The following is a 115,343-nucleotide window of genomic DNA, read 5'->3' on the forward strand; positions in this document are numbered from 1 at the left end:
GATAAGTGTTGCAAAAAGAAGATACCCATTAGTTGAATTGGTCATTGCTTCATGTAGAGTGCAAGGAGAAGGGGCAGCAAAAGAAATTGTTGAATCGATAGAACTCTTAAATAAGCAAGAAGGTATCGACACTATAATTGTAGGTAGAGGCGGCGGCTCGTTAGAAGACCTTTGGGCTTTTAACGAGGAAATTGTAGCACGCGCAATATTTGCATCAAAAATACCTGTTATTAGCGCAGTTGGACATGAAATAGATTTTACAATTTCAGATTTTGTTGCCGACCTGCGTGCACCAACCCCATCTGCTGCTATGGAATTAGCAACTCCAAATCAAGAAGAGCTCTTTGCCTTTATTAATGATTTTTTATATTATTTCAATGAAAGAATTTTTGAAATTACTGCTGATTATAAAGATAAAATCGAGCATTTAATCAAATCTTACGGTTTTCGTCTTCCCCAAGATTTAATTAAAAATAAAATCCAATTTATGGATAATTTGTTCTACCGATTTCAAAATCTTGCAGATTCAAAATTGAGCCTTGCAAGAAATAAAATTGTGCTTTTAGAACAGAAACTTGAAAATTATAATTTCGAGAAAACACTAAAAAGGGGTTTTACATTAGTTAAACAAAATGGTCAATACGTCCCGCGCTTGAAAAAGCTGATAGAGAAAAAACCAATAACTATAAAATTCTTTGATGGTGAAATAAAGGTATGATATGAACAAGAAAAAAGAAAATTCTTTTGAAAATTCTATTAAAAGACTTGAGGAAATTTCTAATGCCTTAGAAAATGAAGATATTAGCCTTGATGAATCAATTAAGCTATATGAAGAAGGAATCAAATTAGCTAAATATTGTTACGAAACTTTAAGACAAGCTGAATTAAAAATTACTGAACTTAAAAAGGAAATTAATAATACCTTAAATCAACAAGAAAATAATTAAGGAAAATTAACTAATGGATGATAAGACTAAGTATGAAATTTTGTTTAATGTTAACGACCCAGCCGATATAAGAAATTTAAGTCTCGCAGAATTGAAAACTCTCTGTTATGAAATTCGTCAATATATGATAGATGTAATTTCTAAAGTAGGCGGGCATTTTGGCGGTGGACTCGGTTCGGTTGAATTGACCGTTGCACTGCATAAAGTGTTTAATACACCGCACGACCTGTTAATCTGGGATACTGGTCACCAGGCTTACCCCCACAAAATTTTAACCGGTAGAAGAGATAAATTATATACCATTCGGCAGTTAAATGGAATCAGCGGTTTTTTAAAAAGGTCGGAAAGCCAATATGATGTTTTTGGTGCTGGTCATGCTTCTACTTCAATTTCAGCTGCTTTAGGAATTGCAGTTGCAAGAGACTTCAAAAAAGAAAAAAGAAAGGTAATTGCTGTAATAGGAGACGGCGCTATGACAGGGGGCATGGCTTACGAGGCTATGAACAATTCTGGACTTATCAAAACAGATTTGATAGTAGTTTTAAACGATAACAAAATGTCTATTGCTCCGAACATGTGGGCACTTTCTAATTACTTTACTGAAATGATTGCACACCCAGAATATAACAAATTTAAAGGTGCTATTTGGGATTTAACAGGTAAGCTTGATGATTTTGGCGATAGAATTAGGAAAGTAGCCGCAAGAGTTCAAAGTGGTATCAAGTCAATTATTACACCTGGAATGCTCTTCGAGGCGTTAGGATTTAGATACTTCGGTCCAATCAACGGGCATAATCTTGCTCAACTTATTAAAATATTTGAGCATGTTAAGGACATGCATGGACCAATATTAATTCACACAATTAGTGAAAAAGGTAAAGGATACAAACCGGCTGAAGGCCATGAACAAAAATTTCATGCTGCTACACCATTTGATAAATTAACTGGGAAGGTTTTCAAAAAAGAAGGAACATTGCCTTCCTATACTAAAATTTTTGGCGAAGCTTTGGTAGAAATAGCTAAGATTAATCCTAAAGTGGTTGGTATTACAGCTGCTATGCCAGATGGGACTGGCCTCGATCAACTTCAAAATGCTTTCCCAAACAGATTCTTTGATGTTGGCATTGCAGAAGAACATGCTGTTACTTTTTCTGCAGGACTTGCAACTCAAGGTATGATCCCAGTTGTTGCTATCTATTCTACTTTTCTACAGCGTGCATTTGATCAAATTATACACGATGTCGCTCTTCAAAAACTACATGTGGTTTTTGTATTGGATAGAGCTGGACTAGTGGGTGCAGATGGCCCTACGCATCACGGGGCTTTTGATTTGTCATATCTTAGATTAATTCCCGGCATTGTAATTATGTCCCCAAAAGATGAATCAGAGTTGAGAAACATGCTTTTTACTGCTGTTAATTACGATAAAGGACCAATAGCAATTAGATACCCACGCGGTTCTGCTTTAGGGGTGCCGTTAACAAAAGATTTTTTTGAAATACCGATTGGGAAAAGTGAAAGACTGCTTAATGGGCAAGATGTGGCCTTGCTTGCAATTGGAAATATGGTCGATTATTCGTTGAAAGCAGCTAAAAAATTATTGTCTGAAGGTATAAGTGCAGAGGTAATTAATATGCGATTTGTTAAGCCAATCGATAGGGAAATGTTAGATGAAGTGGCAAATAAGTTTGATAAAATTGTAACTCTTGAAGAAAACACATTAATAGGTGGTTTTGGCTCGGCAGTATTAGAGTATTTTGCGGAAAAAAATTATAAAAACGATGTATTAAAAATTGGCTTACCTGATAATTTTGTGGAACATGGTACCCAGCAGCAGCTTCATGAACTGTTGGAAATTGATCCAAATGGAATAGTAAAAAAGGTAAAGTCTTTTTGTCAAAATAAAACTTTTCGCGCAGAGGTTTCTGTTAAATGACCACAAAAACAAATATTGGTATAATTGGTTTAGGAGGTATAGCTCAGCTCGTTCATTTGCCTATCCTATCTAAAATTAAAGATGTTAATATACTGGCTGTATCCGAAATTAATAAAAGTCGACTTAATACAGTTTCAGAAAAATTTGGAATACTGAAAAAATTTACTGATTACAGAGAGATGCTTGCTGTCCCAGAACTAGACGCAGTTATAATTGCTACACCTACTGATACTCATGTTGATATAATTACTGATTGTGTAAAAGCAAATAAGAGCATCTTAGTTGAAAAACCTATGGTGCGTAGCTATGAAGAAGCTGAATTGGTTCGTAACTTGTTATTAAATAGTAATATAACTTTTATGGTGGGTATGAACCTTCGCTACAGACCCGATGCAATGCTACTTAAAAGCTTGCTTAATAGCGGAGAATTAGGTGATTTGTTTTTTATTAAATGTAGCTGGCTACGTAAACAAAGCAGCGACCAGCAATGGTTCTTAAATAAAAGTAAATCGGGTGGAGGTGTGATAATCGATCTCGGCATTGTTCTAATCGATTTAGCTTTATGGTTAAATAATTTTATTCCAGTTGAAAGCGTCTCAGCACAGTCTTTCCATCACCATACAACAGATGTTGAAGATTCTGCAGTTGGCTTTATTAGAATGAAAAACCTTGCGGTGATGACTTTTGAAGTGAGTTGGTCATTACATTCTGAAGTCGATAGTTTTTCTTTAACGGTTTATGGTACTAAGGGGACTGCCCAATTGAATCCATTTAAAGCTTACAGAAAAATTGAATCTACTGAAATTGATTATACGCCAGCTAAGATTCTTAATACCCAAAGTTTATTTAAGAAGTCTTATGAAAATGAATTAAAACATTTCATCGGTGCAGTTAAAGGAAATAACCCTGTTAATTCTACTGCTGATGAAGCACTACTAAGAATGAAATTAGTTAAAAGCCTTTATGAATCAGCTGATAAAAGAGAAGAAATTAAATTAATGTAAACTATGAGTACAAAAATTTTATTGGTAGATGACGAAAAAGATATTGTTGAATTTCTTACTTATAATCTTGAATTGGAGGGTTTTAAGGTAATAACTGCATATAACGGCATTGAGGCACTGCAAAAAATTTCAGAATTAACTGCTACGCGAGATGAAAAACTAGATTTAATAATTTTAGATGTGTTAATGCCTAAAATGAATGGTTACGAAACATGTGAAAGAATTAAACAAATTGAAGAATTTAAAAATATACCCGTAATATTTCTTACCGCTAAATCGTCAGAAACAGATGAAATACACGGATTGAACATAGGTGCCAACGATTTTATTCAAAAACCAATCTCCACAAAAAAGTTAATTGCTAGAATTAAAGCTAACTTGAGAAAAAATGATAGTGTTCCTTCGGGTTCTTACTCAAATGTAATTACTATAGGGCCATTATATATCGACAAAGAAAAGTTTATTGCTAAGGTGGATGGAGAAAAGATTTTTCTACCTAAAAAAGAATTTGAAATACTTGTTTATTTTGCATCTAATCCGGGAAAAGTTTTTAGCAGAGACAAAATACTTTCTGACATATGGGGAAATGATATATTTGTTGTTGAAAGAACAATTGATGTGCATGTAAGAAAGATACGTGAAAAGCTTGGTAAATATTCTGATTTAATCGAAACTATTAAAGGTGTTGGCTATCGTTTCAAAATTATGGAATAAAATTAAAAATAATACAACTAGTTCACTATCCTTCATTCCTGAAGTTCTGCTTGCCGAAGCTGCTATAATTATAGTTACTTGGTTTTTCATCGGTAATTATATAAGTCTAACTTTTTTTATAATAGCTTTTTTCTTAGTTAATCTTATCACTCTTTATTTTTTGGGTGAAAAAAGAAAATCAGAAACAAACAAAATTAAAACGGTTATTAATAATATTAGACAAAATAAAATTACTTCACCTAACGATATAAAGTTAGAAACTTATCTCAATGACTTAGAGAGTGAAATAAAATCAATGTTTTTTAAAATGCAAAATGATATTGCCAATATGAAAAAACTAGAACAAGTAAGAACGGAATTCTTAGGAAATGTTTCTCATGAACTAAGAACCCCTATTTTTGCTATTCAAGGATTTATTGAAACTTTGTTAAACGGAGCGATTAACGATAAAAGGGTAAATCGCCAGTTTCTTCAAAAAGCTTATCAGCACACAACTAATTTAAATAATTTGCTTAATGACTTGATTGATATTTCTATGATAGAGTCTGGACAAATGAAAATGAGTTTCAGGTATTTTGATGTAAAAGAATATCTTGAACAAATCATAAATGAACTAAAACCACATGCACAAAAGAAAAATCTTGAACTAATTTTACACACAATACCTAAGAACTACCAATTATTTGGTGATAAGGAAAAACTTAAACAGGTCATGACGAACTTAATAATGAATGCGATACGTTATACCGAAACCGGCAAAATTGAAGTTTTAGTTATTGATGAACAAAAAAAAGGCAGAATAATAGTAAAAGATACAGGAATTGGTATAGCTGAGGATTCTTTGGGTAGAGTATTTGAGCGCTTTTATCGTGTTGACAAAGATAGGTCACGTTCACAGGGCGGCACTGGTTTAGGACTTGCAATTGTTAAACATATCGTTGAGGCTCATGGATCAAAAGTTGAAGTTAAAAGCGAGGTCGGTAAAGGTAGTGAGTTTTCATTTACATTAAAAAAATAGAAAGTAAAATTGCTCTCCCCAAAATACTTATATTAAGAGAAGAAAATATTTATTGTTATTTTAATTTTTTGTAGTACAATAGAACCAATTCTGAATGTGATGCTTGAATAGACTTGATTTTGATAGGATGAAAACCTTTTTTCAACAGTTTCTATGGGATGTAGTTGTAATTTTAGTAATACTTATAGTTGACAACTTTTAAAGCATTATCTATATTTGGAACTTAAAATTAATATCGGAGGGTTTAATGTTTGCTGTTGTTGATATAGCTGGTCAACAGATTAAGGTTACGGAAAATGCTAAATATTACGTGCCAAAGTTAAATGCAAATGTCGAATCAGAAGTAGTGTTTGATAGTGTATTGCTGTTAAATGATGATAAATCTACAAAAATTGGTACGCCGTTTATCGGTGGTGTTAAAGTTCATGCAAAGATTTTAGAACACTTGAAAGATGATAAAGTAATTGTTTTTAAGAAAAAAAGAAGAATTTCTTATAAAAAAACGCGAGGTCACAGGCAATCTTTGACTCGCATTGAAATTACAAAGATTGTTTAACAGGAGATAAATGTTATGGCACATAAAAAAGGTCAAGGTTCTTCTAGAAATGGCAGGGATAGCAATCCCCAATATTTAGGTGTTAAGACTTTCGGTGGGGAGTATGTAACAGCTGGTTCCATTTTGGTAAGACAGCGAGGTACTAAGTTTCATCCTGGACTTAATGTTAAAAAAGCCGGCGACGATACTCTTTTTGCAATTAAAGATGGTTATGTAAAGTTCGAGGTAAAAAAGAATAATAGAAAGTTTATTAGTGTTAGAGAATCGATTAATTAGTTATAGTTGCTAATGTTAGGCTGGTTAAAAAATAATTTTATTCAATAATTTGCCGCTTACCAAGTACTTTGACTCTGTTGCACATCTTAAAAAATTGTATCTGCAGGTTATCAAAAAAACTTGCACCGATTTACCATGAGTATTCACCCACGATGAGAATTCACCACTTCTTGGAGTGGTGGATTCCACGCTTCGTGATAAAAATGCCATTTTGACCGTCGTTAAGGCCCGTCAACAGTAAAGATGCAATCTTCTACTGCAAAGAATTCAAAGTCTCTCCTTTTTTGTTTGAGATTGCTTCGCACACTTCGTTCGTAATGACGGTAAAATATGATTGGTTGATACATCAGTCTTCTCTTCATTAGTTACACAGAGAAAGTAAAGGTCTAAGAACAGCTAACAATACAATTGAAATGACTGTATTTGATTACAAACAAGCTGAAAAGATTTCAATAGAGTAATGATAGATAATCCTTTGGTCAATTTTCATTTTTTTTAATAAACTTAGTAACATCATCTACCAAAAAAAGAGGATTAACCTTAATTACCATATCCTTATTTTTGTTTCTTCAAAGAATTTTTAACCCAAGTTATTCAGCAGCTTGTACTGGCAGATTAAAAAATTTTATCATCTTACCTTTTTTGCTCAAGATTGCCTTATTTCGTTCATTTGCAATAATGATAGGGAATTGTAGGGGCTGGGTTATCCAGCCCTCATATCTTCGTTTGCAATGACAGTAATTTCTTATTCAATTATAAATTTCTTTGTCGCTCCAAAGTACTAATCTAGAATCCTACAACATTCACATTTTGGCAATAGGCGAAGTCTAAAATTCACCTTTGATAAAATTAATTAAAAACCCAATCTTTCCATATCAGCTACTAATTTAGTAACTGCATTAACAGAGTTATCAAACATTACTTGTTCTTCTTTATCGAGTGTAAACTCTACGACTTTTTCTACGCCGTTTGCTCCAAGAACAGCCGGTACACCTACATAATAACCCTTAACACCAAATTCGCCGTTGAGATATGCGCAAGTTGGCAAAACTCGCTTTTCATCAAGTAAGATTGACTTTGCCATCGCTACTGCAGAAGCAGCGGGCGAATAAAAAGCCGAACCAGTTTTTAATAACTTTACTACTTCTCCGCCTGCCATTTTAGTTCTGTTAACCATAGCATCCATTATCTCTTTAGCCTTAGTTTTATCTTTATATTTTCTTTCAAGAAGTTCCATTACAGGTATACCATTAACGTTTGAATATCTAACAATTGGGACCATAGTGTCACCGTGACCGCCTAAAACCATTGCATTGACATCTTTAACAGATACACCAAGTTCCCATGCAATGAAAGTTGCAAAACGAGATGAATCAAGTACACCCGCTTGACCAAAAACTCTATGATGAGGAAAACCAGTTACTTTTTGGCACAATGTAACCATTGCATCTAATGGATTTGAAATTACAATTACGATTGAATTTGGTGCATACTTTTTTACATTTTCAGATACTGTTTTAATAATATTTGCATTAGTAACAAGCAAATCATCCCTGCTCATTCCGGGTTTTCTTGGTAATCCAGCAGTAATAATTGTTAAATCGGCGCCTTCAATATCTTTGTAATCGTTTGTACCCACAATATTAACATCAAATCCATCTACTCTTGCCGCTTCGGCAATGTCTAAGCTTTTACCTTGGGGTAGGTCCTCAACAATATCATAGAGAACAACATCGCCTAATTGTTTGTTAGCAATTAACTGTGTAAGTACTCCTCCTATTTGACCACCGCCAATTAATGCAATTTTTTTCCTTGGCATAATTACTCCTAATATTATTTTGAATTAAATGTGAATTCACTAACAAATATATGAAGTTTCGTTGCTATTTTCATTTTGCATACGTTATGAAATAAATATAAATGTGGATAAGAATTTAAGAGATGATTTATCTTAATTTGAGTATAAGAATTGTTTCGGTTCCAGTTTTAGTAAAGTTAAATTTTAGGTCGTCTAAGAATGACTTCATAATGTGAATGCCACGCCCATTATCTTTCAAAATATTTTCTGGCTTGGTAGGATCAGGTATTTTTGCAGGATCAAATCCTTTCCCTTCGTCTTTAATAATCACAGTTAATATATCATTCTGCACTTTAATTGTTATTAAAATTTTTTTTGATTTATCCAATTTATTCCCGTGCGTGATGCTGTTGGATAATGCTTCTGAAAAGGAAAGTGCTAAATTGTTGTACTTTTCTTTAGTAAGGTTTACTTCTTTTGCAATGTTTAAAATAAACTTTTCAGCTTCCGGCAAAATTTCTAAGTCGGTTGGTAACTCTTTTGTGTAAACTTTTTCATTCAATTTTAAGACCTACTTTTGAACTTTATTATGATTATATTCCTAAAATAAAAATAGATTTGTGCCTTTTGCAAGGTTATTTAGTGAATTAGTTTATTATAATTTCCATTGCAAATTAAACTGTATGTTTGCTAATTCATTATGATTGTTATTTTCTGTAGTAATGAATTCATACCAACCATGGAATTTTAAATATAGTTTATTGTTAATAGAAATGGATATTTCACTTAAAGGACCAATACTAAGGTAATTCGAAACCTTGATTTTTTGGAAGTCGTTGTTGTAGTTAAATGTGCTCAGGAGAAAATACCTAAGTCCAACTCCAAAAGTGAAATTTTGGTAATTATAAAAAAAAGTTGGTTCCGCGTAACTTTCATGTAAGTATCTAACCGGCCTGCTTGAAAAATTTGACCAGTTAAAATCGCCTTGTTCGGAAAGTTTAATATAACCCAAGAAAAACAGGCTTAACTTTTTGGCAAAGTAAAAATTAGTTGAGTCTCTAAAAATAAATTGACGGAACGAAAAACTTTTTAAGTTGGGATTAAGATCTTCGTAATCAAAGACGGTGTAATTAGCAGATACTTCAGCAACGTTAGTTGATATTAATCTGCTTCCTTTATAAGTCCCGCCAGCGGCAAGTCTAATAATTCGTTTAATATTGTTATTCGAGCTTCTTTGGGAAAAAATATAAACTATTTTGTTAAGGCTTCCTTCAAGGTCAAGAAACAAATTAAAAAAAGGGGAAAGTTTTTTAATGTATTCGAGTCTTAAAATTGAAAGCAGTTCATCTCTATCGTCGTAATTTAATTCGCTTGGTGTATCGTATTTAAGTTTTCTATGGAAGAGATTAAAGTTTATTAAGTCGTTTTCAGATAATTTATAATTAGAGCTGATTGTTACAGTAGTTAACTGAGAAGTATTGTTTTTTTGAGCCTCGTTTGTCTCGCTTGCTGCATAAAAAACTGAACTTGCACCTTCAATTTTTTTAGGCTGATGTCTTTCATCTCTTTCTGAAAAAGATATTTTTAAAATGGAGCTAAGATTTTCAGTTCTGTATCCAAAAGAGCTGCTTAAATCAATTTTAAACTCATCAACTTTCATATCGAAAGAATTTGCAGTTATGTTTTTTAATGAAATATAACGAGTGTTTCTGTCAACATCTTTCCAGGAAACTTTGCCTAAAAGATTTAGTGCAATACTCGAGTCTGTTGAAAAAAAATTTGTTTGATTCTGCATGAAATAATTTGTTTCAATTCTGCTTTGTATATTATTTGTAATCTTAAATTCATTTGCAGTTACTGTGTCTGCAGTAAAGTAAAAGTCTCTCCTCTGTTGATAAAAATATGCAGTTATTATGTTAGAGAAGTTTTCGTCAAGTTTGTTTTTAATATTTAGGTTTATGTATCTGAGTAAGTTTTTGCGTGGTGATATATCTTCGTTTTGTAGTTTTAGTATGCTGTCGATATCAAATTCGTCTAAATGAATTGTATTTATCAAAGCATCCGTGCCGTAAATATAACCATTATCGCTTTCACCTATTTGTTTATTATTAGATGTGCCAAAGTATGGTGTTAGCTCTACGTTTTTAGTCGGAGTAATTTTTATAAAAGGGGAAACGTTGAATATTGATGCTCTGTTAATAGCAGTTTTTCTGTCGTCTGTATATGAATTATTTGTCAATAACAGTCCAAATTTTAAGAGGGTTGAGTAGCGATACTGTAAAATTGCTGTGAGATAATGTTCATCTTTAATGTTATTATCTGAAGAATGAATAATAGTTGAGTTGAAGCTATCATTAAGTCCTAAAAAGAAATTAGAATTAAGATAATATTGTTTGAGCTGGGTATTGAAGTTAAATGTGTTTAATTGTTTATTTGTAGAAGAAGTGATTAAACGCAGGCGATAAGGGTCTAAAGAAAAAATTGAAGTATCTTTTTCAAACTGAGCATAGCAGTCATTGATAAAAATTGTAATAAATAATGCAAATAAGAAATATTTCAATTCTTTACCCTTAGTAAGTTGGATTATAAGTAAAGCTGAATAATTTGCTAAAGCTGTTGGGGTCTGTCTGACTAACTGTATAAGTAAACACTCTCCAATAATATTTTCTAGCTTCTTCAAGATACAAATTACTTACTGGAACTGAAATAACAGCATTTTTTTTATTAGAGGAAAAGCTAATTTCTGATACAATACCGAATAGTTCATTTGTCTGGATAACTAACTTATAATTGGCTGGTTCACTAACAGTTTTAAATTGGAAAATTGGCATTGAATCCAAGTTGGAGTTATTGGGTGGACTAATTAATTCTGGCAAGTCAAGTATTTTATCTGATACTGTAATTGAGGGATTACTTTTTAAATTGCCTTTATCAACTGTAACGATTTTATAAAAGTATGTTTTTAGCAATTTTAAATTTTTGGTATCACTAAAATTATTTTGGTTAGTAGAAGCAATATAATTCTGTTGGTTCGGAAGAAAATTATCTAAAGTGTCTCTGTATATTTGATAGAATGCAATGTCATAATCGGGCGGCTTGTTCCAAATTAGCACAATTGAAATAGTGTCGTTCCAGTTGCGTGCATTTATGTAAATTGAGTAAGGTGAGGAGGGGGGATATAAATTTGATGGTTTGGCACTTACATAGTTTGATTCTAAGCTCTCAATATTCTTGTTGTTTAATGCACTAATTCTGTAGAAATAGGTCGAATCGTAGTCTAAATTTATATCAAGATAATAATTATCTTTTGTAAAGCTAAGCAATTTAAATCTGCTTGTATCGTTAATACTTCTGTAAATGTTGTAGCCTTTAATATTAGATTCAGTGTTAGGTAACCAGTCTATAGATACAAAGCCATCGTGAGCGGTGTAAACTTCTAACCCTACGGGTGTGTCTGGTGGCAGATTGTTTTCTTCTGACTCGGTTACTTGTTGTCTTTCACAGCTTAACAAATAAAAAAAAAGACTAATCAGCATGACATACTTAAATTTCAAATACATCGCCTTTTTGAGGGATGTAAACATTTTTAATCCCAATCTCATTAAGTCTTTTGCTGAATATTTCTTGTTGGTCGTAATCGCCGTGTACTAAAAACATTTTGTGGAGGCGACTTTTATCAAACTGGTTGCAATAGTTTATTAATTCGTTAGCGTCGGCGTGTGCACTGAACGAATCCATTACCACAACTTCTGCGTTCAGATTATATTCGTCGCCAAAAATTTTAACTTTCTTTTCTCGTTCAATAATTCTTCGTCCCAAAGTATTTTCTGCACAATAGCCTACCATTAAAATGATATTGTCGGGATTTTCGATATTGTTTGCCAAGTGATGTTGTATTCTGCCGGCTTCACACATTCCCGAGCTTGAAATTATTATATGTGGTCCTTTCAAGTTATTAAGTCTTTTAGAATCCTCTACACTTGTAATATAAGTTAGCTTGTTGAAGCCAAAGGGGTCCTCGTGCTTCAGTAAAAACTGAGAGGTCTCATAGTTAAAACATTCATGATGAACTCTAAAAACCTCAGTTGCATTAACAGAAAGGGGGCTATCAACATAGATTGGGATTCTTACAACATCATTTCTTTCAAAAATTTTATGAAACGAATAAACAAGTTCTTGTGTTCTTCCTACACTAAATGCAGGTATAATAATTTTTGAACTTTTATTTACTGCTTTTATTAGTACGTCGGTTAATCTTTTTTCCGAGTCTTGGGGATTTTCGTGAAATCTGCCTCCGTAGGTACTTTCACAGATGAAATAATCTACATCAGGAATTTTTTCTGGGTCTCTTAAGATTGGCAAATTAGGACGGCCTAAATCTCCTGAAAAACCTAAATTAATTATGCGTCCGTTTTCATTTATAGTTAAAAATGTAATTGAGGAACCAAGAATATGGCCGGCATCATAGAAAATTAATTTGATACCGGGTGCTATTTCATGTTGTCTGTGATAATTAACTCCTACAAATTGTTCTAACGCAGCTTGAGCATCTTTTTCTAAGTACAGCGGTTCAAAAGGGTTTTGTCCCTTTTTACGCCTTTTCTTATTAACATACTCTACATCTTTTTCTTGAATATGAGCCGAATCTTTTAACATATAATAGGCAAGGTCCCTTGTAGCAAAAGTACTGTAAATATTTCCAGTGAAACCCTTTTTTACTAAAGATGGCAGATTACCTGCATGGTCAATGTGAGCGTGTGAAAGAATCACAAAATCAATTTCTTTTGGATCAAAGAACTGAAAATTTTTGTTGATTTCATAAGCTTCTTTTCTTTTACCTTGATATAAACCGCAATCTAATAAGAATTTTTTCCCATTAGTTTCAATTAAGTGCATTGAACCTGTGACCGTTCTATCTGCTCCAATAAAATGAATTTTCATTTTTTGTCCTTCGATATAAGTTTATTTTTATGAATAAATAGTATATGGGAAATAATTTCATATAAATGGTTAAAAAAATTATACTCTTGTTATTCTGTAATTTTTATATCCGTAATAAATTTCCTTAGCGGCAGTTTTAATAACTGTAGCTGTTGGTACAGCTAACAGCATACCAAAGATTCCCATTAATTGACTTCCCATTATAATCAAAATAATGATGACTAATGGATGCAGGTCAGTACTTTTGGAATAAATATTAGGTTGAATGAAGCCGTTATCCACTGCATAAACAATTATAAATAGAATAACTATTTTGGGTAACATCGATAAATCACCAAACTGGGCAACAGATATAAGAATTGCAGGTATTCCTCCTATTATAGGTCCAAAGTAAGGAATTAAATGACCTACTCCTGCAACAAAGCCTATTGACATAGCATTGTTAACGCCTAAAATAGCTAGCCCAGTCCCTGCAAGTACTCCTACAATAACCGCATCAAAAATCCAACCCCTTACGAATTTACCTAAAGAAATGGAAATTTTTCTTATTACCCAGTAAGAAACTTCGAAATACTTATTCGGCATTATATTTATAATCCCTTTCACAATTTTTTTATTGTCCTTTAAGAAGAAGAAAGTCATAAATGGTACTATTATAAATAAAGCAAGTAAAGAAAGTAAACTTGATACAATATTAGAAATATTGTTAACGGAGCTTAAAACAGCATTTGCTAACTTTCTATTAAGTAGCTGGACAAATTCTTTTGCATCTACAAAAGGAATAAATTTATTGACAAAATTTTCAATTTCAGAAGAGAGAAATTGGATATTCTCATGAGTTATGTTTTTAGAGATAGCGTTGAATTGATTTACAATTTTAGGAATAAGAAACCAAAAACCTGAGACTATTAATAAAGCGCTTACTGTCAGAACAATTAACGATGAAACAAGTCTTTCAAAACCCATTTTTTCGAGCATGTTAACAAAAGGATTGAAAATTAAAGACACAAGAAGAGAAATAGTAATCATTATTATTATGTCATAGAAAATGTAAGACAAGTAAATTAAAACAAACAATATTATAGCAGCAAGAATAATTCGAAAGTACTTTTTGCTAGTTCTGTCTTTGATTTGCATTTTATGTTTTTTTTAACTGCAATATTCGATATTCTAGGTTATAATTTCAAGTTGCATTAATTTTACCAAACACAACATCTTAATATGATTAGTCAATAAGTATATTGAAAAGCATACGCCCTTTATGCCAAAAGAATAATCTGCTGCTGTTAAAAGTTTTCTGTCTTCAAATTTCCCTATATTTGTATACTACGTTTATAAAAAATATGGAATCTTTTATGCCTCAATTAGAATTTTTACAACAAATTAGGGAAAAAGCAAGCATAAGAAAAAAAACAATTGTACTTCCCGAATCACATGATGAAAGAGTATTAAAAGCAGCTGAAATTTTAACAAAAGAAAAAATTGCTTCAATAATTACACTAGGTAATGAACATAAAATTAGGACTGACGCCCAAAGAATAGGAGTGGACTTGCAAAACATTAGAATTATTGATCCTGAAAAGTCTGATAGACTGAGTGATTTCGCAAATTTTTTCTATAACAAAAGGAAACACAAAGGTGTAACTATTGATCAAGCTCGTGAAACAGTTAAAAGAGATTTGTTTTTTGGTGCTATGATGGTAAGCGAAGGAATGGCAGATGGCAGTGTTTCAGGCTCGATTGCTACTACAGCAGATGTTACAAGAGCTGCGCTTTTCTGTGTTGGGTTGAAAGAAGGAATCTCAATTCTCTCCAGCTTTTTTATTATGGTTCTGCCAGAAAAAACTTATACTTTTGCTGATTGTGCTGTAAATCCAAATCCTAATGCAGAACAATTGGCTGATATTGCAATTTCTACTGCTGACAATCACAAAAAGTTAATAGGTGAAGAACCCTACATTGCAATGTTGTCTTTTTCTACAAAAGGTAGCGCAGAGCATGAAATGGTTGATAAAGTTCGTCAAGCTACACAATTAGTGAAAAGTAAAAGACCTGATTTAAACGTAGATGGTGAACTTCAATTTGATGCTGCTGTAGTTGCTTCTGTAGCCAAGAAAAAAGCGCCTGAAAGTGTAGTAGCCGGCAAGGCTAATGTGTTAATTTTCCCAGATTTAAACTCTGGAAACATAGGATACAAAATTGCTCAAAGATTAGGAAAAGCAGAAGCAATTGGACCAATAAATCAAGGACTAAAAAAACCGTTCTTTGATTTAAGCAGAGGTTGCAATGTGGACGATATTGTTAATACAGCGGCAATTGCTTGTTTGATGGCTGAATGAAAATATAATTTTTTATTCACTGCATGTAATTACTTGATTAGCTTCAGGTTTTTCACGGGCCTGCTTTTGCATTTGAAAAAATTTGCTTTGCAGGCCGACAAACTATAACTAATCTTAGATAAATTAGTTGCCAGACAGAAATAATAAATTATAATGACATGTAATTTCTGCATAGCGTGTCGGGGAATCCTTATAATTTTTTGGGTTAATATGAAAAATTTTTTACCCCATTAGAAAATTTAATTATTACAGTAAAGTAGTTAAATTAGAAGAGTAATTATCTTATTAAACGAGGTGTTTTATGAAAACTTTTTTGTTAGCAATATTAGCAATACTATTTTCTTATCAGTCCAATAAAGCTAATAGTAACATAGACGAGGATAAAATGAAAAATACTATAGAAGATATAGTAGTAAAAGATATGGATGGCAATGATGTTAAATTGTCATCTTATAAAGGAAAAGTTTTACTTATTGTTAATGTCGCTAGTAAATGTGGTTTTACACCACAATACAAACAACTTGAAGCGATATATGAAAAATATAAAGACAAAGGATTTGAAATTCTTGCTTTCCCTTGTAATGATTTTGGCGGACAGGAACCTGGCTCTAATAAAGAAATTACAGAATTCTGCACTACGAATTACGGTGTAACATTTAAATTGTTTAATAAAATTAAAATACTTGGTGATGATAAATCACCTTTGTATGCAAGACTAATTAATAGTGATAATGTTGATAAAGGCGATGTAAAATGGAACTTTGAGAAATTTTTAATATCCCGAGATGGTACAATTGTAGCTCGTTTTCGTAGCAAAATTGTGCCTGATAGTAAAGAAATACTAAATGCAATAGAAAAAGAACTGGCAAAAAAGTAAACCGAGTTTGTTTTATAACTGTGATTTCAACTTAACAAAAACAAGTTGTTAATACAAAAAGGGATTGGCAATACTTCTTAAGTCCCAATCCCCAAGTCTTTTTTTACTATTAACTTAGAAGCAATAAAATCTTTGTGCGAGAGATTTAAATTGTTGTTAATAATACGAGCTAAATGTTCTTCGTATTTGCTCAACTTTTCATCAGCGAATAAAATCCTCCATAAATTTTTCATCAGTTCAAATTTCTCGTTGTCTGTTAAGCTTTTATTTAGAGTATCTGTAAATTCAAATAGACCTATACTTTTTTCGACTCTTTCTTGAGAAATGTTAAATAACTCCAAGACTTGGGCATCACTTAAGCTGAAAGTCTTTTTTAAAATTTTCTTGATAGTTGATTTCTCCTCTTCAGAAATCATAAAATCAGATTTGGCGGCTTCTATAAATAGAGAGCAAGTTATAATTTCGATACTTTTAAAGTCATTAATTTTTTTGGGCTTCTTGTTAAACAAATTTTTTCCACGAAGTAGTGAATTTTTAAGAAAATCGAGCATTTTTCTTCTCGTTTTTTTTATTTCAATAACGACTGCAAAATTTAAAAAAAGATTTGCTTACTTTTTATAAATATTTTTTTATCTTGCATGTGAATTTAATAAATCGATTAGTTGATGAATTTAGGATTTGCTCAGGTAATTGCTTCAAGATTATTTTTGATTGCTTTATTTTTACCTCACGAGGAATAGTTCTTCCTTAATTAAACTTTGAAAGGACTAAACATAGTTAACAAAACTTTAATAACCAATTTCGGAGTTATTAATGAAGATAAAACGTTTATTTACACAAGCTGGCAAGGATCCCCTCGAATCAATCGAGTTTGTTAAGAGAACATCAGAAATTAAAAATCCAGACGGCTCAATAGTCTTTAAAATGGAAGATGTTCTTGTCCCAAAGGAGTGGTCGCAAGTAGCGACAGATATTTTAGCTCAAAAATATTTTCGAAAGGCGGGGGTTCCAAAATTATTAAAAAAAGTAAAGGAGAATGGAATACCCAAATGGTTACAGCCCTCAGTTGCTGATACAAAAACACTTGAAGAGCTGCCTGAAAGAGAACGATATACTTCCGAAACAGATGCCTATCAAGTTTTTCATCGGTTAGCAGGTACATGGACATATTGGGGTTTTAAAGCTGGTTTCTTTGATACTGAAGAAGATGCTAAAGCTTTTTATGATGAACATATGTACATGCTTGCAAAACAAATTGCAGCACCTAACAGTCCACAATGGTTTAACACAGGCTTGAATTGGGCATATGGAATAAATGGACCGTCGCAAGGTCATTATTATGTAGATTATCAAACTGGGGAGCTAAAAGAATCTGAAGATGCATACACTCATCCACAACCTCATGCATGTTTTATTCAGTCTGTAAATGATGACCTGGTTAATAAAAATGGTATTATGGATTTGTGGGTCAGAGAGGCAAGATTATTTAAATACGGTTCAGGCACGGGTTCTAATTTTTCTGATTTGCGCGGTGCTAATGAACCACTTAGCGGCGGCGGTAAATCTTCAGGATTGATGTCATTCTTAAAAATTGGTGATAGATCAGCTGGTGCAATTAAATCCGGCGGCACTACTCGTCGCGCAGCTAAAATGGTCACCCTCGATATAGACCATCCCGATATTGAAGAATATATTAATTGGAAAGTTATTGAAGAGCAAAAAGTAGCAGCATTGGTCACAGGCTCTAAAATTTGCAACTTTCACTTAAATAATATTATGAAAGCCTGTTATGATGAACATCCTGAGAATGACCGATTTAATAAAAAAACTAATCTTAAGTTAAGAAAAGCAGTTATTGAAGCAAGAAAAGCACATGTCCCGGAAAACTACATCGAAAGAGTAATTAAGCTTGCAAAACTTGGTTTCCGTTCAATTGAATTCCCTGTTTACAATGAGGATTGGAATTCAGAAGCTTATGCAACTGTATCTGGACAAAACTCGAACAATTCTGTTAGAGTTACAAACGAATTTATGCAAGCAGTATTACAAGATAAGGATTGGAACCTTTATTGGCGTACCGAAAAGAAAAAAGCTGAAGAGGAAGGGAGAGCACCTAAGCCATGTAAAACTCTTAAAGCTACTGAATTGTGGGACCAAATAGCTTATGCTGCATGGTCTTGTGCTGACCCAGGTCTTCAGTTCGATACAACCATTAATGAATGGCATACATGCAAAAATAGCGGCAGAATTAGAGCATCAAACCCTTGCAGTGAGTACATGTTTTTGGATGATACTGCTTGTAATCTCGCATCGCTTAATCTTGTTAAGTTTTATGATGAAGAAAAGCAAGTTTTCGATATCGAAAAATACAGACACGCTGTTCGGCTGTGGACTATTGTTTTAGAAATTAGTGTCCTTATGGCTCAATATCCAAGTCAAGCTATTGCTCAAAGGAGCTATGAATTTAGAACACTTGGATTGGGCTATGCTAATTTAGGCTCACTATTAATGAGGCAAGGTATTCCTTACGATAGTAAAGAAGCATATGCTATTTGTGGCGCTTTAACTGCTATCATGCACATGCGCGCTTATGCTACATCGGCAGAAATGGCTAAGGAACTTGGACCTTTCCCTAAATATGAAATGAATAAAGAACCTATGTTGCAAGTTATTCGGAATCATCGCAGAGCTGCTTATAATGTACCAAAAGAAGAGTATGAAGGATTATCAATCTATCCTATGGGAATTAATCCGGAATTTTGTCCCTCCGATTTATTAAAAGCAGCAAGAGAAGATTCAGACCTGGCACTTGAACTCGGTGAAAAATATGGCTATAGAAATGCACAAGTTACTGTTATTGCTCCAACTGGAACAATTGGTCTTGTAATGGACTGTGACACAACCGGCATAGAACCGGATTTTGCGCTTGTAAAATTTAAAAAATTAGCTGGCGGAGGGTATTTTAAAATTATTAACCAATCTATTCCACTAGCACTTAAAAAACTCAATTATAACGATGATCAGATTAAAGAAATTGTAAAATATGCCAAAGGTTCAGGTTCACTGGTGGGTTGTCCATACATAAATCCCGAATCATTGAAAGCCAAAGGCTTTACAGATGAAATGATAAATAAAATTGAATCTATATTACCCTCAGTATTTGAATTGAGCTTTGCATTTAATAAGTATACGTTAGGGGAGAAATTTTTGAAGAATAATCTTGGCATCCCTCAAGAAAAAATAGATGACTTCAGTTTTGACCTTTTGAGTGAATTGGGCTTCACAAAAGAAGAAATTTCTGCAGCGAACGATTATGTGTGTGGAACAATGACCATAGAAGGTGCACCATTTCTTAAACACGAACACTACGCTGTTTTTGATTGTGCAAACAAATGTGGTAAGAAAGGTACAAGATATATACGACCGGAAGCGCATATTTTAATGATGGCTGCAGCTCAACCTTTCATTTCTGGTGCTATCTCTAAAACTATAAATTTACCTAACAATGCAACTATTGATGATATTAAGTACGCTTACATGCAATCATGGAAACTTGGATGCAAAGCCAATGCTCTTTATCGCGATGGTTCAAAACTTTCTCAACCGCTAAATACATTAACCGATGAAGAAATTGAAGAGCTTTATGAAAAGAAAGAGGATAATGATATTGTTAAAGTAGCTGAAAAAATTATTCATCGCTATATTGCTAAAAGAAGACGATTACCAGATAGAAGAACAGGATATACCCAGAAAGTTAAAATAAATGGTCAAAGTGTTTATTTAAGAACAGGCGAGTACGAAAATGGTCAACTTGGTGAAATCTTTATCGATATGCACAAAGAAGGCGCAGCTTTTAGAAGTCTGTTGAACTGTTTTGCAATTTCTATTTCATTGGGACTCCAGCACGGTGTACCTCTGGAAGAATTTGTTGATGCTTTCGTATTCACTCGTTTTGAACCTAGTGGAATTGTTACAGGACACGATAGAATTAAAATGTCTACATCTGTTATCGATTATATTTTTAGAGAACTTGCAGTAACATACTTAGGTAGAAACGACCTGGCGCATGTTGAAGAAAATGAGGTTAAACCAAAAAAATCTATTAGCTATAAGTCAGTAATAGAACCTGATTTTGAAAGTGAAGAAATTGTAAGCGAACGCATGATAATTTTAGACAACAACTTAAACGGCTTGTCGCAAACAAGTCAAAAATCAAACCCATTTGACCTGTCAAATGACAATGGACAAACAATGAATGAAAAAGCTGTGGCTATTCAGCAAATTTTAAAAGCAAAAGAAAGAGGATATACTGGAGATATTTGCCCAGAGTGTCAAAGTATGACAATGGTTAGAAATGGAACGTGCCTAAAATGTACAACATGCGGCGCTACAACAGGATGCAGCTAATTTAAAAGCTTTTTGAAAATGTTATAGTATAATGTGAGTAAAATTTATATTTACAAAATGCGTTGCTTTAAAGGTAGTTATTTCTTCAGCTATGGAGCTGTCTAAAAAGTAAATTTTTTTGGGGAACAAACATCGATAATCCGAATTTCGATTGATTCAAATGACAAAGTATTCGTTGTGGTTAAAATTCACAGGTTATTTATTTAATAATTGCTGTTTAGACAGCATTCCATAGCAAAATAAAAGTTTACTAAAGTCTTGTGAGTACCTTCTCTAAACTGAAAATTAATAATTGTTAGGTCCTAAACCCAATCAACAATTTTTTCTCAAAATTTTTTATCTTGGAGTTGATTAGCTTTTAACAAAGCGTTGTGGACAGATACAAATTTTTTAAATAAAGAATTTCAGCTATATCGTTGACTTTTATAATCAAAAGGAATAGATTCTCATTCTTAATTAAAAAAATGATAGCTCAAAATCTTAATATAATTGAAGAAAAAATATCAGAAACATGCCTTAAAACGGGCAGAAAAAGACACGAAATTAAATTAATTGTAGTCTCTAAAACGCAGTCAATTGAGGTGCTCAAGACTGCTATTGAATTAGGCATTAGGGATTTCGGGGAAAATAAAGCTCAAGAACTAAAAGAAAAAGCCGAGAAAATATCTGAAAAAATAAATTGGCATTTTATCGGGCATCTTCAAACAAATAAAGTAAAATACATAATTAATTTTACTGAGTATATACATTCTATAGATTCAATTAAAATAGCTGACGAAGTTAATAAACGGGCAGAATCAATTAAAAAGGTTCAGAAAATATTATTAGAAGTGAATACATCAGGTGAAAATACAAAATTTGGTTTAACAAACGAATTAGAATTATTGAAAACAGCTGAATATTGTGCGAAAAAAAAGAATCTATCTTTAGTTGGCCTGATGACAATGGCTCCTTTTACAAGAGAGGAAAAATTAATAAGAAAAAGTTTTATTAGACTTCGAGAGCTAAAAGAATTTTTGAATTCAAGCGGGCTTGAATTAACTGAACTTTCAATGGGAATGAGTAACGATTATCAAATTGCGATTGAAGAAGGGGCTACCATGCTGAGGATCGGGACAGCACTTTTTGGCCAGAGAAATAATTAGAGGAGTTTATATGAAATTTACTCCTTTTGGAATTAAAAACCAGGAATTTAACAAGGCTGTAAGAGGATATGATAAAGAAGAAGTGCGGGCGTTCCTCGAAAAGTTATCTGATGAATTTGAAAGAATGCTTTCAGAAGAAGAAAGGCTGAAAAGTGAATTAGCTAAAATGGAAGAACAACTTAAAGAGTTTAAAAAAATTGAAAAGAATCTTCAATCAGCTTTACTAAGTGCTACTGAATCGAGTACGAAAGCTCTGGAGTCTGCTAAAAAGCAATCAGCGTTGATGATTAAAGAGGCAGAAGTTAAGGCAGCACAAATTATTGAAAAAGCTAAAGAAAATGCTGATTCAGTTAGAAATTCAGTTTTGTCTTTGCGTGAAGAAAAAAAACTTTTAATTGCCAAGCTCAAAGCAGTAATCGAATCTCAAACTAATTTGTTGGATTTAATTGCTCAAAAAAAGGGACCTAAAAAAGATTTACAACAAAAAAAAGAAAATACTGATTCAATAGAAAATACTGAAATTAATGTTGACGATATTTTGGAGAGATTATTATGAGTCAACTTAGACAAATGATTTCCGAAACCTTATCTGTTATTAAAGAAAAAACAAAAAAGGAATATCCAATTGGAATTATATTGGGTACTGGGTTAGGGGGATTAGTAAAAGAAATTGAAATTGAGCTTGAGATTGACTATCAAGATCTTCCCCACTTTCCGCTTTCCACCGTAGAATCTCATAAGGGCAAGCTAATATTTGGTAAGATTGAGGGCAAAGACATAGTTGCTATGCAGGGTCGGTTTCATTATTATGAAGGTTATTCAATGAAACAAATTACATATCCAGTACGCGTCATGAAAACTTTAGGCGTAAATACACTTTTAGTTTCTAATGCTTGTGGCGGTATGAACCCTTTGTTTAAAAAAGGCGATATTATGTTGATTACAGATCATATAAATTTATTAGGAGACAATCCACTAATTGGCAAAAATGAGGATGAGTTTGGTCCTAGATTCCCTGACATGAGTGAACCTTATTCTATGGAACTGATTGAATTAGCTGAACAAGTAGCTTTAGAGAATCGCATTAAAGTTCAAAAGGGTGTGTACATTGCTGTGCCAGGTCCTAACCTTGAAACAAAAGCTGAATATAGATTTCTAAGAGCTACTGGTGCTGATGTGGTAGGTATGTCAACTGTTCCTGAAAATATAGTGGCAAACCACATGGGAATGAAGGTGCTTGGAATAAGTATAATTACTGATGAATGTTTTCCTGATTCTCTTAAGCCTGTAAAAGTTGAAGAGATAATTGATACTGCAATGAAAGCTGAGCCAAAAATGACCTTAATTATGAAGGAAGTTATTAGAAGATTAAAATGAAAAGAAAAAATATATATTACTTAACGCCTGCTCTACTTGCAATAATAGTTTTCGCATCTAATTTTTTAAGCACTGATCTGTTTAAAGCAGGTTACCAGAATTTTTCCGTGTGGTTTGTACTTTCAATTTTTTCGTTTGCATGTGGCTGGCTAATTAACAAAACTCTCGGTTATGTACACGGCGGTAAAGTTGTCTTCGCAGTTATAGTAGCAAGCGCATTCATAAGTGTATTATTAATCTCTTTTTTTAATGAGTACTTTGGAGTAAATAATTTAATTGTTGAAAACATGATTTTATATATACTCAGAAATATTACCTTAGGTGCTATGGCGTTTTTTGGGATGGCAATTTGTGAAGTTATTCATTATAGACATGGTTTTGCTAATGCACAAAATAAAAACGAAGAATATGAAAAAACCATTGAGCTGGCTCAAAAAGAGGCAAAAATAATTTTGGAAGACGCAAAATTAAAAGCTGAAAAAATCCTTTACGAAGCACAAAAAAATCTGCAATCCATTATCGATGCTAAAAATGAAATGGAGAGTAGAATAAAAGAATTAATTGCCGCAGAAAAAGACTTAATTAATAAATACGAAAAAGAAGAAGAATAATAATCAAGTGTGCAATATGTTTAAGCAATTCCCAGAAAAAATTAATTATACCGAAATTGAAAAAAGCATACTTCAGTTCTGGAAAGAAAATAAGATTTTTGAAAAAAGTGTATCTTCCAGACCAATGACCAAACCATTTACTTTTTATGAAGGACCACCTACAGTAAATGGTAAGCCTGGTATTCACCATGTAATAGCAAGAGCACTTAAGGACCTTGTATGTCGTTATAAAACTTTAAAAGGCTTTCATGTAAACAGAAAAGCAGGTTGGGATACGCACGGACTTCCAATTGAAATTGCTTTGGAAAAAGAGCTTAATTTTACTCAAAAATCTGACATAGAGAAATTTGGTGTGGCTGAATTTAATAAAAAGGCTAAAGAGCTTGTATACCATCATATCAATATGACTGAAGGATGGCGTACCCTAACTGAGAGAATGGGTTATTGGATTAACTTAGACGACCCTTATATAACTTGTACAAACGAATATATTGAATCTGTTTGGTGGGCTTTGTCGGAATACTTTAAAAAAGGTATAATATACAAAGGATTTAAAATAGTGCCACAGTGTCCGCACTGCGAAACCCCACTTTCCTCTCATGAACTAGCCCTGGGTTATGATGAAGTCAAAGACCCCAACGTTTACGTAAAATTCAAGCTGAAAGATGAAGATGCTTCAGTTTTAGTTTGGACTACCACACCTTGGACGCTGATTTCTAATGTTGCTCTTGCAGTCAATCCAGAAGTTGATTATGTAGAAATAAGCACTAAAGAACACGGTAACCTTTATCTTGCCAAAGCAAGACTTGAAGTTATTAGAGAAGAATATAAAATAATTAAGGAATTGAAAGGCATAGAACTTCTGAATCGTCAATATGAACCATTGTTTAACTACATCCCTGTTAATAAAAAAGCGTGGTACATAATACCAGGATCTTTTGTAAGCGTGGAAGATGGCTCTGGGGTTGTTCACATTGCTCCAGCTTTCGGAGCCGATGATTACGAAGTAGGCAAAAAATTTGATTTACCATTTATACAGCCAGTAACTAAAAATGGTAGGTTTGTAGATGAAGTAACTGACTTTGCCGGCAGATATGTTAAAACTATTCGATTTGAAACTCATGTAGAAGAAGGAGCCGATCCAGACATAATTTACAACCTTAAACAACGTAATTTGATTTACAGAGCTACTAACGATTATGTTCACTCATATCCTCATTGTTGGCGCTGCGATAACCCACTAATTTATTACGCAAGAGATAGCTGGTATATTCGTACAACTGATTACGCAAAAAGAATGATTGAACTGAACAAAACAATTAACTGGAATCCTCCAGAAGTTGGCTCGGGAAGATTTGGCAATTGGCTGGAGGAAAATAAAGACTGGTCACTTTCGCGCGATAGATACTGGGGAACTCCGCTCCCTCTTTGGTTGAACGATGAAGGCGATATCTTTGCTGTAGGCTCAATTGCTGAATTGAAAGAAGGTTTTATTGAAGAAAATGGAAAGAGAATTTATGTGAAAGATTTACCAGAGGATCAAATTGACCTTCATAAACCGTTTGTTGATAAAGTCTTGTTCGAAAAAAATGGAAAAATTTATAGAAGAACCCCAGAATTAATTGATGTTTGGTTCGATAGCGGTGCAATGCCTTTTGCACAATTCCATTATCCGTTCGAAAATAAAGAAAAATTTAAGCAAAACTTTCCTGCTGATTTTATATGCGAAGGAATTGATCAAACGAGAGGTTGGTTCTATACTTTACACGCTATCAGTACAATGCTTTTTGACAGCGTTGCCTATAAAAATCTTATTGTAAATGAACTTATTCTTGATAAGAACGGCTTTAAAATGTCGAAATCAAGAGGTAATACTGTAGACCCGTTTATTCTTATTGATAAATATGGAGCGGATTCAACAAGGTGGTACCTTGTTACTTCTAGTCCGCCTTGGAAACCAACATTGTTTGATGAAGAAGGAATTGTTGAAGTTCAGCGAAAATTCTTTGGCACTTTAGTGAATACTTATTCATTCTTTGCACTTTATGCTAACATTGATAAGTTTGATTTTAAGGAAGAAAAAATCCCATATGAAGAACGACCTGAAATTGATAGATGGATAATTTCTAAACTTAGCTCGTTAGTAAAAGAATATGAAACATTAATGGATAACTACGATGTTACACGAGCTGCCAGATTAGTTTCTTCTTTTACAATTGATCAATTGTCAAATTGGTATGTTAGGAGAAGTAGAAGAAGATTTTGGAAATCAGAAATTAATAAAAATAAATTATCAGCTTATCAGACTTTATACGAGTGCTTGTTAACTGTAGTGAAATTAACCTCACCATTTGCACCTTTTATTTCGGAAGAATTATATCGAAATTTAAATTTAGTTACAAAAAAAGAGCCTTTCGAATCTGTACACCTTTGCGAATTTCCACAGCCAGTTTATTTCGATAACGAATTAGAAGAAAAAATGGATGTAGCGCAACGCGTTGTTTATATTACTCGTGCCATGAGAGCTAAGTCAAATTTAAAAGTCAGACAACCATTAAAGAAAATGATTGTAGCAGTAACAAGTAATAAAAGAGATGCCGTAGAAAAAATGAAAGATGTTATACTTGAAGAAGTAAATATTAAAGAACTTGTGGTATTAGACGATGATTCTTCCATAGTTAATAAATCGGCTAAGCCTAACTTTAAGGTTATAGGACCAAAATACGGCAAACTTGTTAAGCCACTCACTAATATAATCAAGAACTTTGGAAAGGAGGAAATTTCTCTTTTGGAAAAGCAAGGTAAATTGGATGTAACTGTTGAAGGAACAAACATTACTCTAACCAAAGAAGAGATTGAAATTGTAAGTCATGAAATTGAAGGATGGATGGTAGATTCGGAAGAAGGAGTTACTGTAGCTCTTGATACTGAACTAAATGAAAGCTTAATTGCAGAAGGTTATGCAAGAGAATTTGTTAACCGAATTCAAAACATGAGAAAAGATTACGGACTTGATGTAGTGGATAGAATAAATATATTTGTTGAAAGTAATGAACAAATGAAATCTTTTATTAATCAGTTCAAAAACTATATTGCAAATGAAACATTAGCCGATTCCATTAATTTCAAACTGAATCAAAATGGTTATCAGCAAGAATGGGAAATAGGTGAACATAAATGCAATATCGTTATTGAGAAATCAAAAAAATAGAAATTCTAAAGAAAGAGGTTACTATGGCTAAGAAACCAGTAAAAAAAACAACGAAAAAAAATACAAAGACTGTTAGTAAGAAGAAAACAGCTACAGCTAGTAAAACTAAAAAGTCTACTGCAAAAACTAATAAGTTATCGGCTCAAAAAGTCAGTAAAAATAACCAGCCTGTGGAAGTAATATCGCCCACCAAAAAAATAAGAAAAATTCATGGTTATGGTAAAAAGGAACTTGAAGAGTTTAAAAAAATAATTTTAGAAAAAAGAGAAGAAATTATAGAACAGCTTCAAGTCCTTAAAGAGCAAATGATGGACCCAACAACAGGCGAATATATAAATGAAAATTCTCCTTATTCATTACATATGGCAGAGCAGGGCACCGATGCAATGGAACGAGAAAAACTTTATTTGTGGGCACAACGAGAAAATAAATTCTTGGGCTATTTAGATGATGCACTTCAAAGAATAGAAAATGGAACTTACGGCATATGCATTGAGTGTATTGACGAGCCGCAAAATCTTTGTCCAACTTGCCCACTTATTCCAAAAGAAAGATTAATTGCAGTTCCACATACACAGCATTGCTTGCAAGTCAAACAGAAGATGCAAAAATAAAGTTAAACCAGTTGAGGTTTTAAGTGGGAGTTTTATTTGTTTCTCTAATTATAGTTGTAGTAGACCAAGTTACTAAGTTTTTAGTAAAGGGTGGTACTATTCCATTATTAAATATAAAAGTAGCCGGCATGAATTACGGTGAGAGCATTAATGTAATTGGTAACTTTTTTAAGATCACTTATGTAGAGAATCCCGGTATGGCATTTGGAATAGATGTGGGTAATACTTCTAAATTATTTTTGTCACTTTTTTCTTTAGCAGCTAGTATCGGTATTTTATTTTATTTATATAAGGTGCGAGATCAAAAATTAAGCTTAAGAATTTCTTTGGCTTTTATTTTTGGTGGTGCTGTTGGAAATCTTATAGATAGAGTTTTCTATGGAGTTTTATATGGATATGCTCCAGTTTTTTATGGAAAAGTAGTCGATTTTTTTAATGTCGATTTTTTTGACTTTACTCTTTTTGGCCATACTTACGAACGATGGCCAATTTTTAACATTGCTGATGCTTCGGTAACAATTGGAGTTGTTCTGCTGATTATTTTTTATAAAAACTATTCAGTTCAAAAAGAGGCAACTGCTGAAACTCAAATAACACCTAAGAATGTCTCTCTTAACTCAGAAATTAAAGATACTATGCAAGCTACAGACGATACTAATTTAGTAACGCCAACAGTATCTACAGATAATGTCAAAGATAATAACTGAAAGGAAGTTTGTTTTTGAAATACCTTCCGGCAAGAAAAAAGAGCGAATAGATACATATCTTGCAAATTCGGTTGAAAATGCTACACGCTCAAGAATACAAAAATTAATTAAAAATAACCTTGTTACTGTTAATGGTAAGGTAGTCAAAGCAAATTATTTAATTTCCCCAGGTGAGATTATTGAACTTTCTATTCCACTTACTCCACGACCTGAAGATGCTGAGCCTGAAGATATACCTCTGGATATAGTTTTTGAGGATGAATATTTGATTGTAGTCAATAAGCCTGCTGGAATGGTTGCCCACCCTGCACTGGGCAACTTTAGCGGTACACTTGTTAATGCTCTTTTGCATCATACAAAAAAATTAAGCAAGTTAAACGAACCAAGCAGACCTGGAATAGTTCATAGAATTGATAAAGATACAAGCGGGCTGCTGCTTGTTGCAAAGGATGAATGGACGCATGCGCAATTAGCAAGGCAGTTTTATAATCACACTGTGGAAAGAGAATATTGGGCTGTTTGCTGGGGAAAGTTTAAAGAGAAAAAAGGTGAAGTTATCGCTAATATTACAAGAAGCAATAAAGACAGAAAAATATTTACCGTTCATAAATCGGAAGGTAAACATGCACATACTTTATACGAAGTTATAAGAGAATTTGAATTTGCATCTTTAGTTAAATTAAAATTAAAAACAGGTAGAACCCATCAAATACGTGTACACATGTCACATATTAATCATCCAATATTTGGCGATCCAATTTATGGTGGTAGAAAAATTGTCTACGGCTCATCGTTGCCAAAAATTAAGAGCAGAGTTGATAATTTGTTACAGATAATGCAGAGACAGGCATTACATGCAAAAACTTTGGGATTTGTTCATCCTCACACCAAAGAAAAGGTTTTTTTTGACTCTGAACTTCCAGAAGATTTTAAAATGCTGCTTGTGAAATTGGACCCGAATAGTTAGGATAGGGCAGAAGAGGCTTATTTTATTTGGTAGAAATAATCTCAGTGAATTTTTTGTTATTTTGTAGGTCGGAACAGCGTTCCGACCTACATTGTAAGTTGATTTGCCGAACCGATTGATGCTTAGTCGGAACAGCGTTTCGACCTACAATTGGTGAAAAGATGGGATCTTTTTTTGAAATAATTCCCAAACTTGTTTTGCTTCTGGAAATGGTTCTAATGCTCTTGGCAGTGCGCCATGCATGTAGGAGATTGCAAGTCCGTAATTTACAATCGGTACATTAGCAAATTTTGCCTGCTTAATTCTTGTTAGCATTGCTTTCCTATTGAGCATACACCCTCCGCAATGAATAATTAATTTGAAATCGGAAAGATTCGATGGGAAATAGTGTCCGTTGGAAAAGCTAATTTCAAGATTTTTTTTAGTATGAAGTCTTAACCAACGTGGAATTTTAACCTTTCCAATATCATCTTCCTGGGGGTGATGAGAGCAAGCTTCGGCAATTAAAACTTTGTCACCGTTTTGTAATTCTTCTATTCTTTGTAAGCCTTTGATGTATTCTGTAAGGTCTCCTTTATGGCGTGCCATTAAAATAGAAAAAGTAGTTACTTTGATATCATCTGGAACATCTGCATTTACACGCATTATCGCCTGGCTATCAGTAACAACTAATTTTGGTTTTTGATTTAGTATTGAAAGAGCACTTCTCAATTCTTTATCTTTCACTACAATAACAACAGCATCTTCATCAAGAGATTCTCTTATAGTTTGAACTTGCGGCAGAATTAAACGTCCTTTTGGAGCTCCAAGATCAATTGGAACTACTAAGACGATAATGTCATGCTGCTTAATTAGGTCACTGATTAGCGGCGGTTCTTCTTCGTTTGGGATTAAATTAGCAATCTTTTCTTTGAATTCATAAATACCTTTGCCAGTTTTACACGAGACTAAGCTGAAGGATAATTTACGAAAGTTTAGTTCTTCAAGAAGTTTATAATTAATTCCTAATTCAGATTTGTTTATTGCAATATAAAAGGGAATTTCATATTTGTTGAGGAGTTCAATTAAATTCATTTCTTCATTTGAAAGGTGGGATTGGGAATCTAACACAACAATTGCAAAGTCAGTTTCAGAAATGATTTGCATAGTTTTGTTAACCCTTTTTTCTCCCAATTCACTTATATCATCAATTCCTGCTGTATCAATAATAACAATAGGACCAAAGGGGAGAAGTTCCATTGCTTTTTTTACAGGGTCTGTAGTTGTGCCAGGTATATCACTTACAATTACTAAATCTTGCCCAACAAAACAATTAACTAAAGAAGATTTTCCTACATTTCTTTTTCCTACGAAAGCAATATGTTTCCTTTCGGATAGAGGAACTTTACTCACTGTCAACCCCCATTTCTTTTGAAATTAAATTTAGCAATTCTTTTTCGGTTATGAGTTTTGTTTTCATTAAAGCAGAAACGAAAGATATTTTGTTTTGATGAGCATATTTTACAATCTCTTGAATTGTCTCATAACCATAAGTTGGAATTAAAGATGCAGCAATAGCAGATGAACTAATTAAGTGTGATTTACACTTTTCTAAATTTGCTGTAATTCCATCAATGCAATTTTTAGTCAAATTGTAATTTGATTTTTTCAAAAGATGAATTGATTTCAAGAATAGGTGAGAAATTAAAGGGAGAAAAGGATTTAGTTCAAGGTTCCCATTTGCAACAGCATTTGTTATGATTACGTCGTGACCTTTTATCAATTCGCAAATTTGAATTGTATTTTCTAAAATAACAGGGTTTACTTTACCAGGCATAATTGAAGAACCAGCTTGTTTGCTTGGCAAGTTAATTTCACCGATACCACCGTTAGGTCCGCTTGATAAGAATCGTAAATCGTTGCAGATTTTATTTATTGAAGATGCACCTGCTTTTACTATTCCATGTACTTCAACAAAAACATCAAGATTTTGAGTGGCATCAATTAAATCTTCAGATTTAGCAATAGGCAAATTGGTAATTTTTTTAAGAATATTATTAACATTAAGGACATACTCTTTATTTGCTGCTACTGAAGTTCCTACGGCTGTTCCACCTAAGTTAACCGAGCGAAGTCTTTCTTCAGCATTGTATAATCGCCATCGGTCACGTGCAATTGCTTGGGCATAAGCACCAAATTCTTGTCCAAGTGTGATTGGCACAGCGTCCTGCATTTGTGTTCTGCCAAGTTTTAAAATGTTTTTAAATTCCACTTCTTTTTTCTGAAGAGAATTTTGAAGAGAAGCAAATGATTCAGCAAGTTCTCTTATTAAATAAATTGAAGCAACTTTTACTGCTGTTGGGAAGGTATCATTTGTAGATTGGCCTAGGTTTACATCGTCTAATGGACTAATTATTTTGTAATCTCCATAGTTTTTACCTAATATTTTAAGTGCTTCATTAGCAATCACTTCATTGACATTCATATTAAGTGAAGTACCAGCGCCACCTTGATATGGATCGACAATAATTTTATTATAAATAGAATCACTTTTTCCCAAAATTGCCTCATCAGATTCTCTAATTAGAGAAATAATTGCTTCTTCTATTGCATCAAATTTTTCTTTGAACAGCAGTCCACATTTATAATTTGTTTGAGCTGCTGCCAATTTTACTTGGAAGTATGCTTTAATTAAATAAGGGTTTATTTTTTCGCCAGATTGAAAGAAATTTTGAACACTTCTTACAGTATGAATGCCATATGCTGCGTCTTGGGGAATTTCCAATTCTCCTATTGAATCTTTTTCTATTCTCATAGGTTTGTTTGTTTTATTGTTATCAAGTGGATGCAAAAATCGTACTATTATTTTCTTTTAGGTGATAAAAAAAGACCCGGTCATGAAATAACCGGGTCAAATAAGGTGCTTTTATAACAATGGAGGTATTTTATTTTAGCAGCAGCATTTTATTAACTTTAACAAAGTTGCCTGCTTCGATTTTATAAAAATAAACACCTGAAGCAAGGCTGCCTGCATTCCAAGTAAAAGTGTGGGTTCCTGCATTAAGTTCACCATTAACAAGTACACCAACTTCTCTTCCTATGGAATCATAAATAGTCAATTTTACATGAGATGTGGTTGGTAAATCAAATTTAATATTAGTTGAAGGGTTAAAAGGATTAGGATAATTTTGATAGATAGAGTATTGAGTTGGCAAATCTGTATTTTCTCTTACAACTGGTGTTCCACCTAAAGCTACGTAAGTGTTAATGAGCATTGATACTATAAATTTAGGATTGTGAATGCCCCAGCTTTTATCTTCTTCTACAACTTTAACATTGTAAAATGCCTGAAGTTGGCTGGTTGTCCAGCTGGCATCGGGATCATCAGAAGAATTTGGAGTAGGCAGTAGGGCTCTAATTTTTGCTACTAAGCCCTTAACTTCATTTTGCAATCCTTCAGCTACTCCGTTACCGTCAAGATCAGCAGTTCCACCATAGTAAAAATTAACATCTTCGAAACTTGGTCCGAATGTATTGCCGTGGCATTGTGCGCAAGCGTTCATATTATCTTGTCCGTCCGGGGTGGTCATGCTGAAAGTATGGCCGCCGCTAATCATTGAATGTCCAGTAGAGTCAGGTGCACCTGGTGCCATATGGCAGTTAACACAAGCATTAGCATCGCCGCCGGGCACTGTAGCAGTTAAGTGACGAGAGGATTGTAATGTGGCACCGTTAAAAACAACAACATTTTTACCAGCTAATACATCAGCTTGTGGACCATGATGAGGACCATAGTGTGCAGCTGGTTTTGTTGTATAAGAAGAATTAGCTACTCTGCGAGATTTATGGCAGTTCATACATAATTTCCCAAGTCCACCGTCATTAATTACGGTACCATCGGCTAAAGTAACATCGACTTTTCTAAGTTGGTGTTGGTTAGTAGCATCGTGTGGATTGTGACAAACTGCACATGTGATTGGGTCGGTTTCATAGGGATTTATAGTTTCACCTCTGCTGTATTGTACAAAGCCTAGACCGTTATGGCATTGTGCACATGCTGCGTTACCGCCTTCACTTTCAAAAGTTTCACCTGTTGCATGTTTTGATAAAGCCCATTGTTCAGGGTAAACGTGATGATTACCGTCGTCATGGCAATAAGCACATACTGCAACATCTAAAGAAGCAACCATTCTCGAATTTTCTATATAGCCATAATGTTCGCTTCCTGGACCGTGACAGCTTTCGCACTGAATATTTGCTCTTAACATTGCATCAGGGTATTGTTGAACCATAGCGTCATAAGTACCGGGTTGTAGTGTCGTTGGGAATACAAATGGGAAGTCGTCAAATCCATCGTTTGCAGCTTCTTTATCATATCCTGTAGTATGGCATTTTATACAGCTTTCGCTATAATGACTGCTTACCTCTCCGTCTAAACCTCTCTGGAACATAGTAGCATGGCCAGTTTGCTGCCATTTGTCAATTAAGTTTGAACGCCATGGATAATATGAATCTGTTCCGTTATGGCAATCTACACAAGCTAAGTGAAGTCCATCTCTTCCTTTGCCTCTTACACCCAGATAAAGGCCTGCACTAATTGTTAGTGTTGCTGAGTAAGTTCCATCAACAACTTTTACAACATAAGTCCCAGTAACATCCGGAGTGAAAACAATTACAACACTTGAAGTATCAATAGTTTGTGTTGCGCCGAAAGTAGCATTTGAACCACTTGGCTTTGAAGTCAAGGAAAATTGTGGATTGTTTAATTTAGCTCCGACTAATTTAGCTTCAAGGTACATTTTTGTACCTACGCCAACGTTTGTAAGACCATTATATTCAACATCAAATATGTCAGTACTTGATTTTGCTGCTGCTGCGGGTGATACACCAAAAGTTTTAAATTCCATAGTCTGTGAAAATGAAGTCGAAGCCATCAATAAAAGAGTAGAAAGTAATATTGTGAGTTTTTTTAGCATACAACTCCTCCTTAATAGTAAGAGTTTTGTTTTTTAATTAGTTTGTTTGTAATTATAAAATCGGATATTTGTCCTATTTTTTCCATTTTGCAGTATTAACTTAAAAAAAATATCCAAGATGTCAAAGTCCAAAATAGCTAAATACGACTTTTTACCATAATATCTAATATTATACCACCTGTAAAGATGCTGAAAATTTGATAAAACAAGGCTCTTTAACTATATTTTTTATCAAAATTGAGAGGAATAAGTGCAGATTTACAATACATTAAAAAAAAGAAAGGAGGAATTTCGACCACAAAATCCACCTTTTGTTACTATGTATGTTTGTGGACCTACAGTTTACGATTTTTTTCACATAGGTAACGCAAGAACATTTATAATGTCTGATATAATAAGAAGGTACTTAGAATATAAAGGCTATAAAGTAAAATATGTAATGAATATTACCGATATTGATGATAAAATAATAAAAAAGTCAAATGAGGAAAAAATTCCTTTTGAGCAGGTTTCAAAGAAATTTACTGATGCTTTCTTTGAAGACGTTGAACAGCTAAAAATACTTAAAGCTGATGCTAACCCTCGTGCTACTGAACATATTCAAGATATAATTGAAATGATTTCTGAGTTGGAGAAAAAAGGTTATGCATATAATGTAAATGGAGATGTCTTTTTTGATGTCTTGAAATTCTCAAGTTATGGCAAGCTAAGCGGTAAAAAGATTGAAGAGCTTGAAGCAGGTGCGAGAATTGATGTTAATGAAAATAAAAAGAATCCCTTAGATTTTGCTTTATGGAAAAAAGCAAAAGAAGGTGAGCCCTGTTGGGAGAGTCCTTGGGGTAAAGGTAGGCCGGGCTGGCACATCGAATGTTCTGTAATGAGTACTAAACATTTGGGTAAAACTATTGATATTCATGCTGGAGGAAATGACTTAATCTTTCCTCATCACGAAAATGAAATTGCTCAAAGTGAAGCTGCCTTTGGCCAACAATTTGTAAAATATTGGATTCATTTTGGCTTCTTGAATATTCAAAATGAAAAAATGTCTAAGTCGCTTGGCAATTTTTTAACAGCCAGAGAAATCTTAAAGAAATTTTCAGCTCAGGCAATTAGATTTTTCTTTAGTCAAACTTACTACGGTGGACCACTAAATTTTAGTGAAGAATTATTAGCCTCTTCGGAAAAGGGGCTTGAAAAACTTCAAAATCTTATACAAACCACAAAGGAAAGATTAAATAATCCGAGCGGAGGTGAATCTAACTTTGGCTTTGAAAAGTATTATAAAGAATTTGAAAACGCTATGGATGATGATTTTAACACACCCCAAGCAATTAGTGTGATTTTTGAATTTGTTAGGCAAGTAAATATTGAATTTGCACTTAACCCCTTCCCAAATAAAGAATTTTGTGAAAATGTCCTTAGTTTCCTTAGAAAGACTGCTCAAAACGTCTTTGGGATAGTAGATGTTGATTCATTGGTAGATAGTGGTTCCGTTACTATTGAAGATGAGCTGATTAAAATACTAATAAAAATAAGAGCAGAATTGAAAGAGCAAAAAAATTATAAATTAGCTGACTTAATAAGAGAAGAATTGAATAAATTGGGTATTCAGCTTAAAGATAATAAAACTGGGTATACGACTTATATCAAACAGAAGTAAGTATTTTATAAACTTATTGATAGAGACTTATGAAAAATTCGATATGTCGGGGCTGTCTGAAAAGTAAGATTTTTTAAAAAATAGAAAACGGGTAACACGGATTTTAACAGATTCTCACAGGTATTATAGTTGAAAAATTACTTTTTAGACAGTCTCTTTTTAATTTGGGTGAAGATTCTTGCTTTCGTGAGAATGACAAACCATGAAGTTGGAAATCCACCACTCCACGAAGTGTGGGGATCCACCACTTCGTGGGTGAATTCTCATCGTAAGGTGAATACTCATAAAAAAATTTGTTTTTCAGAAATCTCTGAGAATTATTTTTCTATTTATCTAATTGATTCTTATTTTTATCTATCAAAAAAAGGTACAAATGAAAAAAATAGTTTTTCTATTAGGCTTTCTATTATTTCCTATTAGTTATTTAATTGCTCAAGGCACAAGTGGTACTAATGCAAAATATGAGTACCGTTATTTAATTGATTTGCCTACTGCTGGTATTTTAGAAAAAGGATACGTAGGGCTCTCTATGGATGTAATGCCTCTTGGTGTTGTGGTCTCTCGAATTGAAGTAGGGGTATTTGACAATTTCAGCTTTGGAATTTCTTATGGTGGTTCAAATATTATTGGTACAGGCAAGCTCGATTGGTATAAATTGCCTGGTGTGAATCTGCGGGTTAGAATTGTAAATGAAACCGAATCGTTGCCTGCTTTTACTTTGGGCTTTGACTCACAAGGTAAAGGGATTTATGATAAAAGTTTAGATCGTTATCAAATAAAATCACCTGGCTTCTTTGTTGCATCTTCAAAAAATTTCCAGTTTCTTGGGTACCTAAGCATACATGGGATGATTAATTACTCGCTCGAAAGAGATGATAGCGATAAAGATTTAAATATTGCTGTAGGCTTTGAAAAAACTTTAGGTGGTAGAGTTTCATTTATTACTGAATATGATTTTGCATTAAATGATAATACAAGTAAATCATTAGGTAGTGGAAATGGTTATTTAAATATGGGACTAAGATGGTCGATCGGCGATGGGTTAACATTAGGATTTAATTTAAGAGATTTGCTTGACAATAAAAGATTCTCTTCAAACAAAGCCGATAGAGGAATTTTTGTAGAATATGTAAAAGCTATTTTTTAGGTGGTGTTTATTTTTTTACCCACCTGTGTAATTAAAGAGTACACGCCTTACAATTTCAAGTTTTATAATAGACTTATTTTTTGCCTTTTATGAGGCATGAAAATTGTTATTTTAATACTGTTTCTTATCAAAGAAAGGTAATTGAAATGGGAAAGTTTATTAAAACATTAATTTTTGCCTCGCTCTTAGTCCTTTCGGGTTGTTATACACAAGTAGCCTTAAGAGAGCCAACCGATTGGAATAATGGCTATGCAAATAATGAAAATGAATCGGAACAGTATAATGATACTACGTACAGTCAAGATTCTTCCTCGTACTATAATGATTATTACGATAATTATTATAATAGCCCGTATCGTCGTTATTACTACGGTTATTATCCGCCCTCTGGCTTTTCTTTATCTTTAGGTTATTTTGATCCATGGTACTATGATTATTACAATTGGTGGTGTGGAACATGTTTAACTTGGGGTTATTATTCACCATGGTATTCCCCTTATTACTATAGCTATTATCCTTATTTTTATTATGGATATTATCCTTATTACTACCCAACAATAATAAAATATAGAAACTATAATTACACACACCTGAGAGATAACAGCGGCGGAAGAGGTTACAGCTCAAGAAGTTCTTCAACTAGAGATAGATTTTCTGGGGGAAGAACACCAACATCAATTAACAATTCAACTAATAATGGCAAGCCATCGGTTGACTTGACCAACACACCAGTTTCTCGAAGCGATAGAAATGAGAATGGCAGAGTTGTACCAAAATCTGCTAATCCTACTTCTACACGCAACAATGAACCTGCAGTTAGAGAGCGAGCACCAAGAAGCTCTGAACCAAGAACAAGAAGCAGCAACGGTTCAAGAAGCGGAAACAGGGTTCGTTATATTCCACGGGGAGAAGCTCAAAGAAATTATAGTCCTCCAGCTTACATTCCTAAATCACCACAAAATGATAACTCTAATGGTTCAAGAAGTTATTCGCCGCCTTCAAGTTCAAGCCCATCTAGTTCTAGGGGGACTTCTTCAAGTGGGGGGAATTCAACTAGAAATAGTGGTACGCGTAGCGGAAGAAGGTAACATTCTAAAAATTTTTTACTCATAGAGGTAGTTTATGGCAAACAAGAGTCTATTATTAAAACTATTTATAGTTACTTTTTACTTTTATATCGAATTAACCGCACAGGATTTTAATGATGCATTAAGATTAACAGAGCCAGGTATTCTTTCTGATGCAAGAGCATTATCTATGGGCAATGCATATACTGCACTTAGTAATGATTTCTCTGCTGCTTTTTTTAATCCTGCTGGTTTTGGTCTAATAAATAGATCACAACTTTCTGCTTCTTTTAATTATAATTCATTTGGAAATACTACTACATTTTTTAATAAAATAAATGATGCTACTAATAATGCATCTAAGTTTACTCAATTTGGAGTTGTTTTGCCTTTCCCTACTTATAGAGGCAGTTTAGTGTTTGCATTGGGCTATAATCTTGAGAAGGATTTTAACTCAATAGTTAAATTCGATGGTTATAATTCGGCTAACAATTCTATGATTCAGGATTTAACTTCTTATAACGAAGATATAATGTACTATTTAGGTTTAAGTTACCCGCTCAAAGATAAGTTGGGGAATTATATCAAAGATACTACACTAATACATGGTGGACTAAATCAAAGTGGTTCAATTATCCAAAGAGGAAATATTAACTCATGGTCTTTGTCTGGTGCCATAGAAGTGGAAAAAAATGTGTTTTTGGGAGCCACGATTGATATTGTCGGCGGTAACTTAGAACGTAATAGAAAATATTGGGAAGATGATATTTATAATTTGTATCCTTCTAGTCTTAGACTTGACCCAAATGATCCTGCTACTGCTGATTTTCAGAGTTTTTATTTGAATGATATTATTAGTTGGGATATTTCTGGCTGGGATGCTAAAGTGGGTTTTCTTATAAAACCAATTGACCAACTGAATATTGGTGGGACCGTTAAATTTCCTAGAAGATACACCATTAAAGAAACTTATTATGAAACTGCAACAAGTTCTTTTGGAAGTTCTGCCGGCTTTCAGTATAATCCAGATAATAACTATCTTGAATACGAAATTTCTACACCATATGAATTTTCTTTTGGTGCAGCTATTAATACAAATGTACTTGTTTTAAGTGGTGATGTAAGGTTTATAGATTATAGTCAAATGGAATTTAAAAGTGGACTTGGTGGATCACAAATTTCATCAAATAATTTTGATATAAAAAATTTATTCCGAAACACTACTAATTTTAGTGCTGGATTAGAGTACACGCTACCATTTAATGGTTTGGCTGTTAGAGCAGGATTGATTTACAGACCATCACCATTTAAAGGTGACCCATCTGAATATGATAAGAAATATATAACTGCGGGTTTCGGATACACTATGCAGAATCGAATTACTATTAATTTTGCCTATGCTCACGGCTGGTGGAAAGATTTCGGGGATAATTACAGTTCAGGTGTTTCGAGATTTGAGCAAGATATTTCTAGGGACAATATTAGTTTTACTTTTACCTACAATTTTAGATAACAATCTTATATTTCTTTCTAAGCGTTGACAACTCTGCAAAAGCACCTTATTTTGTAAGGTGCTTTTTTTATTTAGGAGGTTTTATAAAAGGCAAAATCTACAAAATCGAAAGCAAAAATTATTATGTTGTGGACGAGAATGGCAATGAATTGCGCTGCTTTTTAAGAGGGAAATTTCAAAAAGAGTATAATTTCAAAAAAGACAAGCTTTTTACGTTAGATATTGCTGCAGTAGGTGATATTGTTGATTTTGAAATTAATGATAGTCATACCGGTGTAATAAATCATATCTACGAAAGAAAAAATTATATATCCAGAAAAGCTCCGAGGATTAAAGGGGCAAGTACCAGAGGTGAAAGGTTAGAACAAATTATAGCTGCTAACATAGACCAGCTTGTAATAATTACAAGCGTTAAGTTACCTTTGTTTAACAATAAAGCCTTAGATAGATTAATTGTAATTGGCGAAAGTTCACATGTAGATATAAAAATTGTGATTAACAAAGTTGACCTTGCTGATAATAATGAAGTAAACAAATGGTTTTCTTTGTATAAAAGTATTGGGTATAATGTAATATTAACTTCAGTAGTTAATAATGTTGGAATAACTGAACTGCGTAAAACTTTGAATGGGAAAATAAATTTGATATGGGGTCAGTCTGGCGTCGGTAAGTCTTCAATTCTAAATAAATTATATCCTTTTTTAAATTTTAAGGTGGGGAAAATAAGTGATTACACTTACAAAGGTAAACACACCACAGTAACATCTGTGATAAGAAAAGTAGAACAAAATACATTTGTGATTGATACACCAGGAGTTAGAGAAATTGATCCTTATGGTATCAAAAAAGAGGACTTAGGTCATTATTTTGTTGAATTTTTACCGTATATAAATGAGTGTAAATTTAATACATGTACACACAATCATGAGCCAGGCTGTGCAGTATACGAGGCAGTTAATAAAAATCTTATTACAAAAGAAAGGTACGAAAGTTATCTTAACTTGCTTGATACAATTGAAGAAGATTTATTTTACTGAAGTGAGCTTATTTTATTTTTCATTCTGATGATAAATTCCTTAACAAGTTCGTCTGGAACACCATCTTTATGTTTGGATTTTAATCTCATATCACATTGGTCGTTAATATAATCGACCAAAACGAAATCACCTTTTTCAGTTAATGCAATTTCTGTTGAAAAGTAGTCAAGCTTTACTAAGGACGCTAATTTAGTTGCTATTTCTTCAAGCTTTATAAGATTGTAATTTGTGCGTTCTTCATCATTTATTAAGTTGTATACATGAACCTTATCGTCCCACCAAGTTGGTATGGCTTTGTCAAAAAACCAAAAAACTCTGAACCAAGCGCGTTTTCCCATAATTAACTTAGGACGAACTATCTCTTGGATTAAATAAACTTCGTACGGATATTTTTGTCTTTCTTGTTGTATGTCTTCAAGGCTCTTTGCATTTAGTATAACACCCTCGCCGCCGCCAGTATCTAATGATGGTTTTATTATAAAAGGCTTCCCAATTTTTGATAAATCTTCATCGGAGATATTTAAACTAGTTGATTCATTATATGATGGAACTATAATGCTATTTGGTACAATAAATCCATTATTTATTAATTTATAGTGAATAGCAGATTTATTTATTGCGCTTTCAACAACTGAATGCGGGTTAATCATAAAAACATTTTTCTGAGTTAAAATAGTTGCTAGTTCGTCATATTTAGCATCTAAATCTGAAGCGCGGTCTAAATACGCCTTAAATATAATTTTCTCTTCAGATACCAACTGTGTTACTTCTGATATATTGTGATCTTGGATTAGAAAGGTTGATAAGCCTTCTTTCTGAAAAACCTCTTCAATGAAGTTTACAAAATCACTATCATAAATCCAAGTGTAGGATACAGCTAAATCAAAAATTTTCATCAACTAAGTTAAAAGTATAAATTAAGATGCAAAAATAAAAAAATTATGATTCTCAGTTCAATCAATAGACTTGTTATTAACTATCTTAAAAACTATTTTTTCGAACGATTTTAACAAATAATCAATGAGAAACATTCTATACATACTAATCTTAATAAGCGTAGTTGGTTGTGCCACAGCAGATGTAACAAATGAGCACTACGATGCCAACTCATATAAAAATAATTCAATTACTGTAACTGATTCGAAAAAAATTGCTTTAAGTAAGTTTATTGATGCGTCAATTAATGAACAAGAAGGATACCTTGAACGAGCTGCTAAATTATATCAAGAAGCATTAAGTTATGATTCTAATGCAGCAGGCATTTTTTATTCTTTAGGCAAAGTTTATTATAAATTAAATAAGCTATCCAATGCACTTAGTTCATCAGAAAAAGCCGTAAAGCTTTCACCTCGTAATACTGAATTTTTATTTTTGCTTGCTACAATATATTCTGCTGCACATGTGCCAGATTCTGCTGCTGTTTATTATCAAAAAATTATTTCAATTGATTCTGCAAATCTTCAATCTTATTATGGCTTAGCTGAACAATATGAGGTAAATAAACCAGCTCAAGCTTTAGAGATTTACGAAAAATTGTTAAAAATGGTTGGGCCCGATTGGAACTTACTTGTTCGAATTGCAGATTTAAATGAGCGTCTTGGCAATATTGATGCTACTATTAAAACTGTAGAGGACCTGCTTAAATTAGATCCCTCCAATCTTAATTTAACTAAAATGTTAGTCTCATCTTATATAAAAACTAAAAAAACGAAGGATGCGATTAAGATAATAAATGAACAACTATCTAGCTTTCCGGATGATAATGACCTTATGGAATTAAAAGCTCAAGCTTACATGACAGAAGGCAATTATGAATTGGCCTGCAATACTTATTTGCAAATTATAAAAAATAAAAATATTCCTTTCGAGAAAAAGTTTCAGATAGGCTCCTCATTCTTTTTTGCAGTTCAACAAGACTCAACCAATTTAAAGTTGGCCAAAGAGATTTTTCAAGAGATTAATAAAGATACAGTTGACTGGCAGGTGAATGCATATCTTGGAGAAATTGCCATTAGAGAAAAAGATGACACCTCGGCAATAAATTATTTTAAAGTTGCTGTTAAATTAGCTGAATGGAATTCGCAACTGTGGAGCCGATTAGGCGGATTACTTTTCGATAAAGGCAAATATAAAGAAGCTATTGAACAGATGTCAGTGGCAATTGATAAGTTTCCTAATGATTTTACAATTAATTTAATTTACGGATTATCTCTTTCCCAAGATAATCAATATTCGAAAGCTGAGGTTTATCTTGATAGAGCTCTTAAAATAAAATCTAATGACCTAATGGCGCTTATTGCAATGGGGTTTACTCTTAACCAACTTAAAAAAGAAGATGATGCATTAATTTATTTAAATAAAGCTCTTGCAATTGACCCCAAAAATCTTCAGGCTATTAGTATTGCTGCTTTAATTTATGAAAGCAGAAAAATGTATAACATTTCAGACTCTTTATATGCAAATGCTCTTTCTGTTGACTCTAACAACGCGCTAATCTTGAACAATTATGCTTATTCACTTTCTGTACGCGGCAAAGACCTCGATAAAGCATTTGAAATGTCAAAAAAATCTTTGGAGGCAGAGCCTAACAATTCATCTTACTTAGATACTTTTGGATGGATTTATTTTAAGAAAGGTGACTATTTAAAAGCGAAACAATACATTGAAAAGTCAATTTCAATTGATGATAAAAGTGGTACAGTTTTCGACCACTTGGGTGATGTATATTTTAAACTTGGTGAAAAAGATAAAGCTATTAAAAACTGGCAAAAAGCACTTGAGCTCGACCCAAGCATAGAAAATTTAAAAGAAAAAATAGATAAAGGTAGCTTGTGAATAAAAAAAATATTTATACAATATTTCCTCTGTTAATTATTATAGTGCTTCAAGCGTGTGTACCTTCTAAACCAATTAAAGAAGAACTAATCTTATCTTCAGATAGATTAGTGAAAAAATTAGAGGCAAATCGACGTCAAATAAAAACTTTTCGAGGTACTGGCGTACTTTCAATCGAAACACCTCTGTTAAATGCTAAAAGTAATTTTGAAGTGTTAATTAAAAAGCCCGACTCTGTAAAAGTCTCTTTTTTTGGACCATTTGGGATTGACCTTGCTCAATCATTAATAACTAACAATACTTTTCAATTTTATGATGTTATTAATAATAGATTATTCACAGGCAAACTGGAAGAAGATGTAATTAAACAAATACTAAAAGTGGATATCAGTTTTGATGAACTTATAGATGCATTAATCGGATCTGTTAACTTAACTGATAAACTTAGACGTGAGCCCGATAAATACCAAGCTGAATCAAGCTTTTATAAATTGTCTTATTTAGACAGCCTTTACAACAGAGAATATATTTATGTTGTACAAAGCGATAATTTATCAATTCGAGATTACAAAATAGTAAATATGCCTTCTGATTTAGTTTTAGAAGGTGTTTACAGCAACTTTAAAGATTTTGACCAAGTGCCTTTGCCATATAATATTTTATTAAACTATAAAGAAAAAAATCAAAAACTTGTCATTGAATACCGGAATATCTCTGTTAACCAAAATGTTGAAAACTTAAAAATCGAACTGCCACCAGATGTAAAACGAATAGAATGGTAAAGAAAAGAAATATTGCCTTAATATTCGTTCTTGTTATTCAGCAATCTTTCTTTTCGCAGATTAATGATTCACTCAGGACAAAAAATATTGAACTTAGGGAATTAAGAGAAAAAATATCCGCTTTAGAATCTGAATTAAAATCAAAATCTCAAAAAGAAAAAGAATCTTTACAGGTGCTTGAGAAAATTTCTTATCAAAACTTATTGCTTAATAAACTTATAAATAAGCTTATCCACGAAGAAAACTCAAAGCAAAAAGATATAGAACTTACTCAATTAAGTATTGATTCCGTAAATCAAAGAATTAACAATCTCCAGAAAAATTATAGTAAATACATTGTTTGGTTATATAAGAATATGGGATTACCCTTTCTAAGCTACTTTTTCAATTCTTCTTCTTTTAATCAAACATTAATTCGTTATAAGTATTTGAATTACATAAGCGCAAAAAGTAAAGAGACAGTAGATAATTTGAAAAGTAGCAAAAAGTTATTGGGTAATTTAATGGAGAAATTAAATAAAGAACTGTTAGAAAAAGAAGCTTACATTGCACAAAAGCAGAAAGAACAATCGTTACTTCATGAGAAGGAAACACAAAGGAAAAAAATAATTGAAATGCTTAGAAATGATCAATCTGCTATATCAAGTGAAATAGCAGATAAAAGAAAAGCTGAAATTGAAATAAAAAGTATTATAGCACGCTTAATTGAAAAAGAGAGGAAACAAAAATCAAACTTTTTGGAAAAGAAAATAACAAATCCAAGTTATAGCTCTTATTATGATTATGATAAACTGACCAGCTTTGCTGACTTAAAAGGCAAATTAAATTGGCCTGTAAAAAGCGGTAAGATTGTTAGAAAATTTGGTGAAAATAAAAATGAGAGGCTGAATACAATAACTCTTAATTATGGAATAGATGTTAACGTGAAAGGCAATGAAGAAGTTTATGCTGTTGCAAATGGGATAGTATCTGCAATTGATTGGATACCCGGCTATGGCAGTGTTTTAATAATAACTCACAAAGGTGAATTTAGAACTGTCTATGGGCATTTAATAGATATAAAAGTTTCTGAAGGCGATGAAGTGGAAGCTGGTACATTGCTGGGTGAAGTAAGTGATAGCTTAGAAGGTAATATTCTGCATTTTGAAATATGGAACGAACGAAATTTTCAAAATCCTGAAACCTGGCTTACTAAAAAATAATTTGTGCAGTCTAAATTTTTTATCTTTACCGAAAATATTACTAACAAAAAGTTAAAATGCTCATGCTAAAAAAAATTGCACTGTTTGTTATAGTATTCTATTTTAATTCTAATGCACAATTCTACCAACTGCATCAGGATGAAGCTTTAATGCAAGGCGGTTTAGGTATAATTTGGATTAACGGTGCTCCAAATTACGGTTTAAGACTTTTCCCAGAAATTCAATTTAATAATATTGGTATAGGTTTGGACCTTCATCTGGAGTATACCCCAGATGGTAAATTACGAGAAGAAAATTTTAATGAATTTTCTGATTACTTAAGCATATTAAGATATATAAGATATGGCAAAAAGGGCGACCCGCTATATGTTAGATTAGGAAGCTTAGATTATGCAACACTTGGATATGGAAATATTATGTACATGTATAACAATAGTCCAAGTTTTGATTCTAAAAAGGTTGGCTTAGAGTTCGATGCAGATTTTAATGACTTTGGCTTTGAATCCGTCTATAGCAATTTTGGTCAAGCTGGCCTTATAGGTGTTAGAGGCTTTATTAAGCCGATGCATTTTACTGGCCTATTATACACTCCTATTATTGGAAACTTGGAAGTGGGGTTAACAATTGCAAGTGACCAAGATAAAAATGCTGGTGTACTTGCTGGTAATTATGATTTTAACACAGGAAGTTTTATTCCAACAATTGACGAAGGAGGTGTTACGTTAGTAAGTGTTGATGTTGGATTTCCAATAGTTCATAGCAGTGTTGCTTATTTAGATGCGTACTTTGATGCCACAAAAATTATAAAGTTTGGCAGCGGCGCAGCAATTGGATTGATGTTGAACTTGAAAGGCATTGGTTTGGCCGATGTGAAAGCTCGCTTGGAAAGAAGATTTAATGGCAATAATTATATCCCTTCGTATTTTAATTCTCTTTATGAAATAGAAAGATTTAATTTAGATAAAACAAATGGAATTGTTAAAAGCAAAATCCAACAATTAAAAGAAGCAGTTAATCAGTCTAATGGCTATTATGGCGAGTTGTATGCTAATGTTTTGGGATTGTTTAATGTGTTAGGTAGTTTTCAAAAATTAGATAATGTTGCCGAAAGCGGAATACTTCATTTGTACACCCAAATTGCTCCAACTGATTTCCCTTATATTTTCAGGGCTGGTTACGATAAAACAGCAGTTAGAAACTTTTCAGACATTTTTAAGCTTGATGAACGCTCTTACTTTTACTCAGAACTTGGATACAGAGTGATGAATTATATTGTTCTTTCGATGGTCTATTATTGGACTTATACTCCGGTTAGAGATGAGAATAAAAACATTATTGGATATAAACCCCAAAAAAGGGTAGAGCCAAGAATTTCATTTTACTATCCTTTAGATTTTTAGTAGAGATGACATAATAGTATAAAGAAAATTAACATTCTAAAATTCATTATAAATACTTGTTTTAACCTACATTAGTTACAGCTTGTCGATCCGAAGGGCAAATCATGAAGTGTGGGAATCCACCCACGAAGTGGTGGATTCCAATTTTCCTAACCTGCCAGCATGCTGGTGGAAAATTTGGGTTAAATATTTTTCTTGACGAACTCTTTTAACTCATCTACGGTGTAAAAAATATAATCGCTGTCCATTGAAAGTACTTCATCTTTTGCATAACTATCCCACACTACACTTGCAATTTTAATGCCCGCCTTTTTAGAGGCCAAAATATCTGCAGGTGAATCGCCAATCATTAATACTCTGCTTCGCTGTAAGTTAAAATGGTCTATAAACTTATTTATTCCTTCTGGAGAAGGTTTATGTTCTTTTACATCATCGCTGGTAATTATCATATCGAAGTATTGGTCAACTTCAATAAATTTTAATGTAATCTCGGTGGTCTTTTTACCTTTGCCTGTGAATATTGCCAGAGGTAGTCCTTTTGATTTAATTAAGCGTATTACTTCAATTATGCCAGGGTAAACATCGACCATTTCACTATGCTTACTCGAATAAAAATTATAATAATCCTTTTTCGCTTCTTCAAAATAATCTTTCATCCAGCTTTTAAGTATTACTTCTTCGCTTGGTCCAAATAATGAAATTATTTCTTCGTTGGTAAATTTTTTGTTTAAGTATTTCTCTGCTACATGATTAAATGAAGCAAAAATTAATTCGTTTGTTGATGTTAATGTCCCATCAATGTCGAAAATAAATGCATCAAAATTTCTCATTTGGTTCTCAATTTTTACTTTTTACGAGTAACAAATTTAATGAAAAAGGAAGTTTAGGAGAATAATATTGATTTGTTAACATATCATGTTTTTATAGTATAACCTAACATGCCAAAAATCAGATTTACAAAAATATCTCTTAGTTCTTATTCTATACAAAAATTATTGGTGAGATAATTTTTTGCTTCCGATATAAGCGCTTTTATTGTGTTGTTAAAATTATTATCTGACAATCTAAGTCTGAGGTAAGAAATTTGCTTTGTCCAATTTTTGTGATTTGATTAATGGGTGCAAAGCCAGTTGTTATCAACTTTTTGATATTGTATTTATTATCCATTGTATAAATACTGCCTTTGGATGAAAACAATGTTGCTTCATCAGTATTTAGGATAGGCGTTGGATAATAATCAAAACCAAGTTCAAATTTGGCATCCTTTAAAATCACTCCTGTTTCAGAAGAAAGTATGTATATTTTATTAAGTTCACTTTTTACGTATATTCTTTTTTTATCTGTTGAAATGCCAACAGATGCCAAAACGTTTAGTTTGTCTTTTTCCCATGTGTATTTGCCTAATAACATGTCAATAGAGTATAAAACGTTATTTGAAGTAACGACAAATAAGTTCTTGCCATTAGTAATTAAAGTTTGGTCTATTACGTCAATATCTCTTGATGGTTTCCATCTCCAAATTAAAATTCCATCACGGGAATCAATGCAATATAAAAAGCCGTCTCTGCTTATAAAATAAATTTTATTGTTATACTCTAATAATGGAGAAATAATAGAACCTTTTGCTGAAGAATTTACCCAGTATTCTTGTAAAGTTTCCAAGTCATAACAATAAACTTTTCCTGATAAGGAACCAAAAACCAATGCTGCTTTGGATTTTGTTAACTTTGGCATCATTAACTCTTTTGAACCAGAATAGTTAATTAACAATATATCCGATGTAAATTGGTCATCAAAACCAATAGATTGAATTGGCTCGCCAGTTATAGCACTTATGGAAAAGAGATCACCTTGATATGTTATGTCAGCTAATATACCATCAGCTATTACAGGTTTACTAAAAATATTTCCATATGAATCGTAATCCCATAAAAATTTACCAACAGAATCAATACAATTAACAATTCCTTCTTGGGTGGCAAAATAAATTTTCCCATTCCAATACGTTAAGCCAGAGTAAAGTGTGGAATTGTATTCTTCTTGTAATTCAATTTTTGTTGAGTCATTTGTTAATTCTTGGTTATAAATTTTTGAAGTATTTATTTGAACACTTTTATCGAATGTATTAACAATTTGCTCCTTCTTGCCTAATTCTTTTTGATAAAAAATAACGGAATCTTTGTTTGTCTTAATTATGTTAAAGCCAATCTTGTTTTTTTGAAGTATAAAGCCGTCATTATTTTGAAATGCTCTTATGCCGTCTTCGCTGAAAAATTCTACAGTACCTTTCCCTCCAAATAAAAGCAACTTTACGTTTTTCTTCTCTATTAACGAAATAAATTTATTCCAATTAAGGCACTTAGTTTTAACATCTTCAGGTAAAAAAATATATTTTTCCTTATCCAACGAGTAAGTTGATAACTGTTTTTCCAGCCAAACGAGTATATCATTAGTAAAGTAATAAATTTTTCTAAAGGGTACATTAGGATTAAAACCTATAAAAACAAATCCATCTTTCTCAAAAGAAAATCTGTCATCGGATACCTCTAGAAAATAATTTAACCATGTATCACCTAATCTAAAAGTCTCATCTATACCAGGTATAAGGTAAACTGGTATCTTAGACTTGGAAACAAGCTCATTGAGCAGCTTAAATTCATTCGACTGTTGGTCCTTAGTTAAATTACCTGAAATTACTATAAAATTTATGTCATTATTAGAATTAACTGAATCAAAGACTGATTTTGCTAATTCAATGTTAGTATTGGAAATTCCTATGTTTGAAAGAAACACGAATTTTACTGATTGAGAGAAAGTAAATGATGCAAATACAAAAAAAATGAGAATTAAATTTTTCATAAAAATTTTTTCTTTAAAATTAACAAAAATGTTAGTGATTGGGTACAAAAGATTTCTTCACCCAAATTTGTCATTGGAAAAATCTGGATTAAAAAGAATCTTAGATATATAATTTTATTGTAAGTAGAACTATTATTATATATTGGCTTCAATTAACTTGCGAATCATAGGTGCACTTTTTCTGTCCAAAATTGTTTATGCAGGTGCTTATTCCTATATTTTGCACGAATTTTTTAAAAAAGTTTTACTCTTAGGAAAGAATCTATAAAAGTGGGATCTTCGAACAACATACGCAATTTTTGTATAATAGCACACATAGATCATGGTAAATCTACTATTGCAGATGGATTGTTAGAATTTACTCATACAGTAACAGAAAGAGAAGCAAAGGCGCAGTTATTAGATACAATGGATTTGGAACGTGAAAGGGGTATTACAATCAAATCCCACGCCATTCAAATGAAGTATAGCGCTAATGATAATGTTGTGTATACATTAAATTTGATTGACACGCCTGGACATGTAGACTTTTCTTATGAAGTTTCAAGGTCCTTAGCTGCTTGTGAAGGAGCCATTTTAGTTGTTGATGCCGCACAAGGTGTAGAAGCTCAGACGATAAGTAATTTATATATGGCAATTGATGCTGGCTTAGAAATAATTCCTGTCATAAACAAAATAGACCTACCAAGTGCAATGATTGATACAGTTAAGCATCAAATCATTGACTTGATTGGCTGCAAAGAAACAGATATAATTTTAGCCAGTGCTAAAATGCGTCAAGGGATTGACCAAATATTAGAAGCAATTGTAAAACGCATACCACCACCTAAAGGCGACGAAAATGCACCGCTCCAAGCTTTAATTTTTGATTCAATCTTTGATTCGTATAGAGGTGCTGTTGCATATATTAGAGTTTTTAATGGAATAATAAAAGAAAAAGAACAAATAAAGTTTTTTGCAAGTGGTAAAGAATTCATCGCAGAAGAAATAGGGATTTTAAGGCTGGGCAGGGTGAGAACTGGTGAACTGAGAGCAGGCGATGCGGGATACCTTATTGCAGGTGTTAAAGATGTTCACGATACTAAAGTCGGAGACACTATAACTCACGCAAAAAATGGTGCAAAAGAACCATTGCCTGGTTACAAAGAGATTAAACCTATGGTATACAGCGGTTTGTATCCTACTAATTCTGACGATTTTGAAGACTTACGTGAAGCTTTAGAAAAGTACAGATTAAATGATTCAGCATTATTTTTTACTCCAGAAACCTCAGCTGCGCTTGGATTTGGTTTTAGATGCGGCTTTTTGGGAATGCTCCACATGGAAATTGTTCAGGAGAGACTTGAAAGAGAATTTAACCAATCTATAGTAACAACACTTCCCAACGTTGAATACTGGGTCTTTAATAAAAAGGGACAAAAAATTATTGTAGATAACCCAGCAGAAATGCCCCCAGCAGGTGAAATTGATCATATAGAAGAACCATACGTAAAAGCACAGATAGTTACACCAAGTGAATATGTCGGAAACTTAATGCAACTTGCAATTGAAAAAAGAGGTATTTATATAAATACTACTTATATTGATCCAACAAGAGCCGACTTGGAATTTGAATTTCCTTTATCAGAAATAATTTTTGATTTTTATGATAAATTAAAATCAATCTCACGTGGCTACGCATCGTTCGACTATGAATTTATTGGATACAGACAATCTGATTTAGTTAAACTTGACATTTTACTTAACAACGAAAAAGTTGATGCTCTTTCAATTATAGTTCATGAAAAGAAAGCTTACGATTGGGGTAGGAAGGTAACTTCTAAGCTGAAAGAGTTAATTCCGCGTCAATTATTTGAAATTGCAGTACAAGCCGCAATAGGAAGTAAAGTTATTGCAAGAACTAATATTAAAGCACTGCGGAAAAATGTGTTAGCAAAGTGTTATGGTGGTGATATCACGCGTAAAAGAAAACTGCTTGAAAAACAAAAGGAAGGCAAAAAACGAATGAAACAAGTAGGCAACGTAGAAATTCCACAAGAAGCTTTTTTAGCAGTCTTACAAATTGAAGAATAAAAAAGGTATCAAATGACTAACAACATCAAAACTAATCAAGAAACTAAAAAGAAACTTCCCAAAACACCTAAACAAAAGACAATTGAATTCATCAAAAACTTATTTTTTGCAGCCATAGCAGCTTTTCTGTTAAAAACATTTGTAATAGAAACATCGAGAGTACCAACTGGTTCGATGGAAAGAACAATTTTGGTCGGGGATTTCTTATTTGTTAACAAATTTATTTATGGCTCATCATCACCGCGTAACATACCATTTACAAATATACAAATCCCTTATTTTCAACTGCCGGCAATCCGTGAACCTAAAAGAGGAGATATTGTTGTTTTTGAATACCCTGGCGATAGAGATCAATTGCATTCATCAGAAATAATGAATTACGTAAAAAGATGTATTGCTTTACCAGGCGATACTTTAGAGATAAGAAATAAAGTAGTTTTTATTAATGGCAAAGAAGCGCCAATACCTCCAAATATTCAATATCTAAACTCATTTATTTATCCTAAGGATATGGTTGATCCGAAAATATTTCCTGCCGGCAGCGGTTGGAACCAGGATAATTACGGACCTTTAATTATTCCTAAAAAGGGTGAATATATTAGACTTTCCCCTGATAATATAGAAAAGTATAGAGCAATAATTAACAGGGATTACAATCGTTATGTAGTTACCACCGACGGCGATAAAGTTTATATCGATGGTAAAGTAGCTCAGTATTACCAGATTAAACAAGATTATTATTTTATGATGGGCGATAACAGAGATGATAGTGCTGATAGTAGATTTTGGGGATTCGTTCCACGCGACAAAATAATTGGTGAAGCCCTTATGATTTATTGGTCATGGGACCCTTCAATTCCTTTTTCAGACTTTTTTAGATTGCTCGCTTCAGTTAGGATTGGAAGAATTGCAAAATTAGTGCATTAATTGTTCAACATTACTTAATTTTTTCAATTTTATTAGGCTTTGTCTCTCAATGAAGAAAGCAATAATATTTTTCACAATTTATTTTTGTTTATCTTCTTACTCAATCTCTCAGGTAAAATATTTTATTTATTTTAATGATAAAGGAGCACTTCCACAAACTGCTTTGTTAAAAACTTCTGCTAAGTATATTGGCGCAACCAAACAGCTTACGTCAAGGTGCATTGAGCGAAGAAAAAAAGTAATGGGCGAAGATTTTATTACTTATGAGGATATTCCTCTTGAAGAAACATATATTAAAGGAATTGAAGCACTCGGCATAAAAATAATTCATAAGTTAAAGTGGTTTAATGCTGTTACGGCTTATTTGACCGAGAAAGAAATTTTAGAATTGCAAAAATTCTCTTTTGTCAAAAAAGTAGTGCCTGTAAAAATTCTTTCCTTTTTTAATGACAGCATGGAGAAACAAGAAATAAAGGACAGTATTGGTGAAAGTATAACAAATCAATCTTACGAAAGATTGAAGAAAAACTATCGTAGCAATTACGGTCCTTCTTTTGCACAATACAATTTATCTGATATCCCAGCAGTTCATGATTTAGGAATAAATGGTCAAGGTGTGATAATAGGAATACTCGATTCTGGATTTAGATGGAAAGATAACAAGGCATTAATGAATTTACATGTAATCGCGGAATACGATTTTGTTCAAGGCGATTCAGTTACAGCTAACCAATCTGGTGACATTGATGGTCAGGATAATCATGGCACAGGTGTTTTTTCTATTTTAGCTGGATATGACCTAGACAATATCATAGGTCCGGCTTACGGTTCAACTTTTATCTTAGCAAAAACAGAAAATATTGCATCGGAAACCCACATTGAAGAGGATAATTATGCAGCTGCACTTGAATGGATGGAAAATATGGGTGTGGATATAACCACAAGTTCTTTAGGTTACAGCATATTTGATCCTGGTGAAAGTTCATATTCATATAGTGATATGAATGGCAATACAACAATCGTTACTAAAGCAGCTAATCTAGCTTTTCAACGTGGTGTGGTTACTTTTGATGCGGCGGGAAATGAAGGCGGTACAAAATGGCATTATATTACAGCTCCAGCTGATGCTTACAAAATATTGGCAGTAGGTGCAGTAACACCTGAAGGTCAAAAAGCAAATTTTAGCAGTTTTGGGCCCACTTACGATGGCAGAATAAAACCTGAACTTGTTGCTCAAGGCACAAGCGTTTATCATGCCATTTCTGGTGGTGGATATACTTTCGGCTCAGGTACTTCTTATTCCTGTCCTATTGCTGCTGGAATTGCTGCAATGCTTCTCTCTACTTTCCCTTACTTAAGCAATGAACAAGTAAGACAAACTTTAATCCAAACTGCAAGCAATTATTCTACCCCAAATAATGAAATTGGTTTTGGAATTGTTTCTGCTTTACGTGCTGTAACTTTTCCAAATTTAAGTTTTGAGAACAATATTTACACAGTTCATAAAATATTTGTGGATTCAAATGGAATTCAACCTCAATCTGTAAAAATAATGTATATGGCTAACGATGGAGTTGTAAAAGAAGATATATGTACCTTTGATGGAAAAATGAAATATAACTTTAATTTCCCTTCATATAACAACGGAGAGAAAATTAATTTTTCATTTAGCTATAAGAACAATAAAGGAATTTTAATCTATGAACCTTCAGAAGGTTCATTTAAGTTTACTTACGGTAATTTAAGCGTTGAAAAGACTGATGAAGTAATTACAACTGAACCAATACCGCAGACTTTTTTATTAAGTCAAAACTATCCCAATCCTTTTAACGGGAAAACAGCTATAGAATTTAGTTTGCCTAATAATTCTTATGTTGAAATAATTGTGTATAATGTGCTTGGACAGGAGATTAAAAAACTATTTTCCGGTGTAGTTCGGCAAGGGAAAAATATTGTTTATTGGGATGGGAAAACAGATTCTAATAATTTTACGGCAAGCGGTGTATATTTCTATTGCTTGAAATCTGACAACACTTTTATTGCTAAAAAAATGATGTATTTAAAATAGTCTTGTAATGCAAAATAAACATTGTGAAAATAAAGTAACTGAATAATCAAGAGGTTCTTGATGCCAAGAATTATTTACTCAAATCAAATTAATTACTTACAAAGATTAAGAATAACAAATGACCCATTAATTTTGGAGATGGAAGAATATGCATATAAGAATAATGTGCCAATATTAGATTGGATGTCAGCTGAGTTGATGGAGCAGCTGATATTGATCCATAAACCTAAAAAAGTTTTAGAAATTGGGACTGCAATTGCATATTCATCTATCAGAATTGCAAAATGCTTGAGGAAAGGTTCAGCTGTTGATACAATTGAGAAAAGCAAAGATAACATTAAAATTGCTAAGGAGAATATTAAAAAAGCCAGATTAACGAATTTCATAAGAATATTAGAAGGTAATGCACTTGATATTATTCCACACTTAGATGAAAAATATGACTTCATTTTTTTAGATGCTGATAAAGAAGATTATGAAAAACTCTTTTTTTATTCCTTGATGGTGTTAAAAAAAGGCGGGGTAATTTTTGTTGATAATTTGTTATGGCATGGCTATGCTGCTTCCACCAATGTCCCTGCTAAATATAGGAGAACAACAAAATACATTAGAGAATTTAATAAGCTGTTTACTTCAAGTGATTTATTGAAAACTACAATATTAACTGTGGGAGATGGAATTGGTATTGGCGTTAAAATTGCAAATTAGTTGTGAGTCTTTAATTTATAGGAGATATGATTTTGAAGAGGAATGATTATAAAGATAAAGTTGATAATATTTTAAAAATTATTGAGGAGTTATCTAGTAATAAGATAAACAACAAGGAGGACTTATCTCGCATTATAGAAATAGCGGTAGTAAATAGTAAAATGGATTTATTAGAAGAACTAAGTTTTTCAGCAAAATTTATTTCTGGATTGTTGAAAGTTGCTAAAAGTCGTAACGATAAAATAGAAGAAAGTTATTTAAAAACAATTGAAAGGGAATACTTAGAAAACATATCGAAAGTAAAAGTTTTGCTTGAAGAAATGCTAAGCTACTCATCGGATTTTATAAGAGAGATTTTTTCAAATAAATTTTTAATGCTTTCACACGAAAGTCTCAATAATCTAAATCAGCTTTGTAATGATTTAGCTTGGGTCAAAATTTATTTTAATGAAATGAAAAGGGGAGGGTTAGCCTAAACTTGGGCTATCTCTTTTTTACGAAAATAAGTTTTTGCCTTGTGGATTGCATAGATTACTAGATTAAACAAAATCCAACTTGTTGATTTGTTCGATTGTTAGGCCATACTTTCTAAGTATTGTCTCATTTCTTAAAAGTGTTGCTCTTTCCCGGTGATAATTTTCTGAGTGATAAATTTCAATTGTTTCTGCGTAATCCGACAAGATTTTTTCTAACTCTTTTTTAGAAAGTTTTGATAAATCAAAGCTTATTGAAAATTCATTAAGTGCATCGCTTAACAAATGTAAAATCTCCTGAGCGGTGACATTGTATACCACTTTTAATGGATTTATCTTTTTAGAAATGAGAATGTCAGATATATTCATAAGTGCTCATTTGGTTATTTTTCCCAAGCAATATGGTCATTAATATGATGTTTTTCATAAGTTTCCAATACATCTTCACAGAACTTTAACAATTCTTGATTCCCTTCACTTTTAGCAAGTTCATACAAATGAATAAACATCTTTTTCCCCGTCTCTGTTTGTTTTAGTGTCTTCTTAATAAAGTTATGCTGTGCACATAAAGTTTGACCGTTTCCGATGATAGATTTACCCCCCCAAGTATTTTGGCTTTATGTGGTCCACTTGTAATTCAACTCCATCCTTTTTACCCTTACCACATATCACACATTTATAGCCATCTCTTTTTAAAATTTCTAGTTTTTGCTCAGTAGTAAAATCCTCTAATTCCTTCAGATTAACAGCATTAGGTTCGTAACGATAAACTCCTTTCCTCACTTTAACTAAAAAACCTTGTTCATGTAAGTTCCTGATAGTTCTCCAAGGGTCACGAGGTTTTCTGTTGTAGAGTTTCATATATTGGACCTCAATCCAATCGACTACTGGACCATGAGTTAAATCTTTTTTTTTGACTTTTAGCGGTATTGTAATCTTGTGCATTATCTTTTATTACAGTTAATTTTTCAAATTTGAGTTGGTATATAAACCCTTCTTTTATAAGCCTCTGTTTTGCTAATTTGCAGTAATTTATTTCAATATCAATTCCTATTCCTATTCTGTCAGTTTGTGCACAAGCAATAAGCGTTGAACCACTACCCATGAAAGGGTCCAATACTGTATCCCCAACAAAACTAAATAATTTTATGCATCTTTTTGGTAGTTCCACTGGGAACGGTGCAGGATGCCCAACTCTTTTCTTACTTTCACCCGTAAAATTCCATACACCATTAGTCCATTCTAAAAATTCATCTTTTGTAATATCAGATTTTCTTCCTTTACTATTTTTTTCCCATTCTTTTTTATAAAAAATAACAATCATCTCAACTGGTGCGATAACATAAGGTGCCGATGCAGAAAGCCACGAACCCCAAGCAGTTCTCCTTGAAATATTTTGCTCATTCCAAATTATAGTTGAATGATATTTCCAGCCTATTTGTTTAGCAATTGTTGTAATGTCGGCATAAACGCTTTGCTGACCACCCTTATTTTTATCAAGTGGGATATTTAGGCAAAAGCGCCCATCATTTTTTACTAATTTATAACATTTTAACAGCCATTCTTTTGTAAAATCTAAGTAATCATTATAATCCATTTTGTCGTTATGAGAGGCGTATTTAATATCAACGTTGTAAGGGGGAGAAGTTATAATTAAATCAATTGTATTTTCATCGATACAATTTGTTGTTAAGACATCGTCATTGTAGATATATATCTCATTTTCGCTAAAATACAATTTACTATCCATTCTTATTCCCACTTATTTCTATTGGTTCTATCGCTGTTGATTTTACTTTTGTAATCAGATAAGCAATTTTATTGATGTCTGTCCCACTCGCTTTAAATCCCCTTGATATTGCTGTGACAACAGTAGTTCCACACTCCATAAAGGGGTCATTTATATGGGCTTCTTTATGTGGAACGTACTCATCGATTAACTTTTCAACCAACTGTGGAATAAACTTGGCAGGGTATCTATGGTAATCATGTGTCCATTTGCCAGTATCCGATGGTTTATATTCAGCAAATGACCAATCTTCGTCAATCTTTTTTGAACTGAACAAATTGATAATTTCCTCTGGTGAGCTTGTTGTGTAAAATTTCTTAGAAGAATACAAATAAAACCCCTCTCATTAGAGAAATTAATACAATAATGAACCATCTGTTAATTTTTGTTTACTTAATTTTTTGCAGAGTTTCAGTGTAACTTTCAGCAACTTCTTGAACAGACTTGCTTGATATCAGATTGTAAATTCTATTACGTAACTCTGCCCACTCTTCATGTAAGGGACATGGATTTTCGTCAGAGCATTCTTTTAGACCTGTAACACATTTTAAATTTATTACTGGTCCCTCAATGCGCTCAACAATTTCCAAAATTGAACTTTTCTTGGCAAGTTCAGTAATTTTGAATCCACCACCCCTTCCCTTGAAGGAATCAACATATCCGTATTTAGCCATTCTTTGTAAAATTTTAGCAAGATAATGTGCAGGAATATCTTCAGATTTTGCAATTTCTGAAGACATAATTAAGCTGTCTTTCGGTTGACGGGCTAAGAATAATATTGCCCTGATTGCATATTCTCCAGTTTTAGTGTAAATCATATACTTTGTTCCTTTATTTTATAGTGGTTTTTTATTTATGGAGTTTATTATCTTAATATAAACATAGTTAAAAAAGAACCTTTTGTCAAGTTATAATTGTTGCTTTTTATTGCATATTCTAAGCTTATTTTCACCGATATACTATCTTATTTGATTCATTGATAGCATAATTTAATTTCAATGAACTATCCAAGTCTTTTTTTAGACTTTCTATTTCAGAGGGTTGAATCAAGAAGTGAATTTTTGGTTTAGGGGTGTAATCTATTTTTTCAATTATTGTATTGTACTTGTTTAAGATATGGTGAATTAGTTTGGTCTCTTCAAACTCAAATTCTACATTTATCATCTTATAAGTTTTCTTTTCGATTATTCCAGCAGCCTTAATGGTTTCCATTGCAGTGTGATAATATGCTTTGCCAAGATTTCCAACTCCTAATTTTATACCACCAAAATATCTAACTACTATCAAAATTATATTTGTTAATCCAAAATGGTTAATTGCATTTAAAATTCTGATTCCTGCTGTCCCACGAGGTTCATTGGCGTCAGAATACTTAATTGTATTTGGACTTATTTTGTAGCTGTAACAAATATGGGAAGCATCGTAATAATTTTTTTTGCAGTTGTTAAGAAACTCAATTGCTTTATCTTCAGTTTCTGCTTCTAAAACTATACCTATAAATGTAGAGCCCTTTTCTTTATACTTAAATTCTGATTTTCTCTTAATAACTTTAATTTTATCTATCATAACAAAAGTGCCGAGAATTTTGACATAACTAAAAATTGATTTTAGGCGCAGTATTATTTAATATTTCGTTTTGAACTTTAGCAAAATTATTTAAATGGAATTCCAAAATAAAATAATAATTAAGGGTGCTCGTCAACATAACTTAAAAAATATAGATATTGAAATACCTCGAGATTCATTTGTGGTTATAACTGGATTATCTGGTTCCGGTAAATCTTCTTTAGCTTTTGATACTATTTACGCAGAGGGCCAAAGAAGGTACATAGAGTCACTGTCAACTTATGCGAGACAGTTCCTGAATGTTTTAGAAAAGCCCGATGTGGACCTAATTGAAGGTCTAAGTCCAGCCATATCTATTGAGCAAAAATCTGCTGGTGGGAACCCCCGTTCTACTGTAGGTACAATTACAGAGATTTATGACTTTATGCGCTTGCTTTTTGCAAGGGTAGGCAAAGTCTATTGCTACAACTGCGGTAATCCTGTTGAAAAACAGTCATCAGAACAAATTATTAATAATCTATTAGAAAATTATGAGGATAAGAAAATAATTATATTAGCTCCTGTAGTAAGAGGAAGAAAAGGTCATTATCGTGAACTTTTCGAGGAAATTCAAAGAGATGGTTATTTAAAGGTAAGAGTGGATGGCGAAATTTATGATTTAACTGATGGTTTTAAAGTAGACCGTTATAAAACTCACGATATAGAAGTAGTTGTTGATAAAATAAAAATATCACCAAAATCTACTGCTAGAATTACTCAATCAGTTGAAGTAGCATTAAATTTAGGCAACGGTAATATTATTATAAACGATGGCAATGAAGATTATGTATTCAGCAGAAATTTTGCATGTATGAACTGCGGCATTAGTTTTCAAGAGTTAGCTCCTAATTCATTTTCTTTTAACTCACCTTACGGGTCATGTAAAGAATGTGATGGACTGGGTGAAAAGAAAGAATTAGATATTAATTTAATAATTCCAGATTGGGACAAATCAATCAATGAGGGAGGAATTGTTGCGCTTGGCAAGCCGCGTAATATTTGGTTCTTTAATCAACTTGAAGGCATTGCGTCTTCTTTTGGATTTAATTTCGATACCAAATTAAAAAATCTAAGTGAAGAACAAAAAGATGTTTTACTTTATGGTACTAAAGATAAGATTTCGTTTAATTATAAATTTGGCGGGGGGAGAACAGTAACTTATATGCACCGTTTTTCAGGTGTGCTCAATTATATCAAGCATTATTATGAGAATACATCTTCAAATAAAATTAGGCAATGGGCTGAATCTTTTATGAACACTATTAAATGTCCAGCTTGCAAGGGAGGCAGATTAAAAAAAGAATCTTTGGCAGTGAAAATTAATGGATTAAACATCGCAGAAGTTTCTGCACTTTCAATCGAACAAACAAAAAAATTCTTCGATGAAATAAGTTTTACTGAAAGAGAAATGCTTATTGCTCGACAGATACTTAAAGAAATAACTACAAGATTAGATTTTTTGCTGAATGTTGGTCTTAATTATCTCACACTTGATAGAAGCGCACGTACTTTATCAGGTGGTGAATCCCAGCGAATAAGATTAGCTACTCAAATTGGTTCTCAGCTTGCTGGAGTTTTGTATGTGTTAGATGAACCAAGCATTGGGCTGCATCAAAGTGATAATCTTAAATTGATTTCTTCGCTTAAGAAGCTGCGAGACTTAGGGAATACTGTAATTGTAGTTGAACACGATAGAGAAACAATTGAAAATTCGGATTATATTATTGACCTGGGGCCCTTTGCTGGAGAAAAAGGCGGTAATGTTTGTTTGCACGGTGAAACAAAAAAAGTAGTAAATTTAAATGGTGGTGGCAGTTCTTTAACTGTTCAGTATCTAAAAAATCTAAAAAAAATTGAAATTCCTGATAAACGACGTAAAGGTAACGGCAAATTTATTCAATTAATTGGAGCCTCTGGCAATAATCTTAAAAACATTAATGTAAAAATCCCGTTAGGCTGTTTTGTCGCTGTTACTGGAGTTAGCGGCTCTGGGAAATCAACTTTAGTTAACGATACGTTAGTTAATATCCTAATGCAGCGTATTTACGGGTCAAAAGTTGTCCCATTACCTTTTAAAGAAATCCTTGGCTTGGAAAATATTGATAAAGTTATAGAAATAGATCAATCACCAATAGGCAGAACACCGCGTTCTAATCCAGCAACTTATACTGAGCTATTCACTTTCATTCGTGATTTATTTGCTGAGCTGCCGGAATCAAAAATGAGAGGCTACGCTCCGGGCAGATTTAGTTTTAATGTAAGCGGAGGCAGATGTGAAGAATGTGAGGGAGATGGCCTTAAAAAAATTGAAATGAATTTTTTGCCAGATGTTTATGTAACCTGCGAGTCTTGTGGTGGGAAAAGATATAATAGAGAAACTTTAGAAATACTGTATAAAACAAAATCAATTGCAGATGTACTTGATATGAGGGTCTCGGAAGCTCTTGTTTTTTTTGAAGATTTTCCTAGAATTAAAAGAAAAATAAAAGCTTTGAACGATGTAGGTCTGGGCTATATTAAACTCGGTCAGCAGGCAACTACTTTATCCGGGGGCGAGGCACAGCGTGTTAAACTTGCTACCGAACTAAGTAAAGTTAGTACTGGCAAAACTCTTTATATTTTGGATGAACCAACCACGGGACTGCATTTTGAAGACGTTAAAATATTGCTTAACGTATTAAATAAACTTGTTGACAAAGGTAATACTGTTGTTGTTGTAGAACATAATATGGATGTAATAAAAGTAGCAGATTATATTATTGATTTAGGACCGGGAGGAGGAGAGCATGGCGGCTGGATTGTTGCAGAAGGTTCACCTGAAGAAATTATAAAAAATGAAAATAGTCTTACCGCAAAGTTTCTGAAAATTGAACTATCCAGAAAACAATAAGAGGAATATATGAACAAGACTATAAAAGAATTTAAAGCCTATCGTACTAAAATGAACGATAGAATTCTAAATTGCGGCTTTAATGATTTTAAAAAATTTTTTGCTCTTGATAATAAAGCATACTACCAAGGAGCACTTCCTGCTAAAGTAAAAGAGTTAATGGGACTTGTAGCTTCAATGGTATTAAGATGCAATGATTGTATACTTTACCATATTGATAGGTCAATACAAGAAGGAGCTACAAGAGATGAACTGTATGAATCCTTCAATATAGCTTTAATTGTCGGTGGCTCAATTGTAATACCTCATTTGCGTTTTGCAATGGAAAAACTTGATGAAATGATTCCGGAGAAAAAATAATGAAATTAATTTTTGCAAGTCAAAATTTGGGGAAAGTAAAGGAAGTAAAGGGTATTTTTCTTAATACGCCTTTTGAAATAGTTTCGCTTTATGACTTGGGGAATAATATTAATGTTAAGGAAACAGGATCAACTTTTAGTGAAAATGCTTTCCTAAAAGCTAAGGCTGTCTATGATATTTACAAAGAACCAGTTATAGCGGATGATTCTGGATTAATGATAGAACAGTTAAATGGTAAACCTGGTGTCTTTTCAGCAAGGTATGCAGGAGAAAATTGTTCTTACAGAGATAATAATTTAAAAGTTATTTCCGAATTAAGAAATTTGCCAGAGCCGCATAGAGCCAAATTTGTTTGCGTTTCCCTTTTTTTAGACGGTAATGAAAAAATTGAAACGATTGGGGAACTTGTCGGCGTCATTATCAAAGAAGAAAGAGGAAGTGGCGGTTTTGGATACGACCCAATTTTTATACCCGACGGATTTTCCAAAACTATTGCTGAATTATCATTTGAAGAAAAAAATAAAATCAGTCACAGAGCTAAGTCATTTAATAAATTGAAAAATATCCTTATTGAAAAATTTTTTTGTTAAGAATTCTACCTGAAGATTAATTTTACTTCTCTGCAATTATTACTTGAACTATACCAAAAGTTAGGGAATAAACCTCCATTTTTTTAAAATTTGCTTTTCTAAACAGCTCAGTTAAATTTATATTCTGTTCAAATTCATTGACTGATTCAGGTAAATATGTGTAAGCTTCTTTATCTTTTGAAATTACTTTACCAATAAAAGGCAATATCTTATTAAAATAAAATGAGTAGACATATTTTATAATTGATTTTACCGGCAGCCTAAATTCAAGCACAGTTACTTTCCCATATGGTTTTAGTACCTTGTAAAATTGATTAAAAGCCTTTTCAATGTCATAAAAATTTCTAACTCCAAAGGCAACAATAACATTTGTAAAACTTTCCCTTTTAAAGGGGAGTGTTTCTGCAACGGACTGCACTATGTTTCCTTTGCTCCAATCAGCTTTTTTATTAAACAATTTTAACATGTTTAATGATAAGTCAGCCCCAAAAATTCTTTTAGCGCCGAGTTTTTTAGCTGCAATTGAGAAATCGCCAGTTCCGCAGGCAACATCAAGAATAATAGACGAATTGTTGATATTGCTAAGTTTAAGTGCCTTTCTGCGCCAATAAAAATCAATGCCTGCACTTAAAAAATGATTTAAAAAATCATATTTATCTGAAATTGAATCAAAAATTCTTTTTACTTTATTTTTTTTGTCGCTGCTCATTCTTTCTGAATGTTTTATGTAACTTTGTTAATCTTTTTTTTAATGTTATTTTTAACTTAGTAAGTTATATTATTATTATGAATTTGATGGAAAAATACTTAAAAGCGATACAACAAAATGTATGTGCAATCTGTGTCGATTCGAATGAAAGCGGTCATTGTAAGTTGACTGACAAAGAAATATGTGCAGTTGAATACTTTTTGCCTGAGATTGTTTCTGTAATTCACAATAGCAATACGGATGATTTACAGGAATGTTATAACAGACTAAAAGAGATTGTTTGTGTAAATTGCCGTGCTCAAACGCTTGACGGATATTGCTATTTAAGAGAAGATTCAAATTGTTCACTGGATAGATATTTTTCATTAATTATAGAAACAATATTAAAGGTTGATTCAGGCGAAATTTAGAAGACTTTCATCTTCGTATTCTCTCCCACCACAAAAATATATATTTGCCGCTCCAAATTGTAAAAATCATAAACAAAGCACCACCAATTAAATCAATAACATAATGATATCTTAAATAAACTGTTGCGAAAATTAGTAATGAACCATTTATAATAAAGAATTTTTTCAGTCTGCTGTTATATTTCACCGAAAGATACATTACAATTAAAGTAATTTCTGTATGACCGCTCGGGAAAGCATCCCTCTGAACCAACAACGAAGGGTTAGGAGTTCCCGCTGGTATTGATTCCCCAGAGTTAACAATTTCTCTTAAAAAATTGGTAAGTAGCAAACCAGGCATTTCAATGTTGTTTGTATCGAAATTATGTAGGGTAAAACGAGGACCGATAGCTGGGATAATTAAATACCCTATAAATGATAAGAAAAAGCCATAAACAATTAGAAAAGTACCATTTTGGAATTCTTCAAATTTGTTGTTAAGAATAAAATCAATGCCAAGAATAATTGGTAAAAAAAAGAAAGTACCATATACAATTTGCAGAATTTCAGTTAATAATGGATTAGAAATTTTGTATAGCTCTATTGTAGGGTCGCATCCAAAAATAGCTCTGTCTATTTTAATAAGTATATCATCATAAATTTTGCCCCGAATCGGTTCAATCATATAGTATAATTCTTTAAAGCACAAAAAAATTAAAGGTACTAAATACCAGTAATGCAGCTGTTTCCATAATATGCTGTATTTAGAATTATCTTTTATTGCAATTAAAACTACAATTAATATTGTAAGTGTGTTAAATAATAAATGCCGTTCCCAATTGGGAATTTGTTTTGAATAAATAATATTAATGAAAGAAAGTATAATCCCAAAAACGATGACTAAAAAGTCAGTGGGGGTAAGTTTTTTAATTATTTTTTTCAGCATTATTAGCAATGAAGCGCGTTATGGAAATAAATTCGTCTACTGTAAGACTTTCAGCTCTTCTCGATAAGTCAAAATCTATATTGTCAAATTTAATTTCTTTATAAATACTATTTGCAAACGAATTCTTTAATGTTTTTCTGCGGTTACCGAATGCCGCTTTTACAGTTTTTATAAACAAATTTGGAGGTATTCCTTCTGGCAATTTTTTGTTTAAGAAAATGTGTATAACTGCAGAATCTACTTTAGGCTTTGGTCTAAACACATTGGCAGAAACCTTAAAGCAGAATTTTGTTTCAGAAAAAAAATTTAATAAAACACTAAGTATTCCATATTCTTTTGTCTGAGGCTTAGCAAAGATTCTTTTAGCAACTTCATATTGTACCATCAGTACGGCATCATTAATTATTTCTCTGTGTTCAATTAACTTGAATATAATGGGCGAAGTTAAATTGTAAGGTATGTTGCCAATTATTCTAATCTTTTGTTTATGCGCAATAAAACCATTTAGGTCAATTTCTAAAAAATCTTTGTTTATCAATATTAAGTTAGGAAATGAATCTTTAAGTTCATTTATTACTCTTTTATCAATTTCAACTGCGTAGAATTTTTTTAGTTTTTGTGATAGTAATTTAGTTAAAGCACCTTTGCCTGGCCCTATTTCAATTACCAAATCGTCTATTTTCGGATTAAATTCAGCAACTATTTTATGGACGATATTTTTATCTATAAGATAATTTTGTCCCCACTTTCCTAAAGGTACAATTTGTTTCTTTTCCATAAAAATTAACAATTATATAATGGATGAAAACACTTCAAATTATGCGTGAAAATTAAATATTATGTAAATTGTGTCAAAGTAATTTTTACAAATAGAACAATTTTATGTCCGCTTACGAAATTATTTTTCTTTGTGCTTTTATATTGTATTTCTTGCAGACTTTTATCTTTACTTTAGGTGCTTCCAAAAAATTTCCAAGGCTTTCAGAAAGTGAATTACCTTTTATTACAATTTTAGTGGCAGCTAGAAATGAAGAAGATAATATTTTAGATTGTATGAAATCGCTGGATAATCTTGAATACCCAGCAGGCAAAATTGAGATAATTTTGATTGATGATCACTCAACCGATAAAACAAATGCTATAATTAATGATTTTATTAAAGATAAACCAAAATTTAAGTGTATTAGTGCACCTGAATCAGTTGGCAGACTGAAAGGCAAAGCAAATGCTTTGGCGTATGCACTTAAATTTGCGAAGGGTAAAGTAATTTTAACAACTGATGCTGATTGTGTTGTTTCACCTCTATGGGCTAAGACTCTTGCTTCTTATTATGCTGATAATGTTGCTTTTGTGGGTGGGTATACTACTCAAGACGATAAAACAATTTTTGGGGGAATGCAGGCTGTAGATTTTATTTACCTTCTTACTGTTTCGGCAGGCTCAATGAATTTTAATAGGCCGAATAGTTGTATTGGCAATAATATGTCGTATTTAAAAAAGGCTTATGATGAAGTTGGTGGTTACGAGTCTATTCCTTTTTCTGTTACCGAAGATTTTAGCCTTCTAAAAGCAATACATAATCTTGGTAAGTATAAAGTAATTTATCCATGTGATCCAGGCTCGCTTGTTACTTCTAAGCCGTGCAAAGACTGGAAATCTCTTTACTGGCAGAAAAAGAGATGGGGCGTCGGCGGTATTAAAAATGATTACTTAGGCTATTTGGCTGTGTTTACAGGATATGTTACGCATTTGTCTATTGTATTAATGCCTTTTATTTTCTCTGCTGTCTCTTTATATTTAACTTTTTCAAAAGTTGCTTTAGATTATTTTTTTGTAAAAACAGTCTTTAATAAACTCGGGATGAAATTAAAAATTGTACAATTTTTTGCTTTTGAGATTTATTTTATAATCTACGTGCTTGTCCTTCCGTTTGTGGTTCTGCCAAGCAGAAAGGTGATGTGGAAGGGAAGGGTATATTAATTTATTATTTATTATTCATTATTTATTATTTATTCTATACTGGATAATGTTGAAAAAAATATTTTTTGTTTTTTTAATTACTAATTTGATTTTTCCTCAGGATAAATCGGAATTTTTCCCAGATAAACTTAATATTCAACCCTTTACAGCTAATCCACTTGAGCCCAAATTAGGTTTTATTTCCAAATTAAATACGAATGAATTGCGATTAGATATTGGTAATTCAATTGACTTTTACAGATATCAAATTGACGAGCAAGTAATTTCACTGGGCTTTGATTTGTTTACTTATACTCTTTTAAGAAGCGAGAATCAATTTCATTTTCCAGTGGATGCTGTCGATTATTTGTTTGGAATCAATTTTGGTTATAAGAGAAAAATAAAAGGAAATGAGTTTGGCCTTAGAACGAGAATTAGCCATATTAGTGCTCATTTTGTAGACGGCCATTTCGATGGGACAACACAAAAATGGAGAGATAGCATTAATCCAAAAGTTTACAGCAGAGAATTTATTGAGTTGATGCCGTATTATAAATTAAATAAGATGAGAGTTTATTTTGGTTTCACTTTTTTATTTCATGTAGACCCCTCAACAATTAAAAAGGATAATTACCAATTTGGTTTTGATTATTTTCTGCCCTTTAAAAATTTTGACTTGTTTTCGCTTTTTTTAGGGTACGATATAAAGTTGATTCACCTTCAGAAATATACGGCAAACAATTCTTTAGTAGTCGGATTAAAATTTGGTAAAGTTGATGATAAGGGTATAAGCATTTACTATAATTATTATTCTGGGAAAAGTATACATGGGCAATATTTCGACCAAAATAGAATTTACTCGGCAATTGGTATAAATTTGGACTTATAAAATGCAAGATCCAATAGAAATAAAACTTTTACAGAAAAAAGATCAGGTGTGGATTCATATTCTGTTATTTTTGGTTACTTTCATTACAACAACAATAGCAGGCATGGAGTGGACGACTGGTAAAATTGGCCCTTATGAATTCGATTCGCTGTCAAAGGGTCTGCCATATTCGCTATCAATTTTGTTTATACTTGGCAGTCATGAATTTGGACATTACTTTGCAGCCATGTATCACCGTGTTAAAGCCACACTGCCTTATTTTATCCCTTTCCCCCCAATACCAGGCTTTTTTAATTTTGGCACTATGGGAGCAGTTATTAAAACAAAATCTGCTATTAATAATAACAAAGCAATGTTTGATATTGGAATTTATGGACCGATAAGCGGTTTTATAGCATGTTTAGTTGTTTTGATATATGGTTTTACTCACTTGCCGGGTGTTGATTACATTTTAGCTATACATCCAAACTATTTTTCGCCTGATTATGGTAAGGAAGGAATGAATTTAATTTTTGGCAACACTATTCTTTTTGATTTATTGGAAAAAATCTTTACTAACCCTAACCAGTTTGTACCGCCAATGTCTGAAATATATCATTACCCTTATTTATGCGTTGGCTGGTTCGGATTATTTGTTACTGCCATGAACATGATTCCAGTTGGTCAACTTGATGGCGGCCATATTATTTACAGCATGTTTAATAAAAAAGTTCATGAAATTATTGCTACTATTTCAATGATTTTACTTATTGCATTAGGAGTTGCTGGAATCTTAGATTCGATACTTCAAACAAACTTGAATATTGGATGGAGCGGCTGGTTATTCTGGGCATTTGTACTTAACTTTTTTATTAAAGTAAAACATCCTCCTGTACTTGAGTTCGTTAAGTTAGATAAAAAAAGAATGATGCTTGGTTACTTTGCTTTGCTTATTCTAATAGTCTCTTTTTCTCCAACACCGTTTATTATTACATTGTAATTTGTTGGATGTTTGCTTGACAAACTCAGTAAATTATATTTATTTTGAAAAAGAATTTAAGAGGAATAGATTTATAATAATTTGCTACTTTTTAATTAATTGGTGAAATTTAACTTGAGCACAAAAAGCAAATTATTATTATCTAATTCCTTTTTTTTGTACCTGTCTAATGATGGATGCTTATCTTTAATGAATTTATTCAAGAGAAAAATTAGTTTTGTTTTTGCTGTGACTTCTTTATTGTTTTTTTCTATTTCATGTGATAAAATACCCTCTAATGTTGTTCTGCCAAAGTTAGTAGACTACAGAATAACTCAAGTTAATTTTCCTTCTCGTGTTGTTTACAGTCCATCAGATTCTGTTGTTGTTGCTTCTATCCGAATCGAAAATCCCTCATCTGTCTCTGAAGTCTGGATGACGATAAAATCTTTGGATGGCACTATAACACTTTATGACAAAATTAATTTTTACGACAATGGCAAAGGGGATAACGGCGATTTGGTGGCTAATGATGGAATTTTCTCTGCAGCATTTAAAATGAGCAAAACTTTTTCAAACGGGAAATATGTAGCAGATATTTACGTTGTGGATAATGTAAGAGATGTAAACGAATCTACAAAACATGTTGCTGAAACTATATTTGAATATGATAATAACCAAATTCAGTTTCCGCCTGTATTATCTAACCTAAAATTGCCCTCAGCAATTAATAGAGGCGTTAATTTTATCTTTTCAATTGAAGCATATGACCAAAATGGACTTAACGACATTAAATATGTTTACTTTAAACTGTACAGGCCGGATGGCTCGTTAGTTGACCCAAATAATGGCTTAGGGTTTTTCTTAATGAATGATAAAGGCGACCCAAATTATGGTGATGCAGCAGCCAATGATGGTATTTTTTCATTTCAAAATTCTTTTTCATCAAATGCTCCAATTGGTCAATGGAAATTCGAATTCCAAGCTGTAGACTGGGAGGGAAACTTGAGCAATATTGTTACCCAAACAATTCAGGTTAACTAATGAAAAAATGCTTATTAATTTTTTTACTTTTTAATGTGTTGAATTTGACTGCACAAAGTCTACCGCATAGTTATTTTTTATCACCCGAAAGAAGCTATAAAATAGAAGATCTTACCCCTGCAAGTAACACTATTGAAAAAATTTTAATTGTGGATAATACTATATGGTTGGCAACATCTAATGGACTTAGTAAATCGGTAGATAATGGAAATACTTGGATAAACTATTACAATTCTAAAGACTTTGGTACTGAAAGTGTTTCTACAGTTGCAAACGATAACGGAACAATATGGGCAGCAACTTGGCATTTTGAAGTTATAAATGGACAAAATCTTCCAGTTGGTACTGGATTAAGATATTCAACTGACCAAGGCGAAACGTGGACAAAAATTGACCAGCCTGTAGATTCGCCTGGTGATTCTATTATTACTTACGGCATAAATAAAATTAGAGCATTGCCTATTACTACAACAGTTCAGAATTTTATTAGGGATATTGCTTTTACTCCAAACACTGTTTGGATTACAACTAATGCAGGCGGTTTAAGAAAATCAACTGATACGGGAAAAACTTGGCAAAGGATAATCCTACCACCTGATTATCTTGATTCAATTAAACCGACTGACACTTTACATTTTTCCCTTCAACCAGTTGCTGGTTCATTTGGTAACGAAGCAAATTTAAATCACATTGGATTTTCAATCCTTACTCTTAGCGATGGAACAATTTACGTAGGTACTGCAGGTGGTATTAATAAATCTACTGATGGCGGAATAAGCTGGATTAAGTTTAATCATACAAATCAAAAGCAGCCAATTAGTGGTAATCATATTTTAGCTATTAAATTTAATAAGGCTGATAGTTCTATTTGGGCTGCTACATGGAAAGCTGAGGGTGAATCTGAATATTGGGCTGTAAGTAGAACTATAGACGGCGGTTCGTCCTGGAATACTTTTTTGCCTGGTTCTTATGCTCTTGATTTCGGTTTTAAATATTATGGCGATATTAATAAGCCAATTAATGCTGATGTACTTGTTGCTACAGAAGATGGTTTATTTAGAACAAATAACAACGGGTTAACATGGATTGCTGCTCCACAAATTGTAGATGATGTTACTAAAATTAGTCTTAATACAAATCATTTTAGGACAGTTAAAACAAATCGTAGGGGAGACGGATCGACTGATATTTGGATAGGAAGTTTAAATGGATTGGCAAAATTAAATGAAACTAATGGTATTTGGAGTGGAACTTGGAAGGTTTATATAGCTTCCGGAGAATCATTGCAGCAAAATTCTTCTATAGCTTTTCCTAATCCATTTTCTCCAGATGACGAAAAATTAAATATTAAATATACTTTATCCCAAGATGCTGATGTTACAATTCGTATATTCGATTATGGAATGAATTTGGTTAGAACTATTATTCAAAATGTTCCTAAACGTGCAAATATAGATAATATTGAAATTTGGGATGGACGAGATGAGAAAGGAAGAATTGTTGCAAACGGTGTTTATTTTTATAGAATTGATGCTGGCAATAAACCACTTTTCGGTAAAATAATTGTAATGATGTAATGAAAAAAATATTTTACAAAATATTAGTTTTCTTTTTGCTTGTCGAAATTTTTACTTTGCACGGGCAGCCAAAATTTTCTGAAATATCTGGTAAAGCAGGTTCCTTTAGCAGATTAGGTTTTGGTGCGAGAGGAATGGGCATGGGGAATGCTATGTCTACTATTACAACTGGAAATTTATCCTCTTATTATAATCCCGCATTATCAGCGTTTCAAGAAGGTAACTCATTTCAAACTTCATATTCGTTTTTATCTTTAGACAGAACGCTAAATTTCGTTAATTTTACTAAAAGATTTGAATTTAGTAAATCCAAATCAGATGGCAGTAAGTCGAGGTCTACTGCCGGAATTAGTATTGGTTTAATAAATGCCGGTGTATCTAAAATTGATGTCCGAGATTCGCAAGGTATAAAGACAGGCGAGGTTTCTACTTCCGAAAATCAGTTCTTTCTTGGCGTTGCAAATAAATTCTCTGATAAGTTTGCAATTGGTCTTGCTTTTAAGTTCTACTACTTTAAACTTTTTGAGGGACTTTCATCAACTGGTTTTGGATTTGATATTGGGCTACTCTATTTGTTAAATAATAATTTAACGCTTTCATTTGTATTGACTGATATTAACAGTGCTTATAACTGGGATACGGGGCAAATTTATGGTACAGCCGGCAATACTACAAAAAATACTTTTCCACTACTAAAAAAGATTGGAGCTTCATATAATTTTAAAGAGTACGGATTAATTATTGCTGTTGAATACGAAAACAGTAATGCAAAGACTAATTATTTGCGAGTTGGGACTGAATACAATATATATCAAAATTTTTACTTACGCGCAGGTATTGATAAAATTGACCTAAGCAACTTTGATGTTCCTATACGACCCTCTCTTGGTTTTTCATATTTTTATTTGTTGAACAGCTTCAAAATTGGTGTTGATTATGCATTCATAATTGAACCTTACTCTTCAAGTGATTCTCATATTTTAGGAATAAATTTGATATTCTAATTATGAAGAGAACTTTTGTCTATTCTTTATATTTAATTTTGATATTTATTTTGTGCCCTTATTCTCTTTATTCTCAAGATGCAGGGAATACAGGATTAGCCTTTTTAAAAATTGGTTTTGGAGCAAGAAACATTTCGCTGGGCGACTTGGGTGTTGTCGGAATCAACGACCTTACATCAATTAACTATAACCCTGCACAATTAACTAAAATAACCTCTGCTCAAATTTCATTCACCCAAAATAATCTTATTCAAGATGTATCATCACAAATGTTTGCTGCAGGCTTTATTGCCTTTGGCATCCCAATTGCAGTAGGTATTAATAACACATCCATACCTAATATTGAAGTTAGAGAAAAACCTGGCCCAGCCCTCTCAGTTTTTGATGCTCATTATTTTATGGGAAGTATTTCTTCAGCAATCGAAATACAAAAACAAGTTTCAATTGGAATGACCATTAAATATCTCTATGAAAATATATTCATTGAAGATGCAACGGGCTTCGGGATAGATTTGGGTGTGACTTATTTAAACTTGTTAAGCGGCTTGGAATTTGGCGCATCTATTAAAAATCTAGGGTCAATGAATAAATTAAAAAATGAATCTACTAAATTACCTGCTGATTTGAGATTTGGTGTCGCTTATGCTGTGGATATTTCTTCCTTGAAAACAAAATTTAATTTTGTGGGTGGATATCAGAGATATTTGAACACCGAAGATAATCACTTTCATATTGGTGCTGAAGCAATTTATAACAATTTACTTTCTTTGAGAGCAGGGTACATAACTGGCTATGATTCTAAAAATTTCTCTGCAGGTGTTGGCATTAAATGGAATGGCTTTGATTTCGATTTTGCATATGTACCATTTAAATACGGTCTCGGAGATTCAAAAATTGTTTCTTTACTATTTACCTTTTAAGTTAATCTTAATCTGATAATTTTTTATCTCTCAATAATTATAATTGGGTTGACTTTTGTTTTGATCGAACAAGTTAAAGAGAAAAATTATAAAACTAATCTTGCATTATTTATTCTTCTATTATCAGCAGTTCTTATACGAATTTATTTTTTTGTAGGACTCATTTTTTCGGATGACTCATATTACAATCAGCTTTCATATCTGCTACTCAAGGGTGAGTATTTTGATAACTTTATTGGTTACCCAATCTTTCTGCTGAGAAAAGTTCAGACTTTACTCGTCACATTCTCAATGTTTGTTTTTGGAACAAACCAGCTTGCTACTATACTACCATCATTCTTTTTCTCAATTTTTAATTTGATTCTTCTTTACCATCTCGCTTTTTTGTTTACACAAAGTCGACAAGTTGCTTTGATTGCAGTATTTCTACTGGCTTTTTTCCCTGTAGATGTAATTTTTGCAACGATTAATTTTTCCGATCTCTCCTGTGCATTTTTTATTACTCTTGGCATTTATTTTTTATATAAGTCTTATTTAAGAAATTCTTCTTTACTTGCAATTCTATCTGGTAGTCTATTCTTTGTTTCTTTATTAATTAAAGAAAATTTTTATTACGTCTTTGTGCTTTTAATTGTATTAGTGATTTATTTATTTCTAAAAAAGCGCCTGCTTCAAAAGCAAATTTTAATTTCACTTGTTGTTTTCTTGATAGGAATAATTTTGGAGGGACTATTCTATTTATTTAGCACAGGTAATTTCTTTTATAGATTCGATGTTATAAAAGCAAATTACTCTTATTGTTATTACGATTTTTTCCCATATACCTTGTTAGGTGGTCATTTTTCTAACTCAGATTTTTTTGCTGCTCTTTTTAAGCAGATTTTTTTTCTTAACGTTAAATATTTGTTTCTAAGAAGATTTTACCTATTGCTACCTTTTATTGCATTAATCCAAAGTATAGTTTTGATTAAAAAGCAAAGAAAGATTAACAGTAATGATTCACTTTCAAATAAGCTTTTGATTTTTTGGTTTTTGGGACTTGTGATATTAATGCTTGGGTTCACAACTTCATTTACAGATTATAAGCCGTTGGATCTAAGAAGAAGTTGGTACATATTTATTATTATTTCTCCCATGATTATTCTCGTAGCTATGTTTATGAAAAATATTAGAATCAAAATTAGATATGGATTTTTCTTAATTTACTTTTTGTTCTCTTTAGTAATGGATTATGAATTTCATAACTTTTTTGATACCAAAAACAAAGCACAGCTTAAAAATTTTATAAAGAACAACAGTAGCTCCACTTTTTATTCAGATCACCACACTAAATACGGCATAGATTTGATTGACGAATACAAGCATATTGAAAAGCATCACATTATTTCAGGAGAAGACTTTATTTGGTCGAAAGTTAAACTGGATGGTTTTGTTATCTACAACAAGGATGAAATCAACGAACTAAAACTACAGGGTCATAAATATCCATCCTTTGAAGTGCTTAATTCGAATATGTTTGATAAGGAAAAAACTTTTGGGAAATATGTTATTTACAAGCGTATTAAATAAGATATGCAAAATAAAATGATTATTTTTCGTTAATTAATTTTGCTAATATTTCTGGAAATTTGTCTAATTATTTTCTTGAGAAGAATTACATTTTATAATCAAAAACCATTTAATAAAGCTTATGGAAATTATACCTTACACAGAAGAATGGAAAGAGAAGTGGGACCAGTTTGTAATTGAGTCTAATAACGGTACAATGTTTCATCTACAAAAGTTTTTAGATTATCATACACCTGGCAAATTTACTTTTCATCATCTAATTTTTTTAGATAAAGGGGAAATTGTTGCAGTGTTGCCAGGTTCATTGTCAGTTGATGGTTTATTTGAATCACCAATAGGGGCAAGTTATGGTTCTATTGTTACTCGTGATATAAAATTTTCTAAAGCAATGGAAATAGTTGAGACACTATTAAACTTTGGAAGAGAAAATAACATTAAAGAGTTCTTACTTACGCCTGCTCCTTTAATTTATGAAACTTATCCTAACCAAAGTCTTGATTTTGCAATGTTGTGGTGCGGATTTAGTTATAAGCTGCATTATATTTCCAGTGCTATAAAACTCGATAAAGAAAGAGATATACTGCAGAGGTTTTCACCTACGGTTAGAAGAAATATTAGAAAAACGTTCAGAGATTTTAAGCTGCATGTGGAAATAAACGAGAAGTACAATGAATTTTATCCTATTCTGTTGGAAAACAAAGCTCGTCATAATGTAAAACCTACACATACATATGAAGACTTGTTAAGATTAAAAGAGCTGTTGCCTGACAGACTAAAGTTGTTTATGGTTTATTACAATAATAAACCAATTGGAGGTTCATTAATGTTTTTCCCTAATAAAAAAGTAGCTTTATGTTTTTACAATATGTTATTATACGACTATGCGGAGTTTAAACCTATTCAACGCGTGATGTATGAAGTTGTAAAATATTGTACTGACGAGGGATTCTCTTATGTTGATATTGGTGTGTCACAAGATACAAAAGCTGAAAACCCAATGACACCAAGTATGAGTCTTATAGAGTTTAAAGAAAAATTCGATGCTAAAACAATTATGAGAAATACTTTTTACATAAAGCTTTAATGTCATTAAATCTTTTCCTTCCTTAAATATATGACAAAAAAAGTGTGCATATCATTTCTTGGGAATTTCCAGCATGATTCAAGAGTGACTAACCTTTCTAATTCGTTGCGTAATGATGGTTATGAAGTTTCGATTATTTCTTTCGATTGGCGTACCTTGAGTCGCAATTATCTTTCCCCAAAAGAAAAAATATATCGATTGAAAAGAGGAGGAAGTAATTTTTCATTTTATTTCAACTTTGCTTTTAAGTTAACAAGAGAATTATTTAAGTGCAGCGCTGATGTATATTTTGCAGAAGATATTTATACATTGCCATTCGTTACCCTTGTCGCTAAACTGAAAAAAGCTAAAATTATATACAACAGCAGAGAATTATATGCTTTTATTGGCGGTCTTACTCACAAGCCGCTTCTACAAAAAATTATTAAATTAATAGAAAGTTTACTTATTAAACGTGTTGATTTAATCTTAACTACAGGTGAAATGGATTCAGCTTTTATTAATAATTTCTATAAAGTTAAAAACACCTTAGTTATTCGTAATTTGCCTTTATACCAAAAATCTTTTGAAAAAATAAACTTGAGACAAATGTATAATATCCCCAATGATAAAGTTATTTTGCTTTATCAAGGAGTCTTAATAGGTGGTAGAGGAATTAAGTTGATTATGTCAATTATAAAAGAAGTACCTGAGGCTGTATTAATTTTGTTTGGAGATGGCGAAGAAAAAGTAAATTTTAAAAACTTGGCATTCAATTTAGGAATTGATGATAGAGTTATATTTGGAGGAACAATCCCACAAAAGCAATTAATTAATTATACATCTGGTGGCGATATTGGGATTGCGTTAATTGAGAATATTAGTATTAGCTATTATCATGCACTGCCTAATAAATTGTTTGAGTACATAATGGCAGGGCTTCCTGTATTATCGAGCAATTTACCTCAAATGAAAAATATTGTAGAAAATTACAAAGTTGGGAAAGCAGTAAATATTGATTCAAAAGGTGAAATAATAATTGCATTAAAGGAAATGATTCAGAACAAAGAATTATTAAGTGTATATAAGGCTAACTGTGAAAAAGCTTCATTAGAACTGAACTGGCAAAAAGAATTTGACAAAGTGAAGCCTATTTTGTATAAGTTTTTTTAATTTATGAAAAATCAAAAGAGAATACTGATTGTTAGACCAGACCGAATTGGAGATGTGGTATTATCTACACCGCTGCCCCGCGAAATAAAAAGACAATTTCCTAATGCTTACATTGCAATAATGTTAAAAAAATATACTAAAGATATTTTTTATAATAATCCTTATGTCAACAAAATTTTATTGGTAGATGATGATAAAAGTTTTTGGGAAAAAGTAAGAGAAATTAAGAAAGAGAAATTTACTCATGCATTAATGCTCTTGCCTTCCAAAAAATTAAATTACATGTTATTTCTTTCTGGTATACCTTATAGAGTTGGAGTAGGACATAAGCTTTATCAATTCCTTACTTTTACTCGCTTTGTCTCAAGAAAAAAATATAGACCATTAAGGCATGAAGCAGATTACTGCATGGACCTTGCAAGGAAGATTGGAGTTATTCCGAATAGTTTAGATACAGAAATTTTTCTTACAAAAGATGAGATGTTGAAAGTAAAGAAGATAAAAGAACAGATACTTTCAGCTAAGAAATATATTATTGGAATTCATACAACAAGTGGCAATTCATCTCCAAATTGGTCACCCTTAAAGTATAAAGAGCTTATTGAACAATTAACTAACAATCCTGATTTCCACATAATAATCACCGATAATCAAGTACCTCATATACTACAAAATATAACTGGTGTAGACTACCCAAATATCAATAAACCGCTTCGAGAATCATTAGTTATTTTTGCTGCATTAGATTATTTAATTTCGTCGAGTACCGGTCCAATGCATTTAGCAGCGGCGTTGAGAGTTAAAACTATTTCTTTGTTTTGTCCATTAACTGCATGTTCACCAAAACTATGGGGACCAATAGGGAACCCGAATAAAATTATACTCCCTTCCGAGAACTATTGTAGTAATTTTTGTCCAGGCGACCCAAAGAAATGCAATTTTGAAGGTGAAGGTGGGATATCTGTAGAAAATATATTTCAAGCTTTATATGCATGGATTAATCAAAAATAGTTCATAACAAGATATAATCTTTAAAGTAAATTGTTAAAAATTATGGAGATAGAGCAAGCTCTATAAAAAGACAAAAAAACATGCCTTACTATTCTTTGCGTTACGAACTATATATTATTTATTTTTGCTTGTCGATTTTTAGAAAAAATATCAGCGAAGAAATATGAAAAGCAATGATTCAGAAATAAAGAGGCCTAAAAATTTTATTTATGAAATAATTGAAGAAGATTTAAAAACAAATAAATGGGGCGGCAGAGTTCATACACGTTTCCCACCCGAACCGAATGGATATTTGCACATTGGCCATGCTAAATCTATTTGTTTGAATTATGGCATCGCTAAAGATTTCAACGGTAAATTTAATTTGCGATTTGATGATACAAATCCAGAAAAAGAAGAGACAGAATACGTTGAATCTATTATTGAAGATGTTAAATGGTTAGGTGCAGATTTTGGCGAAAAAGTTTTATATGCATCAGATTATTTTGAACAAATGTACCTATGGGCAGTTGAGTTAATTAAAAAAGGTAAAGCTTATGTGTGTGATTTAAGTGCTGAAGAAATTAGAGAAACAAGAGGTACATTAACAGTACCAGGTAAGGAAAGTCCCTATAGAAACAGGAGTATAGAAGAAAACCTTGACTTGTTTGAACGAATGCGAAAAGGCGAATTTCCGAATGGCGCAAAGACTTTACGTGCTAAAATTGATATGTCGTCGCCCAACTTGAATTTAAGAGACCCTGTAATGTACAGAATAATTCACCAAGAGCATCATAGACAAGGTAACAAGTGGTGTATTTATCCAACTTACGACTGGGCACATGGTTTAGAAGATTCAATTGAGGGAATTACACACTCAATTTGTACACTAGAATTTGAAAACCATAGACCATTATATGATTGGTTTTTAAATGAGTTGGGTATCTATCATCCGCAGCAAATAGAATTTGCAAGATTAAATTTATCCTACACTGTAATGAGTAAACGTAGATTATTACAGTTAGTTCAAGAAAAATATGTTGATGGATGGGATGACCCTCGGATGCCAACAATCTCTGGTTTAAGACGAAGAGGATACACACCACAGGCAATTAGAAATTTCACAGAAATTATAGGCGTTGCAAAACGTGATGCTTTGACTGATTATGCACTGTTAGAATATGCAATTAGAGATGAGTTAAATAAACATGCTCAAAGAGTAATGGCAGTTCTGCGCCCTCTTAAGGTTAAGTTAATTAATTATCCTGATGATAAGATTGAATATGTTGATGCAATTAATAATCCTGAAGACCCATCTGCAGGAACGCGTAAGTTACCTTTCTGCAAAGAAATATTTATTGAACAAACAGATTTTATGGAGAACCCGCCAAAAGGTTATTATCGTTTAACTCAAGGTGCTGAAGTAAGGCTGCGGTACGCATATATAATTAAGTGTGAAAAAGTAATTAAGAATAATAATGGTGAAATTGTTGAGCTCCATTGTACTTATGACCCGGCAACTAAAAGTGGGAGTGGTACAAGCAACAAAAAAGTAAAAGGGGTGATACATTGGGTTTCTGCTCACCATTCCTTAAAAGCTGAAGTGCGTTTGTACGATAGACTATTTACAATTGAAAACCCAGGTGAGAAAGAGAACTGGAAAGATTATATTAATCCTAATTCTCTTGAAATAATAACAGATGCATTAGTTGAACCTTCACTTAGCAATGCAAAGCCGGGCGATAAGTTCCAATTTGAAAGACTTGGATACTTCTGTGTCGATACAAAATATTCAACAAAAGAAAAATTGGTGTTTAACCGAACCGTTAGCATAAAAGATAGCTGGACTAAAAAGAGTTAGTCTCTCGCTTTCTCAAAACAATTAGTGACTACTTATGCAAATAGAGCATATTCAACGAGCAATTTTTTTGCAATAAAATCCTAATAAAACAGAAAGACATCTTCTTGGGATAATCCCTGAGAAAACAAAAATGGTTAATTTATTGGGCGATATAAAATTTACATTATAATTCACTGCTGTCCAAAATAATTTTGAAATCAAATCCCGAAGGGATGAATTACCAAATAAGTTCAGAAAACTTCAAGATTTTGGACTATTCTACTTGTCTTGTAAATCAAACCCTATCTCGTCCATACGGGACTTTTAACTTCAGTTTGATATTTATTTATTCTATAACTATATAATCCCTAAAGGGATTACATTGGTTTATGCATAATCAAAACTTTATTGTCCCGTCAGAACAAAATATTTATAGGATAAAGAACAAAGAAATAGATTAAGTCCATTTAGGGACGAGACAAAAAATATATTGGACAGATATGTTATAATTAGTGAAATTCTTGTCTGCTTTTGGCAAGAACATTTAGGAGTTGTAATCTGAAAATTAAACTAAAATTGTTGTTACGAGGACTCCCGACTATAAAGGGTTTTCAGGAGTAATGAGTCGGGACGACGAAGTAACCTTTAACAAAACTTTTTTAATGGTTTGACTTTTTTAGTGTTTTGCTGCCTTGTTACTTCGTTCCTCGCAATAACAATTTTTAAGTTGTGCAACAGGCTCTGCCTACTGACAGGTTTTTTTGCCAATAGGTAGTATACATTTGCGATAATAATGAACCATGAAGTTGGTGAATAATCATAAAAAAATATTCTCTTACAGATTATTAAATACCATAATCAAATAGCACTTTCCCCAGATTCTTCAGTTCTAATTCTTATTGCATCTTCTACATTGTAGATAAATATTTTGCCGTCTCCAACTTCACCTGTTTTTGATGTTTTAATAATTATTTCTATTGCGCTTTCGGCTCTGTGATCAGGGCAAACCAGCTCGATTTTTATTTTTGGAGTAAAATTAATATTGTATTCAGTACCCCGGTAAACTTCTTTGTGTCCTTTTTGTCTACCGTAACCTCTAACTTCAGTTACAGTAAGACCGGGAAAATTAGCATTGCTCAGTGCATCTTGTACTTCATCTAATTTGTGTGGTCTTATTATTGCTTCTATTTTTTTCATATTTAAAGCCTCATTAGTTTTTATGTTAGAAAAATAGTTAATTATTAATTGTTACATACTAATTCCTATTACGTAAAACAAATTCTCAGAAGACGGATTAAGTATAATTGAGCCAAAGAGTGGGAAACTAAAACTTTCAGTTATTTTAACACTTTTTGAAGCAGTAAAGCCGAGATTGATAATACTAAAGTTTGAAACACCGTAGTATTTTGAATTATCACCTGGAGTTCCACCAAGAAACAGATTTAAATCTACGCCACTAACAGCAGTAGTATAATTTAATTGGAAGTAAATTGGATTATTAGCTACGTTATATAAAAAATAATTAAAAGAAAGTGAAATAGGTATATCTTGTGGTGCTGCATAATTAATATTTAATTCAATAAAGTGAGCACCTGGTCCCTCTGGATCATTATGATTGTGAATATTGCCAATTTTTGTTCCGCTATTTGGATTCGTGTAATCTGTAAAACCTAAACTCAGCGTGCCTGCTTTTGTGAGGCTAAGTGAATAGCTGGTATAAATATCGATTTCGTTTAGACCGTTAGGATTAGAAAGGGAATAAGCACCCCAGAAACCAAAGTTAAAATCACTGAAAGTAAATTTAATATTGGGTTGTAAGCTAGGCGTATTTTGACCAAGATCTATACCTCTCCAAATATACCTGCTTACCAAATCTGTACCCACAGATAATTCTTGTGCTTTTAATTGGTTTGTAAGTATTATTGAATAGGTGAATAAAATAATCAATGATAATTTTTTTATTAATGTGTTCATGTTATAATCTCCATATTGTTATTAAATTTTATGATAAATAAGCATTAAGGTGATACTTTTTCGAATTCGGGATAGCATTCTAATCCATGTTCACCAATATCTAAGCCTTCTAATTCTTCCTCGGGTTTTACTCTTAATCCAACAGTCTTTTGCAATATTTTAAACAAAATATAAGCGGTAGTGAAAGCCCAAATAAAAGCTGCAATTATACCAAGTGTTTGTACGCCTACAACAGACCAGGAGAAGCCATTTTTATCTAGGGCTCCGGCAAGCAAAGTACCCCAAGCACCACAAACACCATGAACAGATATTGCCCCTACGGGATCATCTATTTTTGCTTTTTTCTCAAAAAACAACACACTGAAAACAACAAGAATGCCTGCTGTAGCTCCTATAATAACTGAACTAGTTGCAGTAACATTTGCACAACCCGCAGTAATAGCTACAAGACCAGCAAGGGCACCATTGAAAGTCATAGTAGCTTCTGGTTTTTTAAAAATGACCCATGCTGTTATCATAGCTGCGCATGCACCTGCAGCGCCAGCTAAGTTTGTATTTACAGCAATTGAAGCTATATCTTTGTTTGCAGCAGTAGTGCTACCAGGGTTAAAACCAAACCAGCCGAACCAAAGTATAAATGTGCCAAGTGCAGCTAAAGTAAGGTTATGTCCAGGAATGGCTTTTACTTTACCATCTTTTGTGTATTTACCAATTCTTGCTCCAAGTATCATAGCTCCAGCTAAAGAGCACCATCCTCCAATGGAATGGACCACAGTAGAACCTGCAAAATCTATAAAACCAAGTTTTTCTAACCAGCCGCCACCATGAAATAATCCACCCCATGCCCATGAACCAAATATTGGGTAAATAACTGCTGAAATAACTGCTGAATAAATTAAGTATGCAATAAATTTTGTCCTTTCAGCCATAGCTCCTGAAACAATGGTAGCAGATGTTGCAGCAAAAACTACTTGAAACATCCAAAATGCAAATACCCACTGGTCTCCATTTTTAGAAAAATCAGAAAAGAAAAAACCCGAAGTACCAAACCAACCTGTATTGTTTATGCCGAACATTATTCCAAAGCCAATTGCCCAGAAGACAATTGATCCAACAGCAAAATCCATTAAATTTTTCATCAGAATATTGACTGTGTTTTTACTTCTGGTTAGACCAGCTTCTACCATGGCGAAACCAGCTTGCATAAAAAAAACTAAAAAAGCTGCAATTAGCGTCCATACATAATCGGCATGTGTTTGCACCTCTGCAATTTTCGCGGCATTGCTTTCGACTGTAGGCGATGCCTCTTGGGCAAATAGTATGACAGGTGAAAATAGCAGAAGAAATAAAATCAGTTTTTTATAATAACTCATTTATATACCTCCCTTTTTTGTGGTAGTTTGTTTTAGTGGTTATTTAGTTTTTGTGTCTAATAATTAACTTTGGTTAATCTGCTATTTATCCTAAATAAATATGTTATTAATTCTCATATACCTAAGAAAATAAGGAAATTCAATTCGCAAATATAAATTATTTTTTTCCTTTGTCAAGGCTTTTTTAGTTTTTTTATAAATTTTTAATTAATGTTTTATGATGATTTCGTGGTGTGGTTTGCCTAATACACACTTTTTTGCACTATGAGTTAGAGGGTGAATATGCCCTATATATTAGTGAGACGAGGATAACCACTCGTCTCACTTTTTGTTTCTTATAACATGTTAATCTAATTGATATCAATAATCGGTAGCAGGCATATATTCTGCAGCAGCATGTGTATTTTCATAGCCTTTGACCCCCATTTCAGGCATATCAAGTCCTTCAATTTCATCTTTTTCGCTAACTCGTAATCCTACTAATTTGTCGCATAGTTTAAAGAATGCATACATAACGGTAAAGACAAAAACGAAACAAACAATGCCGCCAATTAATTCAGCTAAAAATTGTTTAGGGTTGCCGTAAAATAATCCTCTTACATTTCCAGAAACTCCATTCCAGCCATCGCCATAAGTCCCATCGGCAAAAAGTCCTAGTGCTAATACTCCCCAAAAACCGTTAACACCATGGACAGCAACAGCTCCAACTGGGTCGTCAATTTTTAGTTTGTGGTCGAGGTAGAAAACAGAAATTACAACTAGGATTCCTGCGATAGCGCCAATCAATACAGCAATTGGGGCATTAACGAAAGCGCAAGGAGCAGTAATTGCAACTAAACCCGCTAGCATTCCATTAGCCATCATGCTTGGGTCTGGTTTCCCAAATCTTAACCACATAAATAGAGTAGCTGCAAATGCCCCACTTGCAGATGCTAGCATTGTATTTGTTGCAATAACACCTATTCTTAAATCATTTCCGGAAAGTGTTGAACCTGGGTTAAATCCAAACCAACCAAAAGCTAAAATGAATGTTCCAATGATTGCCATTGGTATATTATGCCCAGGGATAGCATTTGAAGAACCATCTTTGTTATATTTTCCAATCCTTGGCCCAAGAACGATTGCACCGGCCAAAGCTGCTACACCTCCAACTTCGTGTACTACAGAAGAACCTGCAAAATCAACATGACCGTGTCCTAGTCCGAAGTTAGCACCTAATTGAGCGAGCCAGCCGCCCCCCCAAACCCAATTCCCGAATAGTGGATAAACTACCATTGAGATAAAGAATCCGTAAATAATGAATGAAATAAATTTCCACCTTTCAGCCATTGCTCCTGTTGGTATGGTTGCTGTTGTATCCATAAATACCATTTGGAATAAAAATAAAGTAAATATTCCAACATCGTAAACTTGCGGGTTTAAGAAGAATCCTGTGAAACCAGCTAATCCAAAAGACTTTCCAAATAAAGTAATAGTTAGTTCATTTGTTAGACCTGGGGTCCCACCAAGATTTGCAATTCCACCAACTCCCCCAAACATTAGTGCAAAACCGCAAATCCAAAATCCTAAAACTCCAATACCATAAATAAGGAAGTTCATGCCCATTGTGTGAGCTACATTTTTTGCTCTTGTAAAACCAGTTTCAACCATTGCAAAGCCAGCTTGCATGAACATTACTAAGAAACCAGTAATTAGTGTCCACATAATGTTTGTAGCAATAATGTTGTGTCCAATTGCATTGCCAATTTCTTCAAGGGTAGGCTTTCCAGGTGTGGCCGCTGGTATATTTTTTATGTTACCTGTGTTAACACCGTTAGGATCGGCCTGTGAATAAATACTTTCTGGCATTGCTACAGTAAGAAGAGAAATTATTATAACAATGTAGAAAGCTGGACTATTAAATAATTTATTTTTCATAACTACTCCTATTATTTTATTATGATATAGTTTAGTTTTGATTTTGTTTATCTTGTATAAGATTGCTTACAAAAAGATGGAATGACTTTTAAATAATAATAGGTGAGGTGACCTGCGGTCTGCAATCAGTATCCTTTGAATTGTATATCAATGCTTTGGCTAAAAGTTTTGCTTTGTTTTTCCTTTGTAGATGAATTTTTTTCGATAAGTTTTTTTCTGAAGAATAATGAATATCTTCTATTATGTTCGTGAATTGGAGGCATTCTAAATTTTCCCATAATTTACATGAATCTTCAATTATAGAAGTGAGTTTTGAACTGCTCATAAGTGTTTGGTTAAAACAGTAAAAGATGAATTCAATTTCTAAAACCTGGTACTGCTTATTCTGCTTAATAAATTTTGTTAAGGGTTCTCTCTGAGATTTTAAAAAACTATTGTTTCCTAACTCTTGGCTTTCTTTACTAAAAGTGCAGCAGCTATTTGCTTGATTATGAAAATTTTTTGCTAAAATATTTTCTGCCTTGTTTGAACTCATTAACAAAAACAATAATATGTATATTAACTCGTATAACATTCTTATTTGCTTGTTGTGATAATAAGTTAGATAAGTAATCTATATTTAATAATAAAATAAGGCAAAAGAATAAATATACCTAAATAATTAAGTTTTCTTAACGCAATCATATAATAAAAATTTGCTTTTGTCAAGAGAAATTTTGATTTGTGAAGTGATGACTTGCTTTTTTAAATGCAATCTTAATTCTCACTTTTTTTTCATTAATTCTCATGTTTGAAAAGAAAACTTTAATATTTATTTAAGAGTTTTTGTCCACATTAAAAAATTTATTTTTATACAGAAATTTTGGATGTAGTTAAGTATCTTAAGTAAGCAAAGTTTTACTTTTTTGGCATGGTTCTTTTATCGTATAAAAAAGGTGTTTTGGCAAGTTAAAATGTTTTTACTAATTAAAACAAATATTATTATAAAATGCACTTAGTAAAAGAGGCTACAACCAAAAATTGTAGCCTTTTTTATTTTTAAAAGCGGAGGTGAAAAATGGCAAAAGTAAAAGGTGATATCATAATTGATATCGAAAAGTGTAAAGGTTGTGAGTTATGCACTGACGCTTGTCCACAAGAAACATTGGGGCTTTCATCAAAATTAAATTCAAAAGGTTATCATTATGTTGTTAAAGTAAAGGATAATTGTACAGGGTGCATTAACTGTGCTCTAGTTTGTCCTGAAGGTATAATTAAGGTATTTAGAAAAACGCTTAAAAAGATTGAATCAATGGCAGCGACTTCAAATGTCAATGATAATATAACATTTGCGGTGCGCCCATGAAAGAGTTAACATTGATGAAAGGCAATGAGGCATTAGCGGAAGCTGCAATTCGTTCAGGCTGCGATGCTTATTTTGGTTACCCAATTACTCCTCAATCTGAAGTTTTAGAATATTTGAGTTTGCATGCTGCAAAAAGAACCGGCATGGTAGTGCTTCAAGCTGAAAGTGAAGTAGCCGCAATCAATATGCTTTATGGTGCTGGCGGGACAGGCAAAAAAGTTATGACGAGTTCATCAAGCCCTGGCATTAGTTTGATGCAAGAGGGAATCTCGTATATAGCTTGTGCTGAAATTCCTTGTTTAATTGTTAATGTAGTTAGAGGTGGACCTGGACTTGGTACTATACAGCCTTCTCAAGGCGATTACTTTCAAGCGGTGAAGGGTGGTGGACATGGTGACTATAGGTTAATTGTATTGGCTCCTTCGACTGTCCAAGAAATGGTTGACTTTGTACCAAAAGCTTTTGATTTGGCATTCCGTTATAGGAATCCAGTCATGATTTTAGCCGATGGCGCACTTGGACAAATGATGGAAAAAGTTGAGTTGTTCGAGCCGATTCCACGCAAAACTAATATCGAACCGTGGGCTACGGTAGGTAAGCCGAAAACTCGACAAAGAAATATCCTGACTTCTTTACATATTGAACCAGATAAGATGGAACAGATAAATATTCATCTACAGAATAAATACAAAAAAATTCAACAAAACGAGGTTCAATATGAAAGTTATAAATGTGATGATGCCGAGATAATTCTAACGGCGTACGGATTAGTGGCAAGGATTTGTAAAAAAACAGCCGATATGGCTAGAGAAAAAGGAATTAAGGTAGGTGTCTTTAGACCAATAACATTATTTCCATTTCCGTATAATCAAATTCGAGAACTTGCTAATAAAGTTAAGGGAATTTTAGATGTTGAAATGAACGCTGGACAAATGATAGAAGATGTAAAACTTGCAATCGAAGGGAAGGTGCCTGTAGAGTTTCATGGCAGAATGGGTGGCGTAGTACCCACTCCAGATGAAATCCTTCTCAAAATTGAAGAAAAATTTGTAGGAGAACTTGTATGAATAACAATAAAGTTTCTGTTGAAGAAGAACATTACCAACAAATTATCGATGAAGAAAATATTTGCATTAAAGAAAACCTGGTTTATGAAAAACCTGCAACGTTATTAGACACGCCAATGCATTATTGCCCAGGCTGCGGTCATGGTGTTGCCCATAGACTTTTAGCAGAAGTAATTGATGAACTGGGAATTCAAGAAGATACTATAGGGGTTGCACCTGTTGGTTGTGCAGTTTTTGCTTATAATTATTTGGATATTGATATGCAGGAAGCCGCCCACGGTAGAGCTTCTGCAGTTGCTACAGGGATTAAAAGACTATTACCTGATAAATATGTTTTTTCTTATCAAGGTGATGGCGACCTGGCTGCAATAGGTACAGGAGAAACTATTCATACATGTAATCGCGGCGAGAATATATTAATTGTTTTTATAAATAATGGTATCTATGGAATGACTGGCGGACAGATGGCACCAACGACTTTAGTAGGTATGAAGTCTACTACTACACCATACGGTAGAGATACTAAAATAATGGGCAACCCACTAAAAATAACAGACCTTATTGCACAATTGCCCGGCGTTTATTATGCAACTCGCTGTGCTGTTAATACACCTAACAACGTTCGCAGAACAAAAAAGGCCTTGCTGAGAAGTTTTCAATATCAAAAAGAAAAAAAAGGTCTTTGCTTTGTCGAAATTGTTTCTAATTGTCCTTCTAATTGGAAAATGACCCCGTTGGAGTCAAATAAATGGCTTGAAGAAAATATGATTCCGTTTTATCCATTGGGTGACTTAAAATCCCCTGAAGGGAAATCTATTAAACCACAAAACGGAGAATAATTATGACTGAAGAAATTATTATTGCTGGATTTGGCGGACAGGGAGTTTTGTCTCTAGGACAAATATTATGTTATGCCGGCGTTATTGAAAATAAAGAAGTAAGCTGGATGCCTTCTTACGGACCAGAAATGCGGGGCGGAACAGCTAATTGTATTACTATTATCAGTGACCAAAAAATCAGCTCTCCAATTATATCTAAGTTCGACACTGTAATTGCATTAAATCAACCCTCACTGGATAAATTTGAAAGTGCAGTTAAGCCAAAGGGACTTTTAATTTATGAGTCGAGCACTATAATTAATTTACCTAAGAGAAAAGACATTGAGATATTACCAATAGAAGCGGCTAATGAAGCAACAAAACTTAAAAATAACAAGGTAATGAACATGATTATATTAGGTGCTTTCTTAAAAAGAAAACCAATTATAAAAGTAGAAAGCGCCTTAGAAGCATTAAAAAAAGTTCTTCCAGAAAGATATCATCACCTTCTTGCATTAAATGAACAAGCTCTAAGAAAGGGTATGGAACTTTCTGAATTGGTGGAAACAGCTGTCACAAGTTAATTGGATGTGATTGCTTTTATTTAATAAAAATCTATAAAAAAGCTCAAAAACGAGCTTTTTTATTATTGTTTAACTTGGTTAATTAATCGATATTAATTAACTTTGGCATTCAAAAAATCATAAAATTTTGGGAGTAAAATGGCAAAAAACGAAGGTATTATTGTCCAAGTTATTGGTCCAGTTGTAGATATTGATTTTGAGGATGGATATTTGCCTAGCATTTATAACGCTATTAAAATTCCAAGAAAAAACCTTGAAGGAGTAGATGAAGAACTAATTGTTGAAGTACAGCAGCATCTTGGCGAAAATCGAGTGCGTACGGTTGCTATGGATTCTACTGACGGATTAGTAAGAGGAATGAAAGCTATTGATACAGGCGAACCTATTTCAGTGCCTGTCGGTCCTGAAACTTTAGGTAGATTAATTAATGTTACCGGCGAAGGAATTGATGGTCTTGGTAAAATAGAGACAAAGAAAAGATATACTATCCATCGTCACGCTCCTAAATTCGAAAATCTAACTACTAAACAAGAAATTTTTGAAACCGGGATCAAAGTCATTGACCTTATTGAGCCTTATTCAAAAGGCGGCAAAACAGGATTATTCGGAGGTGCTGGTGTTGGTAAGACTGTTATAATACAAGAATTAATTCATAATATTGCTAAACAGCATGGCGGTTATTCGGTTTTTGCAGGGGTAGGGGAACGAACAAGAGAGGGAAATGACCTTTGGTTGGAAATGAAAGAGTCGGGAGTTTTAAGCAAAACCGCTTTAGTGTTTGGTCAGATGAATGAACCTCCTGGAGCAAGATTAAGAGTGGGATTAACTGGTTTGACTATTGCTGAATATTTTAGAGATGAAGAAGAACGAGATGTTTTGCTATTTATTGATAATATTTTCCGTTTTACTCAAGCTGGCTCCGAAGTTAGTGCTCTTCTTGGTAGAATGCCCTCTGCAGTCGGTTATCAACCCAATCTTGCAACTGAAATGGGAGAACTACAAGAAAGAATTACCTCAACTTCAAAAGGGTCAATTACTTCTGTACAAGCAATTTATGTCCCTGCAGATGATTTAACTGACCCAGCTCCTGCTACTGCATTTTCTCACCTGGATGCCACGACTGTCTTAAGTAGACGAATTTCTGAACTTGGGATATATCCAGCTGTTGACCCACTTGATTCTACTTCGAGAATTTTGCAGCCAGATATTGTAGGTGAAGAACATTATAGAGTTGCTACTCAAGTGAAAGAAGTTCTGCAAGCATATAAGGATTTGCAGGACATAATTAATATTCTTGGTATGGATGAACTTTCTGAGGAAGATAAAATTATTGTACGCCGAGCAAGAAGACTCGAAAGGTTTTTAAGCCAACCTTTTCATGTTGCTGAACAGTTCACGGGTTTTCCCGGAAAATATGTTAAACTAGAAGATACAATCAGAAGTTTTAAGGAAATTTTAGAAGGTAAGCACGATAATTTACCTGAACAAGCCTTTATGTACGTTGGAACTATTGAGGAAGCAGTTGAAAAGGCAAAAAAAATGCAATAACAAGTTAAGATAAAATAGAACTATAATGACAAAAGAAATTTCCCTTGAGATTGTTACCCCATCAAAAGTAGCTTATAAAGGTAAAGTGAAATCGGTTACTGTTCCAGGTACTCTTGGCAACTTCCAAGTACTTTTTAATCATGCCCCTTTACTAAGTTCGTTTGAAGTTGGTAAAATTGCTATAGAAGAGATAGATGGGAATAAAGTTGAATTTGCTACTTCTGGAGGTACTGTTGAAGTTCGTTCAAATGTTATTCTTATTTTAGCCGATAGTCTTGAACGAAAAGAAGAAATTGATGTAGAGCGTGCAGTGAAATCGTTGAAAAGAGCTAAACAAAGAATTGCAAATCGGAATAAAGAAAACATTGATTTTGTTAGAGCAGAAGCTTCATTAAAACGCGCTGTAAACAGATTAAAGTTTGTAGGGCACTATCCTGTTGATAGCAATTCATCACATGCAAATCATAACTTTTAATCGGTTGTTTTCTAATATAGCCTTTTCTAACAAGTACAAAGCCTACTTGAAGATTGTTGTTTATACTTGCTGAATTAATGAGACAAGCAAAAATTTAACCAAAATTTTCCTAATGGGAAATTTGAGTTCATTACTTTTTTATGATATAAAAAACCCCGAAGCCTTTTACAACTACGGGGCGATTAGATTGTTCGATAAATAAAAAAGTATTAGTATTATTTAACGGATGCAAATCTTTTTGCTACTTCATCCCAATTTACTACATTCCACCAAGCAGATATATATTCGGGTCTTCTGTTTTGATATTTTAAGTAGTAAGCATGTTCCCAAACATCCAATCCCATAATTGGGTAACCTTTTAGTTCAGATAGGTCCATTAAAGGATTATCTTGGTTAGGTGTAGAACCAATTTCAAGTTTACCATTATTGAAAACTAACCACGCCCAACCAGAGCCAAAACGAGAAGCAGCTGCAGCAGAGAATAATTCTTTGAATTTTTCAAACGAACCAAATGTACCATTAATTGCGTCTGCTAAAGCACCTGTTGGACTTCCACCTTTGTTTGGTCCCATTATTTCCCAAAACATGGAATGATTGTAATGTCCGCCGCCGTTATTTCTAACTGCAACCGGATACTTTGAAGCATTTTTAATTAGTTCGTCGAGACTTAGTTTTTCCATCTCCGTGCCTTCTACAGCTTTGTTTAAATTATTTACATACCCTGCATGATGTTTGTCATGATGTATTTCCATTGTTCTCGCATCAATATGCGGTTCTAAGGCATCAAAAGGATAAGGAAGTTTGGGTAATTCGAATTTTGCCATAACAGTTTTACTCCTATTTTTATTTGAGAAATTGATTTTTTTTGTAAACGCTTCCACTTTAGAAATACTGCCAATAAGTGGCATTACGCCTAAAGTGTACAAGAACTTTTTCCTGTCCATAAATTCTCCTTTCTATTTGACTAAACTCCAAATGACTCACCGCAGCCACAAGTTCTTTTTGCATTTGGATTATTGAAAATAAATCCTTTACCGTTGAGACCGTCACTAAAATCTAAGACGGTTCCTGTTAAGTAAAATAAACTTTTACCATCGACAAATAGCTTTAATCCGCTTTTTTCAATTATTGTATCACCTTCATTTTGTTGGTTATCAAAACCAAGTTGATACGTAAGGCCAGAGCAGCCGCCTCCTTTAACACTAATACGCAAACCATATTCCGCAGGTATGTTATTTTCTTCTTTTATGCGTAATACTTGCTTAATTGCCTTTTCAGTAATGTCAATCTCGGAAATATAAGTTTGTTCGCTCATTGTGAAACCTCCTTTACGTTGTCCGTTTCAAGCATTGTCGCTGCAGTATTGTTATTTTGTTCTATCATAAAGTTTATTTTCCAGGCATTAGGTGCTATGTTAACTAATTCACCATCTTTTTCTAAAGCAGCAGCAAATTCAATTGCTAATTTTTCGGCTTGAGGATATGTTAAATTTATTTCTTTTTTCTCCAAGTAGCTTTTAATTGCATATTGGATGTCACGTAAAAAAATATTTGAATTATAGAAAAGAGGGTATTTGGTCTTCATAAACTTGAAAAAAGCTTTTTTCTCATTTAGTAATAAGTTTAAATACTGCATTTTATTTTCTCCATTTATTGAATTAAGTCTTGCACAGTAGTGCTTTCAAAAAGCTCATTTAATCTATTCTGAATTTTCAGCATTGGATTTCGAATACAGCAATTCAATACCCGTTGACAATCTGCAGTCGTAGGTTTTTCAACCATACAATCTGTAAATTGAATTTTTTTATCGAGAATAGTTATTAGTTTGTTTAAAGAAATCATTTCTGGTGTTGCCTTTAAAATGTAGCCACCTTTAATTCCTTGATAAGACGAAATTATATTAGCTTTGGCTAATTTTTGCATAATCTTTGCTAACAAATCGTAAGGAATATTTTGATATTCGGATATTTCCGAAACGCTGGAGCAACTGTTACTTCCTTTTTCCGACATATATTTTAACGCAAATAATGCATATTCAACAGATTTTGCAATTTTCAGCATAAATACGACTTTTTTAGTCCGACTTAAATTAACAAAGCACAGAATGAAAAGCAAATATTGAAAGGGGTAAAGTTTAGCTATTGAGTAAAAATTACATAGTACAGCAAAATACAATATCTTACTGCTGTTTAAGTATCAGTTTAAATTTCTGGGATTACATGCCTAAAATAGTTATGCAGCTTTTTGCTAAAGCTACTAATGGTGTAAAATAAATCCCAAATACAAAAACGGGAATTAAAAGCACCAGTACAAGGATCGTATTGGGCTTCGAAGTTTTTACTTCAGGTATTGGCGTTTGGGGTTTTGTAAGGTACATGTGCTTTAACACTCTCACATAATAATAAAGAGAAACAACAGTGTTAAGGAGAGCAATAACAGCCAAGCCAATCATATTAGCGTCGACCAAAGCAACGAACAAATACAATTTTCCAATAAAACCAGCTGTAGGCGGTAAACCGGTTAATGAAATAAGAAATATAGCAAGCGAAGCTGCTAAGAAGGGTGAAGAGTATCCGAGGCCGTCATAGTCATCAATTTGTTCTGAGTTGATTTTATTTGCAATCAGCATTACGACAAGAAATGCACCAAGGTTCATCAGTAAATAAACTGCAAAATAAATTAGCATGGCAATTAAGCCTTGGTTAGAAAGAGTAGCTAGTCCTAGTAAAATATATCCTGCATGGGCAATACTAGAATAGGCAAGCATTCTTTTCAAATTATCTTGCCATAAAGCTGAAAAGTTACCAAGTGTCATAGTAAGTATTGATATAACCACAATTAAAGTTTTCCAATCGAAAACCTGAATTAGCTGCCAGAAACCTGATGTATCTATATATGATACGAATGTAGTTTTGACAAATCTAATTAATAGTGCAAAGCCGGCGGCTTTGCTGGCAACTGATAAAAATGCTGTAATAGTAATTGGTGCACCTTCGTAAACATCCGGCGTCCAAAAGTGGAAAGGTGCAGAGGAAATTTTATATCCAATCCCGGCAAAAATAAGTATAATTGCAAATGCAAAAGTGTATAAGTTTAGATGAGGTATTTGGATTAATGAATTAATCAAATACAGGTTCGTTGTACCTGTTAATCCATAAACTAAAGAAATGCCAAATAACATTAATCCTGAAGAAACAGCACCGTAAATCAAGTACTTAAGAGAAGCTTCGCTGTTTCTTTCTCTCAATTTGGTAAAACCAGCCAGTACGTAAGAAGATAAGGACAATAATTCGAGTGAAAGGTAAATTAGAATCAAATCAGTTGCAGAAATCATAAAAAGCATACCGAGCACCATCCCAAATATCAAAGCATAATATTCGCCAATTCGATCAAAAGTTTTTTTAATTTCATCTGAAGCGAAAGAAAAGAAAACAATAATAATAGAGGCGACAATGACAATTAATTTGAAAAAACTTCCGAATTGATCTATTGTAACCATACCATAATTTCTGTACGATTCACTATTAGGCGAGAAAGCAAATCCACTTAATGAAAATTGTTTAATTATAAAAAAGCTTGCTGCAATTAATCCAAGCAAAGCGATATAAGGTATAATTTTCTTATTATGCTTAAAGACCAAATCAAAGATTACTAAAACCACTAATGCAATTGACAAAGTCAATTCGGGTAAAATTAAATTCAATGAATGTGATAAGTTACTTAGTTCCATTCTGTATTATAATCCACCTAATGTTAAAGTGTGTATTCCGTTGTTTACTACATTAACTAAAGTATTTACTGAGGTATTCATAATATCCAACATAGCAGATGGGTAAACTCCCAAGAAAATAATGATAATTGTTAATGGTATAAACATTACATACTCTCTCGGTTCTAAGTCCGGCAGCGATGCCCATTTTTCATTAAGTTTACCTAAAAATACTCTTTGTAAGGTCCATAGCATATAACCTGCGCCCAATAGAATTCCGAGGGTTGAAATTATTGTTAGAATTCTTATAGAGTTTATACTAAAAGCTCCAATAAAAACAAGAGCTTCAGAGATAAAGCCGCTTAAACTTGGTAGACCAATTGCGGCAAAGAAAGCGACGGTAACAAAACCTGTATAAGCTGGCATTTGGACAGCTAAACCGCCAAAATCATCTAAGCCTCTTGTATGTGCACGGTCGTATACCACACCAACAATTAAGAAGAGCATGGCGGTAATTGTACCATGATTAAACATTTGTAGAACGGCACCATTTGTCCCAGTAGTTGTTAATGATGCCATGCCAAGCAAAACATAGCCCATATGTGAGATAGAAGAGTAAGCAATAAGTTTTTTGAAATCTTTTTGAGCCATTGCTACGAGAGCACCATAAATAATATTTATCATTCCAAAAAGTGCGATGTACCACATTAAGTCTCTCGTAATTTCTGGAAAAATTGGGTAGCTGACTCTTAGTATGCCGTATGTTCCCATTTTTAATAATACGCCCGCAAGAATTACACTAATAGGTGTAGGAGCTTCAACGTGAGCGTCGGGCAACCAAGTATGGAATGGGAACATAGGTATTTTAATTGCAAAGCCAACAAAAAGGGCAATGTATGCAATAAATCTTAAGTTATGTGGATTAATAGGGGAAAGAATTCCAGTTGCAGTATAATTTTTAGGATTCATTAGTTCCAATAAGTTAAATGTAAATACTTTAGTGCCATTGGCAAGAGTTTCTTGAGCACTAAAGTATAATCCAATCATTACTAACAAAATAAAAACACTTCCAAACAAAGTATAGATAAAGAACTTAATTGCAGCATATTCTTTTCGTGGACCGCCCCAGATACCAATCAAGAAATACATAGGCAGCAGCATTAATTCCCAAAAGATATAGAATAAGAAAAAGTCCAATGCTACGAAGACACCCATCATTCCAGTATCTAAGAGAAGGAACATTAAGAAATAGCCTTTAACAGCTTTTTCAATATTCCACGAAGAGATAGTAGCTATTAAGCTTATGATGGCAGTTAACAAGATTAACGGCATACTAATTCCATCTATACCGAGGAAATAATCAATTTTTACAGTACCTAACCAGGAAATACCACTAATTTCAATCCATCTAAACTTTTCAACGAATTGAAATGATTTTGCATCGAAAACTCCAGCTGCCGAATAGTTGTAATTTGCCAACAATATTACTGCCAAAAGTACTTGTATGGCTGTAATTATTAATGCAGTGTAACGGATTGGTCTATATTGATCTTTCGGCAAAAATAGAATAATGACCATTCCTAAGATTGGTAAAAATGTTATTAGTGTTAATATCGGAAATCCACTCATCATCAGTTACCTATTTTTATAAACTTTTAATTTGTTATCAAAACGGCTTAAAAATTAGCAGAAGTATAATTATTGAAAAAACTATAAAAACAATATATGTCTGCACTTTTCCTGTCTGCATTCTTTTGAATGATAATCCAATAAAACCGCTAAAAAAAGCTGAGAAGTTAACTAATCCGTCAACTACGTAAGTATCGAACAAGCCACTTAATTTAGAAGTTAACTTAGTCAAATAGCCAGCACCATTTACTATGCCATCGACAATAACGTTATCAATCCAGGCTAATATTTTACTCAAACCAATTGTACCAGCAACTGCTGTTGCATGGTATATTTCATCAAGATACCATTTATTAAGCGATAAATTGTATAAAGGTTTTAAGTTTTCAGCTAATTTATCTGCATCAATCTTTTTCCACTGATACATAGTATATGCTAAAAGGATGCCTAATCCAGCAAGGACAAGAGACAACAGCATAGTTGGAAAATGTGCCCAGTGCAGAGTTTCAGTGTATATTTCAGAATGAATAAATTCTTTGGCAGGTATGACGTGATTTCCTGCGGTTTCAATCATAAAGCTAAACTGTGAATTAGCTGGAGCTACAGTATGTGGTGTTTTAATCCATGATAAAAACCAGCCGGCCTCTGGAGATAAAGGATTTGGTGTATACCAAATAAATATTGACAGAACAGCCAAAACAACTAAGGGTGCTGCCATTACAAATTTTGATTCATGGGCGTGTTCATATTTTTCCAGGTTGCGCGGTTTACCATGAAATGTAATTATTACGAGTCGAAACATATAAAAAGCTGTCATCAGAGCGACAAGGAAACCGAAAGCAGGGATGAGCCAATGTCCTGTTAATTTACCAAATGCAAGAGTACCTGCCAGGATTCCATCTTTACTTAAAAATCCAGACGTCAGTGGAATTCCCGAAATTGCCAATGAAGAAATTAAAAAAGTAGCATAAGTCAATGGCATTTTTTTTCGTAAGCCGCCCATCTGGCGAATGTCTTGTTCATGATGCATAGCATGAATTACTGAGCCTGACCCCAAAAATAAATTTGCTTTAAAAAAAGCATGAGTAACAAGATGAAAGAAAGCAAATGCATAAGCTCCCACTCCAACTGACATTACCATATAACCAAGTTGACTGACAGTAGAATAAGCTAAAACTTTTTTAATATCATTTTGTGTGAGTGCTATAGTAGCAGAGATAAACGAAGTAAAAGCGCCGACTACTGCGATAGTTAGCATGGCATCGGCAGTTAGCATAACAAAAATTCTAACGAGCAGATAAACTCCAGCTGCAACCATTGTAGCCGCATGAATTAAAGCGCTGACGGGAGTAGGACCTTCCATTGCGTCGGGCAACCAAACGTGAAGAGGGAATTGAGCCGATTTTCCTACAGCTCCCATAAACACCAAAATACCTGCAGCTGTTAACCATGCTGTGCTATTAAATGGTAAATGACCTGAAGAAATTTGATTAAAAATTGTATCGAAAGTGAAAGTCTTGTAGTTGAAAAAAAGAATTAAAATGCCAATAAACATTCCTATATCACCAATTCGGTTGACAAGAAATGCTTTTTTAGCCGCATCCGAAGCTGATTTTTTTTCAAACCAAAAACCAATTAATAAGTATGAAGAAAGTCCAACTAATTCCCAAAAAATATACATCATCAAAAAATTATGGGTCAAAACAATGCCGAGCATTGAGAAGGTAAAAATTCCAAGGTAAGCGAAGTAACGATTGTATCTTTTATCGCCGTGCATGTATTCAACAGAAAATAAGTGAACAAGGAAGCTGATTATATAAACAACAAGCATCATTAATGCCGCAACATTATCTATTTTTATTCCAAGTTCTACAAAATAGCGAGTAGGTGAATTACTTGCTCCTATAGCAAACCATTGAAAAGCTGATATAATATTTTGGTCGTCGTAATAATTTAATTTAATGAAGCAGACAATAATAGAAATTAATAGTCCAATCCCAGTAATTGCGACTTCAAACCAATAGACTTTTGGAAATTTTTTGCCAGAAAAGAGAGTGATAGCAAATCCAGCAAGCGGAATAAAAAGTGAAATTACTGAAAGTAATATAATAGTATGTTCATTCATATTATTCTTTTAGGTTATCGATTTCATCAATATTTACATGAGTGAATGTTTTATATATGTTAAGAACAATAGCAAGAGCAATAGCAGCCTCGGCAGCAGCAAGTATAATTATAAACAATGCTATTATTTGTCCACCTAAACCAAAATTGCCGAACTTCGAGAAAGCGATAAAATTAATATTGGCCGAGTTTAGAATTAGTTCAACACCCATCAATACCATAATCGCATTTTTTCTTGTTACAATGGCATAAATGCCCATAGAAAATAGTATTGTGCTAACAATTAGAAAATGTGTTAATCCAACATGAAGGCTCATATAATTTCACTTTTATTTTTATTCTTGTTCTCTTCTTGCTATAGATGCAGCGCCAATTAAGACAATTAATAAGAGAATTCCAAGCAATTCAAAAATTAGTATATAGTCGTTTAATAGTAATTTCCCTAAGGCGGTTGTAGTTGTAACAGGTGTTTCAGAAGGTTGAGTTTTCCATTCAGTCCAAATCATAGCAGAGGATAAGAGTCCTAATATAATTCCAACTGCAATTGCACCTGGCAATACGTGGATTGAACCCGTTCTTATGTCAACATTTGTAATTTTATTTGTAAGCATAACGCCGAACAGAAGCAGGATTAAAATGCCGCCCACGTAAACAAGAATCTGAACAATTGCGATAAAATCTGCACCGAGCAGCACATAAATTCCAGCCACACCAAAGAAAGTGAACAACAAAGCAAAAGCAGAGTAGATAATATTTCTCGAGGAGACCACCACGAAACCGGAGCTTATTGTAATAGCTGCAAACAGATAAAAAATAATATCGTATAGACTCATTTATTATCACCTGTCTTTGGTTGTTCTGTCTTAGTTTTAGCTGCAGCAGTTTTTTGAGCTTCTTTTTCAGCCATATATTTTTCGTAATTTCTTTTCTTCTCTTCAGCTTCTTCTTCTGTTAGAGTAGCAAACTTATAAACAAGATTTTCTCTTTCATATTCGGAAAATTCATATACGTCTGTCATATAAATACATTCTGTTGGACAAGGGAATACGCACAATTGGCAATAACAGCACTTAGCGATATCAATATTAAATTTAGTTACCCACAAAGCTTTCTTTTTACCGTTAGAAGTTAAACCCAAATCTTCACCTGGTATTGATTTAACCGTTTCAATTTCAATACAATCTACTGGGCATGCACGTGCACATTGGTCGCAGCCGATACAGTCATCCATATTAACATACAATCTATTTCTTGCGCGTTCGGGTAAGTTAATTTTTACATCTGGATATTGGATAGTTACTGCCGGTACAAATAAATGCTTAAAGGTAACTTTCATTCCAACTAAGACTGTCCAGATTCCCTGCCATGTATCTTTAAGATATTGTTTCAATCCGCTCATGTTCTGCTCTAACGAAATAAAGTAATAAATCCAACAATAATTAAATTAACAAAAGAATAAGGTATTAAAAATTTCCAGCATAGGTGCATTAGTTGGTCTACACGGAGCCTTGGTAAAGTCCATCTTAGCCACATTTGAACGAAGACGAAAAAGATGCCTTTGCCTGTGAACCAGAAAACCTGCTCAATTGGTACAAGCCAGGGCAGCTTAAATGTATTTCCTAAATAGCCAAAAGGTGATTGATAGCCACCAAAAAATAGCAGGGTAATAATTGCTGAGACTGCGAACATATTTCCATATTCAGCAAGAAAGAACATTGCGAACTTCATTCCGCTGTATTCAGTGTGATAACCTGCTACCAGTTCTGATTCGGCTTCAGGAATGTCGAATGGCGTTCTGTTAACTTCTGCTAGTGTACTAATGTAAAGTATTGTAAATCCTACAATCATAAAAGGAATTAATAAGAATTTTGTAATTCCTGAGCCTGGACCTCCCAATATAAACCAGTTCCAAAAATAAGCTGTTTGCATTTGGCTGAATTTATCTAAGCTAAGAGTACCTGTAAGCATAACCATTGTTAGAATTACAATCGCGCTTGGAATTTCATAACTTACAATTTGAGCTGCAGACCGCATAGCACCAAGCAGAGCATATTTATTATTAGAAGCCCAACCGCCCATTAAAATACCAACTACAACAAAGCTTGATACAGCTATTACGTAGAAAATTCCCACTTCAGCATTGGAGCCTATATATTTGCTTGAGAATGGAATTGCTGCGAACGCAGCATAACTACCAGCAAAAACTAAAACTGGTGCAAGGTTAAAAAGCTTTTTGTCAGCTTCTGCGGGTATTATATCTTCCTTTTGGATAAGCTTTATAATATCAGCGATTGTTTGCAGTACTCCATGCCAGCCAACTCTCATTGGTCCAAGTCTATCCTGCATATGTGCAGAAACTTTTCTTTCGAGCCAAACTGCAAAGAGAGCAAAGGGTAGGATAAAGACAAACAAAGGCAGTGCAGCTGCTATAATCCATGCAACTACTTGATTTCCCAAGATGTTATATAAAATATCGTACATTTACCTGTCCACTTCTCCTAATACAATATCGATACTACCAAGAATTGCTACTACATCGGAGACTAAATGTCCTTTACATAGTTCACTTAATACAGAAAGGTTGACAAAAGAAGGGGCACGTACCTTTACTCTAAATGGATTTGTTGAGCCGTCGCTTATAATAAAATAACCAAGTTCACCACGTGGATTCTCAACTCTTCCATAAACCGTTCCTTTAGGGGGTTTTATTCTCTTAGGAATTGCAGCTTGTACGTCTCCCTCTGGGATTTGGTCGATAGCTTGTTCAATAATCCTTAAGCTTTGTTCCATTTCTTGAACTCGTACATAATAACGATCCCAGCAATCTCCAACAGTTCCCATTAATCCTTGTCCAACAGGAATATCAAAATCGAATCTGTCATAAATTGAATAAGGGTCATCTTTTCGCAAATCGAATTTTAAGCCGCTTCCTCTTAAGTTAGGTCCAGTTACTCCGTAGTTAATAGCAGTTTCTAAAGGCAAAACTCCGATGTTAGCAGTTCTTTCAATGAAAATTTTGTTATATGTTAGTAAGTCGTTAAGCTCCTTAATATTAGGTCGATAATAATTAACAAATTCTTTGGTCAATCTTATAAAATCCGGGTGTATATCGTGTGAAAGTCCGCCTACCCACATATAATTATAAAGTAAGCGAGCGCCACAAGTCATTTCAAAAAGACTTAATATTTTTTCGCGGTCACGGAATAAATAAAGGAAAGGAGTAAATGCACCGAGGTCTAAGCCGTAGGTTCCCAATGCCACCATGTGAGAAGCAATTCTTTGTAGTTCTCCCATTATTACTCTTATGTATTGAACTCTTTCTGGTACTTCTATACCAAGCAATTTTTCAACAGTAACAACGTAGCCGAAGTTATTATACATAGAAGCCAAATAATCCATCCTATCCGTATAGGGGATTACTTGGGGATAGGTCATTGCTTCAGCATGTTTTTCAAAGCAACGATGCAGGTAACCTATATGAGGCGTTACATTTTTTATTAATTCACCTTCGAGTTCTAATTCTAAGCGTAAAACTCCATGGGTGGAAGGATGCTGAGGACCCATGTTTAAAATCATATGTTCTGTTTTAAGTGCCATTTTGAGCTAAAAATTAAATCGCCATTTATCTATAAATTTACTGCAATCTTTTTTATGAACAACCATAATTAGAACAATTAAACTTTTATAAGGAACAAAAGGCAAAATCACCTAATAGGGTACTTTCATTCCCTGATAAAATTCCGGATTCTTATAATCTTTTCTTAATGGATGACCTGCCTCCCAATCATAAGGCATTAAAATTCTTCTTAAATCTGGGTGATGTAAAAATCTAATTCCAATTAAATCAAATGCCTCTCTTTCATGCCAGTCAGCTGTTTTCCAAACTGATTCGACAGATTCGACCTCAGGATTTTCTCTTGAGGTAGAGACTTTAAGAGTAATTTTATGTTTCAAAGGAATAGAATAAAGATGGTAGTAAACACTTAATGTTCCGCCTTTGATTGATTCTGTGCCGTCTTCATCTTTTACTCTTTCACCGTTTGCATCATCAACACCGGATAGGCACATTAGGCTGTCAAATTTTAACTCCTCGTTATCTCTTAAAAATAAAGCAACTTTATGAATTTGAAGCGGGTCAACCAAAACAATGGGTTCAACAGGTAAAGCTTTATCTAAAGTTAAAATAGCTTCGCCAAATTCTTTTTTCAGTAGTTCGTAAATTTCCTCAGGAGTTTTCATGCAGACTTTTTTCTTAACGATTCATTTCTAATTTTTTCTTGCAGTTTTAATAATCCTTCTAACAAAGCTTCGGGACGAGGTGGGCAGCCTGGAACGTACACATCAACAGGAATAACTCTATCTACACCTTTAAGCACATGATAGCCGTGTTCCCAGTAAGGACCGCCGCAATTTGAACAGCTCCCCATAGATATAATATACTTCGGGTCGGGCATCTGTTCATACAGCCTTTTAATTCTTAAAGCCATTTTTAAAGTAACAGTCCCTGAAATTATAATTGCATCAGCTTGTCTCGGCGTATTTCGGGGCATTACACCAAATCTATCGAAATCATAGTGTGAAGCTGAAGTTGCCATCATTTCAATTGCACAACATGCAAGACCGAAACCAAGCTGCCAAATCGAAGATAATCTTGCCCAGTTCATTAAATCTTCGACTTTGGCAATCACAATATTATCTTCTGAAAATTCTTTATCTAAAAGTCCCATCGTATTCTAATTTGATTCTAATTGAATATTAGTTTCTTTATTGTTGTCAGCCAGCTTTTTTAATTTAGGTGGAACTATTTTTGGTCGCGCCCATTCTAAATCTCCCTTACGCCACTCATAAGCCATTCCAAGTCCAAGAATTAGTAAAAATATTAATCCTGCCAAAAAACCATAAATACCATATTCCTTGTAACTTAATGCCCAGGGGAATAATAGTACTACTTCAACGTCGAAAATTAGAAAAATTAAAGCTACAACATAAAATCTAATATTAAACCTAACCCAAGGCGAACCTTTGGAGTCCTCTCCGCATTCATAAATTTTTAGTTTTTCAAAGGTCTTTCTATTTGGTCTGATTAATTTGGCGAACAAAATAGCTATAATTACAAAAATTATTGCTAATAATATGAAGACGAAGATTTTTCCGAATTCTGTAAGCATAAGACTGTAAAAAAAGTTGCGCTTAAAATAAAACTTGTTTGTCTTAATGTCAAGAAAAGTGGGGTGGTTATAAGTTGGAGTAACATTTTAAAAAATCAATCTGTTATTTTTACGAGAATCTCTGCTGAGTTTACAAAGTTTCTGTGTAATTAGTGCCTTGTTTTTAAGAATTTTACTTTTTAGTTAACACTTCGCAACTAAAAAATATTTTTGGGGGAGTGTCTTAAAGTTACATCTGTTTTCATTTTTGTGCGGTTATTTTTATTTGTAAATTTTCTCACTCTAAGGCAAACTGTTAATAGCTGAAGTCAAGTTTTTTCTAATGAAAAATTTGAGTTAAATTTTATTTTGGTTATTCATTTTTTAGTATATTTAATAAGATATGAAAATTAGGTTAACAATATTAATAATTTTTGTTCAGTTTGTTACGCATAGTAGTATACTACCGCAGAAATGGCTGAATGTTTTGGAGTCAAGTGGTCAAACAGTTTCGATTGATACTTCTAATTTGAAATTGGTCGATAACAAAATTTCAGTGCTATTCCGCACACATTACAAAGAGCCGCAAAAATTTTCTACTTTCAATGAAAAAGTAAGTATAGTTAAAACTCAAGTTCTTTTTAATGCTGAATCACAGAAATACACCGTAATAGGTAACTTATATTATGATCAAAAGTCAAAAATTTTGGGGGAATCAAATGTGCCTCTTTATGCTATATCTTCAACTAATTTTTCAGTGCCTATTAATAAGAATCCTTTGATGGCGCTTATTTACAATAAATGTTTAAGTTCTTTAAAAAGTTCTTTACCCAGAATTAATTTGAATACCGACTCGTTAAACATAATTGCAGAAAAGTATTTATCGTCAGATTCAACTTTATTTGTCACTCGTAGAGATACATTAACAAGCAGCGTAAAAGATACAGCAGAAGTTGCATCTACTAAGGAAGAATTATTACAAAACACAATTAGCGAGAATAAAGATAAGTTTAATAAAATTAATACATTAGATACATCTAATGATGCAGTAAATAAATTTAACAATCAAGAAATTCTAGCCAAAGACAAATACCAAACAGATTCAGTAATTGTTCCCACTTATACTGCAGCTCAACCAATCCAAGAAAATTATGATAGTAAGAATGAGAGTAACATTGAAGGCAATATTTTTACTGATGGTCGTTTGTATTGTTTTCAGGTATCATCATGGAGAAATCTTAGGAAAGCAGAGCAAGAAGTATCAAAATTAAAAAAGGAAGGTCATAACGCTTTTGTTGAAGAAGCAGAAATTCCTCATAGAGGCAAATGGTACAGAGTAAGGATTGGCTTTTTTCACTCGCTTAACGATGTACAGTTATATATCAAATCAATGAAAAAATAGCTGTACTGTTGTGCTTCGAGTTTATGCAAAGTAATACTCTATTTTATCATTGTTAATGGGATAGCGTTATTATTATTTTATTATTGAATTTAATTAGCTTCTAAATGTCAAATGAAGACAAAAGTTGTGATATTAATTTTATCTGCTATAGTTCTTATAATTTTTACAGCTTTGCTATTTAACAAAAGTAGTGTAAGTCAACATGGAAACCATTTAACAGCTGACTCAATTAAGTCGAAAGGAAGGGGGAATGAAACAATGAAGTACAAAGTTGTAAAGAGCGACGAAGAGTGGAAGAGGCAATTAACACCTGAACAATATCACGTGTTAAGAGAAAAAGGAACAGAACGCCCATTTAGCGGCAAGTACTATAAATTGAATGAAAAAGGTATTTATGTATGTGCAGCATGTGGAAATGAATTATTTGATTCCGACACAAAATTTGACGCTGGCTGTGGGTGGCCAAGTTATTTTAAGCCAATTAGTGATAATGCAGTTGTATATCAAAAAGATACGAGTTTTGGTATGATTCGTACGGAAGTTTTATGTGCAAAATGCGGCTCACATTTAGGTCATGTTTTTGACGATGGACCTGAGCCAACAGGTTTAAGATATTGTATCAATTCAGTCGCTTTAGAATTTGAAAAAACTGATACTGCTAAACAAACTAAGCAAGAAATTAAAAAATAATTTTATGTAATATCGTTAACACTGCTGTTTATTTCTCTTAATTATTTTTAATCTCTTCAGAAAAAAAATCTTTTACTAATTGAGCTTTGCTTTGTCCTATTATGCTGGCCAATCTTTCCTCGTCAGCAGTCTTTATCTCTTCTATGCTATTGAAGGCAGAAAGAAGTTTTTGCGCTAATTTAGGTCCAATTCCTTTTATTTGTGTTAATTCAGTCGTAAAAGTTCTTTTGTTTCTTCTTAAGCGATGGAATGTGATTGCAAAACGATGGGCTTCATCTCTAATGTGTTGCAGCAGTTTTAAGCTTGATGAAGTTTTAGGGATTGATTGAGGTTCGGGATGCTCAGGCAAATATACTTCTTCCAATCTTTTTGCTAATCCAATTATTTCGTAGTTTTTTAATCCCAGTTCGTTTAATGCTTTTATAGCAGTTGATAATTGTCCTTTGCCGCCGTCAACCATAATCAAATCGGGCATCTTTTGTTTTTCTTCAGTTAGCTTTAAGTATCTTCGAGTTATTACTTCATGCATACTGGCAAAATCATTTGGTCCGTCTACAGTTTTTATAATGAACTTACGATACAGACTTTTTTTAGGTTTAGCATCTTCAAAAACAACCATACTTGCTACGGAATCAGTACCTTGTAAGTTAGATATATCAAAGCATTCAATTTTTCTTGGCAGGTTTTTCAGGTGTAAATCTCTCTGTAAAGCAGATAACACATAAGGCACGCTGCCTTCCCTTTTCATTCTTTGAAGTTGTATTTCCTTCAGTTGAAGAATTGCATTTTGTTTACACATTGAAAGCAAGGACATAGCTTCGCTTTGTCTTTGAGGGATAACGAAACGACATTTTTTCACAGCTCTTTTATTCAGCCATTCGATTAAAGATTCGCTATCCAACGGCTCAGTTTCAATTACTATTTCTTGAGGCACTTCAACTAAGTCATTATAATAAAATTTTATTATTGCATAATAAATTTGGTTTAGCTCTTCATTTAATTCACATGAAAGATTTAGTTGTTTTTTCCCAACGAGCTTACCGTTACGAATGTTTAATATAGTAGCCGCTACATCTTTGCCTTCAAAAGCTGCGCTGATTATGTCTTTATCATTAAAATCGTTTGTTACAACTTTTTGTTTAGAAGAATAAATTTGCAATTGTTCTATTTTATCTCTCAACTCGGCAGCTTTTTCAAAATCCAGCCTTTCAGAAAATAATCCCATTTGAATTTTTAACTCGTCAATTAAATCATCTGTTTTGCCGCGCAAGACCTTTATTACTTGATTGACCATATCATTATATGATTTTTGCGAGACTAAACCTTCACAAGGTCCATCGCATTTTTTAATATGATAATCGAGGCATACTTTAAATTTCTTTTTCCTTATTGTTTCTTCATTTATATCATAATTGCAGCTTCTAATCTTAAAGATTTGGTTAATCATTCTTAAAGAGGATTTCATTTCTCGTACATTTGTATAGGGGCCGAAATATTTTGAGCCATCTTTTACTACTTCTCTTGTAGAAAAAATTCTTGGGAAGGGCTCGTTTGTAACTCGAATATAGGGGAACGATTTATCATCTTTTAAATTAACGTTATATCTTGGCTTGTATTCTTTAATAAGATTATTTTCTAAAACTAAAGCCTCTATTTCGTTATCTGTTACTATTAATTCAAAATCTTCAATTTTACTTACAAGTGCTGCGGTCTTAGGTGATTCAACTTTACTTTGGAAGTAACTTTTCACTCTATTTTTTAGGCTTTTAGCTTTACCGACATAAATTACCTTCCCTTTCTCGTTCTTAAAAAGATAAACCCCGGGCAAATGTGGGAGGTTGTCTAATTTATTTTGTATGATTTCGTTCATTAAACTCGTAAACAAAAAATATTTTTGCCCTTAATTTATAAAAAAGAAGATATGTCAGAAATATAAATTTTTGCAGATATAAGTAAATTACTCAAGTTGACCGCCCAAAATAAATTTCTTTGGAATAAGCCACTAGTTGCATTAATAATACTAATGGCTTAAATGATATAAATATCTAATTGGTAAAAATTAGTGAAATTCGCGGCAAGATAAAGTTATTAAGAATAGGCGGTCAACTTAAGCAAATAAATTTCTTATGAAAATTATTTGCTATTAAAAACATAATTTTTAGGGATTACCACGATACCTGTCTCAGAAACTGTAAATCTTTTTCTGTCGGCTTCAATATCAAAGCCAATTTCAGTACCCTCTGGTATGTTAACATTCTTATCGATTATTGTTCTTCTTATGCGTGAATGCCTTCCTATTTTGCAATTATCCATTATTATTGAATCAGTAACGTAAGTGTAGCTGTTTACTCTAACATTAAAGCCAACAATTGACCTTTCTACAAGTCCACCTGAAATAATTGTCCCATCCGATATAAGTGAATTAAAAGCTCTGCCAACTCTTTCTCCTTCGTGCGAAACTGTTTTAGCTGGGGGATACTGCAGCTGCTTTGTTCTTAATGGCCATTCATTATCGTAAAGATTGAAATGAGGATTAACACTAATTAAATCCATGCTTGCAGCGTAGTAACTATCTATGGTTCCAACGTCTACCCAATATGGAGTATCCTTCTTATTTTCATCAACAAATTTGTAAGCAAAAATATCGTAATTATTTTTAATCATATATGGAATTACATCTTTACCAAAATCATGGTTTTTAATTTTATTAGCTTCCATTTTCAAAAGAACTTCTTTAATTATATCAGCACTAAAAACATAAATGCCCATGTTGACAAAAGAAGAATTTGGGTTGTTGGGAATTGTAGGTGGATTAGAAGGCTTTTCAACGAAGGATTTTATTTTAAACTGCTCATCAATTTCAATTACACCAAATCTGTTAGCTTGTTCTTTTGGTATATCAATAGCTGAGATGGTCAAATGTGCTTTTTTTTCGATGTGATATTGAATCATTTTCAAATAATCCATCTTATAGATATGATCACCTGAAAGTAGCAACACCCATTCATAAGGTTCATCTTCAATTAGATTTAAGTTTTGGTGAATTGCGTTTGCTGTACCAAGGTACCAATTATTACTTATCTTAAATTGCGGAGGGACAGAGTAAATAAACTCATTTAACTCTGGATTAAAAATATTCCATGCTTCGTACAAATGTTTGTTAAGAGAATCAGACTTGTATTGAGTAAGCACATAAATTTTTCGTAAGCCTGAATTTAAGCAATTGGATAAAGTGAAATCAATTATTCGATATTTACCTCCAAATGGCACGGATGGTTTTGTCCTATCTTTAGTTAACGGGAACAATCTCTCGCCTTGTCCACCTGCAAGTATCATTGTTAATGTTTTCCTTAAAATACTTGACCCTGTATAAATCATTTTTGACTCTTTGTTTGTTGACATATCAATATATCTATTATAAAATTTATTGGCAATTGAATTTGTGCACTTTGGATTATGAAATTGTTAAGCTTATTTTTGTTCATCTTATTAGCTAAAAAATATAAATAAAGTGAAACAAAAAACTGCTTTATTGCTTGGACTGTTATTTCTAACTATCGGCGCAATTGCTGCGATCATAATAATAGCAAATTATTCTGCTATTTTACATAAAGCTGAAAATTATGTTTCTAAAAACTATTTGTTAAAAAGCTTTGATGAGAAACTTTTGTCGGATTATTACTTGCCTGAACAATATGATTTAGATGTGTTGCACTATACTATACAATTAGATCTTTTTCCTGAACAAAAAAGTATTCGTGGAAAAATTACAATAAAAAGTCTCCTTAAAAAGGCATCTAATGAAGTCTATTTAAATTTTTATGATAATCTTGAAATAGAAAAAGTGCTTTTGAACAACAACTCAATAAATTTTAAGCGAGATAAGTTTCACTTAAAACTTTTTTCCTCAAGTTTGCTTAAAGATACTATTACTATTTACATAGAGTATTCTGGTAAACCAAAGAGTTTGGGATTTGGCTCATTTGAATTTGGTGAGGAGTCCGGGAAAAGTGTGATTTATACTCTAAATGAACCGGTTTTTGCTTCAACATGGCTGCCATGTAATGATTTGCCGACAGATAAGGCATATACTGACTTGTTTATTACTAACGACACTCCAAATGTCTCTGTTTCAAATGGCATTCTTATTGACCAAAGCGTTAACGGCAGTAGGAAAACATTTCACTGGAGAACATTATATCCAATCTCTACTTATTTAATTGCAATTTATTCAGCTCCATATAAAAGTTTTACTGATAAATTTATAACAGAAAATGGTAAAGTTTTGCCGCTTGTTTATTATGTTACTCCTGAAAAATTAAAAAATGCTAAAATAGATTTTGAAGAACATCCTCAGTACCTAAATTTTTTCACAAAAACATTTGGCGAGTACCCATTCATTAAAGAAAAATATGGAGTAGCAGAATTTTTATGGAATTACGGTGCAATGGAACATCAGACAATAACTGGGATTGGCTCTAAGTTTATTACCGGTAAAAAATTTTTTTCAGATATGTTAGTTCACGAATTAGCACACCAATGGTGGGGTGATGCAGTAACTCCCAAAACGTGGGACGATATTTGGCTTAATGAAGGATTTGCAACTTATTCAGAAGCGCTCTATTGGGAAAATTATGCTGGTAAAGATGCACTTATTTCTACAATGCAAAGTTTTTCTGGCAATTTTGATTCCGGGACACTTTATCACCCATTCGATAATATCTTTAATAGAATGGTCTACGATAAAGGTGCGTGGGTGTTGCATATGCTGAGAGGTGAAGTTGGAGACTCAGCTTTTTTTCATATTCTAAAAACTTATTATTACGAGTACAGATATAAAAATGCATCAACAAGAGATTTCGAGGACGTTTGTGAGAAAATCTCAGGCAAGAATCTTGATTATTTTTTTTACCAGTGGATTTACAAAGGCGTGGGAATTCCAAATATTGTTTATAAATGGGGAATAAGCTCTGCAGACAGCAAGTACTTAATTTGGGTAAAAATTTCTCAAATACAAAAGTCATTTAGTATATTTAAATTTCCTTTAGTAATTAGGTTTTATTTTGATGAGAATAATTTTAATGACGAGAAATTTTACATAACTACAAGAGATACAGTAGTTCAATTCAAAGCTCCACAATACGTAAAAAATATAAGGCTAAACCCAGAAAATTGGCTATTAGCAGTCATAAAACAAGAAAAACAAAAATAATTTTCGGATATTTGTTTAAGTAGACAAAAAGTTATTTTAACTGTTTGAGTGAGATTAAAACATATTTTTTTATATCAGATATACATCTGGGACTGCAACAAACCGAAATAGAAAAAGTCAAAGAAAATTTGCTGGTCAACTTTTTAAGATTTGCCAAAAAAAATTGTGACGAGCTTTTTATTCTTGGTGATTTGTTTGATTATTGGTTTGAATATAAGAGGGTAATACAAAAAGGTTTTTATAAAACTATCACTGCTTTAAAGGAACTTTCTGAAGAGGGCATTATAATTCATTATCTTATTGGAAATCATGATTTTTTACACAGAGATTTTTTTACCAAAGAAATTGGCATTAAACTTTATGAAAATGATTTTACAATTACTCTAAATCAAAAAAAGTTTTATTTAGGTCACGGCGATGATTTGGTTACAAATGATGTAGGGTATAAGATTTTAAAAAAAATTTTGAGAAATAAATTTCTTCAAAGGATTTATTCATTAATTCACCCTGACTTAGGCATAAAAATAGCAAGCTCTACAAGCAAGAAGAGCAGAAATTATACTAAAACAAAAAACTTTGGCGAGGTTGACGGCTTGCTTGAAGCAGCAAAAAAAATGATTGATGATGGTGTTGATTATGTTATTTTAGGTCATTCACATCAGAGAGAATTTGTAAATTATAAAAATGGCTATTACATAAACTTAGGTTCTTGGATTGAAAAACCATGTTATGGTAAATTTAAAGATAGTTTCGAAATTATTGAATGGGACTTAAATGGCCGGCTACAAACCTAAAAAGAACGCTTCTAAACGTAAAAAACATTACAAATTTTTTTTACTGTTAATATTGCTTATCGTCATTTTACTTGGATGGTTTGCTAATTATGTTTTTTCTGGTTTGCCTTCATTGGAAGAGCTGGAAAATCCAAAACCACAGCTTGCCTCTACGGTTTATAGTGCTGATGGAGAAATAGTAGGTCAATTTTTTAGACAAAACAGGGTTGAGGTCAGCATCGATAGCATACCACCTTATGTTGTGAATGCACTTATTGCAACAGAGGACAGAAAGTTTTACAAACACTGGGGAGTAGACCTTCAAAGGTTTATTCAAGCAATGATAAAAAACATCTTCTTATTTAGAAGAGAAGGTGCTTCAACAATTACACAGCAATTAGCAAAAAATTTATATGACCTAAAAGTAAAAAATGAAACCATTTTTGACACAATTGTTAGAAAAATTAGAGAGTGGATAACTGCTATTCAAATTGAAAAAACATATACTAAGCGAGAAATACTTGAGATGTATTTTAACATTTCGTGGTTCGGTCACGGTGCTTACGGAATTGAAACTGCCTCAAGGGTTTATTTCGATAAAGATGTCAGTGAACTTACCATTAACGATGCGGGTGTTCTTGTAGCTTTGCTTAAATCTGCTTACTACTATGATCCATTTGAACGCTACGATAATGCGCTAAGGAGGCGAAATTTAGTCCTTAGTAACATGGTGGATGCTGGTTTCTTAAGCGAAAAGGAATATATGAAATTGCGGACGGAGCCAATAAAACTATCTAATAAGAGAATACAAGAAGGAATTAGTGGGAAATTAGCTCCACATTTTCTCGAATATGTTCGTCAACAAATGACAAAACTTTCTCAAAAATATGGTTTTGATCTTTACAGCGATGGTCTGAATATTTACACCACCTTAGATTCTAAGATGCAACAGATAGCAAATAATGCCGTTAAAGAGCATCTTGATCCATTTCAAAAAGAATTTGATAAAAGATGGAACTGGGCACAGTACAGCGATATATTAAAAGAAATTGTCGACATCGCTATAAAAAAACGACCTGAGTATAAAAATGCATCAACACCTGAAGAACAAAAAGAAGTCTATAACAGCTTTTTACACAACAAAGTATTTATCGATTCAGTTAAAAACGAAGAACAAAAAATTGAAGTTGGGTTTGTTTGTTTGGATACTAAAACCGGCGCAATAAAAGCGATGATAGGGGGTAGGAATCAAAATTTTGCATACGGTCTTAATCACGTTACACAAATAAGAAGGCAGCCCGGTTCAGCTTTTAAACCAATAGTTTACACAGTAGCAATCGATAATGGTTTGTATCCAGCATATCCAATTCTAAATCAGCCATTTGATTACAACGGATGGAGTCCACAAAATTTTGATAAGTCAACTGGTGGATTTATGACTCTTCGGCAGGCATTAGCTAATTCGGTTAATATAGTAAGCGCAAGATTAATTATTGAAGGCCATGCAGAACTTTGGAAAATAGGCAGATTTGCAGAAAAGATGGGTATTAAGAGTCCATTAGATTTAGTTCCTTCAATTGTACTTGGCACCTCCCTTGTTTCACCTTTGGAAATGGCATCTGCATTTGCTACTCTTGGCAATAAGGGAATTTATAATGAACCAATATCAATTACTAAAATTGAAGATAAAAATGGAATTACTATCGCTACCTTTAACTCCCTTGCTAGCGAAGCAATACCTGAAGAGACTGCTTATATTGTTACAGACATGATGCGTTCGGTTATTGATGAAGGTACTGGTATCAGAGCAAGGTTAACATATAACTTTCAACGACCTGCTGCAGGAAAAACAGGTACAACTCAAGATTTTGGTGATGCTTGGTTCATTGGATTTACACCACAATTAACAGCGGCTGTTTGGGTTGGATTCGATGACCGCAGAGTTTCTTTTACTGGACAATATGGACAAGGCTCTAGAGCTGCATTGCCAATCTGGGCAATTTTTATGCATGATGTTTATGAAAAATTAAACTTGCCACTTGAAGATTTTACTCCACCTGCAAGTGGTAATGTTGTGACTGCCAAGTTTTGTAAGGAAAGCATTTTTGAATACGGAAATCCTAAACTTTATTCACCCGATTGCAGTTCCGGGGTCTATACTGATATTATAAATATTAGAGATTTGCCATCAACGTTTAATAAATACACTGATAGAAATGTAAAAGTTTTTGATAAATATATGGTTAATGATACAACACACCATGCTGTAGAGCTGAAGTGATTTTGTAATGAGAAAGTACTTATTTATTTTTGTCTAACTAAAAAACAAATGAGCCCGGATGGTGAAATTGGCAAACACGCTAGGTTCAGGGTCTAGTGCCGGCAACGGCTTGGGGGTTCAAGTCCCCCTCCGGGCACTCAGTTAATTAGAATAAAAAAGATTGTATCTTGTAAATACCTGCTTTAGCCCTCTTTATTTCGGCTTAAAATCTGCTTCATAAAGCTTTTTCTTAAACTAACTAAAGTAATTTTTTCTTATTGTTGTTGAACGTTATATTTAAAATCATTTTTAATTTTACTTTTGTATGACTTCAATAGTCAATTATGAATCTGCATATAACACAGCTGTTAAATTCACTTCTTCCCATTATGAAAACTTTCCAGTAATCTCTTTGTTTATTCCACCGACACTAAGAAAACACATTGCAGTTATCTATCAATTTGCTCGACAGGCTGATGATATTGCAGATGAAGGTAATTTTACAGCGGCAGAAAGATTAGAAAAATTAGAGAAATATGAGCAAGAACTTACAAACTCTCTTAATGGGAAATTCTCTAATTATTTTTGGGCCGCATTGAAAAATACAGTTGATTCTTTTAATCTTAATCCGCAAAACCTCTATTATCTATTAACCGCATTTAAAATGGATTGTACAAAAAAAAGATTTCAAGACTACAGTGAGCTGTTAGATTATTGCAGATACTCAGCTAGCCCAATAGGCAGAATCGTCTTAGAACTTTACGGAATACAAAATGAAAACGCTCTCATTTTTTCCGATTCAATTTGTACTGCTTTGCAGCTGACGAATTTCTATCAAGATATTAAGCGCGATTATGCAAAAGGCAGAATTTACCTGCCTTT

The 115,343-nt window shown here is 32.9% G+C and carries 105 protein-coding genes and 1 tRNA gene (2 of these 106 cut by a window edge); 62 read left to right on the forward strand and 44 right to left on the reverse strand.

Features of this window, described 5'->3' with window-relative positions; translation table 11 throughout:
• The 8 genes from xseA to rpmA all read left to right on the forward strand — a co-directional run.
• On the forward strand, positions 1–718 hold the 3' portion of the coding sequence (gene xseA / locus ABRY23_08035; protein ID MFA3782995.1) for an exodeoxyribonuclease VII large subunit. 461 nt of this gene lie to the left of the window's left edge; 718 of the gene's 1,179 nt are visible here — the last part of the coding sequence; its start codon lies beyond the left edge, outside the window; it ends in the stop codon at positions 716–718.
• 1 nt (position 719) lies between these two features.
• Complete coding sequence (xseB, locus tag ABRY23_08040) at positions 720–947, forward strand: exodeoxyribonuclease VII small subunit (GenBank protein MFA3782996.1); 228 nt, start codon at positions 720–722, stop codon at positions 945–947.
• Positions 948–960: 13 nt separating this feature from the next.
• Positions 961–2,883: a 1-deoxy-D-xylulose-5-phosphate synthase gene (dxs, locus tag ABRY23_08045; protein ID MFA3782997.1), complete on the forward strand. Its 1,923-nt coding sequence runs from the start codon at positions 961–963 to the stop codon at positions 2,881–2,883.
• Positions 2,880–3,887, forward strand: a complete 1,008-nt coding sequence (locus tag ABRY23_08050; protein ID MFA3782998.1) for a Gfo/Idh/MocA family protein — start codon at positions 2,880–2,882, stop codon at positions 3,885–3,887. The genes dxs and ABRY23_08050 overlap by 4 nt, the downstream gene beginning before the upstream one ends.
• Before the next feature lie 3 nt (positions 3,888–3,890).
• The gene (locus ABRY23_08055) at positions 3,891–4,601 is read left to right on the forward strand and encodes a response regulator transcription factor (protein ID MFA3782999.1); all 711 of its coding nucleotides are present in this window, start codon (positions 3,891–3,893) and stop codon (positions 4,599–4,601) included.
• Positions 4,573–5,619: a sensor histidine kinase gene (locus ABRY23_08060; protein ID MFA3783000.1), complete on the forward strand. Its 1,047-nt coding sequence runs from the start codon at positions 4,573–4,575 to the stop codon at positions 5,617–5,619. The genes ABRY23_08055 and ABRY23_08060 overlap by 29 nt, the downstream gene beginning before the upstream one ends.
• 247 nt (positions 5,620–5,866) lie before the next feature.
• A complete protein-coding gene (rplU, locus tag ABRY23_08065; GenBank protein ID MFA3783001.1) occupies positions 5,867–6,175 on the forward strand; it encodes a 50S ribosomal protein L21 in 309 nt (102 codons plus the stop codon).
• 15 nt (positions 6,176–6,190) lie between these two features.
• Positions 6,191–6,451 (forward strand): 50S ribosomal protein L27, encoded by a 261-nt coding sequence (gene rpmA, locus ABRY23_08070; GenBank protein MFA3783002.1) that lies wholly within the window; start codon positions 6,191–6,193, stop codon positions 6,449–6,451.
• An 853-nt stretch (positions 6,452–7,304) separates the two neighbouring features.
• Here rpmA and mdh read toward each other — a convergent pair.
• The 6 genes from mdh to ABRY23_08100 all read right to left on the reverse strand — a co-directional run bounded on the left by mdh (position 7,305) and on the right by ABRY23_08100 (position 14,327).
• The gene (mdh, locus tag ABRY23_08075; protein MFA3783003.1) at positions 7,305–8,270 is read right to left on the reverse strand and encodes a malate dehydrogenase; all 966 of its coding nucleotides are present in this window, start codon (positions 8,268–8,270) and stop codon (positions 7,305–7,307) included.
• Positions 8,271–8,397: 127 nt separating this feature from the next.
• Positions 8,398–8,811 (reverse strand): ATP-binding protein, encoded by a 414-nt coding sequence (locus ABRY23_08080; protein ID MFA3783004.1) that lies wholly within the window; start codon positions 8,809–8,811, stop codon positions 8,398–8,400.
• Between the two features lie 93 nt (positions 8,812–8,904).
• Complete coding sequence (locus ABRY23_08085) at positions 8,905–10,809, reverse strand: hypothetical protein (GenBank protein MFA3783005.1); 1,905 nt, start codon at positions 10,807–10,809, stop codon at positions 8,905–8,907.
• A 10-nt stretch (positions 10,810–10,819) separates the two neighbouring features.
• Complete coding sequence (locus tag ABRY23_08090; GenBank protein ID MFA3783006.1) at positions 10,820–11,833, reverse strand: fibronectin type III domain-containing protein; 1,014 nt, start codon at positions 11,831–11,833, stop codon at positions 10,820–10,822.
• The gene (locus ABRY23_08095) at positions 11,793–13,190 is read right to left on the reverse strand and encodes an MBL fold metallo-hydrolase RNA specificity domain-containing protein (protein ID MFA3783007.1); all 1,398 of its coding nucleotides are present in this window, start codon (positions 13,188–13,190) and stop codon (positions 11,793–11,795) included. Before ABRY23_08095 ends, ABRY23_08090 begins: the two co-directional genes overlap by 41 nt.
• Positions 13,191–13,268: 78 nt before the next feature.
• The gene (locus ABRY23_08100) at positions 13,269–14,327 is read right to left on the reverse strand and encodes an AI-2E family transporter (GenBank protein ID MFA3783008.1); all 1,059 of its coding nucleotides are present in this window, start codon (positions 14,325–14,327) and stop codon (positions 13,269–13,271) included.
• Positions 14,328–14,545: 218 nt separating this feature from the next.
• Between ABRY23_08100 and pta the strand changes: the two genes are divergently transcribed.
• Complete coding sequence (pta, locus tag ABRY23_08105) at positions 14,546–15,529, forward strand: phosphate acetyltransferase (GenBank protein MFA3783009.1); 984 nt, start codon at positions 14,546–14,548, stop codon at positions 15,527–15,529.
• A 385-nt stretch (positions 15,530–15,914) separates the two neighbouring features.
• Entirely contained in the window at positions 15,915–16,406 is a 492-nt protein-coding gene (locus ABRY23_08110) for a glutathione peroxidase (protein MFA3783010.1), read from the forward strand.
• Positions 16,407–16,483: 77 nt separating this feature from the next.
• Here the strand turns inward: ABRY23_08110 and ABRY23_08115 are convergent, their stop codons facing one another.
• Positions 16,484–16,957: a TerB family tellurite resistance protein gene (locus tag ABRY23_08115; protein MFA3783011.1), complete on the reverse strand. Its 474-nt coding sequence runs from the start codon at positions 16,955–16,957 to the stop codon at positions 16,484–16,486.
• A 262-nt stretch (positions 16,958–17,219) separates the two neighbouring features.
• Between ABRY23_08115 and ABRY23_08120 the strand changes: the two genes are divergently transcribed.
• The 9 genes from ABRY23_08120 (at position 17,220) to ABRY23_08160 (ending at position 29,445) form a co-directional block, all read left to right on the forward strand.
• The gene (locus ABRY23_08120; protein ID MFA3783012.1) at positions 17,220–20,813 is read left to right on the forward strand and encodes a vitamin B12-dependent ribonucleotide reductase; all 3,594 of its coding nucleotides are present in this window, start codon (positions 17,220–17,222) and stop codon (positions 20,811–20,813) included.
• Between the two features lie 464 nt (positions 20,814–21,277).
• Positions 21,278–21,958, forward strand: coding sequence for a YggS family pyridoxal phosphate-dependent enzyme (locus ABRY23_08125; protein ID MFA3783013.1), 681 nt, complete (start codon positions 21,278–21,280; stop codon positions 21,956–21,958).
• Positions 21,959–21,968: 10 nt separating this feature from the next.
• Positions 21,969–22,514, forward strand: coding sequence for a DivIVA domain-containing protein (locus ABRY23_08130; protein ID MFA3783014.1), 546 nt, complete (start codon positions 21,969–21,971; stop codon positions 22,512–22,514).
• The gene (locus ABRY23_08135; protein ID MFA3783015.1) at positions 22,511–23,335 is read left to right on the forward strand and encodes a purine-nucleoside phosphorylase; all 825 of its coding nucleotides are present in this window, start codon (positions 22,511–22,513) and stop codon (positions 23,333–23,335) included. Before ABRY23_08130 ends, ABRY23_08135 begins: the two co-directional genes overlap by 4 nt.
• Complete coding sequence (locus ABRY23_08140) at positions 23,332–23,946, forward strand: hypothetical protein (GenBank protein MFA3783016.1); 615 nt, start codon at positions 23,332–23,334, stop codon at positions 23,944–23,946. The genes ABRY23_08135 and ABRY23_08140 overlap by 4 nt, the downstream gene beginning before the upstream one ends.
• Before the next feature lie 16 nt (positions 23,947–23,962).
• Positions 23,963–27,157, forward strand: coding sequence for an isoleucine--tRNA ligase (gene ileS / locus ABRY23_08145; GenBank protein MFA3783017.1), 3,195 nt, complete (start codon positions 23,963–23,965; stop codon positions 27,155–27,157).
• Positions 27,158–27,180: 23 nt separating this feature from the next.
• Positions 27,181–27,771: a TraR/DksA family transcriptional regulator gene (locus tag ABRY23_08150; protein ID MFA3783018.1), complete on the forward strand. Its 591-nt coding sequence runs from the start codon at positions 27,181–27,183 to the stop codon at positions 27,769–27,771.
• A gap of 23 nt (positions 27,772–27,794) precedes the next feature.
• A complete protein-coding gene (gene lspA, locus ABRY23_08155) occupies positions 27,795–28,478 on the forward strand; it encodes a signal peptidase II (GenBank protein MFA3783019.1) in 684 nt (227 codons plus the stop codon).
• Positions 28,459–29,445 (forward strand): RluA family pseudouridine synthase, encoded by a 987-nt coding sequence (locus ABRY23_08160; protein ID MFA3783020.1) that lies wholly within the window; start codon positions 28,459–28,461, stop codon positions 29,443–29,445. The genes lspA and ABRY23_08160 overlap by 20 nt, the downstream gene beginning before the upstream one ends.
• Positions 29,446–29,589: 144 nt before the next feature.
• Here the strand turns inward: ABRY23_08160 and hydF are convergent, their stop codons facing one another.
• The 3 genes from hydF to ABRY23_08175 form a co-directional block, all read right to left on the reverse strand.
• On the reverse strand, positions 29,590–30,837 hold the full coding sequence (gene hydF / locus ABRY23_08165; protein MFA3783021.1) for a [FeFe] hydrogenase H-cluster maturation GTPase HydF: 1,248 nt from the start codon (positions 30,835–30,837) through the stop codon (positions 29,590–29,592).
• The gene (locus ABRY23_08170; GenBank protein MFA3783022.1) at positions 30,830–32,239 is read right to left on the reverse strand and encodes an aspartate ammonia-lyase; all 1,410 of its coding nucleotides are present in this window, start codon (positions 32,237–32,239) and stop codon (positions 30,830–30,832) included. Before ABRY23_08170 ends, hydF begins: the two co-directional genes overlap by 8 nt.
• A 130-nt stretch (positions 32,240–32,369) precedes the next feature.
• Positions 32,370–34,400, reverse strand: a complete 2,031-nt coding sequence (locus tag ABRY23_08175) for a T9SS type A sorting domain-containing protein (GenBank protein MFA3783023.1) — start codon at positions 34,398–34,400, stop codon at positions 32,370–32,372.
• 250 nt (positions 34,401–34,650) lie between these two features.
• Between ABRY23_08175 and cysS the strand changes: the two genes are divergently transcribed.
• From cysS to rsgA, 5 genes are all read left to right on the forward strand, one after another.
• On the forward strand, positions 34,651–36,060 hold the full coding sequence (gene cysS / locus ABRY23_08180) for a cysteine--tRNA ligase (protein ID MFA3783024.1): 1,410 nt from the start codon (positions 34,651–34,653) through the stop codon (positions 36,058–36,060).
• Positions 36,061–36,433: 373 nt separating this feature from the next.
• Entirely contained in the window at positions 36,434–37,207 is a 774-nt protein-coding gene (locus ABRY23_08185; GenBank protein ID MFA3783025.1) for a hypothetical protein, read from the forward strand.
• Between the two features lie 146 nt (positions 37,208–37,353).
• Positions 37,354–38,295, forward strand: coding sequence for a hypothetical protein (locus ABRY23_08190; protein ID MFA3783026.1), 942 nt, complete (start codon positions 37,354–37,356; stop codon positions 38,293–38,295).
• Positions 38,296–38,329: 34 nt separating this feature from the next.
• Positions 38,330–39,787: an OmpP1/FadL family transporter gene (locus ABRY23_08195; protein MFA3783027.1), complete on the forward strand. Its 1,458-nt coding sequence runs from the start codon at positions 38,330–38,332 to the stop codon at positions 39,785–39,787.
• A gap of 95 nt (positions 39,788–39,882) precedes the next feature.
• Entirely contained in the window at positions 39,883–40,824 is a 942-nt protein-coding gene (gene rsgA, locus ABRY23_08200) for a ribosome small subunit-dependent GTPase A (protein ID MFA3783028.1), read from the forward strand.
• Here rsgA and ABRY23_08205 read toward each other — a convergent pair.
• Complete coding sequence (locus ABRY23_08205; GenBank protein ID MFA3783029.1) at positions 40,818–41,720, reverse strand: RimK family alpha-L-glutamate ligase; 903 nt, start codon at positions 41,718–41,720, stop codon at positions 40,818–40,820. The two genes, rsgA and ABRY23_08205, sit on opposite strands and share 7 nt — an antisense overlap.
• Before the next feature lie 124 nt (positions 41,721–41,844).
• Here ABRY23_08205 and ABRY23_08210 point away from each other — a divergent pair, with 124 nt between their 5' ends.
• Genes ABRY23_08210 through ABRY23_08225 form a run of 4 tightly spaced genes read left to right on the forward strand, consistent with a single transcriptional unit; the run spans position 41,845 to position 47,043 of the window.
• Positions 41,845–43,659 carry a tetratricopeptide repeat protein gene (locus ABRY23_08210; GenBank protein ID MFA3783030.1) on the forward strand — a complete coding sequence of 605 codons (1,815 nt, stop codon included), beginning with the start codon at positions 41,845–41,847 and terminating at the stop codon, positions 43,657–43,659.
• Positions 43,656–44,441, forward strand: a complete 786-nt coding sequence (locus tag ABRY23_08215; GenBank protein MFA3783031.1) for a DUF4292 domain-containing protein — start codon at positions 43,656–43,658, stop codon at positions 44,439–44,441. Before ABRY23_08210 ends, ABRY23_08215 begins: the two co-directional genes overlap by 4 nt.
• Complete coding sequence (locus tag ABRY23_08220; protein MFA3783032.1) at positions 44,435–45,643, forward strand: murein hydrolase activator EnvC; 1,209 nt, start codon at positions 44,435–44,437, stop codon at positions 45,641–45,643. Before ABRY23_08215 ends, ABRY23_08220 begins: the two co-directional genes overlap by 7 nt.
• A gap of 56 nt (positions 45,644–45,699) precedes the next feature.
• On the forward strand, positions 45,700–47,043 hold the full coding sequence (locus ABRY23_08225; protein MFA3783033.1) for a hypothetical protein: 1,344 nt from the start codon (positions 45,700–45,702) through the stop codon (positions 47,041–47,043).
• Positions 47,044–47,225: 182 nt separating this feature from the next.
• Here ABRY23_08225 and ABRY23_08230 read toward each other — a convergent pair whose 3' ends face one another.
• Entirely contained in the window at positions 47,226–47,873 is a 648-nt protein-coding gene (locus tag ABRY23_08230; protein MFA3783034.1) for an HAD family hydrolase, read from the reverse strand.
• A gap of 202 nt (positions 47,874–48,075) precedes the next feature.
• The gene (locus ABRY23_08235; protein ID MFA3783035.1) at positions 48,076–49,902 is read right to left on the reverse strand and encodes a PQQ-binding-like beta-propeller repeat protein; all 1,827 of its coding nucleotides are present in this window, start codon (positions 49,900–49,902) and stop codon (positions 48,076–48,078) included.
• Between the two features lie 270 nt (positions 49,903–50,172).
• Here ABRY23_08235 and lepA point away from each other — a divergent pair, with 270 nt between their 5' ends.
• From lepA to ABRY23_08260, 5 genes are read left to right on the forward strand one after another with little or no spacing between them, the layout of a single operon-like run.
• On the forward strand, positions 50,173–51,975 hold the full coding sequence (gene lepA / locus ABRY23_08240) for a translation elongation factor 4 (GenBank protein ID MFA3783036.1): 1,803 nt from the start codon (positions 50,173–50,175) through the stop codon (positions 51,973–51,975).
• Positions 51,976–51,987: 12 nt separating this feature from the next.
• Complete coding sequence (lepB, locus tag ABRY23_08245; GenBank protein MFA3783037.1) at positions 51,988–52,902, forward strand: signal peptidase I; 915 nt, start codon at positions 51,988–51,990, stop codon at positions 52,900–52,902.
• Between the two features lie 49 nt (positions 52,903–52,951).
• The gene (locus ABRY23_08250; GenBank protein MFA3783038.1) at positions 52,952–54,970 is read left to right on the forward strand and encodes a S8 family serine peptidase; all 2,019 of its coding nucleotides are present in this window, start codon (positions 52,952–52,954) and stop codon (positions 54,968–54,970) included.
• 60 nt (positions 54,971–55,030) lie between these two features.
• Positions 55,031–55,678, forward strand: a complete 648-nt coding sequence (locus ABRY23_08255) for an O-methyltransferase (GenBank protein ID MFA3783039.1) — start codon at positions 55,031–55,033, stop codon at positions 55,676–55,678.
• A 32-nt stretch (positions 55,679–55,710) separates the two neighbouring features.
• Positions 55,711–56,154 carry a hypothetical protein gene (locus ABRY23_08260; protein ID MFA3783040.1) on the forward strand — a complete coding sequence of 148 codons (444 nt, stop codon included), beginning with the start codon at positions 55,711–55,713 and terminating at the stop codon, positions 56,152–56,154.
• Positions 56,155–56,217: 63 nt separating this feature from the next.
• Here the strand turns inward: ABRY23_08260 and ABRY23_08265 are convergent, their stop codons facing one another.
• From ABRY23_08265 to ABRY23_08295, 7 genes are all read right to left on the reverse strand, one after another.
• A complete protein-coding gene (locus ABRY23_08265; GenBank protein ID MFA3783041.1) occupies positions 56,218–56,520 on the reverse strand; it encodes a hypothetical protein in 303 nt (100 codons plus the stop codon).
• Between the two features lie 14 nt (positions 56,521–56,534).
• Entirely contained in the window at positions 56,535–56,660 is a 126-nt protein-coding gene (locus ABRY23_08270; GenBank protein ID MFA3783042.1) for a hypothetical protein, read from the reverse strand.
• Between the two features lie 85 nt (positions 56,661–56,745).
• Entirely contained in the window at positions 56,746–57,012 is a 267-nt protein-coding gene (locus ABRY23_08275) for an HNH endonuclease (GenBank protein MFA3783043.1), read from the reverse strand.
• Positions 57,013–57,022: 10 nt separating this feature from the next.
• Positions 57,023–57,901 (reverse strand): site-specific DNA-methyltransferase, encoded by an 879-nt coding sequence (locus ABRY23_08280; GenBank protein MFA3783044.1) that lies wholly within the window; start codon positions 57,899–57,901, stop codon positions 57,023–57,025.
• Positions 57,894–58,271 carry a DNA methyltransferase gene (locus ABRY23_08285; protein MFA3783045.1) on the reverse strand — a complete coding sequence of 126 codons (378 nt, stop codon included), beginning with the start codon at positions 58,269–58,271 and terminating at the stop codon, positions 57,894–57,896. Before ABRY23_08285 ends, ABRY23_08280 begins: the two co-directional genes overlap by 8 nt.
• Positions 58,272–58,329: 58 nt before the next feature.
• On the reverse strand, positions 58,330–58,758 hold the full coding sequence (locus ABRY23_08290; GenBank protein ID MFA3783046.1) for an Rrf2 family transcriptional regulator: 429 nt from the start codon (positions 58,756–58,758) through the stop codon (positions 58,330–58,332).
• A gap of 130 nt (positions 58,759–58,888) precedes the next feature.
• A complete protein-coding gene (locus ABRY23_08295; GenBank protein ID MFA3783047.1) occupies positions 58,889–59,506 on the reverse strand; it encodes a YigZ family protein in 618 nt (205 codons plus the stop codon).
• Positions 59,507–59,600: 94 nt separating this feature from the next.
• Between ABRY23_08295 and uvrA the strand changes: the two genes are divergently transcribed.
• From uvrA to rdgB, 3 genes are read left to right on the forward strand one after another with little or no spacing between them, the layout of a single operon-like run.
• Entirely contained in the window at positions 59,601–62,435 is a 2,835-nt protein-coding gene (gene uvrA, locus ABRY23_08300) for an excinuclease ABC subunit UvrA (GenBank protein ID MFA3783048.1), read from the forward strand.
• Positions 62,436–62,444: 9 nt separating this feature from the next.
• Complete coding sequence (locus ABRY23_08305) at positions 62,445–62,795, forward strand: carboxymuconolactone decarboxylase family protein (protein MFA3783049.1); 351 nt, start codon at positions 62,445–62,447, stop codon at positions 62,793–62,795.
• Entirely contained in the window at positions 62,795–63,385 is a 591-nt protein-coding gene (gene rdgB / locus ABRY23_08310; GenBank protein MFA3783050.1) for an RdgB/HAM1 family non-canonical purine NTP pyrophosphatase, read from the forward strand. The genes ABRY23_08305 and rdgB overlap by 1 nt, the downstream gene beginning before the upstream one ends.
• Positions 63,386–63,407: 22 nt before the next feature.
• Here rdgB and ubiE read toward each other — a convergent pair whose 3' ends face one another.
• A complete protein-coding gene (gene ubiE, locus ABRY23_08315; protein ID MFA3783051.1) occupies positions 63,408–64,094 on the reverse strand; it encodes a bifunctional demethylmenaquinone methyltransferase/2-methoxy-6-polyprenyl-1,4-benzoquinol methylase UbiE in 687 nt (228 codons plus the stop codon).
• Between the two features lie 86 nt (positions 64,095–64,180).
• Here ubiE and ABRY23_08320 point away from each other — a divergent pair, with 86 nt between their 5' ends.
• On the forward strand, positions 64,181–64,504 hold the full coding sequence (locus ABRY23_08320; GenBank protein MFA3783052.1) for a hypothetical protein: 324 nt from the start codon (positions 64,181–64,183) through the stop codon (positions 64,502–64,504).
• A gap of 7 nt (positions 64,505–64,511) precedes the next feature.
• Here the strand turns inward: ABRY23_08320 and ABRY23_08325 are convergent, their stop codons facing one another.
• Both ABRY23_08325 and rsmA read right to left on the reverse strand, forming a co-directional pair.
• Positions 64,512–65,429, reverse strand: coding sequence for a phosphatase PAP2 family protein (locus ABRY23_08325; protein ID MFA3783053.1), 918 nt, complete (start codon positions 65,427–65,429; stop codon positions 64,512–64,514).
• Positions 65,410–66,207, reverse strand: coding sequence for a 16S rRNA (adenine(1518)-N(6)/adenine(1519)-N(6))-dimethyltransferase RsmA (gene rsmA / locus ABRY23_08330; GenBank protein MFA3783054.1), 798 nt, complete (start codon positions 66,205–66,207; stop codon positions 65,410–65,412). Before rsmA ends, ABRY23_08325 begins: the two co-directional genes overlap by 20 nt.
• A 104-nt stretch (positions 66,208–66,311) precedes the next feature.
• On the opposite strand from rsmA, the gene ABRY23_08335 reads away from it, so the two are divergent.
• From ABRY23_08335 to ABRY23_08390, 12 genes are all read left to right on the forward strand, one after another.
• The gene (locus ABRY23_08335; GenBank protein ID MFA3783055.1) at positions 66,312–67,409 is read left to right on the forward strand and encodes a glycosyltransferase; all 1,098 of its coding nucleotides are present in this window, start codon (positions 66,312–66,314) and stop codon (positions 67,407–67,409) included.
• 46 nt (positions 67,410–67,455) lie between these two features.
• Complete coding sequence (locus ABRY23_08340) at positions 67,456–68,277, forward strand: DUF1207 domain-containing protein (GenBank protein MFA3783056.1); 822 nt, start codon at positions 67,456–67,458, stop codon at positions 68,275–68,277.
• 1 nt (position 68,278) lies between these two features.
• Entirely contained in the window at positions 68,279–69,256 is a 978-nt protein-coding gene (locus ABRY23_08345) for a site-2 protease family protein (GenBank protein ID MFA3783057.1), read from the forward strand.
• Between the two features lie 189 nt (positions 69,257–69,445).
• Positions 69,446–70,279 (forward strand): hypothetical protein, encoded by an 834-nt coding sequence (locus ABRY23_08350; GenBank protein ID MFA3783058.1) that lies wholly within the window; start codon positions 69,446–69,448, stop codon positions 70,277–70,279.
• The gene (locus ABRY23_08355; GenBank protein ID MFA3783059.1) at positions 70,279–71,856 is read left to right on the forward strand and encodes a hypothetical protein; all 1,578 of its coding nucleotides are present in this window, start codon (positions 70,279–70,281) and stop codon (positions 71,854–71,856) included. The genes ABRY23_08350 and ABRY23_08355 overlap by 1 nt, the downstream gene beginning before the upstream one ends.
• Positions 71,856–72,860, forward strand: coding sequence for a hypothetical protein (locus ABRY23_08360; protein ID MFA3783060.1), 1,005 nt, complete (start codon positions 71,856–71,858; stop codon positions 72,858–72,860). The genes ABRY23_08355 and ABRY23_08360 overlap by 1 nt, the downstream gene beginning before the upstream one ends.
• A gap of 2 nt (positions 72,861–72,862) precedes the next feature.
• Entirely contained in the window at positions 72,863–73,780 is a 918-nt protein-coding gene (locus ABRY23_08365) for a PorV/PorQ family protein (GenBank protein MFA3783061.1), read from the forward strand.
• A gap of 60 nt (positions 73,781–73,840) precedes the next feature.
• Positions 73,841–75,349, forward strand: a complete 1,509-nt coding sequence (locus tag ABRY23_08370) for an ArnT family glycosyltransferase (GenBank protein MFA3783062.1) — start codon at positions 73,841–73,843, stop codon at positions 75,347–75,349.
• 121 nt (positions 75,350–75,470) lie between these two features.
• Positions 75,471–76,433, forward strand: coding sequence for a GNAT family N-acetyltransferase (locus ABRY23_08375; protein ID MFA3783063.1), 963 nt, complete (start codon positions 75,471–75,473; stop codon positions 76,431–76,433).
• An 84-nt stretch (positions 76,434–76,517) separates the two neighbouring features.
• Positions 76,518–77,585 (forward strand): glycosyltransferase, encoded by a 1,068-nt coding sequence (locus ABRY23_08380; GenBank protein MFA3783064.1) that lies wholly within the window; start codon positions 76,518–76,520, stop codon positions 77,583–77,585.
• Positions 77,586–77,588: 3 nt separating this feature from the next.
• Positions 77,589–78,596, forward strand: a complete 1,008-nt coding sequence (locus ABRY23_08385) for a glycosyltransferase family 9 protein (GenBank protein MFA3783065.1) — start codon at positions 77,589–77,591, stop codon at positions 78,594–78,596.
• Between the two features lie 163 nt (positions 78,597–78,759).
• Positions 78,760–80,436: a glutamine--tRNA ligase/YqeY domain fusion protein gene (locus tag ABRY23_08390; GenBank protein MFA3783066.1), complete on the forward strand. Its 1,677-nt coding sequence runs from the start codon at positions 78,760–78,762 to the stop codon at positions 80,434–80,436.
• 837 nt (positions 80,437–81,273) lie between these two features.
• Here ABRY23_08390 and ABRY23_08395 read toward each other — a convergent pair.
• The 4 genes from ABRY23_08395 to ABRY23_08410 all read right to left on the reverse strand — a co-directional run bounded on the left by ABRY23_08395 (position 81,274) and on the right by ABRY23_08410 (position 85,679).
• Positions 81,274–81,612, reverse strand: coding sequence for a P-II family nitrogen regulator (locus ABRY23_08395; GenBank protein MFA3783067.1), 339 nt, complete (start codon positions 81,610–81,612; stop codon positions 81,274–81,276).
• A 51-nt stretch (positions 81,613–81,663) separates the two neighbouring features.
• Positions 81,664–82,389, reverse strand: a complete 726-nt coding sequence (locus ABRY23_08400) for a TorF family putative porin (GenBank protein MFA3783068.1) — start codon at positions 82,387–82,389, stop codon at positions 81,664–81,666.
• 44 nt (positions 82,390–82,433) lie between these two features.
• A complete protein-coding gene (locus ABRY23_08405) occupies positions 82,434–83,762 on the reverse strand; it encodes an ammonium transporter (protein ID MFA3783069.1) in 1,329 nt (442 codons plus the stop codon).
• A gap of 360 nt (positions 83,763–84,122) precedes the next feature.
• Positions 84,123–85,679 (reverse strand): ammonium transporter, encoded by a 1,557-nt coding sequence (locus tag ABRY23_08410; protein ID MFA3783070.1) that lies wholly within the window; start codon positions 85,677–85,679, stop codon positions 84,123–84,125.
• Positions 85,680–86,736: 1,057 nt separating this feature from the next.
• Between ABRY23_08410 and ABRY23_08415 the strand changes: the two genes are divergently transcribed.
• The 6 genes from ABRY23_08415 (at position 86,737) to atpC (ending at position 91,516) form a co-directional block, all read left to right on the forward strand.
• Positions 86,737–87,024, forward strand: a complete 288-nt coding sequence (locus ABRY23_08415; GenBank protein MFA3783071.1) for a ferredoxin family protein — start codon at positions 86,737–86,739, stop codon at positions 87,022–87,024.
• Positions 87,021–88,091 carry a 3-methyl-2-oxobutanoate dehydrogenase subunit VorB gene (locus tag ABRY23_08420; protein MFA3783072.1) on the forward strand — a complete coding sequence of 357 codons (1,071 nt, stop codon included), beginning with the start codon at positions 87,021–87,023 and terminating at the stop codon, positions 88,089–88,091. The genes ABRY23_08415 and ABRY23_08420 overlap by 4 nt, the downstream gene beginning before the upstream one ends.
• Positions 88,092–88,135: 44 nt before the next feature.
• Positions 88,136–88,930, forward strand: a complete 795-nt coding sequence (locus tag ABRY23_08425) for a thiamine pyrophosphate-dependent enzyme (GenBank protein MFA3783073.1) — start codon at positions 88,136–88,138, stop codon at positions 88,928–88,930.
• Positions 88,931–88,932: 2 nt separating this feature from the next.
• Positions 88,933–89,493, forward strand: a complete 561-nt coding sequence (locus ABRY23_08430) for a 2-oxoacid:acceptor oxidoreductase family protein (protein ID MFA3783074.1) — start codon at positions 88,933–88,935, stop codon at positions 89,491–89,493.
• A gap of 138 nt (positions 89,494–89,631) precedes the next feature.
• Complete coding sequence (gene atpD, locus ABRY23_08435) at positions 89,632–91,041, forward strand: F0F1 ATP synthase subunit beta (GenBank protein MFA3783075.1); 1,410 nt, start codon at positions 89,632–89,634, stop codon at positions 91,039–91,041.
• 25 nt (positions 91,042–91,066) lie between these two features.
• A complete protein-coding gene (atpC, locus tag ABRY23_08440; GenBank protein MFA3783076.1) occupies positions 91,067–91,516 on the forward strand; it encodes an ATP synthase F1 subunit epsilon in 450 nt (149 codons plus the stop codon).
• 215 nt (positions 91,517–91,731) lie between these two features.
• Here atpC and ABRY23_08445 read toward each other — a convergent pair whose 3' ends face one another.
• The 15 genes from ABRY23_08445 to ABRY23_08515 all read right to left on the reverse strand — a co-directional run bounded on the left by ABRY23_08445 (position 91,732) and on the right by ABRY23_08515 (position 104,145).
• Positions 91,732–92,340: a superoxide dismutase gene (locus ABRY23_08445; GenBank protein MFA3783077.1), complete on the reverse strand. Its 609-nt coding sequence runs from the start codon at positions 92,338–92,340 to the stop codon at positions 91,732–91,734.
• Between the two features lie 140 nt (positions 92,341–92,480).
• On the reverse strand, positions 92,481–92,831 hold the full coding sequence (gene erpA, locus ABRY23_08450) for an iron-sulfur cluster insertion protein ErpA (GenBank protein MFA3783078.1): 351 nt from the start codon (positions 92,829–92,831) through the stop codon (positions 92,481–92,483).
• Positions 92,828–93,151, reverse strand: a complete 324-nt coding sequence (locus ABRY23_08455) for a hypothetical protein (GenBank protein MFA3783079.1) — start codon at positions 93,149–93,151, stop codon at positions 92,828–92,830. The genes erpA and ABRY23_08455 overlap by 4 nt, the downstream gene beginning before the upstream one ends.
• Before the next feature lie 14 nt (positions 93,152–93,165).
• Positions 93,166–93,576, reverse strand: a complete 411-nt coding sequence (locus ABRY23_08460) for an Rrf2 family transcriptional regulator (protein ID MFA3783080.1) — start codon at positions 93,574–93,576, stop codon at positions 93,166–93,168.
• 154 nt (positions 93,577–93,730) lie between these two features.
• Entirely contained in the window at positions 93,731–95,245 is a 1,515-nt protein-coding gene (locus tag ABRY23_08465; GenBank protein ID MFA3783081.1) for an NADH-quinone oxidoreductase subunit N, read from the reverse strand.
• Between the two features lie 6 nt (positions 95,246–95,251).
• Positions 95,252–96,853, reverse strand: coding sequence for a NuoM family protein (locus tag ABRY23_08470; protein MFA3783082.1), 1,602 nt, complete (start codon positions 96,851–96,853; stop codon positions 95,252–95,254).
• Positions 96,854–96,890: 37 nt separating this feature from the next.
• Positions 96,891–98,978 carry an NADH-quinone oxidoreductase subunit L gene (nuoL, locus tag ABRY23_08475; protein ID MFA3783083.1) on the reverse strand — a complete coding sequence of 696 codons (2,088 nt, stop codon included), beginning with the start codon at positions 98,976–98,978 and terminating at the stop codon, positions 96,891–96,893.
• Between the two features lies 1 nt (position 98,979).
• On the reverse strand, positions 98,980–99,294 hold the full coding sequence (gene nuoK, locus ABRY23_08480) for an NADH-quinone oxidoreductase subunit NuoK (protein ID MFA3783084.1): 315 nt from the start codon (positions 99,292–99,294) through the stop codon (positions 98,980–98,982).
• An 18-nt stretch (positions 99,295–99,312) separates the two neighbouring features.
• Positions 99,313–99,810 (reverse strand): NADH-quinone oxidoreductase subunit J, encoded by a 498-nt coding sequence (locus ABRY23_08485; protein MFA3783085.1) that lies wholly within the window; start codon positions 99,808–99,810, stop codon positions 99,313–99,315.
• Positions 99,807–100,376 (reverse strand): NADH-quinone oxidoreductase subunit I, encoded by a 570-nt coding sequence (locus tag ABRY23_08490; GenBank protein MFA3783086.1) that lies wholly within the window; start codon positions 100,374–100,376, stop codon positions 99,807–99,809. The genes ABRY23_08485 and ABRY23_08490 overlap by 4 nt, the downstream gene beginning before the upstream one ends.
• Before the next feature lie 8 nt (positions 100,377–100,384).
• On the reverse strand, positions 100,385–101,458 hold the full coding sequence (gene nuoH, locus ABRY23_08495; protein ID MFA3783087.1) for an NADH-quinone oxidoreductase subunit NuoH: 1,074 nt from the start codon (positions 101,456–101,458) through the stop codon (positions 100,385–100,387).
• Positions 101,459–102,574 (reverse strand): NADH-quinone oxidoreductase subunit D, encoded by a 1,116-nt coding sequence (locus ABRY23_08500; GenBank protein MFA3783088.1) that lies wholly within the window; start codon positions 102,572–102,574, stop codon positions 101,459–101,461.
• 111 nt (positions 102,575–102,685) lie between these two features.
• Positions 102,686–103,216: an NADH-quinone oxidoreductase subunit C gene (locus ABRY23_08505; GenBank protein ID MFA3783089.1), complete on the reverse strand. Its 531-nt coding sequence runs from the start codon at positions 103,214–103,216 to the stop codon at positions 102,686–102,688.
• Entirely contained in the window at positions 103,213–103,704 is a 492-nt protein-coding gene (gene nuoB, locus ABRY23_08510) for an NADH-quinone oxidoreductase subunit NuoB (protein MFA3783090.1), read from the reverse strand. The genes ABRY23_08505 and nuoB overlap by 4 nt, the downstream gene beginning before the upstream one ends.
• Before the next feature lie 6 nt (positions 103,705–103,710).
• Positions 103,711–104,145 carry an NADH-quinone oxidoreductase subunit A gene (locus ABRY23_08515; GenBank protein MFA3783091.1) on the reverse strand — a complete coding sequence of 145 codons (435 nt, stop codon included), beginning with the start codon at positions 104,143–104,145 and terminating at the stop codon, positions 103,711–103,713.
• A gap of 382 nt (positions 104,146–104,527) precedes the next feature.
• On the opposite strand from ABRY23_08515, the gene ABRY23_08520 reads away from it, so the two are divergent.
• Both ABRY23_08520 and msrB read left to right on the forward strand, forming a co-directional pair.
• Complete coding sequence (locus ABRY23_08520) at positions 104,528–105,526, forward strand: SPOR domain-containing protein (GenBank protein MFA3783092.1); 999 nt, start codon at positions 104,528–104,530, stop codon at positions 105,524–105,526.
• Positions 105,527–105,637: 111 nt separating this feature from the next.
• On the forward strand, positions 105,638–106,216 hold the full coding sequence (gene msrB / locus ABRY23_08525; GenBank protein MFA3783093.1) for a peptide-methionine (R)-S-oxide reductase MsrB: 579 nt from the start codon (positions 105,638–105,640) through the stop codon (positions 106,214–106,216).
• 37 nt (positions 106,217–106,253) lie between these two features.
• Here msrB and uvrC read toward each other — a convergent pair whose 3' ends face one another.
• Both uvrC and glgC read right to left on the reverse strand, forming a co-directional pair.
• On the reverse strand, positions 106,254–108,086 hold the full coding sequence (uvrC, locus tag ABRY23_08530; GenBank protein ID MFA3783094.1) for an excinuclease ABC subunit UvrC: 1,833 nt from the start codon (positions 108,084–108,086) through the stop codon (positions 106,254–106,256).
• 263 nt (positions 108,087–108,349) lie between these two features.
• The gene (gene glgC / locus ABRY23_08535; protein ID MFA3783095.1) at positions 108,350–109,594 is read right to left on the reverse strand and encodes a glucose-1-phosphate adenylyltransferase; all 1,245 of its coding nucleotides are present in this window, start codon (positions 109,592–109,594) and stop codon (positions 108,350–108,352) included.
• A 133-nt stretch (positions 109,595–109,727) separates the two neighbouring features.
• Here glgC and ABRY23_08540 point away from each other — a divergent pair, with 133 nt between their 5' ends.
• The 5 genes from ABRY23_08540 to hpnC form a co-directional block, all read left to right on the forward strand.
• Positions 109,728–111,428: a M1 family metallopeptidase gene (locus ABRY23_08540; protein ID MFA3783096.1), complete on the forward strand. Its 1,701-nt coding sequence runs from the start codon at positions 109,728–109,730 to the stop codon at positions 111,426–111,428.
• 44 nt (positions 111,429–111,472) lie between these two features.
• Positions 111,473–112,222 carry a UDP-2,3-diacylglucosamine diphosphatase gene (locus ABRY23_08545; protein MFA3783097.1) on the forward strand — a complete coding sequence of 250 codons (750 nt, stop codon included), beginning with the start codon at positions 111,473–111,475 and terminating at the stop codon, positions 112,220–112,222.
• Positions 112,203–114,482: a penicillin-binding protein 1A gene (locus ABRY23_08550; GenBank protein MFA3783098.1), complete on the forward strand. Its 2,280-nt coding sequence runs from the start codon at positions 112,203–112,205 to the stop codon at positions 114,480–114,482. The genes ABRY23_08545 and ABRY23_08550 overlap by 20 nt, the downstream gene beginning before the upstream one ends.
• Before the next feature lie 52 nt (positions 114,483–114,534).
• A tRNA-Leu gene (locus ABRY23_08555) sits at positions 114,535–114,618 on the forward strand.
• 168 nt (positions 114,619–114,786) lie between these two features.
• Positions 114,787–115,343, forward strand: the 5' portion of a protein-coding gene (gene hpnC / locus ABRY23_08560) for a squalene synthase HpnC (GenBank protein MFA3783099.1). 295 nt of this gene lie beyond the right edge of the window; 557 of the gene's 852 nt are visible here — the first part of the coding sequence; the start codon lies at positions 114,787–114,789; the stop codon falls past the right edge of the window.

The sequence above is a fragment of the Melioribacteraceae bacterium 4301-Me genome (assembly GCA_041538185.1).
Lineage (GTDB): Bacteria > Bacteroidota > Ignavibacteria > Ignavibacteriales > Melioribacteraceae > Pyranulibacter > Pyranulibacter aquaticus.

Excerpts from the sequence above, each read along its gene's own strand:
- xseB (MFA3782996.1), top strand. The coding sequence starts at position 720 with ATGAACAAGAAAAAAGAAAATTCTTTTGAAAATTCTATTAAAAGACTT.
- dxs (MFA3782997.1), top strand. The coding sequence starts at position 961 with ATGGATGATAAGACTAAGTATGAAATTTTGTTTAATGTTAACGACCCA.
- ABRY23_08050 (MFA3782998.1), top strand. The coding sequence starts at position 2,880 with ATGACCACAAAAACAAATATTGGTATAATTGGTTTAGGAGGTATAGCT.
- ABRY23_08055 (MFA3782999.1), top strand. The coding sequence starts at position 3,891 with ATGAGTACAAAAATTTTATTGGTAGATGACGAAAAAGATATTGTTGAA.
- rplU (MFA3783001.1), top strand. The coding sequence starts at position 5,867 with ATGTTTGCTGTTGTTGATATAGCTGGTCAACAGATTAAGGTTACGGAA.
- rpmA (MFA3783002.1), top strand. The coding sequence starts at position 6,191 with ATGGCACATAAAAAAGGTCAAGGTTCTTCTAGAAATGGCAGGGATAGC.
- mdh (MFA3783003.1), bottom strand. The coding sequence starts at position 8,270 with ATGCCAAGGAAAAAAATTGCATTAATTGGCGGTGGTCAAATAGGAGGA.
- ABRY23_08090 (MFA3783006.1), bottom strand. The coding sequence starts at position 11,833 with ATGTTTACATCCCTCAAAAAGGCGATGTATTTGAAATTTAAGTATGTC.
- ABRY23_08095 (MFA3783007.1), bottom strand. The coding sequence starts at position 13,190 with ATGAAAATTCATTTTATTGGAGCAGATAGAACGGTCACAGGTTCAATG.
- ABRY23_08100 (MFA3783008.1), bottom strand. The coding sequence starts at position 14,327 with ATGCAAATCAAAGACAGAACTAGCAAAAAGTACTTTCGAATTATTCTT.
- pta (MFA3783009.1), top strand. The coding sequence starts at position 14,546 with ATGCCTCAATTAGAATTTTTACAACAAATTAGGGAAAAAGCAAGCATA.
- ABRY23_08110 (MFA3783010.1), top strand. The coding sequence starts at position 15,915 with ATGAAAAATACTATAGAAGATATAGTAGTAAAAGATATGGATGGCAAT.
- ABRY23_08115 (MFA3783011.1), bottom strand. The coding sequence starts at position 16,957 with ATGCTCGATTTTCTTAAAAATTCACTACTTCGTGGAAAAAATTTGTTT.
- ABRY23_08120 (MFA3783012.1), top strand. The coding sequence starts at position 17,220 with ATGAAGATAAAACGTTTATTTACACAAGCTGGCAAGGATCCCCTCGAA.
- ABRY23_08125 (MFA3783013.1), top strand. The coding sequence starts at position 21,278 with ATGATAGCTCAAAATCTTAATATAATTGAAGAAAAAATATCAGAAACA.
- ABRY23_08130 (MFA3783014.1), top strand. The coding sequence starts at position 21,969 with ATGAAATTTACTCCTTTTGGAATTAAAAACCAGGAATTTAACAAGGCT.
- ABRY23_08135 (MFA3783015.1), top strand. The coding sequence starts at position 22,511 with ATGAGTCAACTTAGACAAATGATTTCCGAAACCTTATCTGTTATTAAA.
- ABRY23_08140 (MFA3783016.1), top strand. The coding sequence starts at position 23,332 with ATGAAAAGAAAAAATATATATTACTTAACGCCTGCTCTACTTGCAATA.
- ileS (MFA3783017.1), top strand. The coding sequence starts at position 23,963 with ATGTTTAAGCAATTCCCAGAAAAAATTAATTATACCGAAATTGAAAAA.
- ABRY23_08150 (MFA3783018.1), top strand. The coding sequence starts at position 27,181 with ATGGCTAAGAAACCAGTAAAAAAAACAACGAAAAAAAATACAAAGACT.
- ABRY23_08160 (MFA3783020.1), top strand. The coding sequence starts at position 28,459 with ATGTCAAAGATAATAACTGAAAGGAAGTTTGTTTTTGAAATACCTTCC.
- ABRY23_08170 (MFA3783022.1), bottom strand. The coding sequence starts at position 32,239 with ATGAGAATAGAAAAAGATTCAATAGGAGAATTGGAAATTCCCCAAGAC.
- ABRY23_08175 (MFA3783023.1), bottom strand. The coding sequence starts at position 34,400 with ATGCTAAAAAAACTCACAATATTACTTTCTACTCTTTTATTGATGGCT.
- ABRY23_08185 (MFA3783025.1), top strand. The coding sequence starts at position 36,434 with ATGAAAAAAATAGTTTTTCTATTAGGCTTTCTATTATTTCCTATTAGT.
- ABRY23_08190 (MFA3783026.1), top strand. The coding sequence starts at position 37,354 with ATGGGAAAGTTTATTAAAACATTAATTTTTGCCTCGCTCTTAGTCCTT.
- ABRY23_08195 (MFA3783027.1), top strand. The coding sequence starts at position 38,330 with ATGGCAAACAAGAGTCTATTATTAAAACTATTTATAGTTACTTTTTAC.
- ABRY23_08205 (MFA3783029.1), bottom strand. The coding sequence starts at position 41,720 with ATGAAAATTTTTGATTTAGCTGTATCCTACACTTGGATTTATGATAGT.
- ABRY23_08210 (MFA3783030.1), top strand. The coding sequence starts at position 41,845 with ATGAGAAACATTCTATACATACTAATCTTAATAAGCGTAGTTGGTTGT.
- ABRY23_08220 (MFA3783032.1), top strand. The coding sequence starts at position 44,435 with ATGGTAAAGAAAAGAAATATTGCCTTAATATTCGTTCTTGTTATTCAG.
- ABRY23_08225 (MFA3783033.1), top strand. The coding sequence starts at position 45,700 with ATGCTCATGCTAAAAAAAATTGCACTGTTTGTTATAGTATTCTATTTT.
- ABRY23_08230 (MFA3783034.1), bottom strand. The coding sequence starts at position 47,873 with ATGAGAAATTTTGATGCATTTATTTTCGACATTGATGGGACATTAACA.
- ABRY23_08235 (MFA3783035.1), bottom strand. The coding sequence starts at position 49,902 with ATGAAAAATTTAATTCTCATTTTTTTTGTATTTGCATCATTTACTTTC.
- lepB (MFA3783037.1), top strand. The coding sequence starts at position 51,988 with ATGACTAACAACATCAAAACTAATCAAGAAACTAAAAAGAAACTTCCC.
- ABRY23_08250 (MFA3783038.1), top strand. The coding sequence starts at position 52,952 with ATGAAGAAAGCAATAATATTTTTCACAATTTATTTTTGTTTATCTTCT.
- ABRY23_08255 (MFA3783039.1), top strand. The coding sequence starts at position 55,031 with ATGCCAAGAATTATTTACTCAAATCAAATTAATTACTTACAAAGATTA.
- ABRY23_08265 (MFA3783041.1), bottom strand. The coding sequence starts at position 56,520 with ATGAATATATCTGACATTCTCATTTCTAAAAAGATAAATCCATTAAAA.
- ABRY23_08270 (MFA3783042.1), bottom strand. The coding sequence starts at position 56,660 with ATGTTTATTCATTTGTATGAACTTGCTAAAAGTGAAGGGAATCAAGAA.
- ABRY23_08275 (MFA3783043.1), bottom strand. The coding sequence starts at position 57,012 with ATGAAACTCTACAACAGAAAACCTCGTGACCCTTGGAGAACTATCAGG.
- ABRY23_08280 (MFA3783044.1), bottom strand. The coding sequence starts at position 57,901 with ATGGATAGTAAATTGTATTTTAGCGAAAATGAGATATATATCTACAAT.
- ABRY23_08290 (MFA3783046.1), bottom strand. The coding sequence starts at position 58,758 with ATGATTTACACTAAAACTGGAGAATATGCAATCAGGGCAATATTATTC.
- ABRY23_08295 (MFA3783047.1), bottom strand. The coding sequence starts at position 59,506 with ATGATAGATAAAATTAAAGTTATTAAGAGAAAATCAGAATTTAAGTAT.
- uvrA (MFA3783048.1), top strand. The coding sequence starts at position 59,601 with ATGGAATTCCAAAATAAAATAATAATTAAGGGTGCTCGTCAACATAAC.
- ABRY23_08305 (MFA3783049.1), top strand. The coding sequence starts at position 62,445 with ATGAACAAGACTATAAAAGAATTTAAAGCCTATCGTACTAAAATGAAC.
- rdgB (MFA3783050.1), top strand. The coding sequence starts at position 62,795 with ATGAAATTAATTTTTGCAAGTCAAAATTTGGGGAAAGTAAAGGAAGTA.
- ubiE (MFA3783051.1), bottom strand. The coding sequence starts at position 64,094 with ATGAGCAGCGACAAAAAAAATAAAGTAAAAAGAATTTTTGATTCAATT.
- ABRY23_08320 (MFA3783052.1), top strand. The coding sequence starts at position 64,181 with ATGGAAAAATACTTAAAAGCGATACAACAAAATGTATGTGCAATCTGT.
- ABRY23_08325 (MFA3783053.1), bottom strand. The coding sequence starts at position 65,429 with ATGCTGAAAAAAATAATTAAAAAACTTACCCCCACTGACTTTTTAGTC.
- rsmA (MFA3783054.1), bottom strand. The coding sequence starts at position 66,207 with ATGGAAAAGAAACAAATTGTACCTTTAGGAAAGTGGGGACAAAATTAT.
- ABRY23_08335 (MFA3783055.1), top strand. The coding sequence starts at position 66,312 with ATGTCCGCTTACGAAATTATTTTTCTTTGTGCTTTTATATTGTATTTC.
- ABRY23_08340 (MFA3783056.1), top strand. The coding sequence starts at position 67,456 with ATGTTGAAAAAAATATTTTTTGTTTTTTTAATTACTAATTTGATTTTT.
- ABRY23_08345 (MFA3783057.1), top strand. The coding sequence starts at position 68,279 with ATGCAAGATCCAATAGAAATAAAACTTTTACAGAAAAAAGATCAGGTG.
- ABRY23_08350 (MFA3783058.1), top strand. The coding sequence starts at position 69,446 with ATGAATTTATTCAAGAGAAAAATTAGTTTTGTTTTTGCTGTGACTTCT.
- ABRY23_08355 (MFA3783059.1), top strand. The coding sequence starts at position 70,279 with ATGAAAAAATGCTTATTAATTTTTTTACTTTTTAATGTGTTGAATTTG.
- ABRY23_08360 (MFA3783060.1), top strand. The coding sequence starts at position 71,856 with ATGAAAAAAATATTTTACAAAATATTAGTTTTCTTTTTGCTTGTCGAA.
- ABRY23_08365 (MFA3783061.1), top strand. The coding sequence starts at position 72,863 with ATGAAGAGAACTTTTGTCTATTCTTTATATTTAATTTTGATATTTATT.
- ABRY23_08375 (MFA3783063.1), top strand. The coding sequence starts at position 75,471 with ATGGAAATTATACCTTACACAGAAGAATGGAAAGAGAAGTGGGACCAG.
- ABRY23_08385 (MFA3783065.1), top strand. The coding sequence starts at position 77,589 with ATGAAAAATCAAAAGAGAATACTGATTGTTAGACCAGACCGAATTGGA.
- ABRY23_08390 (MFA3783066.1), top strand. The coding sequence starts at position 78,760 with ATGAAAAGCAATGATTCAGAAATAAAGAGGCCTAAAAATTTTATTTAT.
- ABRY23_08395 (MFA3783067.1), bottom strand. The coding sequence starts at position 81,612 with ATGAAAAAAATAGAAGCAATAATAAGACCACACAAATTAGATGAAGTA.
- ABRY23_08400 (MFA3783068.1), bottom strand. The coding sequence starts at position 82,389 with ATGAACACATTAATAAAAAAATTATCATTGATTATTTTATTCACCTAT.
- ABRY23_08405 (MFA3783069.1), bottom strand. The coding sequence starts at position 83,762 with ATGAGTTATTATAAAAAACTGATTTTATTTCTTCTGCTATTTTCACCT.
- ABRY23_08410 (MFA3783070.1), bottom strand. The coding sequence starts at position 85,679 with ATGAAAAATAAATTATTTAATAGTCCAGCTTTCTACATTGTTATAATA.
- ABRY23_08415 (MFA3783071.1), top strand. The coding sequence starts at position 86,737 with ATGGCAAAAGTAAAAGGTGATATCATAATTGATATCGAAAAGTGTAAA.
- ABRY23_08420 (MFA3783072.1), top strand. The coding sequence starts at position 87,021 with ATGAAAGAGTTAACATTGATGAAAGGCAATGAGGCATTAGCGGAAGCT.
- ABRY23_08430 (MFA3783074.1), top strand. The coding sequence starts at position 88,933 with ATGACTGAAGAAATTATTATTGCTGGATTTGGCGGACAGGGAGTTTTG.
- atpD (MFA3783075.1), top strand. The coding sequence starts at position 89,632 with ATGGCAAAAAACGAAGGTATTATTGTCCAAGTTATTGGTCCAGTTGTA.
- atpC (MFA3783076.1), top strand. The coding sequence starts at position 91,067 with ATGACAAAAGAAATTTCCCTTGAGATTGTTACCCCATCAAAAGTAGCT.
- ABRY23_08445 (MFA3783077.1), bottom strand. The coding sequence starts at position 92,340 with ATGGCAAAATTCGAATTACCCAAACTTCCTTATCCTTTTGATGCCTTA.
- erpA (MFA3783078.1), bottom strand. The coding sequence starts at position 92,831 with ATGAGCGAACAAACTTATATTTCCGAGATTGACATTACTGAAAAGGCA.
- ABRY23_08455 (MFA3783079.1), bottom strand. The coding sequence starts at position 93,151 with ATGCAGTATTTAAACTTATTACTAAATGAGAAAAAAGCTTTTTTCAAG.
- ABRY23_08460 (MFA3783080.1), bottom strand. The coding sequence starts at position 93,576 with ATGCTGAAAATTGCAAAATCTGTTGAATATGCATTATTTGCGTTAAAA.
- ABRY23_08465 (MFA3783081.1), bottom strand. The coding sequence starts at position 95,245 with ATGGAACTAAGTAACTTATCACATTCATTGAATTTAATTTTACCCGAA.
- ABRY23_08470 (MFA3783082.1), bottom strand. The coding sequence starts at position 96,853 with ATGAGTGGATTTCCGATATTAACACTAATAACATTTTTACCAATCTTA.
- nuoL (MFA3783083.1), bottom strand. The coding sequence starts at position 98,978 with ATGAATGAACATACTATTATATTACTTTCAGTAATTTCACTTTTTATT.
- nuoK (MFA3783084.1), bottom strand. The coding sequence starts at position 99,294 with ATGAGCCTTCATGTTGGATTAACACATTTTCTAATTGTTAGCACAATA.
- ABRY23_08485 (MFA3783085.1), bottom strand. The coding sequence starts at position 99,810 with ATGAGTCTATACGATATTATTTTTTATCTGTTTGCAGCTATTACAATA.
- ABRY23_08490 (MFA3783086.1), bottom strand. The coding sequence starts at position 100,376 with ATGAGCGGATTGAAACAATATCTTAAAGATACATGGCAGGGAATCTGG.
- nuoH (MFA3783087.1), bottom strand. The coding sequence starts at position 101,458 with ATGTACGATATTTTATATAACATCTTGGGAAATCAAGTAGTTGCATGG.
- ABRY23_08500 (MFA3783088.1), bottom strand. The coding sequence starts at position 102,574 with ATGGCACTTAAAACAGAACATATGATTTTAAACATGGGTCCTCAGCAT.
- ABRY23_08505 (MFA3783089.1), bottom strand. The coding sequence starts at position 103,216 with ATGAAAACTCCTGAGGAAATTTACGAACTACTGAAAAAAGAATTTGGC.
- nuoB (MFA3783090.1), bottom strand. The coding sequence starts at position 103,704 with ATGGGACTTTTAGATAAAGAATTTTCAGAAGATAATATTGTGATTGCC.
- ABRY23_08515 (MFA3783091.1), bottom strand. The coding sequence starts at position 104,145 with ATGCTTACAGAATTCGGAAAAATCTTCGTCTTCATATTATTAGCAATA.
- ABRY23_08520 (MFA3783092.1), top strand. The coding sequence starts at position 104,528 with ATGAAAATTAGGTTAACAATATTAATAATTTTTGTTCAGTTTGTTACG.
- msrB (MFA3783093.1), top strand. The coding sequence starts at position 105,638 with ATGAAGACAAAAGTTGTGATATTAATTTTATCTGCTATAGTTCTTATA.
- uvrC (MFA3783094.1), bottom strand. The coding sequence starts at position 108,086 with ATGAACGAAATCATACAAAATAAATTAGACAACCTCCCACATTTGCCC.
- glgC (MFA3783095.1), bottom strand. The coding sequence starts at position 109,594 with ATGATTTATACAGGGTCAAGTATTTTAAGGAAAACATTAACAATGATA.
- ABRY23_08550 (MFA3783098.1), top strand. The coding sequence starts at position 112,203 with ATGGCCGGCTACAAACCTAAAAAGAACGCTTCTAAACGTAAAAAACAT.